This window comes from Samsonia erythrinae (genome assembly GCF_004342665.1).
In the GTDB taxonomy this organism is placed as follows: Bacteria; Pseudomonadota; Gammaproteobacteria; order Enterobacterales; family Enterobacteriaceae; genus Samsonia; species Samsonia erythrinae.
On sequence record NZ_SMBY01000001.1, the window covers coordinates 115,344 to 230,686 of the forward strand.

The window sequence follows — 115,343 nt, forward strand, 5'->3', positions numbered from 1 at the left end:
GTGTCACGATCGCGGATATCAGAACGATAAACATATTTAAGGTCGGCCAGTTTGCCGATTAAGTCCTGTTCGATCTGCTTTTCTGTTGTTGTCATGGGGCAAACCTGATGGCTGCTACTGCCTGAATAATTCCCTGTATTTTTTAGCTATATCAGGGAAATGAATAAGTGTACTGTCGAGATAATTGATTGAGGTAGTATAAGCACCTTAATTCCTTGATGAAAGTCATTAATCAGCCAGCCGAAAAAGGATACTCCTTGCCGCCGCGAATCAATCGCGGTATCTTTTATAGGCACCTGCAAAATCAGGTGCCGGGATTGGAACCCTGGGAAAGTTACAGGCGACATATGACGCGCCCGCGTCTTTTTTTATGTCGTGCGCTCGGCATACCTCAATGGTGGGCTGGGCGGGGGCACCGTAAGGTGCGCCGGTTGCCTGTAACGCCGGTAGTTCCAACCCCGTTCAGTCCACCACCATGAGATTGGAACCTCTGGTGGTGGGTTTTAAACCCGTTACAGGAGGTTGCTCCTATGGCTACGATCCCCACTCAAACAGACCCGTTACTTACCGTTCCTTTCAGCTCCGATACAGATTTCACCGTACTGGCCGATCATTGTGAAAAGTGCGCAGATACTCAGGCGGAATGCTACGATCCGGCGCTGAAGATGGCTCTCTGCGGTCGGCTTGCCGCCGGTCTTGCGCTACTGAAACCGGGCTTGCGCGATCCTATCCCATCTCACCTGATAGACAGCCTGACCGTTGATACCTTGCCCACAAATTCTCCCCGTTTTGCCCCCGATGCGGATACGCTTTGCGATTACTGTTTTACCCTGACTCAACTTCTGCTTTGCCGGATGTTTCCACCACAAGCGGAAGAACAATTGCGCTGGCTTCTGGCTGAACTGGTTGATTACTTTGCCGCTGAGCTGAAAGCCCCGCGCTGGATACGTACAGTTGACGGCGTGAAGTGTATTGATGAGGAGGCGGCATGAACCAACAGGATTGGCATCCCGCCGATATTATTGCGGCGTTGAAAAAACGGGGAACAACACTGGCGGCGGTTTCGCGTAACGCAGGGCTGGCCTCTTCCACGCTGGCGAATGCGCTGACAAAACACTGGCCCAAGGGTGAAAAGCTGATTGCGGAAGAACTTGGCGTTTCCCCTGCGGAAATCTGGCCTTCCCGTTACCGCAAGCCAGAGGATCACTAAAGTAAAACAAGCTCTCCCGTCCCGTTATCGGCGAACGCGGATAACGGGACGGGAGAAGGCAAGTGAAACGCGGCAGATTTACATTCATAAAATGATGAAAAAATCAACAAACAACTGTGTAAAAGCAAAAAACAGTTTTCCCTTTCCGCGTTATTGCCACGGGTGTAAGTTTTCACCTGCACAAAATGCTTCATGACCTGAGAGAAGCGCCTGATGTATCAGGATGGTCGCCTTTTACCGGCATCAACCTTTGAAAATGCCGGACCGCGTTGCGGTTAAGGTCATCCTCTACTCTGCTTCACCTTCCCGCTGTTTCTGAAGCCTGCGCCGCAAAACGACAACACATTTGCACCACATGTAACGAGTTACCGGAACACGTCTTGAGTTTCCCGGTAGAGAGGAATGCATTTCGCCTGGGGCGACTTCAGACTCTTCATTATCGCTTTGCACCTATATAGGTTTTAAACTATATTAATAAGGAGATCCCGTGTGGACGATTAAAACAACGGACATATTTGACGGCTGGTTCAGTTCACTCACTACCATCGATCGAACCCGCGTGCTGGCGGCGCTTATCGTTCTGCGGCAAAAAGGGCCGGGCTTGCCCAGGCCATATGCCGATACGATTAAAGGCTCTCGCTACAGCAACATGAAAGAATTACGCGTTCAGAGCCGGGGCGATCCGATACGGGTGTTTTTCGCCTTCGATCCTTACCGTACCGGCATTCTGCTTTGCGGCGGTAACAAGGTCGGCAATGAAAAACGTTTTTATGACCAGATGATCCCGGTTGCTGACCGGGAATTCACGAATTATCTGAAGACATTAGATGATAAGGAGTAACGCGATGGGCAGAACGCTCGAACAGCTTCTTGCGGATGAAAAACCGGAAGTCGTGGCCGACGCTCAGGCGATGGCGGCGGACATCCTGCTCAACATCCACCTTGCCGAACTGCGTGAAATAGTACAGAAAACACAGGTTGAAATGGCGCAGGCGCTGGGCATCAGACAACCTACCGTTGCCGGTATGGAAAAGCCGGGCCGCGACCTGAAACTGTCCACGCTTAAACGTTACGTTGAGGCGGCGGGCGGCAAACTGCGCCTTGACGTGGAACTGCCAGACGGTTCTCACTACGGATTTGTACTGTAAACACTGACGCTCCATGAAATGGAGCGTCAACCCCCCTTATAACGGGCAGCGGCCTGCATTGCCGTAAGGCTTTGCTGCCGAGTGACCGCAATCCTGCACCAAAATTTCAATTTTCATTCACTGCGCCAATCCAGTGCGTCACTTTAACCGCGCCAAGCGGGAAAGTGACGCACCAGCGCCATGTTACTGCACCAGACAATTCCACTGCGCCAGCACGCGGCGGGATTCTGACACCGTGATTCAACCCACTTTCACTTACAGGAGAACGTGAACCGATACCGGAGGGGGATCAGGACGATCCGGGGGATAACCCGCGCCAGCGGGCGGCTGCTCAGAGATCACAACCGAAGCCCCGTAACACCTCAACGGCTGCCGCCCCGGCGCTCAGGTATCGTTCGCAGCCCGACCACCATTCAGGGCTATCGGCCTACGCGCCGGGGAAGGTTGTATCAGATTTTGGAGTTGCTGCAATCATGAAAGGGGGAAATGCAAAAAATGAGTTTTCTGGAGCAGGAAATGAAAACGCTGGCGCGGCAGGCGGGCGGCAGTCATAAAACCGTTCACGATCGCATGGCGCTGGCGCAGCGATTCTGTATCCGTTTGCTGGAACAGAATGTGCAGATCCGGCGGGTGGAGCAACTGAAAGCCCGACATGTTGAAAGCTACATCCGGGAACGGCTGGAACAGGGCATAACGAAACGCAGCCTGCAAAACGAAATGGCGGCGATCCGCTGTCTGCTGAAGCAGGCAGGGCGTGATCGGTTAGCAGCCAGTGAACGGCTGTCCAATAAATCTCTCGGTTTGTCCGGCGTATCCCGCAACGGCACCCGGCAAGCCATCACGGTGGAGCATTATAGGCAGGTGCTGGAAATCGCTCGAGCAAAAGACGCCGGAATGGCGGCGGCGCTGGAACTTTCAAGGTTGATGGGATTACGCTCGCAGGAAGCGGTGCAGTGCGCGCAATCGCTCGGAACGTGGAAACAGGCGCTAGAGCGTGGCGAATCCCGGCTCACTGTGGTATTCGGCACCAAAGGCGGACGGCCTCGCGAGACAATAATTCTGGATGTTGGCGCAGTCAGAAAAGCGCTGGATAACGCTTTATCTGTTGCAGAGAGTCGCAACGGCAGGCTGATTGATAAGCCCGACCTGAAAAGCGCAGTGAAGTACTGGCATGGTCAGGCGTCGCGTATCGGCTTGACTGGCGCATATTCCCCGCACTCATTGCGTTACGCCTGGGCGCAGGATGCCATTCGCCATTATCTGGCGCAGGGATTTAGCGAAAAAGAGGCGCTGGCGCTGACGGCGATGGATTTAGGCCACGGCGACGGGCGCGGGCGCTATGTGGCGCAGGTCTATGGGCGTTGAAACGACGGATGATTTTTGTGCTGGTGCAGTCAAAAGGAAAAAGGCCGAAAGGGTAAAGGAAGGCTAAGGGTAACAGCGCCAAACCGGAAAAGGCCAAAGGGCTGAAAAGGCCGTGATTGGCGCAGTTCTATGTTCGTTCGACGGGGAATCTGGTGCAGTTCTGCGATTTTCCGGCGTCAGTGAACTGGCGCAAATAAAAAGCAGATCCGCTGGCGCAAAGATCTGCTTTTCGGCGTCAATTTGTCGCGGGTTCAGGCAACCTGAGTCTGCCTCTCAAAACGATAAGCCGGGATGAATTTCTGCCGGCAGGCATCGAGATAGTCCGACCACCATTGCATCATCTGCGTGCGTTCGTCGAGGTGTTCCGCTTTGTGAATATAGGCGGCGCGAACGTGGTTGCGCTCCTGATGGCTCATCTGCCGCTCCACTGCATCTTTTGACCAGCGGCCTGATTCAATCAATGCGCTACAGGCCATCGTGCGGAAGCCATGTCCGCAGATATCCATCTGTGTGTCATAGCCCATCGTGCGCAGCGCCTTGTTGATGGTGTTTTCGCTCATTGGCTTATGTGGATCGTGATCGCCGGGAAAAAGTAAATCCCCGTTGCCGGATAGTAGTTTTAGCTGCTTCAGTGCCGTTACCGCCTGTTTTGACAGCGGCACCAGATGCGGCGTTTTCATCTTTGCGCCGCGCTCTGAGTGACGCACGCCAGCGATAGGCTCACGCTGTGCGGGAAGTGTCCACATGGCGTTATCCAGATCGATCTCCGTCCAACGGGCAAAACGTAATTCGCTGGAGCGGATAAAGATCAGCAAATTAAGCTGTACCGCCAATCTTGTCAGCAGTCTGCCGGAATAGCCTTCGATTCTTTCCAGTAGTTCCGGCAACTTTTCTAACGGCAGGGCAGGGTAATGGTTTTTCGGCGGTGGGGTGATAGCGCCGCAGAGGTCATTGGCTGGATTGCTGGCAATCAGTCCTTCCTGTACGGCGTAACGCATGATGACCGTCGTGCGTTGCTGTATCCGTGCAGCCGTCTCCAGACAGCCTTTTTTCTCTGCTACCCGCAGCGGGATCAGCAAATTGGCGGTTTTCAGGTCGGTGATAAGGGCATTGCCGATGAACGGGAAAACGTGCAACTCCAGTGAGCGCAAGACTTTGGCGGCGTGTGCCTCACTCCAGCGAATGTTGGCGGCCACCCACTGACGAGCAATGGCTTCAAAGGTATTGCCGTTTTTCTTCGCCTGTTTGTCGTGCTGTTTTTTTACGCCGGGATCGTCCCCTGCGCTGAGAATAGTCCGGGCTTCCTCGCGTAGTTTACGTGCAGTTGCCAGCGAGACCGTCGGGTAAGCGCCAAACGCCAGCTTCTTCTCTTTGCCGCCGAAGCGGTACTTAAGATGCCAGAGCTTGGAACCGTTAGGTTTGATCAGCAGGTATAAGCCCTGCGCGTCGCTGAGTTTGTAAGGTTTATCGAGCGGCTTGGCGTTGCGGATGGCGGTATCAGTCAGAGGCATGGTGGGGGCTCCGTAGTTTATCGAACCGACAGGCCCCCAATTAAGCCCCCAAAAACTACGGATGTCAAAAAATCTGGTAGTACCTTGAGGTACTCCAGACTTTCATCAACTTACTGATTTTGCTATGTTCCCGGACGCATAGGAACGTCCCAAAACAAAAATATGGTGCCCGGACTCGGAATCGAACCAAGGACACGAGGATTTTCAATCCTCTGCTCTACCGACTGAGCTATCCGGGCAACGGGGCGCATTAAACCGTAAAGGCCTGTCGGCGTCAACGGGTTTCTGTCACAAAGCGGAGCGCCTGCGCCATTTTCAGGCAATTGTATTATTTACTAGTCGATTTCTGGCGATCCTCTCCGCGTTCTGAGCCTAGCGATGTTTCCCCTGCGGGCGCATCAATGTACGGTATGTTTTGTTGCATTTTTGCGGCGTTGGGGACGGGTAGGATTATTGAATTTGATGCAGAATAATGCCACTATTGCGCGGTTTTAACGTCTCGTTCACCTGAACGCCCCTTTAAGCGCCGTTAGCGTATAGTTAAAGAGGATCGCCGATATGTCAGAGTCATTGCTTATGGTGCAAAATATTCGCGCCAGCTCGTTGATGATGTCTCTGCGCGTGTCTTCTTATCATCGCTGCGCGACCTGTTTCTCTTCCCGTCGATTATCCCCTTTCACCATGCGGTGAGGCGTTTTTTCGCTCACTGTTAGGCATGAGTAAAAATAGCGTGTTGCTCTGCTTTTACTGATGTCTATCGGATGGTGCTGTCAGCAGTTTTCCATTCTTGGCCTACAGTTCAGCTGTAGGGGTCATACGCTTGTCGTTGTTGATTGGCATTGTGATAGGTCGGGATTGTCATCCCTGAACGGTGTCTTCCTGGCACATACTTTTACCCTTACCGTTTGGGTTTGGTTACATGAAACAGTTAAAAATTGCGGCGAACGCGGCGGTTGCCACGCGCTTGATCACGACGCGCGAGATTGTCGCGCTTAGCCAGACAGACTTTACCGATGTGGCCGCGGTTGTGGTCTCGATTGAGGAAGCGCGCAGCGGCATTTTGTCGCTATTGCAACACACGGGTTTTACGATCCCGGCGTTCGTGGAAGAGCCGGATGAGGACAGAGAGTCAGATGTCCTGCCAGCGGGCAGCGCATGGCTGTCGCTGGATGATGACGGTGAGCATGCCACTGTGTTGGAACAGGCGGCGAAAGCCTATCAGGACGCGCTGCTGCCGCCGTTTTTCGATACGCTGACCAAATACGTCAAAATGAAAAATACGACGTTTGCCTGCCCGGGGCATCAGGGCGGTCAGTTCTTTCGCCGGCATCCTGCGGGACGTCAGTTTTTTGAGTTTTATGGCGAGAATATTTTTCGCTCGGACATTTGTAACGCCGACGTCAGGCTGGGTGATTTGCTGATTCATGAAGGCGCGGCGAAGAAGGCACAGAAGCACGCGGCGCGCGTGTTTAACGCGGATAAAACCTATTTTGTGTTAAACGGGACGTCTTCCGCGAACAAGGTGGTGACAAATGCGCTGCTGGCGCGCGGCGATCTGGTGCTGTTTGACCGTAACAACCATAAATCCAATCATCACGGCGCGCTGATTCAGGCGGGGGCGACGCCCGTCTATCTGGAAACCGTGCGCAATCCGTACGGTTTTATCGGCGGTGTGGATGCTCACTGTTTTGATGAGGCCTACCTGCGCAAGCTGGTTGCGGAAGTCGCCCCGGAACGTGCCGACGCGCCGCGTCCGTTCCGTCTGGCCGTGATCCAGCTCGGCACCTACGATGGGACGATTTATAACGCGCGTCAGGTGGTTGATAGCATCGGGCCCCTGTGCGACTACATCCTGTTTGATTCCGCCTGGGTCGGCTATGAGCAGTTCGTTCCGATGTTAGAGGCTTGTTCGCCGCTGTTGCTGGCGCTGGATGAGGACGATCCGGGGATTTTCGTTACCCAGTCGGTGCATAAGCAGCAGGCGGGCTTCTCTCAGACCTCGCAGATCCACAAAAAAGATACGCACATCAAAGGACAGCGCCGTTTCTGCAACCATAAGCAGTTGAATAACGCTTTTATGCTGCACGCCTCGACCAGTCCGTTTTACCCGCTGTTCGCGGCGTTGGATATCAATGCCAAAATGCATGAAGGCGCCAGCGGCCGCCGTCTGTGGATGGACTGTGTGAAGCTGGGCATTGAGGCGCGCAAACAACTGCTGGCGCGCTGTTCGCTCATCAAGCCGTTTGTGCCAGAGGTTGTCGGCGGCATGCGCTGGCAGGATCACGACACGGAAACGATCGCGCGGGATATTCGCTTCTTTAATTTTGAACCGGGTGAGAAATGGCACGCTTTTGCCGGGTATGCGCAGGATCAGTATGTCGTCGATCCGTGCAAGTTACTGCTGACCACGCCGGGTATTGATGCGATGAGCGGCGATTATACCGAGTTTGGTATTCCGGCGACGATCCTTGCCAACTATCTGCGCGAGCACGGTATCATCCCGGAAAAATGCGATATGAACTCGATCCTGTTTCTGTTAACGCCTGCGGAAGATGGCGCCAAAATGCGGGAGCTGGTTGATGCGCTGGTTCATTTTGAAGCACTGATTGCCCGTGATGCGCCGCTCAGTGAAGTGCTGCCCAGCCTGTATCAGAAGCATAAAGCGCGTTATCGGGGCTACCGGCTGCGTCGACTGTGTCAGGAAATGCATGATTTTTACGCCAGCCACGGCGTGAAAGATCTGCAAAAGGCGATGTTCCGTAAAACGGATTTCCCGCCCGCGGTCATGCTGCCGCAAGATGCCAACAGAGAATTCGTGCGCGGCAATATCGAACTGGTGCCGATTGCCGAAGCGGAAGGGCGCATCGCGGCGGAGGGCGCGTTGCCTTACCCGCCGGGCGTGCTGTGTGTGGTGCCGGGAGAGGTGTGGGGCGGCGCGGTGCAGCGTTATTTTCTGGCGCTGGAGGCGGGAATCAACCTGCTACCCGGTTTCTCTCCGGAGCTGCAAGGGGTTTACAGCATCGCGCAAGAGGATGGCCGCACGCGTTTGTTCGGTTATGTCATAGAGGCATAATGGCGTTTCACTTCAGGCTCGGAAACGACGAGCCTGAAGATCTTTTTTCTTAACCTATGTCGGGTGAAGGAGGGTTATTCGAGAGCGTATGCGCGTGTTCTATGCTTGTGCATCGGCCTGCGCCGCATCTTCTTCCGCCTGTCGTAAAATGGCTTTGGCAACCCATTGGGTAACATCCTGAATGTCATCTTCACCCAGATTCCAGATATCTTTCAGCACCAGAAAAACTTCAGAACCATAAATCAGCGATAGGGCGTAAATGACGCGCTGGTGCGCTTCAGGCGTCACTTTCCCTTCCAACGGTTCGGTTGCGATCTTGAGCAGGCGTTTACGGTTGCCGCGTATCAGCGTTTCTGTATTGAGACGCTTGGAACGGCGATCGGCCCATTGCTGAAGCGAAAGATGCAAGGCCGCGCGCAGCGCGCCTTCATGTTCCAGCATCCTTGGGTAGGCGAAACGCAACAGTTCGGAAACGCGCGCGTTGGCGTTCGGCTGTGTAGGACGCCACGCAAGAATCGGTCCCAGACTTTCGCCCACCACCGCAGAAACCAGCGCGCTTTGCGTCGGGAAGTACCGGTAGGCCGTCGCACGTGAAAGTTGAGCCGCAGAGGCAATGTCGGTAATGGAGGGAAATATACCCTGGTCAAACATATTCATGGCGGTATCAATTAGCAAACGGCGGGTTTTTGCCCGCGTCGATGTCAGTTTTTCGTCCCGTTCAATCACATAGACCTCATTGAATTTTTCGGGCCGGGTGCTTCCGGTCGGCCGACGTCAGTGCCTGAACTATAGCAAACGGAATGATTCTTGTGCTACGTCAAGCTTTCTTACTATGAACCTATTGCCATACATAACGTTTTGGGACTTTCGTCTCATTTAGTAATTTAATGATTTGTCTTTATGATACTTACGTCTCAATATGGCGATAAATTAAGCTTTTCTGTTTTCAATCTTTGTTATTACTCTTTATATCAAACTGTTAATGGTTTTGCTAAGGGTGGGAGGGATACCAGATGGGACGTGGCGTCGGCAGAATTTATATCGCAAGCACGGCAGATACTAAAGGGAAAGAACAGCTTTATGTTCGCGACCTGATTGCCGCCACCGGTTTGGAAACCGTCATGGTCGATCTCTCAACGACGGCGCCATCAACACGTTCGCCGGAGATGGAGACGGTAGATATCCGTGCCGAAACCGTCGCGTCTTTCCATCCGCAGGGCGCATCGGCGGTGTTTTGTCAGGACCGAGGGCAGGCGATTAATGGGATGGCCGCCGCGTTTGAGCGCTTTATGCTGTCTCGTAATGATGTGGCTGGTGTGCTGGGGCTTGGCGGCTCCGGCGGCACGGCGCTGATCACCCCCGCGATGCAGGCGCTGCCGATTGGCCTGCCAAAGTTGATGGTATCGACAATGGCATCCGGTGATATTTCCGGCTATATCGGTGCCAGCGATATCAGCATGATGTATTCCGTTACCGATGTGGCGGGTCTGAACCGTATTTCCCGTCAGGTTCTTGGCAACGCGGCGCATCAGATTGCCGGCGCCGTGAAGTTTCATATCCAGAAGGCGAGTGAAGACAAACCGGCGATTGGGCTGACGATGTTTGGCGTCACGACGCCGTGTATTCAGGAAGCCTGCCGCGCGCTGGAAACGGCGTTTGATTGTCTGGTTTTTCATGCGACCGGCAGCGGCGGGAAAGCGATGGAAAAGCTGGTGGACAGCCATTTGCTTTCCGGCGTGCTCGACGTCACCACGACAGAGGTATGCGATTTATTGTTTGACGGCGTGCTGGCCTGCGGGCCGGAACGGTTTGATGCGATAGCGAGGACGCAGGTGCCTTATGTCGCTTCGTGCGGCGCGCTGGATATGGTGAACTTTGGCGATCCCGCCAGCGTGCCGAAGAAATATGCACATCGCCTGTTTTACCATCATAACGCGCAGGTCACTCTGATGCGCACCACTGTCGATGAAAACATCGCTCTGGCGCGGTGGATTGGGGAGAAACTTAACCGCTGTGAAGGGGAGGTGCGCTTTCTGATCCCCGAAGAGGGATTCTCCGCGCTGGACGCGCCGGATCAGGCGTTTTGGCACCCTGAAGCGCGCACGGCGTTTATCAGCACGCTGGAGGGCGTCGTGCAGCAAACGGCAAAACGACAGATTATTCGTCTGCCTTTCCATATTAACGATCCTTTATTTGCCCACGCGGCTGTCGACACGTTTCGGGCGCTTATGAAGCAACAGGGAGAAGCATAATGTCAGGTATCTGTCGTCAGACGTTGCTGACGAAATTTCGTGAAATGATCGCCCGCCGTGAACCGATTATCGGCGGCGGTGCGGGGACGGGCCTTTCCGCAAAATGTGAAGAGGCCGGCGGCATTGACCTGATCGTGATCTATAACTCCGGGCGCTATCGTATGGCGGGGAGGGGGTCGCTGGCGGGCCTGCTGGCTTACGGTAACGCGAATGAGATCGTCGTGGATATGGCGAAGGAAGTCCTGCCTGTGGTGAAGCAAACGCCGGTATTGGCAGGGGTGAACGGTACCGATCCTTTTTGCCAGTTCGATAAATTCCTGGACGATCTGAAAGCGATGGGGTTTTCTGGCGTGCAAAATTTCCCGACGGTCGGGCTGATTGACGGCAAATTTCGCGCCAATCTGGAAGAAACCGGCATGGGATACGCGCTGGAGGTGGACATGATTCGGCTGGCGCATGAGAAAGACATGCTGACCACGCCTTATGTCTTCAGCGCGGAAGATGCGGTCGCAATGACCCGCGCGGGGGCGGATATCATTGTGCCGCACATGGGGCTCACCACCGGCGGCAAGATTGGTGCGGAAACGTCGCTCAATCTGGCGGATTGCGTTCCGTTGATTAACCACTGGGCGGATGCAGCGAAAGCTATTCGTCAGGATGTGATCGTGCTCTGTCATGGCGGGCCGATTTCAACACCGGAGGATGCGCAGTTTATTATGGCGCACTGTCCGCAGTGCGATGGTTTTTACGGCGCCAGCTCCATGGAGCGGCTGCCGACGGAAACGGCGTTAATGGCAACGACACAGCAGTTCAAAAAAATTAAGCGTTAATACATTTTTTGGGGCTTGATACTTAACCGATGTTCTAAACAGGAATAAAGGTGGGTGAATATTGCGCCAATATCAGGGGAAACGCGGCCAGAGCCTGGTGGCCGCGAGCATGCAAGTAAAAGTAATAATGAAGATAAGAACACGGTGCGTGAATGCTTCACCCGATGCGCGATGCCTTTTTAAAGCTGCTGAATTCTCAGCGTGGGGCTTCAGCGAACGTGACGCCCATCGCTCATCTGTGGTTATCTCTGAACCTTATCCGAACACGATAGTTTGATTGTCATAGGCGATCTCCATGCCTGTCGGCAGTGAATGTGATAGCAGCCACTCATCCAGCGAGTGATCGATATGCGTAAGCAGGAAACGTTTGGGGCGTAACCGGTTATATAAGACCGTAGCGCTGTTGATGTCGTTATGATTTTTGTCTGGCGTGTCGAGTGGCGGGTAAGTGCAATCTATAATGACGCCGTCGAGCGGCTGTTGACAGAGAAAAGCCAGAGAGCGTTCCGGAAGCCCTCGTGTGTCGGTCAGATAAGCCAACTGAACCTTTTCACCACGAATGAGATAGCCCCAGGTTAGACGAGAGTGCTGAAGAGGGATCGGTATCACGGTCAAAGGGCCTAGCGTATAACGGGAAAAAGGGGTGGGTAAAAACTGAAAATCCAGCAGGCCGGGGTGTTTGAAGAGATCGTCGCACCCCTTTGGGTCGGGCGGGGAAAATACCGGGATCCGGGGACCGTTACTCCAGCGCAGAGGAAAAAGACCCTGTACATGGTCCATATGATAATGCGTGAGTAAAATTCGCTGTCGTGGCGGCTCGTCGCGATCGGCGTCCAAAAGCCCCAGTGATAATAGATCCGCCCCGGCGTCGAGTAGTGTGCGGTCATTGCCGCATTGGATCAGCGCGCTACACGGGCGACGCAAGAACGCAGTGAATTGTCTTGCCTGCTGGCAACCCTGGCAATTGCAGCCAAACAGCGGCGCTGCCCGCACGCCTCCGGTGCCAATGAAAGTAAGTGATAAGGGGGAATCGACCACCGTGGGCCTCCTTATTTAACGGCTGTTGACGCCATCCAGTCCCAAAACATTCTGACCGTATTGTCCAATGGGCCGCTATTTGGCAGCCGTACGCAGGTTGGGGGCAGTACGCTTTGGTAATCGTCCGCCCGTTGCAGCCGCTCCTGTATTTGTTCCGCATTTTCCCTGCCGCGTTGTTGCAACCGTTGTCTGAGAATATCGGCGGGAACGGTTAAACAAAGCGGAAGCAAGCTGGGGCCATAGCGGGCTTCGGCCTGTGGCAGATAGGCGCGCGAGCCGTTGACGATAACGCTGAGTCCTTTTTCCAGCCACAGATCGATTTCGATACCGACGCCGTAATATAGCTGATGCGCCTGCCATGACAGGCAGAACAGCCCGCGCTGCTGACGATAGAGAAAATCGTGCTTGCTCAGTGCGATATGATTTTCGCCTCCTGAAGAGGCCGGACGCGTAATGTAGCGATGTGCAATCAGCAATTGACGGGCGCTGGCCTGAGGCGCCAGCGCGGTTAACAGACTATCCTTGCCACAGCCCGATGCGCCAATCAGATAAATGAGTCTGGCCATTAGTAGACCCTTTCACCTTGCCGCCACACGGACTGGATGTAAGGCTGCTGCTGGTGTGTTTTTACCAGTAGCAGGTCAGCACGCAGACCGATAGCGAGGGTTCCTCTGTCATCAAATCCCAGTGCCTGAGCGGGATGGCGCGTGGCCATGGCGACACTTTGCGGCAGCGTGTGAGGTAATGTTTCATCCCCTGCGATTTTGAAAACGGCATCCAGCAAGCTGACGGGAAAATAATCTGAAGAGAGTATCGTGAGTACGTCTTCGTGGGCCAGTTGCAGCGCGGAAACATTGCCGGAGTGTGATTTACCGCGCACGACGTTCGGTGCGCCCATCATCACCTGGAGATGTTTTTGGTAGGCAAGGCGAGCAGCCTCCAGCGTCGTCGGGAATTCGGCAATGTTTACGCCCAGAGCATAAGACTCATCGATGTGCGCTTCGGTGGCGTCATCATGGCTGGACAGCGGGAGTCCGAGTTCGCGGCATTGGGCAGCAATGGATTCACGATTAGGCTGCGACCACTGTGCGGCGAAGTCGAGCTGCTGTTGGGTAAATTCATCCATCTGGCTATTGGTCAGATGGTATTTCCCTTGATAGTAGGTGCGGTATTTTTCTCGCGAAATAAATTGACGTTGCCCCGGTGAATGATCCATCAGAGAAACCAGATGCAGCTCAGGCAGCGATTTCAGCTTTTCGAACAGCGGAAGCGTGGTGTTGTGCGGTAGTTCGCAGCGTAAATGGATGTAGTGGTCGGCACGGTTAAGCGTGTTTTTTCGCGAAAATTGAATGGCATCAATCATCGTCTGAAGGTTTTCCATGCGGTGCCCGCCGGCACGAACATCGCCAATGGCGATGGCATCAAGTACGGTAGTTATACCGCTGCTGATGATGCCCGCGTCATGGCTTTTCATCGCCGAGGCCGCAGGCCAACTGACGCCGGGACGCGGTGTGAAACATTTGTCCAGATTGTCGGTATGCAGCTCAATCAGACCGGGTAATAACCAATTTCCCTCACCGTCCAGCGCGGCGGGTAAACGGCTTGGCGTATCGGAAATGTCGCGGATCATGCCGTTATCAATATGGATTGAACCGAAAATGACATCACTGGCGGTAACGATATGGACATTATTGATAATCATGCTTTATCCCTTCTCAGATACATTTTCTTGCAGCGTGAACAGGCGATCGGACACCTTTTCCCGGATTTCGCGGTCATGAAAAATGCCGATGATCGCAGTATCGCGCTGCTTGGCTTCCAGAATCAGTTCTGCCACCGTTTGGCGGTTTTTATCGTCCAGCGAGGCCGTCGGTTCATCCAGCAGCAGGATGGGGTAGTGGGAAATAAAACCTCTGGCAATATTAATGCGCTGCTGTTCCCCGCCGGAAAACGTCGAGGGCGCCAGTGACCACAGCCGTTTGGGAATGCGTAATCGCGCCAGTAGCTGACGGGCGCGTTCCGCACTTTCCTTCCTCTCAATACCTTGTTCGATCAAGGGTTGCATCACGATATCTAACGTACTGATGCGAGGGATAACGTGCAGAAACTGGCTTACCCAGCCTAACGTTTCCCGCCGAATCGCGAAGATCGTGCGTGCTGGCGCAGTGACTATGTTTATGGGCGTTTGGTGATGTGTAACCCAGATCGAACCGCTATCCGCCTGATAATTTGCATAGAGCGTGCGTAATAGTGTCGATTTACCGCAACCGGATTGCCCATGAAGGGCGACGCACTCGCCTTTTTTCGCGTTAAGGTTGATGTTGGAGAGAACGGGTAAACGCGCCCCGTCCTGATTATGCAAAACGAATGTTTTTGACAGATTTTCAACGTTGATTTGTATGGCCGGTGTAACCTGATACATGGATGTCCCTCCCATAAATGTCGTCGATACGTGTGACGGGATCCCCCGCGCGGTCCCCTTATAGGGTCATACCAAAACGGATGAAGTCAGTAGCTGGGTATAGGGGTGAAGCGGGTCGTCGAGAACGCGGTCGGTCAGCCCGCTTTCTACAATTTTCCCTTTTTGCATCACCATCAATCGATGTGTCAGGAGTCTGGCTACCCCCAAGTCGTGAGTAACAATGACGACGGCCAGCTTCATGTCGACAACCAGACTACGCAGCAGGTCCAGCAGCCGGGCCTGAACGGAAACGTCTAACCCGCTGGTGGGTTCATCCATGAAGATCAGGCGGGGGGAGGTGACCAGATTGCAGGCAATTTGCAGGCGTTGCTGCATCCCCCCTGAAAACGCAACGGGTTTGTCATCCAGCCGATTAAGGGGAATTTCGACATATTCGAGCCATTTCGCCGCTTCCTGACGGATGTTCCCGTAATGGCGCTGGCCGATGGCCATCAGTCTTTCGCCAATGTTTCCGCCCGCCGATATTTGCGGGCGCAGACCGTCCAGCGCGTGTTGATACACGACTCCCCACTCATGGCGGAGTAATTGCCGGCGCCGATTTTCGCTAATGGCATAAACGTCCAGCGTTTCCTCGTCGGTGTGGCCATACGTGACTTGACCGTGCTGTGGAAGCAACTGGCCGCTTAATGCTCTGAGCAGGGTGCTTTTGCCCGAACCCGACTCACCAACGATGCCTAATACTTCACCGGGATAGAGTTCAAAAGACACGTCGGAAAATCCGGTGTCCGGGGTGTAGAGATAGGTCAGTTCCCGCACGCTGAGCAACGGTGCGGTGGATAATGATAGTTTCATAACCCCTGTTCCTCTTGATGTTGTTGGCAGAAGTCGGTGTCCGAGCACACAAACATGCGTTTCCCGCGATCGTCCAGCACGACCTCATCGAGAAAACTGTGCCGTGAACCGCATAGCGCACAGGGTTGCTCCCATTGCTGTACGGTGAAAGGATGATCTTCAAAATCAAGACTCTTCACCTCAGTAAAGGGCGGCAATGCATAAATGCGTTTTTCCCGCCCGGCGCCGAAGAGTTGCAGGGCCGGCATCATATGCATTTTGGGGTTGTCAAATTTGGGAATGGGGGACGGATCCATCACATAGCGTCGGTTAACCAGCACGGGATAGGCATACGTCGTCGCAATGTGGCCGTAGTGCGCGATGTCTTCATAGAGCTTTACATGCATTACACCGTATTCTTCCAGCGCATGCATTTTGCGCGTTTCCGTTTCCCGCGGTTCGATAAAACGCAGCGGTTCAGGGATAGGCACCTGAAACACGATGATTTGCCCGTTTTTCAGTGGCGTTTCAGGGATGCGATGGCGGGTTTGTATCAGCGTGGCTTGCGCGGTATGCGTGGTCGTTTTCGCTTGCGTTACCCGCTGGAAGAAGTGGCGGATTGACACGGCGTTAGTAGTATCGTCAGATCCTTGATCGATCACTTTCAGGGTGTCATCGTGACCAATCAGACTGGCGGTGACCTGAATACCGCCGGTGCCCCACCCGTAAGGCATCGGCATTTCCCGCCCGCCAAAGGGCACCTGGAACCCAGGGATCGCGACCGCTTTTAAAATCGCCCGGCGGATCATGCGCTTACTCTGTTCGTCGAGGTAGCCCATGTTATAACCGGTTAACTGGGTGTTATTCATGGTATTGATCCTCAAAGTCCTCACGCAATTGCCGCAGTAAACTCAGTTCAGACTGAAAATCGACATAGTGGGGGAGTTTCAGGTGAGAGATAAACCCGGATGCGTCCACGTTATCTGCATGGGAAAGAACAAACTCTTCATCCTGCGCGGGACTGGTGATCGGTTCCCCGTACTCCGCCGCGCGTAGCGATCTGTCCACCAGCGCCATCGACATCGCTTTCCTCTCCGAGCGGCCAAAGACCAGACCATAGCCGCGGGTAAAGCGGGGGATTTCACCGGGAATCGTGCGAATGCTATTGACCATCTCGCATTCGGTCAGCAGGATTTCGCCGATCGCGATCGGAAAGCCGAGCTCTTCCGGTATGCAGGTCAGGCTGATATAGCCTGTCCGAATCTCGCCCACGAAGGGGTGATTACGTCCGTATCCACGCTGAATGGAGTAGCCAAGAGAAAGCAGAAACCCCTCATCGGTTCTGACCAACTGTTGTAAACGTGCTGAACGGCTGCATGGATAGGTCAGGGGCTGACGGGTGATATCGTCTGGCATGCTTCCGTCGTCAGTCTCTTTTTCGATCAAACCTTCTCGTATCATTAAACTGAAAATGCGCGGGCTATGCGCCGTATGCTCGCTCTCACGCCGAGGGATTGGGGTCTCCGGCGTTTCATCAAAGAGGGCAAAATTCAGCAGGCGATGGGTGTAATCATAGGTTGGGCCGAGGACTTGTCCGCCGGGAATATCTTTGTAGATGGCGGAGATACGGCGCTCCAGCCTTATCTCGCCCATATCGAGAGGCTCACTGTTCATAAAGCGGGAAAGCGTTGTGCGGTAGGCGCGAAGCAGGAAAATCGCCTCGACCAGATCGCCGCTGGCCTGTTTGATTGCCAGAGCGGCCAGGCCGGGATCGTAAACCCCGCCTTCATTCATCACGCGCTGTACCCCCAGTTCCAACTGTTGTTCAATCTGGGCGCATTCGACTTCACGTTGAGCATTATCGCCCCGACGCTGGTGTTCCTGTAGCTGATGCGCGGCGGCGATGGCCTTTTCTCCACCTTTAACGGCGACGTACATTAGTTCACCTCCACCTGAGTTGTTCTTGGGATAGCCAGTAGCTGCTCACCGCAGGTAAAAATAAAATCCAGCCCTTGGGGGAAGTGCGTCGGGCGATGGCAAAGATAGTGAATGAGGGCCTCTGGCAACTGCGCCGATAGCGTGCGCGTCGTTTTAATTCCCGGACCGCTTAACGTCATTGAGTGTCCGCCGTTGAAGTCCGGGAGCGCCATAATGACCGTGGTGCTTTGGTCCGGGCTTTCTGTGCTGCCAATGGAAAAATGCCGCAGTAGCGCAGGCGAAAAATCCGCGTCCAGTAACGCATAGGCGGCATGGCTGGCGTCCTGGGTTAAGACGGCACCGGTATGAAAACGCAGATTTTCCTGCAACGTGGTTTGGCAAAACGACGGCGCAAGATAAAGTGGGGTGTCATGATCGGAAAGAGTGAGCAGCACCGCGCAGGCGGCGGGTGACAGGCCGGGCCAGCAAAGATCGGTGTTCAGTGTTACAAGATGTCCCGGCTCGCTCATCGCGGTCAGGATGGCTCTGAAGGATTGCTGAGCATCGGTAACGGGGTCTGAAAAACCGTTCAGAAGCGCCATTAATCTTCTCCTCTTACCAATGTGAAGAAATCCACCTGACTGGCAGCAATGGCCTGTGCCCGTTGCTTACGCAGTGAGAGCAACTGGTCGTAAAGCGGTTCAATCAGGGCGTTCTGTAACTGGCGGTGCAGTGAGGGACGTTGTAACAGCGCATCAATCAGCGCGCTGAGTTCGGCATGCGGTTTGTTGCGGCCGATGACATAGCTATAGCCATAGGATGATGGCGCGCTATGTTCGCTTAATTGCACAACGGCGCGGGTCACGGTGACATCTCCCATGAAAAAGCGCTGTCCTTCTCCTCCCATCCGCGCCTGTACCTGGATCATGCCGACTTCCGGCGGTCTGATGAGGCGATAATTCGGCGTTATGCCAAGAGACTGCCATTGTGTTTGTAGCCTCTCAGGGTCGCTATGCGCCAACACTGACATCCAATGTTGGCGAACGGAATCTGTACTCATAATCTGTCCTGTTTTATCAATGAGCAGGGTCCTGCATGCCGCGCGAGAACGGGCATCATCGCAATATGCCCATCATCTCGACCAAACGCGGCTATGCTCTCCTTTCTTGCAGAAAAGCCATGAATTCAGTTTTATTCTCGATCGGGCTGCGTTTAGGGCGTCCTAAGTCGGCCCGGTTTCCTGGGCGGGATAACACCTCAATAAAGGCGCTCTGAGGCTGGGACAACGCGGCGGTGAGCGAGTCATGAAGTTGCTGTGGGGTTCTCACCGTCTGCGCGTAGCGGTAGCCCGCGGCCCGCGCGATATCGGACAGGCATAAATGCATCGCCATGGTTGGCTGCCCCCCCACAGAGTCATAAACGCCGTTGTTGACAACAATATGCAGTAGGTTGTCGCGCTGTGCGGTATTGGTCAGCCCGCCCATGTGCATGAGTAGCGCCCCGTCGCCATCCAGACACACTACGCGTCGTTTTGGCGAGGCCAATGCAATGCCGAGCGCGATTTGTGAGGCGTGCCCCATGCCGCCAACCGTCAGAAAATCTCTCGCATGACCTGACTGCTGTTGCTCTCGCAGTTCATAGAGTTCTCTGGATAACATGCCCGTCGTGCTGACAATAGGGGCATCCGCCGGCAGTTTTTTCAGACAATGGGCAACGATTTCTTCCCGCGTCATGTCGCCTGATAGGGGGGTGAATGGCGCTGGCGAGGTGTTTTCAACGGCGGAAAACGTGTTTTTTCGACAGACCAATGCCACAGGGCGCTTCTCTCTTTGCGCCTTTTCCAGTAGCGCGACGATTGCGTCCTGTGGCCCTTGCTGTTCTGCATCCATAACGAGGTAGGGGATATCCAACGTTTCAAGCAAGGACAGCGTGACTTTTCCCTGCTTAACGTGCTGAGGCTCGTCATGGATTTGCTGGCCGTTGTCGCTTAATTCACAGCGCCAGCCAATAATCAGCAGCGCGGGAATCGAATAAACATGGATATCACTGAGTGAACAGTAGGGGTTAATTAAATTCCCTAACCCTGAATTTTGTAAATAAATAGCGGGCGTTTTGTTTGTCGCCAAATAATAGCCGATGGCGATGCCCATTGCTGTCCCTTCATTACAGGCCGTAATGTGTTGAGTGGGCTTTTCCGCGGATGAAATCGCACGGCAGAGATGTTTTAAAAGAGAGTCAGGTACGCCGGTATAAAAATCAATTCCTTGCTTAAGCAATTGCACTATGAATTCATCGGGAGAAATCATAGATACCTCCTGTAGTGTTAACTCTGGTTGGGGTGTTATTTTGTTCCCGGAATTAAATTGAGGATCTCATTTATGGGCATGCATTTGTCCTCAATTTCCTGAGTTCTTCCATACTTGAGAATGTCGCTCAGTATATTGCGCATGGCCGGATAGGATGCCCGAAGCAAATGGTTAGCGTAAATGATGATGTTAAACCCGTAATCGGATAGTTCATTAAAAGTAATATTATTAAAGCTGGTGGGGACGCAAACCAGCGGCGTATCCGGTGCGGATTGTTTGAATATTTTAGCGAATTCGATGATTTCATTCGGCTCTTTTTTTCTGCTATGAATCATAATGCCATCCGCGCCGGCCTCAACGTAGGTTAGTGCGCGATCAATCGCGTCTTTCATTCCTGCATTGAGAATCAAGCTTTCCACGCGGGCAATAACCATGAAATCCTCCGTCAGCTGATGCTGCTTCGCGGCGGAAATCTTTTGTGCAAAGTGAACCGGGTCGTCCTGAGTTTGCTTGACGTCAGTACCAAATAGCGAGTTTTTCTTCAATCCGGTTTTATCTTCAATAATGATCGTCGATATTCCGAGCTTCTCGGCGGCATTAATATGATAAGGAAGATGTTCAATCTGACCGCCGGTATCCCCGTCGAGAATAAGCGGTTTCGTCGTAACATCGAAAATATCGTTAATACTGTTCATGCGGCTATTCAGCGACAGCAGTTCGATATCGGGTTTTCCTCGCACGGTTGAATCGGTCAATGAGCTGGACCAGAAGGCATCAAACTCAATATTTTTTTTGCCATCATGATAGTTTGCCTGCTCAACCAGAAGCGCGGCCAGCGGGCTATGGGCTTCCATTACGCGAATACTGTGTTTTTTCTCAAGCGCCCGCTTGAGTGATTTACGTCTTTCATCAGGCGTGATGCTGCTAAGTCGGTTAGTCTCATTCATGATAAATTCCCTCTCAATTTCAATGATGATGGGTTTTCAGAAAGGCCATATAGGCGGTTTGATCGACGCGATCGGGATATTGCGCCAAGGCTTGCTGATAGGCATTTTGCAGTTCCCGATAAAAAAAACTGTCAGTCTCTGTTGCAAGAAACAGGGAAGCCGCGAGTTTTATATCCTTCACTCGTAAATGAAGCGGAAAAGAAATGCTGCTATCTTCACGTTGGTATTTATCTAACAACACATCCATGTACGCGGAGCGCCCCCTTCCCATCGGAAGCGACTGACAAATTTTTTCCTTCTTTAGTCCTATTTTTTCGGCCAGAATAATCGCTTCTGCCGCAACAGCCATATTCATTGCTTCGCAATAATTGTTAATTACCTTGATTCCCTGAGCGTGGCGATTGTTTTCCATCAACGTATACTGTTTGCAGATCGTGGCGATGATCTCGATAACCTGTTGATTATCTTTTTCCGGGATTTTACCGACATAGGCAATCAGTTCACCTTTGAGCGCCCCTTCGGGGCCGCCGGAAACCGGGAGTTCGGTATAATCAAAATTGATACTCGCCATAAAATCATTAACCCGATCTGATTCGTCAGGCCCCAGCGTGCTGGTGTTAATCATTAACCCTCGTTGACGGAAAAAAGGCTTGTCACTCAATAACGGCATAAACGTTGAAATAATGCTTTCCGCATCGTTCAAACAGGCAATCGTTATATTGGTATTGATTATTTCATTGATGCTATGAAGTGGGTTTGCTCCGAGGTCAATAGCCTGTTTGTATTTGCTCTTTGTTCTGTTGAATACCGAGGTGTTATATTTTTCATTTAAAAATCGCGACATTAGCGCAAATCCTAATGAGCCTATTCCAACGATATTGATATTCATTCCCATCTCTAATCTCCATTCGTTATCGGCACGAGATCGGTGTGGATTAATCAGAAGGTGCTTTACCGTATGGGATATTTTTCCTTTTGGGAAAAGGAAAAAACTAATATTTATTATGAGATAAATTCATAATAGAGAAAATAAATAATCCGATGTTTCATGGTGAAGGGAATAAATGTTAGTATTGCGAGGAAGTTGGAGAGGGATTTGGATTTTTTTGAAATTATTATCATGATGAAGATTAATTGAATGGTATTGCTTATAATATTATTTATGGTCTATATGGATGGACAAATTATGAGTACGCTTCCCCCACTTTATGCATTGAGAGCGTTTGAATCAGCGGCAAGATATAAATCTTATACATTAGCGGCCGAAGATTTGTCAATTACACAAAGTTCCATTAGTAAGCATATAAAAACGCTTGAGAATTTTTTTGGCGTAAAATTATTTTATCGTAATGGTCCACGGATAATGCTAACGCCTGAAGGTGAAGCGTTTGCCAGAGATCTGGAACCGGTGTTTGGCGCCCTTTCAATGGCTTGTAAACGGTTTTCACATCAGGATTTTATTTTATATATCACCTCTCCTTATCTTTTCTCCCTTCGTTGGCTTATTCCTGTATTAAAAGATTTTCATGCATCGGTTAACGATATTACGTGTCATCTTGATATGGCGGAAAACATGCTCATGTTTGTCGATTTCGAGAAAGATAACTGTGACGGGGCCATTCAATATGGTGACGGCCTGTTTCCAATTCACTGGGAGGTGACCCGATTGGTGGACGAATGGTTAGTCCCCGTCTGTGCGCCGTCACTATTAGATGAACGCCAGAAAAAGGTCCGTTGGCAGGATTGTTGGTTATGTTCCGCGCTTACCCCCGACTATATCAATATCTGGTGTAATAAATCGGGAGAAAAATTTCAGTCAAAGTCGGTTCGGCCCTGGATGTTTGACTCAATAGAACGCACGATTAATGCCGCCGTACAAGGGATAGGTACGGCTATCGTTGATATGAATATGGTGGCAGCCGAGCTGCAAAATAATATGTTAGTCATTCCGATACAAAAGGCCGTGTTTTCTGGCCGCAGTTATTATTTTGTTTGGCACAATGAAAATTATAAAAAGCATTCGCTGTCTGAGTTCGGGCGCTATTTGAAAAGCCATATTGCATCCGAGGATCGGGAAGATATCGCGTATATTACCTAGCGTGGTGAGTGTTCTGACAATAGAAAGCATGAACACTGCGCTAATGTTTTTTATGTCGTCATGCCTCTGAGGACATCCCCCGCTTGCGCGGGGGATGCCAGTCAGCGACGGTAATTCTTCTGCGCCGTGTTGACTTTGTACAGGTAGCGGCGAGATTCGCCCGACGGGTGTTTCGTCGTCAGCGTCTGATAAACATCGCCTGGTGACATATTATTGATCAGGCGCACCGCCCGCTCTTTGTCGCTGGAGAAAACGCGTAACACGCTGCTTGCGCCGCCGTTGTAAGCGGTAATGACGGCATAACGCTGTGATGTCGGGTTTTTAATACCCGCCAGATAGCTATTTTTCAGAATCGACAGATACGCCGTACCGGCATCGATATTCTTTTCCGGATCGAACAGATAGCTGCGACTCGGCTGTCCCCATTTGCCTTTCATTTTGAAGACATCGCGTCCGGCGCTGTGCTGGACCACCTGCATCAGACCGAGCGCATCGGAGCGGCTGACTGCATAGGGGTTGAAGCTGGATTCTGTCTGCATAATCGCCAGAATTAGCGATTCTTCTATACCGTAACGTTCAGAGGCTTTTCGTACCAGCGGCAGGTATTTATGCGCACGTTTATCCAGATGGTTGGGAACGAGCTGGATCGTGACTGACCAGATAACATGCAGGCCGGAAGTCCGCTGTTGCAAACGGTTCTGGAGCAGGTAATCCGCGAAGCTGGCGGCGCGTCCTTCCCAGCGGATCGGCTGTCCGGTGTTATCCAACACCTGTCCATACAGCAACGGTTCACGGCTGATCTGGATATCGTTCGCGTCGGAATACAGGTCGGTGTTACTGGCGTCATCGCCCATCAACAGCGTCGTGATGATCGCCTGGCGCAGACTGGCGACGGAATTGGTCGCAGAAATGGTTTCTATCGTGATGGTGCCGTCATCAAAGTTGATGTGGCTACGAGTCTGATAGCCATCGGTGTATTTGACGTAGTCTTTCGGACCCGCGATCAACACCTCATTAATACCCCAGATATTCTCGATGTTGTTGGCAAACTGCCCCATCAAAATATCGAACGCGTTGGTATCTTTGATGAATTCTTCGTTATTGGCATTACCTTTGTTTCCCGAACAGGAAACCAGTAGCGGTGCGATCACCAGCAGAGCTAACATTTTCTTCATATCACAAGCCGTGTCGGAATAGGAACGTCAGCAGGCCCGGAAGCCTGCAATTTCAGTGACTCGGAGGCGTATAGCCATCGATATGTACGTCCTTCCCCTCAAACAGGAATTTGATCATTTCCTGTTCCAGCATCTTACGATCGTCGACGTTCATCATGCTGAGTTTTTTTTCATTGATCAGCATGGTTTGTTTCGTTTGCCACTGCGCCCAGGCTTCTTTAGATATCTCGTTATAGATGCGCTTACCCAGCTCGCCGGGATAGAGCTGGAAATCCTGACCTTCGGCGTCGCGTTGTAAAAAAGTACAAAAAATCGTTCTGCTCATGCTTCTTCCTCATCAATTGCGCAGGTATTCAAACGTGGCGGCTGTGGGTGGGCCATTTCCCTCAGCAGACGTTCTACCGGGGTGGCTAATCCGACAGACGGCGGCTGCGCTAAGTTATACCAGAGACCCGCGTCATCCTCCATGCAGGACCGGTGTTGTGAGCGATCCAACTGCGATACGTCGAGCCAAAGCGGTACGATATCCAGATGGAAATGGCTGAAAGTGTGGCGGAACGCGACAAGCTGTTGCAATCCATCAGGATTCAGACCACGTTGTCTCAGCCAGAGTTCCAATTCCCGACGCTCGCTGAACTGCGGGAAGCAAAATAACCCGCCCCACAGACCTGCGGCGGGACGCTGTTGCAGCCAGACCTGCGAACCTTGTTGCATCAGCAGGAACCAGCCGGTTTTCTCCGGTAGCGTCTGCTTCGGTTTCTTGCCGGGGTATTTTGCCCAACTGTGGTTGGCGTAGGCAATGCAGCCCGTGTTCAGCGGGCACAGCTCGCACTTGGGCCGGCTGCGAGTACAGACCATCGCGCCGAGATCCATCATCGCCTGATTAAACTGGCTGACGCCCTCGGCCGGCGTGACGGCTTCACTCCGCGCCCACAGTTGCTTTTCGACCTCTTTTTTGCCCGGCCAGCCGTCAACGGCGTAGCAGCGTGCCAGTACGCGCTTCACGTTGCCGTCGAGAATCGCGTAATGCTGGCCGAGAGAGAGCGACAGCACCGCGCCGGCGGTAGAGCGCCCGACGCCCGGTAGCGCCGCGACTTCATCAAACGTGGTGGGGAATTCGCCGCCGTGCCGGGAGACGATGGTTTGGGCGGCCTTATGCAGGTTGCGCGCTCGGGCGTAGTAACCCAGCCCGGTCCATAAGTGGAGCACTTCGTCCAGCGGCGCTGCCGCCAGCGCGCTCACGTTTGGAAAACGTTCCATAAAGCGTTGGAAATAGGGAATAACCGTGGCGACCTGCGTTTGTTGCAACATCACTTCGGATAGCCATACTTTATAGGGTGTTTTCTCAAGCTGCCACGGCAGCGTTTTGCGGCCATAGCGGTGATACCAGTCCAGCACCTGATGGGCGAACTGTTGCGCTTGCATCATAAAATGGGGTCACTATCCGACAGGTAAAAAGTTTGACAGCGATTCCAGCACAGAGTGAATGTGCTGTAAACCGGAACTTTCCGAGGCGGTGGGCTTGCTAAACCACGGTATCCTTGCATAATGCGCGTTTCCTTAACGAAATCGGACAGCAAGTAAGCACTTTTTATGATTAACAACGTCATTTCACCGGAGTTTGATGAAAACGGGCGCCCGATGCGTCGTATCCGCAGTTTTGTCCGACGTCAGGGGCGTTTGACGAACGGGCAGCAGCAGGCGCTGGATAACTATTGGCCGGTGATGGGCGTAGAGTATCGGACTGAAGCGGTAGATTTTAATACGCTGTTTGGTCGTGACGCGCCGGTCGTGCTGGAGATTGGGTTTGGTATGGGCGCATCGCTGGTCACTATGGCGGAGCAGCACCCTGAACAGAATTTCCTTGGTATTGAGGTTCACCTGCCGGGCGTCGGGGCATGTTTGGCCTCCGCGCGGGAAAGAGACATCAGCAACTTGCGGGTGATGTGTCACGACGCCGTTGAAGTGCTGGAAATGATGATCCCGGATGGTTCGCTGTCCATGGTTCAACTCTTCTTTCCTGACCCGTGGCACAAGGCCCGTCACAATAAACGCCGCATTGTGCAAACGCCTTTCGTTGAACTGGTACAGCGTAAACTGAAGGTTGGCGGCGTGTTCCATATGGCAACGGACTGGGAACCTTATGCGCAACACATGCTCGAAGTGATGACATCCATCGACGGATATCGCAATCTTTCTGAGAGCAATGATTATGTTGAGCGGCCGGCTTCTCGTCCGCTGACGAAATTTGAAGCGCGCGGCCAGCGTTTAGGGCATGGCGTGTGGGATCTGATGTTTGAGAGGACAAAATAAAATGGCACAAGCTCGTAGCCGTCGTTTACGTAAAAAACTGCACATTGATGAGTTTCAGGAGTTAGGCTTTTCGGTCAGCTTCCGCTTCCCGGAAGGCACCAGCGTGGAAGATATCGATCGGTTGATGGATAAATTCGTCGATGAGGTGATTGAGCCTCAGGGGCTGGCGTTTGAAGGCAGCGGCTATCTGCACTGGGAAGGTCTGATCTGTCTGCAAAAAATCGGTCACTGCACCGAAGAGCATCGCCAACTGGTCAGCCGCTGGCTGGAAGAGCAGAAACTGACGGATGTGAAAGTCAGCGATTTGTTCGACATCTGGTGGGATCTGCCGGAAAACCTGTTGTAATTCTGGTTCAAGCATCATCCGCCTCCGGGGAGGCGGATCGCCTCTCTCCCGCCACTGCTGTTATTTTCTTCAGGAGAAAATATGTCGCGTAAAATGACCCTGGGTCTGTTGATGCTGCTGTCCTGGCAAGCGCAGGCGGCCTATCAATGTGACGTTAATCCGCAGGACGATATCATTATCAGCCCGCAATATGTACAGGTTGTGGGGGCCAGCGGCAATTTACGGATCTCTCCACAGGGCGACATCGTCCGCAATGGCTCGCCTCTGACCCTCAACGCAGAACAACGTGAGAAATCCAAAGCCTATCAGGCGGATTTACGCCAGCAACTGCCGTGGATCGAGCAAGGGGCGCAGGCGCATCTTGAAAAGGCACGCATCGCACTGGATAAAGTGATCGTGCAGGAACTCGGTAGCGACAGTAACGTGCGTAATCGTCTGACCACGCTGGATAAACAGCTCAAGCAGCAAATGAACCGCATTATCGAGCATCGCAGCGATGGTTTGACCTTCCATCATCAGGCTATTAAGCAGGTTGAACAAGACGGCAGACAAATCGTGCAGCAAAGCATGGGCGGCGTTTTGCAGGACAGTCTGAATGAGATGGGGGTAAAACAGATGTCCAGCGGCGGCAATCCGCTACAGGCGATGATGGGCAACCTCGGCGGGTTACAGAAAGCGATTCAGGCCGAATGGAATAATCAGGAACTGGCGTTCCAGCGTTTTGGCAACGATGTGTGCAGCCGCGCGATGTCGCTGGAAAACCAGCGCAAAAGTCTGGTGCAGTCGTTGAAATAACCCAAAGATGCAGGAAAAACCGGGCGCAATACCCGGTTTTTACGTTTACGGCGCAGGGAACGTAAAACGACGGTGGATGGCTTCCAGCTCATCAAGGATCTCGCCGTCCAGCGTCAGGTTCTGGCTGTCGAGGTTGATTTGCAACTGTTCGAGCGTGGTCGCGCCCAGCAGCGTACTGGCGACAAACGGTTGCTGGCGCACAAACGCCAATGCCATTTGCGCCGGGTTCAGACCGTGCTTTTGCGCCAGCGCGACGTATTCGGCAATCGCAGCCTCAGCCTGCGGGCCGGTATAGCGGGTGAAGCGGCTAAATAAGGTGTTGCGCGCGTTAGCGGGTTTTGCGCCATTCAGGTATTTGCCGGTCAGCGTCCCGAACGCCAGTGACGAATAGGCGAGTAGTTCCACGCCTTCATGCTGGCTGATTTCCGCCAAACCGACTTCAAAACTGCGGTTGAGCAGGCTGTAAGGGTTCTGGATCGACACGATGCGCGGCAGGTCGTGTTTTTCCGCCAGATGCAGATAGCGCATCACGCCCCACGGGGTTTCATTGGAAACGCCGACATAGCGGATTTTACCCGCGCGTACCTGTTCATTCAGCGCCTCCAGCGTTTCCAGCAGCGTCACTACCGGTTTGTCATCGGTATACTGATAATTCAGCTTGCCAAAACAGTTGGTCTGACGCTGCGGCCAGTGCAGTTGGTACAGGTCAATGTAGTCGGTATTCAGGCGTTGCAGGCTGGCATCCAGCGCTGCGCGGATGTTTTTTCTGTCCAGCGCCTGCTGTGGACGAATGCTATGGTCGTTACCGCGTACAGGGCCGGAGACTTTACTGGCCACAATCAGCTTTTCACGTCCGCCGCGAGACTTTAGCCAGGATCCGATATAGCTCTCGGTTAGCCCTTGGGTTTCCGGGCGAGGAGGAACGGCGTACATTTCTGCTGTGTCAATCAGGTTAACACCTGCGGCAATGGCATGATCCAACTGGGCGTGCGCGTCTGCTTCGCTGTTTTGTTCGCCAAAGGTCATCGTACCAAGACCCAGCACGCTCACTTCTAAAGAACTATGGGGAATACGGTGATATTGCATTGCCAGCTTCCTTATGTCTGAAAATAGCAGGCGAAGCTCCCGTCATCTGCGCGTGATTGACTGCGATTCCAATGACTTTGGGAAAACACGCCTGAATTCGACTATAACGAAGCCGCAGCGAGTGGGGAAGTCTCTTCTGTTATCCTTTTCAGATTATTCTGGTGAGCGCAGCCCGATTGGGGGCGTGTTTCGGGCTGGCGACAGCTTAGCGCTTTATGATCTGGGAAATCCGATCGCTGTTGATTTGCCTCTGATTTCCCTGTTCATCGGTATAGCTGAGGAGACCGGTTTTTTTATCCAACTCCGGCTTACCCTGCGTCAGGAGCATTTGCCCTTCCTTTGTCGCCATTACATAGTTACTCGAACAGCCGACGAGGGTAAAGAGTAACGCCAGGGTGACTGCTATTTTCATTGTATTAACCCGTTAATAAATGCGATAACTTCAATGAGTCTAGCAAATCGCCGTGGGAGATAACGTAGGAATTATGGAAAAAATGCGTTTTGAGGAAGTTAGTTTTATGTAACCGGGCGGAAAATTACCGCCCGGATAACGTATTTATCGTGAAAGTCAGCGCCATGCGGCAATCAGTGCGTTGTGCGATCTTTTTTGTTGCGAAGCAGGTTCAATGCCTCAACGGACATCGAGAAGAACATCGCGAAGTAGATGTAGCCTTTCGGTACGTGAATGTCGAAGCTTTCCAGAATCAACGTGAAGCCGACAAGGATCAGGAATGACAACGCCAGCATTTTAACGGAAGGATGGCGTTCGACAAACTCGCCGATAGGGCGGGCGGAGAACATCATCACACCCACGGCGATGACGACGGCGGCCATCATAATAAAGAGATGATCAGACAGGCCGACGGCGGTGATCACGGAATCCAGGCTGAAGATAATGTCCAGCAGCATGATCTGCACAATGGCGCCAAAAAAGGAGTGTACCTTGGAAGCATGTTCTGCTGAGCCGCCTTCGACCGTTTCATGAATTTCCTTACTCGATTTCCAGATCAGGAACAATCCCCCAAAGAACAGGATCAGATCGCGCGTGGATATTTCATTGTCTAGCACGGTAAACAGCGGGTTGGTCAGACGCATGACCCAGGCGATGGAAGCCAGCAGCCCCAGACGCATTAACATCGCCCCCATCAGCCCGATACGTCGAGCTTTGTTTTGCTGGGCTTTAGGCAGTTTGGCGACAACCAGAGACAGGAAGATAATGTTATCGATACCAAGAACGATTTCCAGGATAGTCAGCGTTCCCAATGCCAACCATGCGTTCGGATCAACAATCCAATCAAACATTATATCAATACACCTTAAACGAAAAGTAAACGATATTATACGCTGCCAGCTTGGTGCGTAGGCAAGTGAAAGTATGATGGCAGGCGGTATGCACCTCATATTCCACTACGTCCTGTGTGCCGACATCCCTTATGTGCCGGCGCGGCGTCACCCCATACCCCGGATCATCTTTCCTTGCCCCGTGACGGCGGCATACAGGCGAATGTACGGTGTTGCGTGATGTTAATAACACTTAACCGCCGGGCTGCATGAAGTGGCGAGCCAATAGCGGCGCGGTGAACGTCTTTTTCAGATAGAACCCGCGCGGCAAAGTCAGAATCGGTTGACCAAATTCCCCGATCGCTTCCGTCAATGCCCGGCTATTTGCCGCCTTGGGACGTAATTGTAGCACTTCGCCGTGTCGGGCGGTGATGCTTTCTACCTGACCAAGCACGATCAGGTCCATTAGTTCTTCCCAGTCACGGCGCAGCTGTTCCTCTTCTTCTTCACTGGGGCTCCAGATCAGCGGTGTGCCGATACGGCGTTCCCCAAGGGGAATATGGCGCGAACCTTCAACCGGAATCCACAGGACCCGGGCGAGCTTGTGTCGAACGTGGCTGCTTTCCCACGTTACCCCGCTGTTGCCCGTTAATGGCGCGACGCAGACAAAGGTTGTCTCCAGCGGTTTACCTTGTTCATCAATAGGGATGGTTTTTAACTCAATGCCAAGATCAGGGAAGTCCTGCTCAGGCTTACTGCCGGCGCTTGCGCCCAGAAAACGCTCCAGCAAGACGCCGATCCAACCCTTATCGCGTTTCAGGTCGGCAGGAAGCGGCAGGCCAGCGATCTCCGCCAACTCTGCGAGATTATAGCCCGCGAGAGATTGGGCCCGTTCTCGCAAGGCTTGCTCATTCTGCGGCGCAGCCGTGTGAACCGAGGGTGAATTCATCATATATCGCTCGATTTTTCCGCTCAAAAAAAACACAGCCGACGACGCATGCCTGTGCACAGTCCGCGATGCTGTGGTGAGGAACAATAATAGCATGATTCTTAGCACTTTTTTCCAGCATCATGCTGAGCGCTGAATGTGCTTTTGCAAACTGTGCACGTATAGCCACCGACAATGAACAGGATTTTACACTAGGTTATCCACAGATTTCTTGGATAACCTGCATCAACATCGATTACTGGTTCTATTTACAGCCTTGACGCTGGCCGTTCTTGCTGGTTTTGCATATTTATTGCCTGACTTTGAGCCATCCGCTGTGGATAAAATCGGCACAGTGCGATCTTTCGCCACGCTGACGTTGAATACGGTTTGTTCGGTAATGGCTGGAGGTTTTTTAGGTTGCGATGTAATTTATTATTATGAATATTAAGATTTATTTTTGTTTTTTCGGCGAAGGGGTTTCGTCATGGAAAATGAGTTTTACTCACTTTTTCATGGGTTCTGCACAAAGATGTCCACAGAAAAAGTGAATAAACTGACGATGATGATCTTCACATGTTTATAACTTTGATTTTATCTGTGGGTTATCTTAGTTTTATTCGTATCACATGCTTTCTAAGCAATGGTTTACCGCCTGACGGGAGTGTGAAACAATCAGGTCATCTTTGCATTGATGTTTATCGAGGTAGTCCGGTGATCGATGATGATGGCTACCGCCCAAACGTTGGTATTGTAATTTGTAATCGGCAGGGGCAGGTGATGTGGGCCCGGCGCTACGGTCAGCACTCCTGGCAGTTTCCGCAAGGGGGGATTAACCCCGGTGAAAGTGCCGAGCAGGCGATGTACCGCGAACTGTTTGAAGAAGTCGGGTTAAGAAAAAAGGATGTCCGTGTACTGGCATTTACCCGTAACTGGTTGCGCTATAAATTACCAAAACGTTTGGTGCGTTGGGATACAAAACCGGTCTGTATCGGCCAAAAGCAGAAATGGTTTTTGCTACAGTTAATGTGTAATGAGTCGGATATCAATATGCAGAGTAGCGGCACGCCAGAGTTTGATGGTTGGCGCTGGGTGAGTTACTGGTATCCGGTGCGTCAGGTCGTCTCTTTTAAGCGAGATGTGTACCGTCGCGTGATGAAGGAGTTTATCAACCCGGTGATACAGCTTCAGGAGAGTAGTGCGGCCCGGATGGCAACCTCATCGGGTTCCCGACGAAAAAGAGGGTAATTCAGGCACATTATGCTCACGCGCTTGCGAGAAATTGTCGAAAACGTGGCGGCGACGCCCCGTCTCAATGATGCGCTGAACATGCTGGTCAATGAGACCTGTCAGGCAATGGACACGGAAGTCTGTTCCATTTATCTGGCCGATCACGATCGTCAATGTTATTACCTGATGGCGACGCGCGGGTTGAAAAAACCGCGCGGGCGCTCGGTGACTCTGGCGTTTGGGCAAGGCATTGTCGGGCTGGTAGGGCAACGCGCCGAGCCCATCAATCTGGCCGATGCTCGCGCCCATCCCAGTTTCAAATATATCCCCGCCGTGAAAGAGCAGCATTTCCGCTCCTTTCTCGGTGTTCCCATTATTCACCGTCGCCATCTGCTTGGCGTTCTGGTGGTACAGCAGCGTGAACCTCGTCAGTTTAATAAAAACGAAGAATCGTTCATGGTGACGCTGGCCACGCAGATGGCGGCCATTCTTTCTCTTTCGCAGATAAAAACGTTATTCGGCCAATATCGCCAGACGCGCCTTAACGCGCTGGTGGCATCGCCCGGCGTGGCGATTGCACCCGGCTGGCGGGATTGTACTCAGCCCTCGCTGGAACAGGTTTTTCCCGCGTCGAGTTTGGACCACGAGCGCGAGCGCGCCCGTTTAACGCAGGCGCTGGAAGACGCAACGGCGGAGTTCCGGCGATTTAGCAAACGTTTTAGCGCCAGCGCTCAGAAAGAGAGCGCGGCGATTTTCGACCTGTATTCGCATTTGCTGAACGATGCGCGGCTCAAAGGCGAACTGTTTCAGGAAGTGGCCGCGGGTAAAACCGCTGAATGGGCGGTCAAACAGGTTATTGAACGTTTTGCGGCGCAGTTTGCAAATTTGCAGGACACCTATTTACGCGAGCGCGCCGGCGACCTGCGGGCGTTGGGACAACGGCTGTTGTTTCACCTTGATGATAACGCGCAAATCATGGGCCACTGGCCTGAACGCTTCATTCTCGTTACGGATGAATTAACCGCCACGCTACTGGCGGAATTGCCGCCTGAGCGGCTGGCGGGCGTTGTGGTGTATGACGGCGCGGCCAATTCGCATGCCGCGATCCTGGTTCGCGCTATGGGCATTCCGACGTTGGTCGGTGTGGAGATCCAGCCCGATCTGCTGCATCAGCGTCTGTTGGTCATCGACGGCTATCGCGGCGAACTGCTGGTCGATCCCGAAGCGGCGCTGGTGCAGGAATATCAACGCCTGTTGACGGAAGAGAGTGCGCTGACCCGGATGGTCGAAGGTGATATGGCGCAGCCGGCCATGCTGAAAAGCGGCGAACGTGTTCAGGTAATGTTGAATACGGGGCTCAGCGCCGATCATGAAAAACACTATATCGATCAGGTTGATGGCGTTGGTCTGTATCGCACGGAAATCCCTTTTATGCTGCAAAGCGGTTTTCCGTCCGAAGATGAACAGATGGCGCAATACCAAAGCATGTTGCAGCTTTATCCCTCTCGCCCCGTGGTGCTGCGCACGTTGGATATCGGGGCGGATAAGCCGTTGCCCTATTTGCCGATCGGTGAAGAGAATCCCTGTCTTGGCTGGCGCGGTATTCGTATTACGCTCGATCAGCCTGAAATCTTTCTGATTCAGGTGCGCGCCATGCTGCGTGCCAATGCGCACATCGGCAATCTGAGTATCCTTCTGCCGATGATCAGCAGCCTGGATGAAATCAGCGACGCGCGACGCTTGATCGATCAGGCGGCCGGTGAGGTGGAAGAGCAATTGGGTTTTCCCCAGCCCAGACCGCCGATTGGCATCATGATCGAGGTTCCGTCGATGCTTTTCCTACTTCCACATCTGGCTTCCCGTATCGATTTTGTCTCGGTTGGTACTAACGACCTGACGCAATACCTGCTGGCGGTGGATCGTAACAATGCTCATGTGGCGTCGCTTTACGACAGTCTGCACCCGGCGATGTTGCTGGCGTTAAACACGATCGCCGTCGAGTGCGAGCGGTATCACATCCCGTTTTCCGTGTGCGGGGAAATGGCCGGGGAAGCGCTCGGCGCTCTGCTGCTGATCGGGTTGGGATATCGCTCGCTCAGCATGAATGGACGCAGCGTGGCGCGGATCAAATACCTGCTGCGTCAGATTTCGCTCTCCGAGACGCAGGCGCTGGTGAAATCGTTGCTGAGCGCGCCGAGCGCGACGGAAGTCCGACAGCGGGCGTCGCGTTTCATGGAAGATCGCGGGCTCGGCGGTTTGATTCGTGGTGGACGCTAGCCAGCTTGGTCAAGGCGCCGTTGAGCAATGTGCCCGGCCTTTGTTTGATGGGCCCCATGTTTAATCGCGCGTAGCAGCGTGACGGAGCGTTGATATTTAACGGCGGGCGCGTGTGTTATGATGCGCAACCGCAGCATGCAGGAATGAACGCATTTTCCTGCTTTTGCCTATCAATGACGATCCCGGAAGTCGGGGTAACACAATAAACGATGTGGTGAATGATGACGACAAGCTATCTGGCGTTTCCTCAGTTTGATCCCGTGATTTTCTCAATTGGTCCGCTAGCGCTGCATTGGTATGGATTGATGTATCTGGTTGGTTTTGTCTTTGCCATGTGGCTGGCGGTACGCCGGGCGAATAAACCGGGGAGCGGGTGGACGAAGGAGGAAGTAGAAAACCTGCTGTATATGGGATTCTTGGGGGTTTTTGTCGGTGGACGTTTAGGGTATGTCCTGTTTTATGCGTTTCCATCATTTATTGACAATCCGCTCTATCTTTTCAAAGTCTGGGATGGCGGTATGTCGTTCCACGGCGGTTTGATCGGGGTCATCTGCGTGATGCTGTGGTTCGCTCGACGCACCAAGCGCCATTTCTTCCAGGTTGCTGATTTTATTGCCCCTTTAATTCCTTTTGGGCTCGGGGCAGGCCGTTTGGGCAACTTTATCAATGGCGAACTGTGGGGGCGGGTGACGACGGACACGCCGTGGGCCATGCTATTTCCCGGTTCGTCTGGTGAAGATAGCGTTCTGGCCGTCAGCAATCCGCAGTGGCAGGCGATTTTCAATCAGTACGGTATGCTGCCGCGCCATCCGTCCCAGCTGTATCAAATGATGCTGGAAGGCGTGGCGCTGTTTATCATCCTGAATCTCTTTATTCGTAAACCTCGGCCGATGGGCAGCGTATCGGGACTTTTCCTTATCGGTTACGGTACGTTCCGGATTATTTCCGAGTTTTTCCGTCAGCCCGATGCGCAACTGGGGTTGTTAGGCGGCCTGTTCAGCATGGGGCAAATTCTGTCGCTGCCGATGGTGATTGCCGGTATCCTGATGATGGTCTGGGCCTATCGCCGTCAGCCGGCGTAGTCATGATTCGCCGTCATTTTTTAATCTTTGTGGTGAGGTAGTATGAAACAGTATCTGGATCTGATGAAAAAAGTGCTCGAAGAGGGCACGCCGAAGGCCGATCGCACCGGCACGGGCACGCGTTCCATTTTCGGTCATCAGATGCGTTTCAACTTGCAGGACGGGTTTCCGCTGGTTACCACGAAAAAATGTCACCTGCGTTCGATTATCCATGAACTGCTCTGGTTCCTGAACGGCGATACCAATGTTGCTTATCTGCATGAAAACAAGGTAAGTATTTGGGATGAGTGGGCCGATGAAAAGGGCGATTTGGGGCCAATATATGGTAAGCAGTGGCGTTCGTGGGGGGCGGCAGATGGCCGGCAGATCGACCAGTTAAAGACGGTTCTGGCGCAGTTGAAACAGGATCCCGATTCTCGCCGTATCATCGTCTCCGCCTGGAACGTGGGCGAACTGGATAAAATGGCGCTGGCGCCGTGCCACGCCTTTTTCCAGTTCTACGTGGCGGATGGTAAGCTCTCCTGTCAGCTCTATCAGCGCTCCTGCGACGTGTTCCTCGGTTTACCGTTCAACATCGCCAGCTATGCGCTGCTGGTGCACATGGTCGCGCAGCAGTGCGATCTGGACGTTGGCGATTTTGTGTGGACTGGCGGCGACACGCACCTGTACAACAACCACATGGCGCAGACGCATTTGCAATTGAGCCGTGAACCGCGAGCGTTGCCGAAACTGGTCATCAAACGCCGTCCGGATACGCTGTTTGATTACCGCTTCGACGATTTCGACATTGAGGGATACGATCCCCATCCCGCCATCAAAGCGCCGGTTGCCATCTAGCGCTTTCCCGCATATTTCAGGGCCGAGCCATACGGCCCTGTTGTTCTTTCGCTATGTTTCCCTATTTTTCCGTTTGAGATTACCGCTTTTATCGGCGGTAGAGTTCTGCTTTTTTCTGGCTTTTCATGCCTCTCCGCAACGTTTTTCTGCTGTTGCATCGTTGCAGTAAAACACTGCGAGCCGCCGCGTAGAATGCCGTTAATGCGCTGTCTTTGCTGATAAAACGCACTATCCTGATGCCATGAAAACAGGACATCGACAATGGCGGGGGGTTACCTTGCTGGAATTATTAGTGGTGCTGACGATCGTGGCGCTGATGGCGGGCGGCGGCTTACATGGCTGGATTCAGTATCAGCAGGCCATCCGTCTGGAACAGAATGCGCAGCAACTGCTGGACTTTTTGAGTCGGGTTCAGGCGAATGCCTACTGGCATAACGAAGCCCGGACGGTAAAACTCCTGCGACAGGGCGCGCTGTGGTGTATGACGCTCGTGCACAATGATAAACCGTCAGAGGAACGGTGCCGGTCAGACGATCCGGGGCAGTTTGTTCGCCGCTCGCAAGCGGTGGCGTTAGTCACGTTTACCAGCAAGACATTGACGTTTTTTGGTTTACGTAACACCGCGCAGGCTGGGCATCTTTCGCTGTCGAATTCCGCTGGTCAACTGCGTCTGGTTATCTCGGTAAGGGGGCGTATGCGTCTGTGTAGCGAATCACAACCGGTACTGGCGATTCCGCTGTGTTGAGTCATGCAACGCCGGAGCGTAAACCAAGCGGCTTTACCCTGCTGGAAATGTTGCTGGCACTGAGCTTGAGTAGCCTGATTATGCTGTCGGTAGCGCAGCTATATCCTCTGTTACGCAGCCAAAGCCAGAACAGTGCGCAGCTTGTTCGTCTGGAGCAGTTGTTTAATCAGGTCGTCATGGGGATTGAGAAAGATATCCGGCGCGCAGGTTTTTGCGCGGGATCCTGTCAGGGAAAGGCGATCACTATCGGGCAGTATCCGGGAGAGCACGAAAACAGTTGCCTCAATGTCTCTTATGACCTGAACCGAAATGGCGTATGGGATGGCGGGGAGCAACAGGATGCCGAATCGTTTGGCTATCGCCTGCGCGATCGGGCGCTGGAGATGCAAAGCGGAGCGCATAACTGTCGGGGCGACAGATGGGAAAAGCGGTTTGATCCGCAGGAGGTCATACTGACGACATTCCGGGTACAGCGATTGACGGCGCAAAACGCGCTGGCGCTGTATGAATTGCAACTGGCGGGGCATTGGGCAAAGCGTCCAGAGGTCGGGCTTCATGTCACCCGTTTGATCCGGGGACTTAATCAATGAGGAAAAGAGGGCAAAGGGGTAGCGCTACGCTGGCAATGGTACTGCTGAGCGCCATCATTGGGCTGCTGTTGATATCCGGTTTACAGCGCCAGCTTGATGCCGCCATGCGGCTGGGGAACGATGAACGGCTTTATCTCAGCGCGTTCAATCAGGCTTTGTCCGCATTAAATCGGGGGCTGGGGCAGCGCTGGAGTGCGTTAACGCAACACTGGCAATGTCAGCGGCTATCGCCAGATCCACTCGTGGTGTGTTTGCGCGCGGCCTCCGACGGCGTTCGGGGAATCCTTCGCGGGGAAGGGGAACTTCCCACAACAGACGGGCCGCTGAGGCTGTACCAACGGGTGTCGTTTTCGCCACTGGTGTCGGGTCAGATTGCCCTTCAGCCGTTGGGAAACGGCTGGTTGGATTTTTGCCCTGATAAAGAGGCGGCGCGTTGTGATGGCAGGTAGCGCCACCCGCCGCAGGTCTATCGCGAATCAATCAGGCTTCAGCCTGCCGGAGACGCTGGCAGCGGCGTTGCTGTTTACCGTGTCGCTGAACGGGCTGCTGCAATATCACCAGATCCTGCAACAGTCATTTCAGCATCAGTGGCAGCAGCGTCAGGCATGGCGTCTTGCTTCGCAACTGCTGGACGCTTACGAGGCGGGGATAGCGTATCATCCGTCCGTCACACATGGCCCGACGAGCAAGTCAGAGGGCGGCATGTCTGGCAGTGCTACGCTTGGGAATTCGGTGCCGTCTTTAGAGAAACGCTGGCAGTTCACTGTGTCAGAGGGGCGACAAAAGGGAGAATGCCGTCAGGTCGTGGCAAGGGTCATGACGCCACGTCGCTATCAGGCTACACTAGACCGTTGGTTTTGCCGGTTACCGGCCGTTGAGTAGATGTGTTTCGTTTCATTTCATCCCCCGTCTTTAAGCATCGTAGGCTGCGGCGAACAGGAGCAACAATGTTCAGAATCTATCACTCCAATCAGTTAGATGTCTTAAAAATGCTGATGGTTGAACTGATGAAGCGGCAGCCGCTTACAGATCCTTTCCAGCCGGAAGTGATTTTGGTGCAAAGTCCTGGCATGGCGCAGTGGCTGCAAATTGAACTGGCCGGGGCGTTTGGTATCGCCGCGAATATCCAGTTCCCGTTGCCCGGTGTTTTTTTGTGGAATATGTGTCGCCACGTGCTGTCGGATATCCCAGAAGAAAGCGCTTTCAGCAAGGATGCCATGACATGGAAACTGGTGCATCTGCTGCCGGATTTGTTGGCGCAGCCTGATTTTTCAGCACTTGAGCACTATCTGGAAGACGATGATGACCAGCGTAAGTTGCATCAGCTTGCCGGACGCGTGGCGGACCTTTTTGATCAATATTTGATTTATCGTCCTGAGTGGATCAAGGCATGGCAGGCGGGGAAGCTGGTTGACGAGCTCGGCGGCGACCAAGGCTGGCAGGCGTCGCTGTGGCGCGCTCTTGTGGATTACACGCGTGAACTGGCGCAGCCCGAATGGCATCATGCCATTTTGTATCAGCGCTTTATTACGGCGTTGACGCAGGCGACAAGCTGTCCGAAAGGCTTGCCGCCACGCGTGTTCATCTGTGGCATTTCGGCGTTACCCCCCATTTATTTACAGGCGCTGAATGCACTGGCGCGCCACATTGATGTGCATCTGCTGTTCACCAATCCTTGCCGTCATTACTGGAGTGACATTCAGGACTATAAATTTCTGGCAAAGCTAAAAGCCCGTAATCGTCGTTTACACCGCCGGGACAGCACGCAGCCTGAGGAAACGCGTGCGCTATTTCGCGATCCTCAACGGGCCGAAACGTTATTCAACGACGACGGGAAGCAATTACTCAATAACCCGTTGCTGGCATCCTGGGGGAAACTGGGACGCGACCACCTTTATTTACTGGCGGAACTGGACAACGTGCAGGAAGTTGATGCGTTTGTTGAGTCGGGTGGCGAGAATTTATTGCAAACCTTGCAGCGCGATATGCTTGAGCTGGAAGACCGCGCGGTGGTTGCGGTCAGCTACGAGGCGCAGTGCGCCAGCACGCAAAAATGCCTGTTGTCGCCTGACGATCGTTCGATCGATTTTCATGCCTGCCATAGCCCGCAGCGTGAAGTCGAAGTCCTTCATGACCAGCTGTTGGTGATGATGGCGGACAATCCTGAACTGATGCCGCGCGATATCATCGTGATGATGGCGGATATCGACAGCTATATGCCGTTTATTCAGGCGGTGTTTGGCAATGCGCCGGATGAACGCTATCTGCCTTTTTCCATCTCCGATCAGCGCGCACGTCATGCCCATCCTGCGTTGCAGGCGGTGCTCAGCCTGCTGGACTTGCCGACCCGCCGTTTCACCGCGGAACAGGTTCTGGCGCTGCTGGAAGTGCCCGCGCTGGCTGCCCGTTTCGGTATTCGGGAAGAGGGGCTGCGGCGCCTGCGATTGTGGGTGGTGGAGTCTGGCATACGCTGGGGATTGGATGACGACAACGTGCGCGATTTTATGCTGCCGCCAACGGGCCAGCACACGTGGCGTTTCGGTTTGACGAGAATGCTGCTGGGTTATGCTATGGACAGCCAGGCCGGCGACTGGCAAGGGGTGCTGCCCTATGATGAATCCAGCGGCCTGATTGCCGAACTGGCTGGTCAACTGGCTGAGCTGCTGATGCAGATTCATCAATGGCGTCAGCGGTTATCGCAGTCACGCGAGCTTGCTGAGTGGCAGCCGCTGTGTCGGGAATTGATTGACGCCTTCTTTGATGCCGATCGCGATACCGAAGCGGCGTTGGCATTGGTTGAAAAACAGTGGCAGTACGTGATCGACATGGGAATGGCGGCGCGTTATCCGCAACCGGTGTCGATCTCCCGTTTACGCGATGAGCTGTCGCGGCGTCTCGATCAGGAGCGGCTCAGCCAGCGTTTCCTGGCGGGCGCCATCAATTTCTGTACGCTGATGCCGATGCGTTCCATTCCGTTTAAGGTTGTGTGCCTGCTGGGCATGAACGATGGGGTTTATCCTCGCACGCTGCCGCCGCTCGGGTTTGACTTGATGGGGCGTAAAATCAAACGTGGCGATCGCAGTCGACGTGACGATGACCGTTATCTGTTTCTTGAAGCGCTCCTGTCGGCACAGCAAAAACTCTATATCAGCTATATAGGGCGTTCGATTCAGGATAATACGCCCCGCTACCCCTCCGTGCTGGTGAATGAACTCATGGAATACATCGCGCAAAGCCATGTTCTGCCGGGCGATGAAGAGCTGGATATCGATAGCAGCGCGGAACGGGTTATGAAGCATCTTTGCCGTGAACACAGCCGGATGCCTTTTGATGCGAATAATTTTCTGCCGGAACCGCAGCCCTTGAGTTTTGCGACGGAATGGCTGGCGGCGGCGCACCGAAAGGGGAACGCTCAGCCTGATTTTGATCGAGAGCCGTTGCCTGAAAGAGCGGGCGACAGCGAGGTCAGTCTGGACAACTTGAAACGTTTTTATCGTCACCCGGTGCGGGCTTTTTTCCAACTGCGGCTTGGCGTGAGCTTTATGCTGCAAAGCGACGAACTGCTGGATGAAGAGCCTTTCGTGGTGGATAGTCTGCGGCGCTATCAATTAAACAGTGAATTGCTGAATACCTTGATTAAGGATGGGGAGACGGAAAGACTGTATCGTCGGGCCAAAGCGGCTGGGGAGTTGCCCTACGGCGCGTTCGGCGAAATTTACTGGCAGGAACAGCGGCAAGAGATGACGTTGCTGGCGGCACGGGTGCGTGATGAACTCATGCCTGATCGATTGGAAAGCCGGGAGATCGATCTTCGTCTTGACGGCATGCGCGTTACGGGTTGGCTTAATCAAGTGCAGCCGGATGGTCTACTGCGCTGGCGTCCGGGGACGCTCTCGATGAAGGATGGCATTACGCTGTGGCTGGAACATCTGGCGTATTGCGCCATCGGTGGACAGGGGGAAAGCCGGCTGTACGGTCGGGAGGAGAGCGCATGGCGTTTTGCCCCGTTGCCGGAAAAGCAGGCCAGAGAGTGGTTGATGGCGATGCTCGCCGGATACCGTCAGGGCATGAATGAGCCGTTGTTATTACTAAATAAAGCAGGCGGCGCCTGGCTGGCTGAATGCTACGATCGTGAAAGCGATAGTCTGCGTTGGGATGAGGAGACACAGGCGAAGGCACGCGCTCGTTTGTTGCAAGCCTGGCAGGGCAACATGAAAGTGCGGGGGGAAGGTGAGGATTATTACCTGCAACGCATCGTCCGTGAGTTGGACGAAAAAAGGATGAGTGAGATCATCGAGGCGGCGCAAGTCTGGTTACTGCCGGCGTTCCGTTTTAATCTGGCCTGACGGCCCGTTTGGGAATGCTGCTTTTATAAATGTTGGGGGCGAAACGTAACGCGCCGTAACGTGATGGACATAAGGTTGGAGAATTTCATGCGTAAACAGTGGGTCTGGATTACCGGGTGGTTTCTGTTGTTCACATGCTGGTTGCCGATGAGTTGGGCAGAGACGGGGTGGCAAACGCTGGCTCAGACCATTCGAAAAAGCGAAAAAGATCCACGGCAATATCAGGCAATCAAGCTGGATAACGGGATGACGGTGCTGTTGGTGTCCGATCCGCAGGCAACAAAATCACTGGCTTCTCTGGCGCTTCCCATCGGTTCGCTGGACGATCCCGATAGTCAACTGGGGTTGGCGCACTACCTTGAACACATGGTGTTGATGGGGTCGAAACGTTACCCGGCGCCGGAGGCGCTGTCCGAGTTTTTGAAAAAGCACGGCGGCAGCCACAACGCCAGTACGGCGTCTTACCGCACGGCGTTTTATCTGGAAGTCGAGAATGATGCGCTGCGGCCAGCGGTGGATCGGATGGCTGATGCGATTGCAGAGCCGTTGCTCGATCCGGTGAACGCCGATCGTGAGCGTAACGCGGTTAATGCGGAATTGACGATGGCGCGTTCACGCGACGGCCATCGTATGGCGCAGGTCGGGGCGGAGACGTTGAACCCCGCGCACCCTAGCGCGCGTTTTTCGGGGGGAAACCTTGAAACCCTGAGCGATAAACCCGGCAGCAAGCTGCATGATGAACTGGTGAAATTCTATCAGCAATACTACTCAGCCAACCTGATGAAAGGGGTGATTTACAGCAATCAACCCTTGCCAGAACTGGCGCGTCTGGCGGCCGACACATTCGGGCGTATTGCTAATCATCATGCCAGCGTGCCTGTGGTGACTGTTCCCGTCACTACGGAGAAGCAACGCGGCGTCATGATCCACTATGTTCCCGCTCAGCCGAGGAAACAGCTGCGTATTGAGTTTCGCGTCAGTGATATTAGTCAGGCGTTTCGCAGCAAGACGGATACCTACATTAGCTATCTGATTGGCAACCGCAGCCAGAATACGCTCTCTGACTGGCTGCAAAAGGAAGGATTGGCGGAATCTATCGGGGCGGGTTCTTCGCCGATCATCGATCGAAACGGCGGCATGTTTGCGATTTCCGTCTCGCTGACGGATAAAGGGCTGGCGCAGCGTGACGAGGTGATCGCGGCGATATTCCGTTATTTGCAACAAATCCGCACTGAGGGGATTCAGCAGCGTTATTTTGATGAAATCGCCCGCGTTCTGGATCTGGATTTCCGCTATCCGTCCATCAGCCGGGACATGGACTACATCGAATGGTTGGTTGATACCATGCTGCGCGTGCCCATCGAACATACGCTTGATGCGCAGTATATCGCGGATCGCTACGATCCGAACGCTATCGCTGCACGGCTGGACGAGATGGCGCCTCAGAACGCGCGTGTCTGGGTTATCAGCCCGAATGAACCGCATAATAAAGTGGCCTATTTTGTCGATGCGCCGTATGAGATGAATAAAATTTCTTCAGCGACATATACCAAGTGGAAGACGCTGGGTCAGAAAATATCGCTGTCGTTGCCGACGATTAACCCCTACATCCCGGATGATTTTTCCCTGATCAACGCGGATAAATCGCTGACCAAACCGACGCTCCTGTTGGATCAGCCGGGGTTACGCGTACTGTATATGCCAAGTCGCTATTTCGCCGATGAGCCGAAAGCGGAAATCACCTTGTATCTGCGTAATCAGGACGCGCGCAGCACCGCCCGCAATCAAGTGTTGTTTGCGTTGAATGATTATCTGGCAGGGCTGGCGTTGGATGAACTGAGTTATCAGGCCTCAATTGGCGGTATTAGCTTCTCCACCCGCAGCAATGATGGTCTGGTGATTAGCGCCAATGGCTATACCCAGCATTTACCACGTCTGCTGGTGACACTGGCGGATGGCTATGCCTCCTTTACCTCAACGGAAGCACAGTTGGAACAGGCCAAGTCCTGGTATTTGCAGCAATTGGATGCGGTCGAGAAAGCAAAAGCCTTTGAACAGGCGCTACAGCCGATTCAGGCGCTGTCTCAACTGCCGTATTTCGAGCGCAGCGAACGCCGTCGCTTGCTGAAAGATATCAGCTTACAGGATGTGGTTAACTACCGGAAAACGCTGCTGCAAAAAGCCGCGCCTGAAATGCTGGTCGTCGGCAATCTGGCTCCGGAACGCGTAACCGAGCTGGCGCATGCGCTGAAAGCGCATTTGAAGGCGGGAGGGGAAAATCTGTCGCGCAGCGATGACGTCAAAGTCAGCAAGCCGCAGTTTGCTAATCTCCAGCGGCCGGGCAGCAGTACGGATTCTGCGTTAGCGGCGGTGTATGTACCGACCGGCTACTCGGAAACGCAGAGCATGGCGTACAGCTCGGTGCTGGGGCAGATCCTTCAGCCTTGGTTTTACAGCCAACTGAGAACGGAAGAGCAACTCGGCTATGCGGTGTTCGCCTTCCCGATGTCCATTGGCAGACAGATGGGCATCGGCTTACTGCTGCAAAGTAATGTCAAACAGCCTGCTTATCTGTACCAGCGCTATGAAGACTTCTACCTGAAAGCGCAAAAACGACTGCGTGAAATGCGTGAAGAGGAGTTTGCGCAGTATAAGCAAGGCGTGGTGAATGAACTCAGTCAGCGTCCGCAAACATTGGCTGAAGAGGCCGGTCGGCTGCGTAAAGATTTGGACCGGGAAAACTTTGCTTTTGACTCGCGTGAGAAACTGCTGGCACAAATTAAACCGCTGACGGTGGTGCAACTGGCCGAATTCTTCCAGCAGGCGCTGAAGCCTGAAGGCCTTGCCGTGCTGTCGCAGGTTTCCGGCAGCCATCATGGTAAAGCCGACTATGCCGCACCGAAGGGATGGCATACCTATGCGGACGCCTCGTCATTACAAAAAACGTTACCGCGTGAAAAACCGCCTGCGATGATCCCTGCGCCGGCAGTACAGACGGCGGCAGGTGCCACGGTATCGGAAGTTAAGGCGTTAGCAGAATGACAAGCGCCGCGCCGCAATCCTTAGACGTCATGACGTTGCCGCTCGTCGGAGAGCGGCTGATTGAGGCGTCGGCAGGAACCGGGAAAACCTATACGCTGGCAGTGCTCTACCTGCGCCTGTTGCTGGGGTTGGGTAAACAGGCCGCGTATCCGCGCCCGCTGTTGGTGGAGGAGATTCTGGTTGTCACCTTTACCGAGGCGGCGACCGAAGAGCTGCGCGAGCGTATTCGCGCGAGAATCCACGACTTGCGTATCGCCTGCCTGCGTAAAAGTACGCAGGGGGAGAAGGACGAAAAGCCGAAAGATGCTGGGCTCACGCCGCTGCTGGCGGAAATCACCGACCACCGGGCGGCAGCCGAGGTGTTGTTAGCGGCCGAACAACAAATGGATGAGGCGGCGATCTATACGATCCACGGCTTTTGCCAACGGATGTTAAGCATTAATGCGTTCGAATCCGGCGTGCTTTTCGAGCAGCAACTGATAGAAGATGAGCTGCCGTTGCGTCGTCAGGCCTGCGCCGATTTCTGGCGGCGTTATTGTTATCCACTGCCGGTGGACGTTGCGCGTATCGTCAGTCAGGAGTGGAAGGGGCCGGAAAACTTGCTGGCCGATCTGGCGCCTTATCTGCACGGTGAAGCGCCGGTATTCCGGGTTCAGCCCGAAGCGGATGAAACCCTGCTCAGTCGACATGAGAAGATCGTTGCCACGATCGATGCTTACAAGCAGCGTTGGCTGGCGTCAGCGCCGGATCTGGACGTGTTGATTAGCGCTTCGGGCGTGGATAAACGCAGTTACAGCAGTCGGCATCTTCCCAATTGGCTACAGAAAATCACCCTGTGGGCAGAACAGCCTACGCTGGATTATCGGCTGCCGAAAGATTTGACGCGATTTACACAGCGCACGTTAATCGAAAAAACCAGAAAAGGCGAACCGCCGGTTCATGCCATTTTTGAGGCGACGGAACAACTGCTGGAAACGCCGCTGTCACTGCGCGACCTGGTGATTGTTCGGGCGCTGTCGGCAATTCGTGATTCGGTACGTGAAGAAAAACGACAGCGTGCGGAACTGGGATTTGACGACCTGCTGGGGCGGCTGGACGAAGCATTACAGCAGCCGGAGGGCGAACGCCTTGCCGGCGCCATTCGTGAGCGCTATCCGGTGGCGATGATCGATGAATTTCAGGATACCGACCCCCAGCAGTATCGCATTTTCCGAACGCTTTACGTCGGGCAGTCGCAGTGCGGGCTGATGCTGATCGGCGACCCTAAACAGGCGATTTATGCGTTTCGCGGTGCGGATATTTTTACCTACATGCATGCGCGTGGCGAAGTCGCGGCGCATTATACCCTCGGTACCAACTGGCGTTCATCGCTCCAGATGGTGCGCGGCGTTAACCGTCTGTTTGAACGCGTCGAGCACCCTTTTATTTTCCATAATATTCCTTTCCTTCCCGTCAAACCCGCCGAGTCAAAGCGCGGTTTGCGCTTTGAGATCGCCGGTGAATCCCAGCCCGCACTGCAATTCTGGCTAACGGGATCGGAAGCGATTAGCGTGGGGGATTATCAGCAGCAGATGGCGCGCCAATGCGCAGCGCAGATCCGTGACTGGCTGCTCGCCAGCCAGCGTCATGACGCCTGGCTGATGACGGATGGTTCCCGACGTTTGCTCAAGGCATCCGACATGAGCGTGCTGGTGCGTAGTCGACGTGAAGCCTCGCTGATTCGTGATGCGTTGAGCCGTCTGTCTATTCCCTCGGTGTACTTGTCCAACCGCGACAGCGTGTTTAGTACGCCGGAGGCCAGCGATATCTTATGGCTATTGCAGGCGGTGTTGGCGCCGGAACAGGAACGCACGCTACGCAGCGCAATGGCGACGGCGCTGATGGGGTTGGATGCCGGGCAGGTTGATGCATTAGGGCAAAGCGAATCCACCTGGGACGCGCTGGTGGAGGAGTTTGCAGGCTACCGTGATTTGTGGCGTCAGCGCGGCGTATTACCGATGCTGCGTGCGTTGATGAGCCGACATCAGTTGGCTGAGAACCTGCTGGCGAGCGCAGAGGGAGAGCGTCGTCTTACCGACATTCTGCATATCGGCGAGCTCTTGCAGGATGCGTCGGCGACGCTTGATGGCGAACATGCTCTGGTGCGCTGGCTATCGCAACAGATCCTTCAGCCTAATCCACAGGCGGAGAACCAGCAGCTGCGTCTGGAAAGCGATCGTCATCTGGTGCAGATCGTGACGATTCATAAATCGAAAGGGCTGGAATATCCGCTGGTGTGGTTGCCTTTTATCAGCAGTTTCCGCGTACAGGAGCAGGGGATTTATCACGATAGGGACAGTTACCAGGCCGTACTGGATTTGCAACAGAGTGAAGAAAGTCAGGCGCTGGCGGAAGAAGAACGGCTGGCGGAAGATTTGCGTTTGCTTTATGTCGCTCTGACTCGTTCTGTGTACCACTGTAGTGTTGGTGTGGCGCCCGTCGTTCAGCGAGCGGGTAAAAAAGACGGCGTCAGCGCTATGCACCATAACGCGCTGGGCTATTTGCTCCAGCGGGGCCAGGAAGCCGAGACGGCTGTGTTCGTCAGCGAGTTGGAAGGTCTGGTCGGTGACGGTATCGCGTTGACGCCGCTACAGGCGACGGAAGCGCAGCGTTTAGAGCCGGATAGCCCGGTATTGACCGAGTTGCAGGCTCGCCAAATCACACGCCCGCTGCACGACGGCTGGCGAGTGACGAGCTATTCAGGGCTTCAGCAACATGGCGCGGCAAACGTACAGGATCTGGTGCCGCGTCTGGATATTGAAGCGATAGGCGAACGTCAGGAGGGGGATGAAGGCCAACTGACGCCGCATACCTTTCCGCGCGGGGCGAGTCCGGGCACGTTTTTACATAGCCTGTTTGAAACGCTGGATTTTACCCAGCCGGTTGATGACGACTGGCTGGCTGAACAATTGCAGCGTCAGGGACTGGAGGCGCACTGGCACCCGGTATTGAAGGCATGGATGGATACGCTGCTGAATACGCCGCTTAATGCGCAGGGGATCCGGCTATCGGCGATGGGTAAGCCGGATAAACAGACGGAATTACAGTTCTACCTGCCGATTGCGGCGCCGATGCTGGCGGTGCAGCTCGATCGGCTGGCAAAGCGGCATGACCCGCTATCCGCGCAGTGTCCGCCGCTCTCTTTTCAGCAAGTTAAAGGCATGCTCAAGGGGTTTATCGACCTGGTGTTCCGTTGGGAAGGGCGTTACTACCTGCTGGACTATAAATCCAATTGGCTTGGCGCCGATGTGAGTGCCTATACCCAAACGGCAATGATGCACTCGATGGCTGAACACCGCTATGACCTGCAATATCAGCTTTACACGCTGGCTTTGCATCGCTATCTGGGGCACCGTATTGCGGATTACGACTACGATCGCCATTTTGGCGGGGTGTTTTATCTGTTTTTACGTGGCGTTGACGCGTCTCACCCCGGCAACGGAATATTTACCTGCCGTCCCTCTGCGGAATTGGTCTTTGGGCTTGATGCGTTATTTCTGGGTAAGCTACCCGACGATGCGGATGCAGGAATTCCCTCATGATTGCGTTACTTGAAACCGCGCTGGCGCGACGACTGTTACGCCCGCTGGATGTTCAGTTTGCCAGAATGCTGGCGGATGATGGACAGCCTCATCTGCTGTTGGCTGCTGCCTGCCTGAGCGCATATTCCGGCGCTGGACACGTGTGTTTTCCGCTGGCGAATTTGCAGGCGCAGACGCTGTTTGATGGCCGCGAACCTGAACTGGCCCAGCAGCTTCTTTCAATGGCCGGTGTGAGCGCTGTTGCAGAATGGCGGCAGCGCCTGCTGGCGTCCGATGCCGTCAGCGACGGCCATTTGCCGACGCCGCTGGTGCTGCAAGGCGATAAGCTTTATTTACAGCGTAGCTGGCAGAGTGAAGGCCGCGTGGCGCAATTTATCGCCAGCGAGCACGATGACGTGCCGGCTGATGAACCGGCGATCCGCGCGCTGTTGGATCGGCTGTTTCCTGATACCGGTGAGGAAACCGACTGGCAGAAGGTGGCCGCGGCGATTGCACTGACGCGCCGTATAGCGATTATTTCCGGCGGGCCGGGAACGGGGAAAACCACGACGGTCGCCAAGCTGCTGGCGGCGCTGATTGAGCTGAACGCGGGACAGGCGTTGCGTATTCAACTGGCGGCTCCCACCGGGAAGGCAGCGGCCCGTTTAACGGAGTCGCTGGGGATGGCATTGCGCCGTCTGAACGTGGATCAACGACAGCGCGACGCCTTTCCTCAGGAGGCGACAACGCTGCATCGGCTTTTGGGCGCGACAGCGGATAGCCAGCGGCTACGTCATCATCAGGAAAACCCACTGCATTTGGATGTGCTGATTGTGGATGAGGCGTCAATGGTCGATCTGCCGATGATGGCGAATGTGATTGCGGCGCTTCCGGCGGGGGCCAGAATTATCTTTCTGGGCGATCGCGATCAGTTGGCCTCTGTCGAGGCGGGGGCGGTACTGGGCGATATCTGCCGTTTTGCCGAGGCGGGCTATAGCCGTGCGCGTGCGCAGCAATTGCAGCGGCTGACGGGCTGTATGCTGGATGACAGCGGTTCTCAAGGGGAGACGACGGTGGGAGACTGTATCTGCCTGTTGCGCCGGAGTTACCGCTTTGATCCGCATTCCGGTATCGGGCAACTGGCGCGGGCGGTGAACGGTGGCGATGAGGCGCGCGTGCGCGCCGTGCTGAGCGGTGAGTTTACCGATATTACCTGTCGTCCGTTAGCGGCGGCTGAAGAGTACCAGACCATGCTGACACAGTGTGTCGAAGGATATCGCGACTATCTAAAGCTTATCGCGACGGGCGCCGCGCCGGAGGCCGTGCTGTCAGCCTTCCAGCGCTATCGCCAACTGTGCGCGTTACGGGAGGGGCCGTTTGGCGTCGCGGGGCTGAATCAGCGTATTGAGCAGGCTTTGCATCAGGTCGGGTTGATTCAGCGCGGTCGCCATCCGCTTAACCGCTGGTATCCCGGCCGACCGGTCATGATTGAGCGTAATGATGCCGCATTGGGCCTGTTCAATGGGGATATCGGCATTGCCATGCCGGGGAAACGCGGGGAGCTGCGCGTATTTTTCTCCCTGCCGAATGGTGAAACCAAGGATGTCACGCCGAGTCGTCTGCCGCCGCATGAAACGGCCTACGCGATGACGGTGCATAAATCGCAGGGATCGGAGTTTGAGCATACCGCGCTGGTGTTGCCGAACCACTATTTGCCGGTGCTGACGCGGGAGTTGGTGTATACCGCCATTACGCGTGCGCGCCAGCGCTTGTCACTTTATGCCGACATCCGCATCCTCTGTCGGGCGGTGAAAACGCCGACGCAACGCTATAGCGGTTTGGAAGAGCGCATTAGCGCGTTAATGAATGGCGACACATCCTAAATAATTCGCGTGGCGGCAGGCAGGCAGGGCCTATAGCAGGCCGAGTCGGTAAGAGAAGCTCATGCCCATGCCGCTTGGCGAGTGAGGGATGGAATGTCAGGCCGATTCACGCTCAATCAGTGAAAAACCAATATCTACGATGGGGGAGGGCACGCTTTTCCCCTCAATTTTTTCCGCTAACATGGCCGCTGCGTCGGTACCGATTTTCCAGCGATCGACCCTGACCGTGGTAATGCTCGGTGTGCAGTGGGCGGCGAAATCGAGATCGCCAAATCCCATCACTGCCAGGGTTTTCGGCACCGCTAACCCTCTGGCTGCGGCCTCGATCATAACGCCCTGCGCCAGCGTGTCGGAACTGCAAATAATGGCGTCAAAATCCTCGCCATTGGCGAGAAGATCGCTTAATCCCTGCCTTCCGAGTGCCAGCGTGGCTGGCCAGGGAACGATGGCCTCACGTGCATGACTGCCCTGCTGTTTTTGTATGACGTCATAAATCCCTTTCTTACGCAGACCGGCACGCGCGTCTTCAGTCCAGACAAGGCCGAAACGCGAATGTCCTTTACCCAGTAAATAATGCCCGATGGCGTTCCCGATGCTTTCATGGGAAAAACCCACCAGCATATCGAGCGGCGTTGGCGTGAGATCCCAGATTTCAACGATGGGGATCGTGGCGTTGAGCAGGAGACGTTTAAGTTCTGGCGTGTGGTGAATACCGGTAAGGACGATGCCGTCCGGGCGACGAGAAAGCAGGGTGGCGACGATCTCCGCCTCGGATTCATTGGTATCGCCCGCAACGCACAGCAGCATGTGGTAACCGCGTGCCGCCAGTTCATCGCTTATCGCCTGAATGGTATCAACAAACATATTGTTATTGATCTGCGGCACCACGACGGCAATCAGCTTACTGCGTCTGGAAGCCAGACCGCCCGCTAACATATTCGGGATGTAGCCCGTAGCACGGACGGCTTCCATCACTTTGTTTACGGTTTCCGCGCGCACAATCTTCGGGTTGTTTAACGCGCGGCTGACTGTCATAGGCGAAATGCCTGCGGCACGCGCGACATCTTCAAGCGTGGGTGCACGCGGTGGGAGGCTGTTGGCGTTCTTATCGCGTTTCAATCACGGGTTCCCTTCTGAGGCTATGCGCACAGGCATATATCGTCGGATTATCGTTGATGGCATATCGGTTTTCCAGTCGCCCGTGTATCTGGCAACCTGCCGAATTGTCTCGTTTTTTCGTGTTGGCCTCTGAACTGGTCGCCCTGCATTCCCGTTGTATCCTCTTACTTTTTGTGGTGATTGCGCAATCATTCATTTCTACGGTTAATGAACGATTTTATCGTGATAATGAATGTTGTGTGATCTGTATTGCATGTTTTTTCTTCATTTATCGCTATCTTCTTTTCTGTTTATGAATGTTAGCGCAATCATTTAATGAGGTGAGACATGACCATCAGTGCAAATTCAGCGGCGGTGAGCTACGCAAAAGTCACGAACGTCAGATCGGCTGCCGAGTCGGGCGATCGAATTGAATGGGTAAAACTCTCTCTGGCGTTTTTGCCGCTGGCCACGCCGGTTAGCGATGCGAAGGTGCTGACCGGAAGGCAGAAACCGCTGACCGAAGTGGCCATTATTTTTGCGGAAATTCGCAGTCGTGATGGGTTTGAAGGCGTGGGGTTCAGCTACTCCAAGCGAGCGGGCGGTCAGGGCATCTATGCGCATGCCAAAGAGATTGCGGATAACCTGTTGGGCGAAGATCCGAACGATATCGATAAGATCTATACCAAGCTGCTGTGGGCTGGCGCATCGGTTGGCCGCAGTGGCATGGCAGTACAGGCGATTTCTCCGCTCGACATCGCCCTGTGGGACATGAAAGCCAAGCGTGCAGGTTTGCCTCTGTCTAAGCTGTTGGGCTCACACCGTGATTCCGTGCAGTGCTACAACACCTCAGGCGGCTTCCTGCATACGCCATTGGATCAGGTATTAAAAAATGTCGTCATCTCCCGTGAAAGTGGTATCGGCGGGATAAAACTAAAAGTCGGGCAACCGAATACGACGGAGGATATCCGTCGCCTTACGGCGGTGCGCGAAGCGCTGGGAGACGATTTCCCGCTGATGGTGGACGCCAATCAGCAGTGGGATCGCGAAACGGCGATTCGGATGGGGAGAAAGATGGAGGCCTTTAACCTGATCTGGATTGAAGAGCCGCTGGATGCCTACGATGTGGAAGGCCATGCGGCGCTGACGGCGGCACTGGATACGCCGATTGCCACGGGCGAGATGCTGACCAGTTTCCGCGAACACGAACAGCTGATCCTTGGTAATGCCAGTGATTTCGTTCAGCCGGATGCACCGCGGGTGGGCGGGATTTCGCCTTTCCTGAAAATCATGGATTTGGCCGCGAAGCATGGGCGTAAGCTGGCGCCGCACTTTGCGATGGAAGTGCATTTGCATCTGGCTGCCGCTTATCCGATTGAACCCTGGCTGGAACACTTCGAGTGGCTGAATCCACTTTTCAACGAGCAGCTAGAACTGCGCGACGGGCGGATGTGGGTATCCGATCGTCTGGGACTGGGATTTACGCTGAGTGAACAGGCAAGGAAGTGGACAACGCTGAGCTGTGAGTTTGGCAGGCAGCCATAAACTGATCAACGAGCGTGGCCGATTTTACGGTCGGCCACGAGAGGCTTCGTTGAAAAACGTCATTCAGAGATCCATCACCAGAATCTTCGAGCGGCGCTGGTAGTTATACAACGCCTGCTTTTTCTTCGGCAGCATCTCCACTTCGGCGGGCAGGAAGCCACGCTCCTGGAACCAGTGGATGCTGTGTGTTGTCAGCACAAACAGCTTTTTCAGCCCCTGCTGGCGCGCCTGAGCGGCAATGCGCAGCAGCAGCATATCGCCGCGCGATGAACTGCGATAATCCGGATGAACCGCTACGCAAGCCATTTCGCCGATGCTTTCTTCAGGGAAGGGGTAAAGCGCGGCGCAGGCGATAGTCAGGTTATCGCGTACTACCACGGTAAATTTGTCGATCTCCATTTCTAACTGTTCGCGCGAGCGTCTGACCAGAATGCCTTGCTCTTCCAGCGGGCGGATCAGTTCCAGAATGCCGCCGATGTCATTAATGGTCGCCCGACGAACCTGCTCGGCGCTTTCCATCACGATCTGTGTACCGATCCCGTCGCGAGAGAACAGCTCCTGTAATAGCGCGCCGTCGTCCTGATAGCTGATCAGGTGGCTGCGGCGTACGCCGCTGCGGCAGGCTTTGACCGCGCCGCGCAGGAACCTGACCGTACCGGAATGATAATCGCCGCTCTGTTCCAGCGTATCAATGCGCCGTTGCGCATCGTCCGGGAACAGTTCGGAAATGATGCGGCCCTCTTCATTGATGACGCCCTGCGAGGAGCAAAAGCCGATCATTTTCTCGGCTTTTAGCTTGATAGCTAACTGAGTCGCCACCTCTTCCGAGGTCAAATTGAAACTTTCTCCGGTGACTGAAACGGCGACCGGACCAAGCAGCACAATGGCGCCGCTATTCAACTGGCGATTTACCGCCTCTTCATCAATACGACGAATGCGGCCGCTATGGCAATAGTCTACGCCGTCATCAACGCCGAGCGGCTGCGCGATAATAAAATTGCCGCTGACGACATTAATGTGCGCGCCCTGTAGCGGCGTGTTGTTCAGGCTCATCGACAGTCTGGCGGTGATATCCAGTTGCAGCATGCCCGCCGCCTGTTTGACCAGATCCAGCGTGGCGCTGTCGGTAATGCGGGTATTTTTATGATAGTGAGGCTCGTAGTGATGCATGGTCAGGCTGGCGTCAATCTGTGGGCGGGCGCCGTAGACTACCACCAGCCTGATCCCCAGACTGTGCAATAGCCCGATGTCATTGACGATGTTAGAGAAGTTAGGATGTTCGATGGCCTCGCCACCCAACATGATGACAAACGTTTTGCCGCGGTGGGCGTTGATATAGGGAACTGAATGGCGGAAGCCCTGAACCAGTTCTGTACTACGTTCCTTCACTGTGAGCCCTCTTTGCATTTTTATTCGTAATTTTTGTATTTTTATTCTTTTATGGGGAAAAACGCAAGGGCAAGTATGAGTCAGGATCGTGAGTTTCGGACTTTACGGTCAAGATAATCCGCCTGTTATAACGGCTTATTATGATTTTTGCATGACAGCTCAGGACAGATTCGTTAAAGTTTTTGGCAATTTTTACCGTTTTTTTATGTTTGCATAGTTTGTCCCGCGTATTCATAGCGCGGAAACGCAGGATAACGTATCGCAATCAGATCGGAGTGGCATGTCTCATTCGAATCATAGTCTGACTCGTCGGCGCCTGTTACAAAGCGCGGCGGCAACCTGGCTGTTAAGCGTCAGCGGTGTGGGGCTGGCTGCGACCGCAAAGGTGATTGCCGTGCGCGTCTGGCCCTCTTCTTATACCCGCGTCACACTGGAATCCGATAACTCACTGAAATATAAACAGTTTAGTCTGAGCAACCCTGAACGTATCGTGGTGGATATTGAAAATATCCATTTGAACAGCGTACTGAAGGCGATCACCAGTCAGCTTCAGCCCGATCACGATCCGCTGATTAAAGACGCGCGCATTGGCCAGTTTGATAAAAGCACGGTACGTCTGGTGCTGGAGCTAAAGCAGCAGGCGACGGCCAAGGTCTTTACGCTGAGCCCGGTGGCGAAATTCAGACACCGATTGGTGCTGGATTTGTATCCCGCCGCAGGCCGTTACGACAATGAAGAGGATCCGCTGCTGGCGCTGCTGGAGGATTACAACAAAGGCGATCTGGAACGCACGCTGCCCGCGGAAGCGCCGCAGGCGGGGAAGGCCGGGCGCGATCGCCCTTTGGTCATTATGCTCGATCCCGGTCATGGCGGTGAAGATCCCGGCGCGATAGGCAAGAATAAAACGCGGGAGAAGGATGTCGTACTGCAAATCGCCCGTCGACTGCGTAAGCTGATCGATAACGAATCCACGATGAAGGCCTACATGACGCGAAATGAAGATGTTTTCATTCCGCTGCGCGTGCGTGTCGCGAAAGCGCGTAAGCAGCGCGCCGATCTGTTCATCTCCATTCATGCGGATGCTTTCACCAACCGTTCGGCGCGCGGCTCGTCAGTTTTCGCCCTCTCGAAGAAAGGGGCAACCAGTACCGCGGCGAGGTTTCTGGCGGAAACGCAGAATGAATCGGATTTGATCGGTGGCGTCAGCATGAGCGGCGATCGTTATCTGGACCACACGATGTTCGATCTGGTGCAGACCGTGACGATCAGCGACAGCCTGAAATTTGGCAAAGAGATCCTGACGCGGCTGGGTAGAGTGAATCGTCTGCATAAGAACCGTGTCGATCAGGCCGGGTTTGCGGTGTTGAAAGCGCCGGACATTCCTTCGGTTCTGGTCGAAACGGCATTTATCAGCAATCTTGAAGAGGAGCGTAAGCTGCGCACCAGCCATTTCCAGCAGCAGATTGCCGAATCCATATTTGCGGGAATTAAAGCTTATTTCGCCAGTCAGGCTAAAGGGTAGTAGGTTTTACTGTGGTCGCGTGTGCCACGCGCGGCTGCGGAGAAAGAGGAGATGGCCCGCTGGCGCCAGCGTAGAAAGCAGGGCGTAAAAAATAAAAAAGCACCCGTTAAGGTGCTTAATTATGTCATCATCGACATTGTCGATTGGTTGCGGGGGCCGGATTTGAACCGACGACCTTCGGGTTATGAGCCCGACGAGCTACCAGGCTGCTCCACCCCGCGTCCGTATGACTTACTTCTATTTTTTTGATGGACGACTCACATCAATTGGTTGCGGGGGCCGGATTTGAACCGACGACCTTCGGGTTATGAGCCCGACGAGCTACCAGGCTGCTCCACCCCGCGTCCGTGGATGCGCACTATACTCTCCGTGAGCATTGATGCAACCTATTTCTTAAAAAAAGACGGCATTTAGTCATCAGGTGCTGAATTTACCGCCCGTTGGGTGTTTTTTTGAGCGTTATTGCGGTAAAAAACAGTAAAATCGTGCCGTGATACCGCGCTTTCTGGCATCGTGGTTTTCGCCCTGCGGATTTCTGTGCCGTCCCATTCCTTTATCGGGAGTCGTTTGTTATCGTTCAACAGTAAATTTGTTGATGTGAGAAGCGAGCGCAAAAGATGAAGGGACGGTGGGGGAAATATGTGCTGACCGGTGTGGTCATTGCCATTCTGGCGGGGTGTCAATCCAGGCCAACCGATCGCGGGCAGCAATATAAAGATGGTCATCTTAATCAGCCTCTGGAATTGGTCAACGAACCGAGCGCTAAAGGCAAACCGGTTAACGCACGGGATTTCATGACGCAGGTTGCTGAAATTCAGGCCGCGTCACCCAATTTGTATGCGAACAATCGCGCGACCTTTCAGGCGATTGAAAGCTGGATGATGTCCGGATCCGATACCCGTGAGCTGAGCCGGTTTGGCCTGAGCGCCTGGCAAATGGAAGGCGTGGACAATTTTGGCAACGTGCAGTTTACCGGTTATTACACGCCGGTGTTGCAGGCGCGCTATACCCGGCAGGGCGAGTTCCGCCACCCTCTCTATGCGATGCCGTCCAGAGGGAAAAAGAACCGCCGACTGCCGGATCGCGCCGCGATTTATTCGGGTGCGCTCGATGAGCGACTGGCTCTCGCCTGGACCAACTCGCTGGTCGATAACTTCATGATGGAAGTACAGGGCAGCGCCTATATTGATTTTGGCGATGGACGCCCTTTGACGTTCTTCGGCTACGCAGGCAAAAATGGTCACGCCTATCGCAGCATCGGTAAAGTATTGATTGACCGTGGTGAAGTGGCGCGTGAAGACATGTCCATGCAGGCAATCCGCAAATGGGCGGAGCAGCACACCGAATATGAGGTGCGTGAACTGCTGCAACAAAATCCTTCTTTCGTTTTCTTCAAACCGATGATGTCGGCTCCGGTCAAAGGGGCAAGCGCCGTGCCGCTGGTGGCCAAAGCGTCTGTGGCTTCTGACCGTTCGCTGATCCCGGCGGGCACCACGCTGCTGGCCGAAGTTCCGCTGCTGGATAATGAAGGGAAGTTCACCGGCAAATATGAAATGCGTCTGATGATTGCACTGGATGTCGGCGGCGCGATTAAAGGACAACACTTCGATATCTATCAGGGTATTGGGCCGGATGCCGGCCATGAGGCGGGTTTCTACAACCACTATGGTCGGGTCTGGGTTCTGAAAAATGCTCAGAACAGCACGCCGTTGTTTAGTCGTGCGCAAAATAAGCCGGCGACGAATGCCGATGGATCAGAATTGCTGCTGGTTAACCATCAACAGAACTAATACGTCCCTGAGGCAGCTATGACAATGAAACGTTATCCACATCTTGCGCATTGGGGCGCGTTTACCGCTGTGGTTGAAGACGGCAAGCTGATTCGATGCGAGCCGTTTGCCGACGATCCCGCCCCTTCCGCCATGCTCGATTCCATCGTGCCGCTGGTGTATTCCGATCGACGTATCCGTCGGCCTGCGATACGCCGTTCCTGGCTACAGAGACGGGAGAACAGCGACAAAAGCCTGCGCGGTCGAGAGGATTTTGTTGAGGTCGATTGGGACGTGGCGCTTGATCTGATCGCACAAGAGAATCGCCGCGTTCGCGACCGTTACGGTGCCGACGGTATTTTTGCCGGTTCCTACGGTTGGTCATCTGCCGGACGTTATCACCATGCGCGATCTCAGGTGCGTCGTTTCTACTTTTCCGGCGGCGGCGCGGTGGATCAGCAGGGAAATTACAGCTGGGGCGCGGCGCAGTTCTTCCTGCCTTACGTGATTGGCACTTTCCACCCGCTGACGGGAAAAGTAACGGAATGGCGCAGCGTGGCGGAGCACTGTGACATTTTCCTCGCGTTTGGCGGTCTGGCGCTAAAAAACGCGCAGGTGGCCTCCGGCGGCGCCGGGCACCACACGCTCAAGCCGGCGCTGGAAACGCTGGTCGCAAAAGGGATCCCGGTCATTAACATCAGCCCGATGCGTGACGATTGTCCTGAGTTTGTGAATGCTGAGTGGATCCCCATCCGCCCGAATACCGATGTCGCCTTGATGCTGGCGTTGGGCTATGAGATTCAGCGTTTGGGCGCAGAGGATAAGGATTTCCTGCAACGCTACTGCGTTGGTTATGAACAACTGAGCGACTATTTGCACGGTCGCGGTGATGGTGTGACGAAAACCCCTGAGTGGGCCAGCGATATCACGGGCATTCCTGCCGATCGTATCCGGCGTCTGGCGCAGCAGCTTATCGGCGTGCGTAGCTTTATTACCTGCTCTTATTCTGTGCAACGCGCACACCGCGGCGAACAGCCTTACTGGATGATGATTGCGCTGTCTTCCATGCTGGGGCAGGTGGGTTTACCCGGCGGTGGCTTCTCCTTCGGCCATGGCTCGATGAACAGCGTCGGCAACGAACGTATTTCAACGCCCGCACCGGCTTCACCGTCCAGCCCGAATGCGGGGCGGGCGATCCCGGTCGCGCGTATCGCCGATATGCTCTTGCATCCCGGAACGTCTTATACCTTTCAGGGCGAAACCCATACTTATCCCGATATTCATCTGATTCACTGGGCGGGCGGCAATCCGTTCCATCATCATCAGCAGTTGAACAGACTGGTGGATGGCTGGCGTAAGCCGGATACGGTGATTGTGCAGGACATTGTCTGGACGCCCGCGGCGCAGATGGCTGATATTGTGCTGCCTGTGACCACCACGCTGGAGCGTAATGATATCGGCGGTTCGTCCCGCGATCGCTTTATTTTCGCCATGCATCAGGCGATTGCGCCGCAGCATCAGGCGCGTAATGACGTGGATATCTTCAGCGAACTGGCGCAACGTTTGGGTTATGGCGATGTGTTCACGCAAAACCGCAGCGAGCAGCAGTGGCTGGAACATCTCTATGATGAATGTCGCGCAAGACAGCAGGGTGCTGCCGAGGATTGGCCGTCGTTTGAGGCGTTCTGGCAGCGAGGGTATGTGGAAATTCCGATGGGCGAGAAGCCGTTTGTGTTTTTTGAAGATTTTCGCCGCGATCCACAACAGCACGCACTGAATACGCCAAGCGGTAAAATTGAACTGTTCAGCTCGGCCATTGCCGGCTATGGCTATGCCGATTTTGCGCCTCATCCTGAGTGGCAGCCGCCCGTCGAATGGCTGGGGGCGGAAAGTACGAAAGAGTGGCCGCTGCACTTTATTTCCATTCAGCCGTCTGACCGTTTGCACAGCCAGCTCGCCGCCACGCCGCAGGTTGCCGCGAATAAGACCGCAGGAAAAGAGACGCTGTATATGCATCCGCAGGACGCTGCCGCGCGGGATATCGTCGACCGTTCACAGGTGGAAGTCAGAAATGCGCGTGGTCGTATTCTGGCTGGCGTGCAGATTACCGATGGCGTGACGCCGGGTGTGGTCATTATGTCCACCGGCGCCTGGTTTGATCCCGGTTTTGGCCAGAACACGTGGCATCCGGTTGAACAATCCGGCAATGCCAATGTGCTGACGTTGGATATCGGCACGTCTCCGCTAACACAAGGGCCGAATGCCATGAGCTGTCTGGTGGATGTGGTGCGGGTTTAGCGTTATGCTGCGCCGTTGTTATTTTTTATTGCTCTGTTTTTGAAGGTCAGTTGAATGAGTACGCAATTATCCGAAGCCTATTTGCAGCGCTTCGGCGGCACGGCGCGTTTATATGGTCAGCGGGCGCTGACGCTGTTTTCTCAGGCTCACGTTTGCGTGATTGGTATTGGCGGCGTGGGCTCCTGGGCCGCAGAGGCGCTGGCGCGGACTGGCATTGGCGCGATCACGCTGATCGATATGGATGATGTGTGCGTCAGTAATACAAACCGGCAGATCCACGCACTGCGTCAGCATACCGGGCAGGCGAAGACGGAAGTTATGGCTGAACGCATTCTGGCGATCAACCCCGAATGTCATGTCACCTGCGTGGATGATTTCATCAGTGTGGAAAACGTGGCTGAGCTGCTCAACCCGAACTTCAGCTATGTGATTGACGCTATCGACAGCGTGCGGCCAAAAGCCGCGCTGCTTTCTTATTGCCGCCGTTATAAAATCCCGGTGGTGACCACGGGCGGCGCGGGGGGACAAACCGATCCGACCCGTATTGATGTTACCGATTTGGCGAAAACCATTCAGGATCCGCTGGCTGCCAAGCTGCGTGAACGGCTAAAGCATGATTTTAACGTGGTGAAGAACAGCAAAGGAAAGCTGGGGATTGACTGCGTGTATTCCAGCGAGCCGCTGGTTTATCCGCAGCCTGATGGTTCCGTGTGCGCTTCCCGCAGTACGGCAGACGGCGTACTGCGTATGGATTGCGCTTCGGGCTTTGGCGCGGCGACGATGGTGACCGCAACCTTTGGTTTTGTCGCGGTATCACATGCGTTGAAAAAAATGATCGCGAAAATGGAAAGAGCGTCTGCGGCACCGAACTAGCGTGAGGTTCACCCCTTGCCGGCGGCTTCCTGTCCGGCAATGTGCCTGATTCTGTCAGCCAGTGCAGCCAGACCGCTTGAACGCGAGGCGCTAAGCTGGGCGCGTAACCCCAGCGTGTCAAAGAGCGCCAGCGGATCGTCCCGTAATAGCGTTTCAGCGGTCTTCCCTTCAACGGCGGTGAGCAATATCGCCAGCAATCCCTTCACGATACGCCCATCACTGTCGCCGTAAAAATGTAACGTGCCGTCTTCCTGACGCTGGTAGCCCAGCCAAACGCGATTTTCACAGCCGGAGAGTGAAATCTCTGCCGTTTTCAGCGACGCGGACAGCGCGGGCAGCGCTTTGGCCAGCACAATGAGCTGACGATAGCGATCTTCCCAAGCGTGACAGGCGGAAAATGTCGCCTGTAGGTCGGCAACGGTAATATGCCGACCAAAAGGGTGTGTGGTCTCGGTTGTCTCGATCATGATCTGTTGTGTTGGTTAATCGATAAGTAATTCAAGGGAGTATCCCAGTGCTGATATCAGCGCGGCGACGTCTTGCTCATTATTATAGGGCGAAAATGAGGCGCGCAGCGTACCGCTTACGCCAAGCGCAGCCATTAACGGCTGGGCACAGTGATGCCCCGCACGCAGCGCAATATGTTTTTCCGCGAGCAGCGTAACCAGATCGCTATGATGGACACCGGCAAAATCAAAGGACAACACGCTGGAGCCTGGACTACGAAAGCTGCGGAAACCGGGAAACTGCGCCAGTTGCGTTTCGGCCAACTGCGCCAACTGCTGGCTGTGCCGCTCGGCGGCGCGCCAGTCTAGTTGCGCTAACCACTCTAACGCGGCGGACAAGCCGAGAACACCGGCAATATGTGGTGTGCCGGCCTCAAATCGCTGCGGGATAGCCTGCGGAAAAAAGCCGTCAAAAGAGACCTGCGTCATCATTTTTCCGCCGCCCTGCCACGGCGCCATGCTCTCTAGTAAGGTTGTTTTACCGTACAGCACGCCAATCCCGGTCGGCGCATAAAGCTTGTGACCGGAAAATGCATAGAAGTCGATATCCAACGCCTCGACATCCGGCGGACAGTGGACGATGCCCTGCGCACCGTCAACCATCACAACAGCGCCATTGGCGTGTGCCAGCGCAATGGCCGACGCCAGCTCAGGCATTGCGCCCGTCACGTTTGACATCTGCCCCAGCGCCAGCAGGCGGGTTTGAGGCGTGATTAGCGTAGCTAATTGCGCAATATCCGGTAAAAAATCAGCGCCTATTGGCCATTTTACGATGTTCGCGCCGGTTTGCTGAGCGACCATCAGCCACGGAATCAGGTTGGCGTGGTGTTCCGCCTCGCTGACGATAATCTCATCGCCCGGCTGAAGACGGGGCCGGGCGTAGCTTTGCGCGACCAGATTGATCGCTTCTGTCGTTCCTTTCGTCCAGACGATAGCGCGGGGATCTTTGGCATGGAGCAGAGCGGCAACCTGCTCTCTCGTGCCTTCAAACCGTTGGGTCAATGCCTGTGCTCCGCGATGCTGGCTGCGGTGTACCGTGCCGCTTTCACTGCGATAGAACCGTTGTACCGCATCAATGACGACCTGGGGTTTCAGTGCGGTTGCGGCGCTATCAAGATACACCGTCGGATGCTGAAGTGCGGGGAATTGCTGGCGAAAGGTCGCAGGAGTAAACGGCGTCATAGGTATCCTCTTTTGGAGGGCAGATCCTGTCCCATTTTGCTCGGTGAGACAAGTTTAGGACTATACTTAGTATGATTTTATGGAAAAAAAACCAACTCTTGCTAAGCTTTAAAGTGTTAAATTTCAGGGTTTCCTGATGCATAAGGTTAATTGGAAGAAACATAAATTTGATGAGGGCTAATTATGAAGAATAAAATCTCTATTTTTGCCGCTGTCGTAATGGCATTTTCTCTGGCCGCCTGTTCTAGCAACTATGTTTTACATACCAATGACGGACGTACCATTATTTCTGACGGCAAACCCAAAGTGGATAATGATACCGGTATGATCAGCTATACCGATGCCTATGGTCAGAAGCAGCAAATTAGCCGTGATAATGTTAGGGAAATGGTGGAAGCGAAGTAATTATGCTGCAACGTTAATCCCGATAAAAACGCCAGCGCCAGAGACGCTGGCGTTTTTGTTTTATCGTAAGCAAAAAAAAGCACCGCTATTGCGGTGCCATATAAAAAATCACTTTAAACAGACAGGGTAAATGTACAGGAAGTGAATAAGGTAGACTTGCTACCATAATCTGCAAAAGACAGACAAACAAATAGCAAACACAACATCACAACCACAAGCCAAAAGCACTTCAGGTTACCCCTCTGCACTTTTCGTTCCGGCTCAGGAAGTTGCGCTAATATAGGTATTTGCTGGTACATCCTCAACGGACAATTTATAATGTCTCGGATAAAAAAAACTAATGGATGTACCCGTTGTCATGTGTTGCAGATAGGCCGACCGTCGTCGATGACATTAATTGCTTAGGCAGCTAATTGACTGGTGTGTTTCCCGCGATCCTCGTTCTGCATCTTTAGATTTATCGGGTATTAATGTGTTCGATCACTCGCTGGTTCAGCGCAAATAAAAAGATTTCGTTCATGTCAAAACGTTTACCTCCGCTGAATGCATTACGCGTTTTTGATGCGGCGGCTCGCCACTTGAGTTTTACCAAAGCGGCGGAAGAATTGTTTGTTACTCAGGCTGCCGTCAGCCATCAGATTAAGTCACTGGAGGATTTTCTGGGGCTGAAGCTATTTCGTCGCCGTAATCGCTCTTTGCTGCTGACGGAAGAGGGACAAAGCTATTATCTTGATATAAAGGAAATTTTTTCGTCTATCAATGAGGCGACGAGAAAGCTTCAGTCGCGCAGCGCGAAAGGGGCCTTAACCGTCAGCCTGTTACCCAGTTTCGCCATTCACTGGCTGGTGCCACGGTTGTCGAGTTTTAATACCGACTATCCGGGCATTGATGTTCGTATTCAGGCCGTGGATCGTGAAGAGGATCGTTTGGCGGACGATGTCGACGTCGCGATTTTTTACGGTCGCGGAAACTGGCCGGGATTGCGGGTAGAGAAACTGTATGCGGAATATCTGCTTCCGGTTTGTTCTCCTTTGCTCCTGACCGGCGAACATCCGTTGAAAACGCCGAACGATTTGGCTGCTCATACGCTGTTGCACGATGCTTCTCGGCGTGACTGGCTGTCCTATACGCGCCAGCTTGGCGTGCAAATTAATGTGCAGCAAGGGCCGATTTTCAGCCACAGCGCCATGGTGTTGCAGGCCGCGATTCACGGGCAGGGCGTCGCGCTGGCGAACAATGTGATGGCGCAAACGGAGATCGAGGCCGGACGGCTGGTCTGTCCGTTTAACGATGTGCTGGTTAGCCGGAATGCTTTTTATCTGGTATGTCATGACAGTCAGGCAGAACTGGGTAAAATAGCCGCCTTTCGCCATTGGATTCTGGCGCGAGCAGCCAGTGAACAGGAAAAATTTCGTTTTCGCTATGATAACGGTACGCGCTGAAGCCGCACCGTTGTTTATGGTATCTCGCTCGACCGAATAACTTATGTAGGTAACCACGATGAATAGTCGTTTTATGCTGGTGTTTGCTGCTATCAGCGGTTTCGTTTTTGTCGCGCTGGGGGCGTTTGGCTCCCACGTTCTTAGCAAGACGCTGGGTGCGAAGGAGCTTGGCTGGTTGCATACCGGCCTTGAGTATCAGGCATTTCACACGCTGGCGATTCTGGTGTTGGCGGTCGCCATGCAGCAGCGTACCAATTTGTGGTTTTACTGGAGTAGCATTTTTCTGGCGTTAGGTACGGTACTCTTCAGCGGAAGTTTGTACTGTCTGGCGCTTTCCCATCTTAAGCTTTGGGTTTATGTGACGCCGATTGGCGGCACCTGTTTTCTGGTGGGATGGATATTAATCGTGATTGGCGCACTGCGTCTGAAGAGAAAGGCTGAACGCCATGAATAAAGTCATTTTGTATTGTCGCCCAGGGTTTGAGAAAGAGTGTGCGGCGGAAATCACCGAAAAAGCGACACAGTACGAGGCCTATGGCTTTGCTCGGGTAAAAGAGAACAGTGGTTACGTCGTATTTGAGTGCTATCAGCATGATGATGCTGAACGACTGGTGAAGACGCTACCGTTTCACGAGCTGATTTTTGCCCGCCAGATGTTCGTTAGTGGCGAACTACTGCGCGATCTGCCGCCGGACGATCGTATCACGCCAATTGTCGGCATGTTGTCGGGAGCCATTGAACGGGCGGGCGCGCTGCGTGTTGAAGTTCCGGACACCAATGAAAGCAAAGAGCTGATGAAGTTCTGCCGCAAATTCACGGTGCCGCTGCGTGCCGCGTTTCGTGAACAAAACATTTTGCTGGGCTATGAAAAGGCCGATAGGCCGGTTCTGCACGTGTTATTCATTGCTCCCGGCTGTTGCTATGTCGGTTATTCTTACAGCAATAACAACTCGCCGTTTTATATGGGCATTCCACGGCTCAAGTTCCCCGCCGATGCGCCGAGCCGTTCGACTCTGAAGCTGGAAGAAGCGTTTCATGTCTTTATTCCTGCGGATGAATGGGATGAACGTCTGGGAAGCGGGATGTACGCGGTGGATTTGGGGGCGTGTCCCGGCGGCTGGACTTATCAACTGGTCAAACGCAGTATGATGGTTTATGCGGTAGATAATGGGCCAATGGCCCCCAGCCTGATGGAAACCGGACAGGTCATGCACCATCAGGCCGACGGTTTTCGTTTCGAGCCGCCGCGTAATAATGTGTACTGGTTAGTGTGCGACATGGTGGAGAAACCGGCGAAAGTCACGAGCCTGATGAGCGACTGGCTGGTAAAAGGCTGGTGCCGCGAAGCGATTTTCAACCTGAAATTGCCGATGAAAAAGCGCTACGAGGAAGTTGCGCAGAATCTGACGCGGCTGCGCGAGCGCCTGAGTGAGAATGGGATTAATGCGCAAGTGCATGCCAAGCATTTGTATCACGATCGTGAGGAGATCACCGTGCACGTTCGCCGTTTCTGGAGTGCGGTGCCTGGCCGCCGTGACGAGCGGTAACATTGTACGCGCCTGTTTTGAACCGGTCGATACGGTACAAGTCGGCATAAGTGGCCCGAGAGGCCGCTTATGCCGGTAATCTCAACTGTTGCAGATTGCCATTGAGCGTCAGGTCGGTACGCAGGGTCGCCACCTGACGGCTGATCAGCGCCATCTCTTTATGTTGTTCCAGCTTCTTACGCCACTTCTCTGGTATGGCGTCCAATTGCTGATACAGCGCCTCCAGACTCCCGGCCTGCCGTAAGAGCTGCGCCGCGCTTTTCGGGCCAATGCCGCTGACGCCGGGGATCTTGCTGCTGCTAATGCCGGCAAGCCCCCAATAGTCCGTCAGCTGCTGCGGTGCAACGCCGAACTCCTGTTCAATGAAGGGTAAATCCAGCCAGCGTTTTTGAAAGTAATCTCTGATCTGGATGGTGGGCGCCAATAGCTGGCAGTACCCTTTATCGGTTGAAACGATCGTTGCCTGATGTCCGGTCGATGACAGTTTGATCGCCAGCGTGGCGGCCAGATCGTCGGCTTCATTGCCGGGGCTATGCCAGCTCGCCACGCCAGCCGCGGCAAAAGCGGCCTTGATCTGCGGGAGTTCCTGTTTCAGGTTTTCCGGCATCGGCGCGCGCCCCGCTTTGTAATCCGGCAAGAGCTGGTGGCGCCAGCTCAGTTCGCGATCCTCATCATCAAACACGGCGACGGCATGGGTGGGGCGGCTGTGTTGTAAGAGCTGATGCAGGGCATGTTGGCATGCCGTGACACAGGGAGAGCCCTGTACCGCATGGATGCGACGTATCAGATTGAGTGCGTCGACAATCAGCAAATGGGCGGGCATAGCGTAATTCCTGAGAGTGCTATCCGTGATAAAAGAGGGAAGCTGAGCTTCCCCCGCGTAGGTATCGATAGCGCGGTCGATTATGCGCAGATTTCGTAGCAGGGAATGTAAGCACTGCCGGGGAGCTTCATGCGCTGTTGCGCGACGAAGCCCTGTAACAGAGTGTCCATGCTTTTCATTATCTGCGGATCGCCATGAATTTTGTAAGGCCCGCGCTGTTCAATGGCCTGAATGCCGACTTCTTTCACATTACCCGCGACGATGCCGGAGAACGCACGGCGCAGGGCCGCGGCAAGCTCTTCTGCCGGTTGGTTGGGGTGCAAATTGAGCGCGGCCATGTTTTCATGCGTCGGTTCGAACGGCAATTGCAAATCCGGCGCGATGCGCAGCGACCAGTTAAAACTGTAGGCGTCCCCCGAGTGACGACGGCTTTCTTTCACTTGCGGCATCGCTTTTTTCATCTGCCGGGCGACGTCTGCGGCATCATTAATGATGATCGAGTAATAGCGGCGTGCCTGACGGCCCAGCGTACCGACAATGAACTCATCCAGCACGCGAAAATAGTCTGCGCTTTCCTCTGGTCCCGTCAGGATTATCGGCAACACCTGCTCGCTGTTTTCCGGGTTCATCATGATGCCCAGCAGGTAAAGGAACTCTTCTGCCGTCCCTACGCCGCCGGGGAAAATGATGATGCCATGTCCGATGCGGACAAATGCTTCCAGACGTTTTTCGATGTCCGGCATGATAATCAGCTCATTGACCAGCGGGTTTGGCGGCTCGGCGGCGATGATGGATGGCTCGGTCATACCGATAAAACGTCCATCTTTGTAGCGCTGCTGCGCATGGCCGACCGCGGCGCCTTTCATTGGCGCTTCCATTGCGCCCGGACCGCACCCCGTGCAGATGTTGAGTTCACGCAGGCCGAGCTGGCTGCCCACCTTGCGGGCATACAGGTATTCGGTTTCATTAATCGAATGGCCGCCCCAGCACACGACCATGTTCGGTTCTTCCCCAACGTGGAGGGCTCTGGCATTGCGCAAGATGGAAAACACCAGATTGGTGATGTGGGCGGAATTTTCCAGGTTGAGGTTCTGATAGTGCCCTGCGCTGGTGATTTGGCCGTTGACAAAAAGAATGTCGCGCAGGACGGCGAACAGGTTCGCCTGCAATGCGCGGATAATGTTGCCGTCTACGAAGGCATCTTCCGGCGGGTTGACCAATTCCAGTTTGACGCCGCGTTCGCGGCGCAGCACGTTGATATCAAAATCTTCATAACGAGACAGCAGTTCTTTGCTGTTGTCTGTCTGGCTTCCGGAATTCAATACGGCAAGAGAACAGTTGCGAAACAAACGGTAGAGATCGCTGCTGGCGGTGCTTTTCAGCATGTCCACTTCCAACTGCGATAACAAATCCATCGATCCCAATGGGCTGATATGTGTAATCAATTTTGCTCCTTGAAATGCAATATAATTCGCAATGCCAAAACCGACTTGAACGCGGTTGAGGCGCTGTGGCTCTGTTTGTCTGGCATACCACCTTAGCGCGCGGCCAGTCTTTTTTCCAATGTTGGCGGTGCTCTTCGCGAGCACTTGCGCGGCATTACGCATTATTACCTTAAAGACACGCGGTTGATTGGTCGGTTACTGGCGCGGCAGGCGTCCATTTGGCGGATTAAAGGGAGAGTTACTGCGCCACGGGTTGATATCCAGCCCGCCTCGTCGGGTATAGCGAGCATATACGCTGAGTTTTTCCGGCTGATAATAGCGCGTCAGGTCATTAAAAATTCGTTCCACACACTGCTCGTGAAATTCGTTATGATGACGGAATGAAACGATGTAGCGCAGCAGCGCTTCACGGTTGATGCGCTTGCCGCGATAGTGAATTTGTACTGAACCCCAGTCGGGCTGATGGGTGATCAAACAGTTGGATTTCAGCAGGTGGCTGACCAGCGTTTCTTCAACGACAGGGGCATCCTGCACGTTGGCGGCCAGATAGTCGGCGTTGAAGTCGTAATTATCTATCTGAATGTCTTGCTCGTCGATGCACTCGCCGGCGAATGCGGCCAGAGGTTGGCTCTCAAGCTCGCTGAGTTTGAAAAGCGTGACGCTCACGTCGCCTTGTGCGCAGTGTGACAGATCCCTGGCTAACGTTGCGCGCACGCTCTCCCAACTGCCGAATGTCGTCTGGTTAAAGCTATTCAGGTACAGTTTAAAGCTTTTTGACTCTATCAGGTTGAGACTTTCTGCGTTGAGGCGCACTTCGCCGACGGCAACCTGAGGGACACCGCGGGCGTTGAGCCAGGAGAGTTCATAGAGCGTCCAGATGTCTGCGCCATGAAACGGCAGGCTGTCTGGATGAAGACCGAGCGGTTCGCGATTCAGGCTGCGCGGTACGGGTTGCAGAAGCGCGGCATTATAATGATCGTGATAGGGGGTGGGCTTCCCCAGCGTCAGGTCGCTTAAGGCCTGATGCTTGTCGTAAACGGACATGCTGATACCTTCGGTATGATAAACGTGATGATGAATAGTGTAACCTGACTAAAAGAGTGATGAAAAAAATTATGGAAAATGGGGTGGTTTCGGCATTGGCCGCGTTTACCCAGCGCTATGTGGAACACTGGCAGCAGCAGAAGGGGCATTTGCCCGCCAGTGACGCGCTGTATGGAGTGCCTTCTCCGTGCATTGTCGAAAATCGCGGAGAGGCGGTTTACTGGGCGCCGCAGCCTTTTTCTCCCTCTGCCACGCTGGATGGGGTGGCGCGCGCGCTGGAAATTGGCTTGCACCCTGATATCCACCCCTTCTATACCACACAGTATGCCGGCGATATGGCGGCGCAGTTCGATTCACTCTCCTGCCAACTGTTGCAGGTGTGGAGTGAAGAGGATTTCACCCGTATGCAGGAAAACCTGATTGGCCATTTGCTAACCCAGAAACGTCTTAAGCTCCCGCCGACGCTATTTTTAGCGACGACGGATTCTGACATGACGATGGTATCGCTCTGTAATGTTTCCGGGGAAGTGATACTGGAGGTATTCGGAACGAAAAAGCGTCAGGTTTTAGCGCCGACGCTGGCTGAATTTCTTTCTGACCTTAATCCGGTAGCCTTCTAATGATTAATCGGGTTTTACGTTTGAGCTTGTAAGAGATCTCTTACATTTGCTGTAAGAAATGTCTTCTCTTTAATATTGAAGTATGGTTTCAGTTTTAATTTTTTATTTATTATCAATTGGTTATTATAATTTTTCGTAATATTGTTTAAGATCTATTGAGAAAGGTTGTTACTTACCCCTTGCCGAACGCTGGCAATTAATACATCTTATTACCTAAAATAGTAACCGGTTACAGTGTGTGTAACGGTGACTATCGGTAACAAAATAACGTTACCTTATTCGACCTGTTTTCAGGAAGAAACCGGGTTTCAGGATGAAATCAAGGACACCTCCAGGAAGGAGATTGAGAGCCGATTAGGAATATCGGTGGGGCAGGAGCCTAAAGGGATTGAATCACGGATGAGACAGGATGGAAACGTCAGGAAGAAAGTGGGACGCCAGCAGGGATTGTGGGTCAGGATGACCAAATAAGGAAAAGTTTTCATGGATGAGCAGGGATGCAAATGTGTAGCGGGATAGCTATAAAACGAACCGGGGGTACTGAGCAATCAGTACCCCCAATTTTTTGCGGTGAATATTGATCGGCCAGGCCATGAGAGGGCGAAGATTGGGCGCGGCGAATATCAGTGCTATGCTTTGCCGCCATTAATGTCGACTTCAGGGGCGAGATGCCACATGAGTAGAGAACATCGGGTTCGTCAGTCATTATTCGCGATTGAGCGCGCACTGCGGGAAAGCCCTTTTTGGCAGGTTGTTCCGCCGGAGGATGAGGCGTTTAACAGTACGGAGCCGTTCAGCCTTGATACCATGCGGCCCGAAGAGTGGTTACAGTGGGTGTTTTTGCCGCGCATGCATGCTTTATTGGATAGTGAGTTAGCGCTGCCCGACGAGCTGTCGCTGCTTCCCTATTTTGAAGAGGCGTTGCAAGGCTCGCCGGAAGAGACGGCGGCTATCCTGTCGCACATCGGGCTGTTGGATGCGTTATTCCGCCCGGAGACGTCGGATGGTGCAGCGCACGATGCTTGAGATCGTTTATCAGGATGAGCATCTGGTGGCCGTCAATAAACCCAGCGGCTGGCTAGTCCATCGCAGCTGGCTGGATCGCAAAGAAAAGGTCGTGGTAATGCAGACCGTGCGCGATCAGATCGGCCAGCATGTGTATACCGTTCATCGTCTTGACCGGCCAACATCCGGTGTGCTGCTGCTGGCGTTGTCCAGCGAGGTGGCGCGAGCACTGTCGCAGCAGTTTGAATCGCATCAGATGCAGAAAACTTATCACGCCGTTGTGCGGGGTTATGTTCAGGGGGACGGTGTGATCGACTATGCGCTGACCGAAGAGCTGGACAAGATCGCGGATAAGTTTGCCAATCCGGATAAAGCCCCGCAGCCCGCAGTTAGTCATTACCATTCTCTGGCGCAGGTTGAAATGCCTGTCGCTATCGGCCGTTATTCCACGGCGCGCTACAGTTTGGTGGCGCTGAATCCACAGACCGGGCGTAAGCATCAGCTACGTCGTCATATGTCACATATCCGGCATCCGATTATCGGCGATACCGCCCATGGCGATCTGCGGCATAATCGCGGTATGGCGGCCCATTTCTCCTGCGGCAGGCTGATGTTGCATGCCAGCGAGTTACAGTTGAATCATCCGGTGAGTGGTGAGCGTTTAACGTTGCAGGCGCGCTGGGATGCGCCGTGGCAGGGCGTGATGAGGCAGTTTGGCTGGCAAGGGATTCTCCCTGATTTTGAAAGGGTTGAGTTTCCTGCCGAGTCAGGTCAGGATAGCGGGCACCTCATTGGGTCATATTTGACATCGTAATGTGTCGTATTAAAAAGGGAGTCGGGAGCATGGCGCAGATTGGCGTTTTTGTCGGTACGGTCTACGGAAATGCATTGCTGGTGGCTGAAGAAGCGGAAAACATTCTCAGAGCGCGCGGCCATGAGGTCAACGTCTTTGAAGAGGCAACGCTTGAGTCCTGGCTGGACTACCGTGAACACTTCGTTTTAGTGGTTACGTCGACGACAGGACAAGGGCAATTGCCTGACGCTATCGTTCCGCTTTATGCCGCACTACGCGAGAGCGGGGGCTATCAGCCTGCGTTGCGCTATGGCGTGATTGCGTTGGGCGACAGCAGCTATCCGAATTTTTGCGCGGGTGGCCACCTGTTTGATGCACTGTTGCAGGAAATCGGCGCTAAGCGTTTGGGGGATGTTCTGGAAATCGATGCGACCGAACACCCTGAACCTGAAGTGATCTCATGTCCGTGGGTTGAAGCGTGGGCTGAACGGATTGACGCACAGTAATTTTCACTGAAGTAAACAACGGGAGCCAACGCTCCCGGTTTTGCTGTACTAGCGGTTTTTGGTCAATTTGTCTAAATCAGCCTCGATTTCGGCGATTTTGTTTGAGACCACGCTTTCAAGATGGCGCAGATCGTCGAGGATTTTACGTTTCAGATCGACTTCCACCTGTTCTTTTTGGCAGATGTTATCCAGCTCTTCAATCACATAACGTAGGTTTGGGCTAATCTCGTTGATCTCTTTATAGCCTTGCCCGCTGTTATCGGACACGATGGTTTTGCGCTGGCGAGGATATTTGAACTTTACGCTCTTGGCGAAAAATTCGCCTTTATCCTTGCGGAAATAAATCTTCAAAATGTCGTTGTTTGCTTCCTGACGCAGGCTATAGCGATCGATATCATCGGGATTGGTAATGCCCAGGCTTTTCAGATTGTCATACATAGCGTCACCCTCTCGGTTTATCTGGTTCTGATTCTCATGTCAGCGAGAACCTACGCTGCTCATATCTAACATACTTCAGGTTGCCGGTGCGTGAGTTCTACAACACCGACGTATTCAGGCGTGACTAAATAACGTCTTGCTCAGGCGTAAAAAAACGGCGGGTTATTTAACCCGCCGTTTTTCGTTTAGTCGATAGAGCGCAACAACTCATTGATACCCACTTTACCGCGGGTTTTGGCATCCACTTTCTTCACAATAACGGCGCAGTAGAGGCTGTGGCTGCCGTCTTTGGATGGCAGGCTGCCGGAAACCACGACGGAACCCGCCGGGACGCGGCCGTAGTGAATTTCGCCGGTTTCACGATCGTAAATGCGGGTACTTTGGCTGATGAACACGCCCATGGAAATCACGGAGCCTTCTTCGACGACAACGCCTTCCACCACTTCAGAACGCGCGCCGATGAAGCAGTTGTCTTCAATGATGGTCGGGTTAGCCTGTAGCGGTTCGAGAACGCCGCCAATACCTACGCCGCCGGACAGGTGAACATTTTTACCGATTTGGGCGCAGGAGCCGACGGTGACCCAGGTATCCACCATTGTGCCTTCATCGACGTAGGCGCCGATGTTGACATAGGATGGCATCAGGACGGTATTGCGGGCGATATAAGCGCCGCGACGCACGCTGGCCGGCGGTGCAACGCGAACCCCTTCACGTTGAAAACGCGCTTCATCATAGTCCGCAAACTTCATCGGCACTTTATCGAAAAAGCGCGTTTCTCCGCCTTCGATAAGGTGGTTGTCGTTAATGCGGAAAGAGAGCAGCACGGCTTTTTTCAGCCATTGATGAGTAACCCATTGGCCATCAATTTTCTCTGCAACGCGCAGCACACCGCTATCCAGCAGGTTGATTGCCTGATTGACGGCTTCACGCGTGGCGGCGTCTGCATTGGCCGGAGTGATTTCAGCGCGGCGCTCAAAAGCCGTCTCGATGATGTTCTGTAGTTGTTGGTGCATCCTGATTTCTCTTTCCTGATTGTAAAAATTAACCCAATGGTACTTTATCGTTTGGGTTTAGGGCTTCTGTCAACCGTTCTTGTAATTTAAGGCGTAATTCCGGCTTCAATGCCCGCCGGTCGCTGTCGGCCAGAATGAAAAGATCCTCTACCCGTTCCCCGATGGTGGAAATGCGCGCGCCGTGCAGCGACAGGTTGAAATCGGCGAAGATTTCCCCGATACGCGCCAGTAAACCCGGCTGGTCAAGCGCGCTGAGCTCCATATAACTGCGCCTGTCCGTATGGGTTGGCAGAAAGTTGACTTCGGTTGGCACGCTGAAGTGACGCAGCTTGGGCGAGGGCCGGCGCACGCGAGGGTGTTGATAGTGTTTCTGTGTCAGCGCCTGTTCCAGCGCATGACGGATCATATCGTGTCGATCCGGTGCCAGCGGGCTGCCATCCGGTTCCAGCACGATAAACGTATCCATCGCCATGCCGTCACGGCTGGTAAAGATTTGTGCGTCGTGGACGCTGAGGTTACGTCTGTCCAACTCGCCGGCGACGGCGGCGAAAAGATAAGGTCTGTCCGGACTCCAGATAAAGATTTCCGTGCCGCCGCGGCTGGCCTGATGGCTGATGAGTACCAGCGGTTTATTGGTATCATGTTCCAGCAGGTGGCGCGCGTGCCACGCAAGCTGATTGGGCGAATGGCGTAGGAAGTAATCGGCGCGACAGCGGCTCCAGATGTGATGCAGCGCTTCTTCGTCGATGTTATCCATGCGCAGTAATGCAAGCGCCTGCAAGCGGTGATGCCGCACGCGCTCGCGTAAATCCGGCGTATTTTGCATGCCGCGACGCAATTGTTTCTCCGTGGCGAAATAGAGTTCGCGTAACAGGCTCTGCTTCCAGCTGTTCCACAGCGTTTCATTGGTGGCGCAGATATCGGCAACCGTCAGGCTAACCAGATAACGTAAGCGGGTTTCGCTTTGCACTTCCGTGGCGAATTGCTGAATGACGGTGGGATCCTGAATATCACGACGCTGTGCCGTGACGGACATCAGCAGGTGGCAGCGCACCAGCCAGGAGACCAACTGGGCTTCACGCGAGTTTAATTCGTGTAACGCGGCAAACTCCAGCACATCCTGCGCGCCCAGTTCGGAGTGATCGCCGCCACGCCCTTTGGCGATATCGTGGAACAGCGCCGCTAATAGCAGCAGTTCAGGCTGGGGCAGGCGCGGATAAAGTTCCACGCACAAAGGGTGCTGTGGGCGCGTCTCTTCATCGGCAAAGCTTTCTAGTTTCAGCAGGACGCGGATAGTGTGTTCATCCACGGTATAGGCATGAAACAGATCGAACTGCATCTGGCCGACGATATTGCCCCACAGTGGCATATAGGCCCACAGCACGCTGTGGCGGTGCATCGGCAGTAGCGCGCGGCTGACGGCATAAGGATGGCGCAAAATATTCATGAACAGTTGGCGCGCTTCTGGAATGGTGCAGAGCGGGCTGCTCAAGTGGCGCCGCGCGTGGCGTAGCTGGCGCAGGGTCGTGGAGTAGATGCCCTGGATATCGCGGTTGCGCACCATCAGATAGAACATACGCATGATGGCTTCCGGTTTTTTGATAAACAGCGCTTCATCGCGCAGATCCACCAGATTGCCGCGTAGTTGGAATTCGTCATCAATCGGGCGCGGTTTTTCATTCGCATCCAGCGCCAGAATTGCTTCGTCAAAGAGCTGTAGCAGCATCTGGTTCAATTCGCTGACGCGGCGCGTCATACGGTAGAAATCCTTCATCATGCGCTCTACGGGCGTATTGCCTTCGCCCTGATATTGCAACAAATGCGCGACGTTAAGCTGCCTATCGAACAGCAGACGGTTGTCGTAACGCGGCAGGATCAAGTGTAGAGCGAAGCGGATACGCCACAAAAAACTCTGACAGTCGTTAAGCTCTTTGCGTTCGGCTTCCGTCAGAAAGCCAAACCCGACCATTTCGTCGAGTGAGGTGGCGCCAAAGTGACGTCTTGCGACCCATAACAGGGTATGGATGTCGCGTAGCCCGCCCGGGCTGCTTTTGATATCGGGTTCCAGATTGTAGCTGGTGCTGTGATAGCGCTGATGGCGTTCCTGCTGTTCGGTGATTTTTGCCGGAAAAAATTCTGATGACGGCCAGAAGTCGTCGCTGAACACCTGTTTTTGCAGCGTGAGAAACAGCGCGACGTCACCGCATATCATGCGGGATTCGATCAGGTTGGTTGCGACGGAAATATCGGCGCGTCCTTGCTCTAAGCACTCTTCCAACGTTCGGACGCTATGTCCCACTTCCAGCTTTAGATCCCACAGCAGGGTAATGAATTGGCCGACGCGCTGGGAATGCTCATCGCTGAGTTTGGTGTGGCTTAATACCAGCAGGTCGATATCGGAAAGCGGGTGCAGTTCGCCGCGGCCATAGCCGCCTACCGCGACCAACGCCGTTTGCGCGATGTTTTCAAAACCGTAAAAATACCAGAGCCGTTGTAACAAACGGTCGATAAACAGCGTTCTGGCATCAATCAGCTTTTCTGCGCTAACGCCGGAACGGAATTCTGAACCAAGCCAGAGCTGGAACAGCTCCAATTGCTGTTTCAACGTATGACAGTTCAACATGTCGTCAGAATAGGTTAACGGCGAGAGAGGGAGCGGTACTGTCGTGATGGCGTCGGCAAGACTGTCTGATGGGGCGTTATCAGGAAACATGTTGTCTGAAGGAAAGCGTTTTTCTGTCATAGCGCAACCCATAAAAAAGCCGGCGACCGCCGGCTTCGTGTTTATTGTTCATGCGTAATAATGTTGGGGATCGTATCGTCCTTACGCAACGTCATTATTTCGCAGCCGTTATCGGTTACCACAATAGTATGCTCATACTGTGCCGACAAGCTGCGATCTTTGGTTTTCACCGTCCAACCGTCTTTCATGGTGCGGATACGGTAATCACCGGCGTTGAGCATGGGCTCGATGGTAAACGCCATCCCTGCCTGTAACACTACGCCGCCGTCATCGGCATCGTAGTGCAGAACCTGCGGCTCTTCATGGAAGCCTTTACCGATACCGTGACCACAATATTCACGCACGACGGAGAAATTGTTGCCTTCCGCAAATTGCTGGATCGCTTTGCCCAGCGTGCGCAGGCGAATCCCCGGTTTAACCATTTTCAGCGCCAGATAGAGGCTTTCTTGCGTAATACGGCAAAGACGTTCACCCAGAATGGTTGGCTTGCCCGCGATAAACATTTTTGACGTATCACCGTGGAAACCATCTTTGATCACCGTAACGTCGATGTTGACGATATCGCCATCCTTCAGGATTTTTTCTTCGCTTGGAATACCGTGACACACCACTTCATTGATGGAGATACAAACGGATTTCGGGAAGCCGTGATAGCCCAGACAAGCGGAAATCGCCTGCTGTTTATTCGTAATATGATCGTGACAAATTCTGTCTAATTCGGCGGTACTGATGCCCGGCACCACGTGGGGTTCGATGATTTCCAGAACTTCGGCAGCCAGACGCCCGGCTACGCGCATTTTTTCGATGTCTTCAGGGGTTTTAATTGATATTGCCATTGGTGGTCGTCCACAGGTGCCATATAAGACACGAGAATTAAGATGAATAACTAATAACTTATGTTATCAGCCTCGCGGCAGGCTTGCCAATTATCATTCGAATGACGGGAATGGCGGCGCAACAAATGTTGGTGTCGACAAGGGATTTATGGTATAAAGCGCGCCGGTGATCCGGCTGGGTATCGGTTATTCGGTATTCAACGGCATCGACTAAACTCACTTTGTGTCAATAACACACACATGTCGGCACGTTCGCCGGGGTGCTCTGAAGGTGGCTTCACCGGAGGGGTCGGCGCAATGGGACATGTGGAGGCATAACCCCATACTTAATTAATAGAGGTAATCATGGCAACTGTTTCCATGCGCGATATGCTCAAGGCTGGCGTACACTTTGGTCACCAGACCCGTTACTGGAACCCGAAAATGAAGCCATTCATCTTCGGCGCGCGTAACAAAGTTCACATCATCAACCTTGAAAAAACGGTACCGATGTTCAACGACGCGCTGGCCGAGCTGAGCAAAATTGCTTCTCGCAAAGGCAAGATTCTGTTCGTTGGTACGAAACGCGCAGCAAGCGAAGCGGTAAAAGATGCAGCCAACAACTGCGATCAGTTCTTCGTGAACCATCGTTGGTTGGGCGGTATGCTGACTAACTGGAAAACCGTTCGTCAGTCCATCAAACGTTTGAAAGATCTGGAAACCCAATCTCAAGACGGCACGTTCGACAAGCTGACCAAAAAAGAGGCGCTGATGCGTACTCGTGAGCTGGACAAGCTGGAAAACAGCCTGGGCGGTATCAAAGATATGGGCGGTCTGCCAGACGCGCTGTTCGTTATCGACGCCGATCACGAGCACATCGCCATCAAAGAAGCTAACAACCTGGGTATTCCTGTATTCGCCGTAGTAGATACCAACTCCGATCCGGATGGCGTTGACTACATCATCCCGGGCAACGATGACGCAATCCGTGCAGTTAGCCTGTACCTGAGCGCTGTTGCTACTGCTGTCCGTGAAGGCCGTTCTCAGGATCTGGCTGTGCAGGCAGAAGAAGGCTTAGTCGAAGCTGAATAATAAGTCTGGCTCGTTGAGCCCTTATTAACCAGGTAGTACTAGTTTGGTTAGGGGCCTTTTTATGGCCCCTTTTTCACTTTTAAAGCTGTTTGGTCGTGACGACCGGGCAGAACAAATCTTCCGAGGATTTTAGAATGGCTGAAATTACCGCATCCCTGGTAAAAGAGCTGCGTGAGCGTACCGCCGCTGGCATGATGGAATGTAAGAAAGCGCTGGTTGAAGCTAACGGCGACATCGAGCTTGCTATCGAGAACATGCGTAAATCCGGCGCGATCAAAGCGGCGAAAAAAGCAGGTAACGTTGCTGCCGATGGCGTGATCAAAACCAAGATCGACGGTAACTATGCTGTGATTCTGGAAGTTAACTGCCAGACTGACTTTGTTGCTAAAGATGCCGGTTTCCAGGCGTTTGCCGACAAAGTGCTGGACGCTGCGGTTGCAGGCAAAATCACTGACGTTGAGGTGCTGAAGGCGCAGTTCGAAGATGAGCGCGTTGCGCTGGTGGCGAAAATCGGTGAGAACATCAACATTCGCCGCGTTTCCGCTCTGGAAGGCGAAGTGCTGGGCAGCTATCAGCACGGTGCGCGCATCGGCGTTCTGGTTGCGGCGAAAGGCGCTGATGAAGAGCTGGTTAAACATCTGGCGATGCACGTTGCGGCAAGCAAACCTGAATTCGTTAAGCCAGAAGACGTGTCTGCTGACGTGGTAGAAAAAGAGTACCAGGTTCAGTTGGAAATCGCGATGCAGTCCGGCAAGCCGAAAGAAATCGCAGAGAAAATGGTTGAAGGCCGTATGAAGAAATTCACCGGCGAAGTTTCTCTGACTGGCCAGCCTTTCGTTATGGACCCGGCCAAATCTGTAGGTCAGTTGCTGAAAGAACACAATGCTGATGTAACAAGCTTCATCCGTTTCGAAGTGGGTGAAGGTATTGAGAAAGTTGAGACTGATTTTGCTGCTGAAGTTGCAGCAATGAGCAAGCAGTCTTAATAGTAAAAAAAGAGCCGCCAGTTGGCGGTTCCTTTTTATCCAGCCGAAATAGTTTCAGTACACCTGACTTCCTGCGTTCAGCGGGATGGCTCGGGTGGAACGGTAACAACCCCCAATACGATGACAGCCTGTAGGACAAGAACACCATGGCAACCAATGCAAAACCCGTCTATCAACGAATCCTGCTGAAGCTCAGTGGCGAAGCTTTGCAGGGAACCGAAGGTTTTGGTATCGATGCGAGCATTCTGGATCGCATGGCTCAGGAAGTGAAAGAACTGGTTGAGTTAGGCATTCAGGTCGGTGTGGTTATCGGCGGTGGCAACCTGTTTCGCGGCGCGGGTTTGGCTAAAGCGGGTATGAACCGTGTTGTGGGCGACCACATGGGAATGCTGGCGACCGTCATGAATGGTCTGGCAATGCGCGATGCGTTGCACCGTGCCTATGTGAACGCTCGCCTGATGTCCGCCATTCCCTTGAATGGCGTTTGTGATAATTACAGTTGGGCGGAAGCGATCAGCCTGCTGCGCAATAATCGCGTCGTCATTTTCTCTGCCGGGACAGGCAATCCTTTCTTTACTACCGACTCTGCGGCCTGCCTGCGCGGTATTGAAATTGAGGCCGATGTCGTTTTGAAAGCGACGAAGGTCGATGGCGTGTACTCTGCCGACCCGGTAAAAGATCCGTCAGCGACGCTGTACGAGACGCTGACCTATCAGGAAGTGTTAGAACGTGAACTCAAAGTGATGGATCTTGCTGCATTCACACTGGCACGTGACCATAACTTGCCTATCCGTGTTTTCAACATGAATAAGCCCGGCGCGCTGCGTCGTGTTGTCATGGGTGAAAAAGAAGGGACGTTGATTAGTCAGTAATAACGGTTAACGCCAATTATGGGGTAGTATATTTCCAGTATTACCCCATACTCCAGCCGAGCGCTGGTATTAATTATTCACCGGGCTATGCGCTGGCATGGCCTGACAGGCAACCAGTTTTCAAGGGTTCACAACGTGACTAATGAAATCAGAAAAGATGCTGAAACGCGCATGGAAAAGTGTGTTGAAGCGTTTAAAAACCAGATCAGCAAAATTCGTACCGGTCGTGCATCACCGAGTATTCTCGATGGCATCCAGGTTGAATACTATGGCAGCGCAACGCCGCTGCGTCAGGTTGCTAACGTTGTCGTAGAAGATTCCCGCACGCTGGCGATTACGGTGTTCGATCGTTCTCTCGGTCCGGCGGTTGAGAAGGCGATCATGTCTTCCGATCTTGGTCTGAACCCGTCCTCTGCCGGCACCGTAATCCGTGTTCCACTGCCGCCGCTGACGGAAGAACGTCGTAAAGATCTGATCAAAGTGGTTCGCGGTGAAGCTGAGCAAGGGCGTGTTTCTGTACGCAACGTGCGTCGTGATGCTAACGACAAGCTGAAAGCGCTGCTGAAAGATAAAGCGATCAGTGAAGATGATGAACGTCGCGCTCAGGACGACGTGCAAAAACTGACCGACAGCTTTATCAAGAAAGTGGATGCCGCACTGGCAGAAAAAGAAGCGGAGCTGATGGAGTTCTAATCAGGCCGTTGACTATTGCGTCGCAGGAAATCGGTGGATTGCCCCTTTTTCCTGCGGCGCTTTATTTTTATATTCGTCAGTCTTCAGATTGAACGCGCGTTATTTAAAACGAGAACGTTCTGTCCTGAAACCTGAATGACTGAGAGAGTATATAATGGCTGTTATGTCATAAATGGGTGAAGGCCAGCCCCTCTGGGCAGTAAATGATTTTTTGCCATGTGTTTCTGCGATGCTCGCGATTGTGACGAAGAGCAGAGACATATCATGGCAACCGCCTCAGACTTGTGTACCTTCCTGTCATCAAATCCGGTTATTCAGAGCATTTTAATGAAGCAACTGACAATTCTTGGTTCCACCGGCTCTATTGGCGTCAGTTCGCTGGCAGTGATTAAGGCTAATCCAGATAAATTTGCTGTACGCGCGTTAGCCGCCGGGCGCAATGTCAGGTTAATGCTGGAGCAGTGTCTGGCGTTCGAGCCCGCTTATGCCTCTATGGCGGATGAAGCTTCTGCCGCCGCGCTACGTCGGCAACTGGCGGAGCACGGTTGTAAAACCGACGTATTAGCCGGAGAACAGGCGGCCTGTGATCTTGCTGCATTGGACGGCGTCGATCAGGTGATGGCGGCGATTGTCGGGGCAGCCGGATTATTACCCACATTGTCTGCCATCCATGCGGGAAAGCAGGTGTTACTGGCGAATAAAGAATCGCTGGTGACCTGCGGACGTCTCTTTATGGACGCCGTCGCGCAAAGCGGCGCACAGCTGTTACCGATTGATAGCGAACATAATGCGATTTTTCAGAGTTTACCTGAGCAAATTCAGCGTCAATTAGGCTACTCTTCATTGTCACAATATGGGGTTGAGCGCATCATCCTGACCGGGTCCGGCGGGCCGTTTCGCGAAACGCCGCTGTCGGCGCTGGCGGAGATGACACCCGAACAGGCGTGTGCGCACCCAAACTGGTCAATGGGACGTAAAATCTCGGTTGATTCGGCCACGATGATGAATAAAGGGCTGGAATATATCGAAGCGCGCTGGCTGTTTAATGCGTCAGCCGAGCAGATGGAAGTCATTATTCATCCGCAGTCGGTGATTCATTCGATGGTGCGTTATCGCGACGGCAGTGTGCTGGCGCAATTAGGATCGCCCGATATGCGAACGCCGATTGCGCATGCCATGGCTTATCCCGAACGTGTGACATCGGGGGTCGCTGCGTTGGATTTTTGCCAGATCGGCGCGTTGACGTTTTTGACGCCGGACTATGCGCGATACCCTTGTTTACAACTGGCAATAGATGCCTGTAATCATGGTCAGTCGGCCACGACGGCATTGAATGCTGCGAATGAAATTGCCGTTGCCGCGTTTTTACAGTCGCAGATTCGCTTTACGGATATTGCAGCGGTAAATCGACATGTTGTTGAACAACTTACATTGCCGGAACCGGCTAGCGTTGAGGATGTGTTGTCCATCGATAGCTGGGCCAGACAGGCCGCAACACAGACCCTGACACATTACGCACGTTAGCCGAATAGACCCGTAGCACAATTTGTTCGTGTGCGGTGGAGGTGGTATAGTTTGCACCCTTCAACGGTCGGTTATGCGGAGTTTGTCGCACCGACGGTGAGGTTAAGCCGTGATCGCTCACGGCTTTTTTGCGCCATGGGGGTCTGATGTTACGGAAGGAATGTTGTATTTCTTGCTTGAGGAAATAAGTACGCGTTATGCCGTCCGATAATCAAAAAAACACTAACGATCTGTTACCCTCTGGGCCGCGCCATGTTGCCATTATTATGGATGGCAATGGTCGCTGGGCGAAAAACCGAGGGAAAATGCGGATTTTTGGCCATCAGGCTGGTGTAAAAGCCGTGCGACGTTCAGTCAGTTTCGCGGTGAACCAGAAACTGGACGCGTTGACGCTTTATGCATTTAGCAGTGAAAACTGGAACCGCCCGGCGCAAGAGGTTTCCGCCCTCATGGAGCTGTTCGTCCGGGCGCTGGACAGCGAAGTGAAAAGCCTCCATAAGCACAACGTTCGCCTGCGGGTGGTGGGTGACATCGGGCGCTTCAGCCCGCGTTTACAGGAGCGGATCCGCCGCTCGGAAGCGCTCACGGAAAATAATCAGGGGCTCACGCTGAATATTGCTGCGAATTACGGCGGGCGTTGGGATATTATTCAGGGAGTACGGCAACTTGCAGAACAGGTGCAGGAAGGCATTTTACGGCCTGATAGTATTAACGAAGCGTCATTATGTCAGTATATTTGCCTGAACGATCTGGCTCCGGTTGATTTGGTGATCAGAACCGGTGGAGAACACCGCATTAGTAATTTTTTGCTGTGGCAAATCGCTTACGCTGAACTTTACTTTACTGATGTCCTTTGGCCTGATTTCGATGAACAAGTCTTTGAAGGTGCGCTGAATGCTTTTGCACAACGCGAGCGCCGCTTCGGGGGAACAACACCTATCGATGCTGATGCATCCTAGGGGGAACTTTTGCTGAAGTATCGCCTGATTACTGCTTTTATTTTAATTCCGATTGTTATTGCGGCGCTTTTTTTGCTGCCCCCGCTGGGGTTCAAGCTTGTTACGCTGGCTATCTGCATGCTGGCTGCGTGGGAATGGGGGCAACTGGCAGGTTTCGCCTCTTATGCTCAACGTTTGTGGCTCGCCATTCTGTGCGGCTTCTTGTTGGCCCTGATGTTATTATCGCTCCCGGCTTATCATTATTCCGTTCATATTCCGCAAATCAGTATTACCCTGTGGTCATCGCTGGTGTGGTGGGGTATCGCGTTGTTTTTGGTTCTGTTTTATCCGTCCTCCGCATCTTTCTGGCGTCATTCGCGCACGCTACGGATCCTCTTCGGGGTTATGACAATCGTGCCGTTTTTTTGGGGCATGGTCGCGCTTCGCCAATATCATTACGCGATTAACCCGTTCATTGGCGCCTGGTGGTTGCTCTATGTCATGCTGCTGGTGTGGGGAGCGGACAGTGGCGCTTATCTGTTCGGTAAACTGTTTGGTAAACGCAAACTCGCGCCAAAGGTTTCGCCGGGCAAAACCTGGGAAGGGTTTCTCGGCGGTCTGGCGACCTCGGCGTTAATCTCTCTGCTGTTTAGCCTCTATGCGCCATTAACGGTGGTGACATCGACGTTGCTGATTTGTTCTGTCGCTGCTGCGCTGGCCTCGGTACTGGGGGATTTGACGGAAAGCATGTTTAAACGCGAAGCGGGCATCAAAGACAGTAGCCATTTGATTCCAGGGCATGGTGGCGTGCTCGATCGTATTGATAGCCTGACTGCGGCGGTCCCGGTTTTTTCTTGCCTGATGTTGCTGCTATATAACGTAGCTTAAAAATGAAGCGGTAGAGTGTATTTATGCTGAATTTCCTCTGGAGTCTGGCCGCGTTTATCATCGCACTGGGTGTGTTGGTCACCGTCCATGAGTTTGGTCATTTTTGGGTCGCGCGACGCTGTGGCGTAAAGGTCGAGCGTTTCTCCGTCGGCTTTGGCCGTGCGTTGTGGCGTCGTCGTGACCGCACGGGGACGGAATTCGTGGTCGCGCTGATCCCGCTTGGCGGCTATGTGAAGATGCTGGATGAGCGCGTGGACACCGTCGCGCCGGAATTCCGCCACCTGTCGTTCAACAGCAAAACCGTCTGGCAGCGTGCAGCGATTGTCAGTGCAGGCCCGGTTGCCAACTTCCTGTTTGCCATTGCGGCTTACTGGCTGGTGTTTATTCTCGGCGTACCGGGTGTGCGTCCGGTTGTTGGTGAAATATTGCCCAACTCCATTGCCGCACAGGCGGAAATGTCGGCAGGAATGGAACTAAAGTCCGTTGATGGTATCGAAACGCCTGATTGGGATTCGGCTCGTCTGGCGCTGATCGGCAAGATTGGCGATAGCGACGTAGTGATTGGTACTGCGCCTTTGGGATCCGATCGTGTCGTCCAGAAAACCCTGGATTTACGTGACTGGCAGTTCGAGCCAGATAGACAAGATCCTGCGACATCGTTGGGGATTGTCCCGCGAGGTCCGCAAATCGAGCCGGTATTGCATCAGGTACAGAACGGGTCGGCGGCAGAAAAAGCGGGTTTGCAAGTCGGGGACAGGATCGTTAAAGTCGACGGGCAGGTTTTAGCGCAATGGCGTGATTTTGTCATCGCCGTGCGTGATAATCCCGGGCAATCTCTCGCTCTGGAGGTGGAACGCAACGGCGAAGTTTTGCCGTTAACGCTGACGCCCGACAGTAAATCCGTAGGAAATGGCAGAGTTGAAGGTCTGGCAGGCGTGATGCCGAGTGTGACGCCGCTGCCCGAAGAGTACAGGACTGTACGTCAGTATGGGCCGTTCAGCGCGGTCTATCAGGCAACGGATAAAACCTGGCAACTGATGAAGTTGACCGTCAGTATGTTAGGGAAACTGGTTACGGGTGATGTTAAGCTGAACAATCTGAGTGGTCCGATTTCGATTGCGCAGGGTGCTGGCATGTCAGCCGATTATGGCTTGATCTATTACCTGATGTTTTTGGCCTTAATCAGCGTTAATCTGGGGATCATCAATCTGTTCCCTTTGCCGGTATTGGATGGAGGACACCTGCTTTTTCTTGCGGTTGAAAAGCTAAAGGGCAGGCCGGTTTCTGAGCGTGTGCAGGACGTTAGCTACCGCATTGGTACAGTATTGCTGATGTTGTTAATGGGACTCGCACTTTTCAATGATTTCTCTCGCCTCTAGGCGCGGGATTAGGTTAGGAAAAACGCATAACAACGATGGCGATGAAAAAGTTGCTCATAGCGTCGCTGCTGTTCAGCAGCGCAACCGTATACGGTGCAGACGGGTTCGTAGTGAAGGACATTCATTTCGAAGGCCTGCAAAGAGTGGCCGTCGGGGCGGCACTGCTTAGTATGCCAGTCCGTGTTGGTGATACCATCAGCGATGATGATATCGGTAATACCATCCGAGCCTTGTTTGCGACCGGAAATTTTGAAGATGTTCGCGTCCTGCGCGATGGTCAAACGCTGATTGTGCAGGTGAAAGAACGCCCGACAATCGCCAGCCTCACTTTTTCCGGCAATAAGTCGGTCAAAGACGACATGCTGAAAGAAAACCTGGAAGCCTCTGGCGTGCGGGTCGGCGAAGCGCTGGATCGCACGGCGCTTACCACCATCGAAAAAGGGTTGGAAGACTTCTACTACAGCGTCGGTAAGTACAGCGCGTCGGTAAAAGCCGTCGTTACGCCATTACCGCGCAATCGTGTAGACCTGAAGCTGGTCTTCACGGAAGGGGTTTCCGCCAAAATCCAGCAGATCAATATCGTCGGTAATAAGGCGTTTAGCTCTGACGAGTTGATCTCCCGTTTCCAACTGCGCGATGAGGTGCCGTGGTGGAACGTGGTGGGCGATCGTAAATACCAGAAGCAAAAGCTGTCTGGCGATCTGGAAACCTTACGCAGTTTCTATCTGGATCGCGGCTACGCGCGATTCAACATCGACTCCACTCAGGTGAGCCTGACGCCGGACAAAAAAGGCATCTACATCACCATCAATATGACAGAGGGCGATCAGTACAAGCTCTCTGATGTTGTGGTGAAAGGCAATCTGGCTGGTCACTCTGCGGAAATCGAAGGCCTGACGAAGATCGAGCCGGGTGAACTCTACAACGGGGCGAAAGTAACCCGAATGGAAGAGGACATCAAGAAGCTGCTGGGCCGCTACGGTTACGCCTATCCGCGCGTCGTCACGCAGCCGGAAATCAATGACGCGGACAAGACGGTGAAACTGAACATCAATGTTGATGCCGGTAACCGTTTCTATGTGCGTCATATCCGCTTTGACGGCAATGATACCTCGAAAGATTCCGTCCTGCGCCGAGAAATGCGTCAGATGGAAGGCGCCTGGTTAGGCAACGATCTGGTTGAGCAGGGTAAAGAGCGTTTAAACCGCCTTGGCTATTTTGAAAACGTGGATGTGGAAACGCAGCGCGTGCCCGGTACGGCCGATCAGGTGGATGTGACGTATAAAGTTAAAGAGCGCAATACCGGTACATTTAACTTTGGGGTCGGTTTCGGTACGGAAAGCGGCGTGAGCTTCCAGGCCGGAGTTCAGCAGGATAACTGGCTGGGGACGGGTAACTCCGTTGGTATCAGCGGGACGAAAAACGACTATCAGACGTACGTCGAACTGTCACTGACCGATCCGTACTTTACGGTTGACGGCGTCAGCCTCGGCGGTCGCATCTTCTACAACAAATTTGAAGCCTATGACGCGGATCTGTCTGATTACACCAATGTGAGTTATGGCATCGGGAGTACGCTTGGTTTCCCGATTAACGAGAATAACTCACTGCGCCTCGGTTTGGATTACGTGCATAACGATCTGTCGGATATGAAACCGCAGGTGGCGATGTGGCGCTATCTGGACTCTGTCGGCGTGAAGCCCTCGGTCGTTGAAGAAGGCAATAAATCCAGCGCTGACTTCAAGGCGAACGATTTCTTCCTGAATACCGGATGGTCGTATAACAATCTCGATCGCGGTTACTTCCCGACGAAAGGGACGCGGGCTTCTGCAAACGTCAAAGTTACCGTGCCGGGATCTGACAACGAATACTACAAACTGACGTTTGATTCGGCGAGCTACTACCCGTTGACCGACAGCGGTAAATGGGTCGTGATGGGCCGTACGCGCGCAGGCTTTGCTGATGGTCTCGGCAGTAAAGAAGTGCCGTTCTATGACAACTTCTATGCCGGGGGATCTGGTACGGTGCGTGGCTTCCAGTCAAACACGATTGGGCCTAAAGCGGCGTATTATAAGTGTTCAACGCCGCTTCCGGGTTCGTATTCCGGCTGTCCGATCGATAAAGATAATCTGGATGATGCCGTCGGCGGTAATGCTATGGCGGTCGCAAGTGTTGAACTAATTGTGCCTACGCCATTTATCAGCGATAAATACGCAAACTCTGTGCGCACCTCCTTCTTTGTGGATGGCGGTACGGTATGGGATACCAACTGGGAAAATACGCAGGCAACGATTGATGCAGGCGTGCCGGATTACAGCAAGGCGAGTAACTTCCGTGTTTCCAGCGGTATCGCGTTGCAATGGATGTCTCCGCTTGGGCCATTGGTCTTCTCCTATGCCCAGCCGGTTAAAAAGTACGATGGAGACAAGTCGGAACAGTTCCAGTTTAACATTGGCAAAACCTGGTAATGTGACGTCAACAGGTCGTATGCAGGGAATGTTGCATCGTGATTCATCGATATGACGAGTCCAAACGCAATAAATGTGGGTAACATTTATATCAAGACATGATGCCCATCGTTAAAGTGTCAAGACACAACTAGGTTAGGTTGAGGAGTTTATAGTGAAAAAGTGGTTATGTGCCGCAGGCCTCGGTTTAGCATTGGCTGCTTCAGCCAGCGTTCAGGCTGCTGATAAAATCGCCGTTGTTAACGTCTCCAGCATTTTCCAACAGCTGCCGCAGCGTGAAACCGTCGGCAAACAGCTGGAAAACGAGTTCAAGGGCCGTGCTTCTGAGCTTCAGACGATGGAAAACAGCCTGCAGACAAAAATGCAAAAACTGCAACGTGATGGCTCTACCATGAAGGCGAGCGAGCGCAGCAAAATGGAAAAAGATATCATGGCGCAGCGTGAGCAATTTTCGACAAAAGCTCAGGCTTTCGACCAGGATAATCGCCGTCGTCAGATGGAAGAACGCAACAAAATCCTGAGCCGTATTCAGGATGCGGTGAAAGCCGTTGCAACCAAAGAAGGTTATGATGTTGTGATTGACGCGAATGCGGTTGCGTATGTCGCCAATGCCAAAGACATTACGGCCGATGTACTGAAACAGGTTAAATAATACATGTATTCAATTCGACTGGACGCGTTAGCTCAACAGTTGGATGCACAATTACACGGTGATGGCGATATCGTCATCACCGGTATTGCTTCTATGCATTCGGCAAAAACTGGGCAGATTACGTTTCTTTCCGACAGTCGTTACCGTGAGCAACTCGCAGGGACGCAAGCGTCGGCGGTTGTGCTGACTGAGGCGGATTTACCTTACTGTCAGGTCGCGGCGCTGGTGGTGAAAAATCCCTATCTTACCTATGCGCGCATGGCGCAGCTAATGGATACGACGCCGTCGCCGGCCACTGATATTGCCCCGAGCGCGGTGATTGCGTCAGATGCGACGCTGGGCGAGGCTGTTTCCGTCGGCGCGAACGCCGTGATTGAATCCGGCGCGCAGCTGGGTGATGGCGTCGTCATTGGGCCAGGCTGTTTTGTCGGTAAAAATGCCCGCATTGGCGCAGGAACGCGTCTATGGGCCAACGTCACGATTTACCATCATGTTATCCTCGGCGAGCACTGCCTGATTCAGTCCGGCGCGGTGATAGGTTCGGACGGTTTTGGTTACGCCAACGATCGCGGCAACTGGATCAAGATCCCGCAGTTGGGAACGGTCAGAATTGGCGATCGGGTTGAAATCGGGGCGAGCACGACGATCGATCGCGGCGCACTGGATGATACCGTTATTGGTCATGGCGTCATCATTGATAACCAATGTCAGATTGCGCACAACGTCGTGATTGGCGACAATACTGCCGTGGCGGGCGGCGTCATTATGGCGGGGAGCTTGAAAATCGGCCGTTATTGCATGATCGGCGGTGCCAGCGTGATTAATGGGCACATGGAGATCTGCGATAAAGTGACGGTTACGGGAATGGGAATGGTCATGCGACCGATTACCGAACCTGGGGTATACTCTTCGGGCATTCCTTTGCAACCCAATAAAGTATGGCGTAAAACCGCAGCGCTGGTGATGAATATTGATGAGATAAGCAAACGGTTGAAAGCCGTTGAACGAAAAGTCGATAACATTTAATCACTTGCGTATTTATTTGCGGCCTGCCTGAAGACACCTATTTAGGGTCTGCGCAGGCCGTGTTGTTAATGGCATCAGTTTTATGGACAGGAAGAGTATTTTGACTACTGACACTCATACTCTGCATATTGAAGAGATTTTAGAACTATTACCCCACCGTTTCCCGTTTTTGCTGGTTGATCGGGTTCTGGATTTCGAAGAAGGGAAATTTCTGCGGGCGGTGAAAAACGTCTCTTTCAACGAACCTTTCTTTCAGGGGCACTTTCCCGGTAAGCCGATTTTTCCCGGCGTATTGATTCTGGAAGCGATGGCTCAGGCAACCGGTATTCTGGCGTTCAAAAGCGTTGGCAAACTGGAGCCGGGCGAGTTGTACTATTTTGCGGCTGTCGACGAAGCGCGCTTTAAGCGCCCTGTACAGCCTGGCGATCAAATGATCCTGGAAGTTGAATTCATCAAAGAGCGTCGCGGCGTTGCACGCTTTAAAGGTGTTGCCAAAGTTGATGGCGAAGTGGCCTGTGAAGCGTCAATGATGTGTGCTCGTCGTCGGGAGGCCTGATAACGTGATTGATCAAACCGCCTTTATTCATCCCAGTTCCATTGTTGAAGACGGCGCCGTCATTGGTGCCGGTGTTCATATTGGCCCTTTCTGCTTTATCGGCTCTCAGGTAGAGATCGGAGCGGGTACGGTGCTGAAATCGCATGTCGTCGTCAATGGTGTGACTAAAATTGGCCGTGACAACGAAATCTATCAGTTTACCTCGATTGGAGAGGTGAATCAGGATCTCAAATACGCCGGTGAGCCGACCCGCGTTGAGATTGGCGATCGTAACCGTATTCGTGAAAGCGTCACAATTCATCGTGGCACGACGCAGGGCGGTGGGTTGACTAAAGTCGGTAGCGATAACTTGCTGATGATCAATACGCATATCGCACACGACTGCGTGGTCGGTAATCGCTGTATTCTGGCGAATAACGCCACGCTGGGCGGGCATGTCTCTATTGATGATTTCGCCATCATTGGTGGAATGACGGCCGTGCACCAGTTCTGCATCATCGGGACGCACGTCATGGTTGGCGGGTGTTCCGGCGTGGCTCAGGACGTGCCGCCTTATGTTATCGCGCAGGGTAACCATGCTTCGCCGTTTGGCCTCAACATTGAAGGATTGAAGCGTCGTGGTTTCGAGAAAGAGACGCTGCACGCTATCCGCAATGCTTATAAGCTGATCTATCGCAGCGGTAAAACGCTGGATGACGTGAAGCCGGAAATCGACGCGCTGGCGGCTGAACACCCCGCCGTGCAGGCATTTTCCGATTTCTTTGCCCGTTCTACGCGCGGCATCATTCGTTAATCTATGTCATCTCGTCCTTTGACTATTGGGCTGGTCGCCGGGGAAACCTCCGGCGACATCCTTGGCGCAGGCTTGATCCGCGCGCTAAAAGAAAAGGTGCCCGATGCGCGCTTTGTGGGTGTCGCCGGGCCGAGGATGCAGGCCGAAGGCTGTGAAGTCTGGTATGAGATGGAAGAGCTGGCCGTCATGGGTATTGTGGAAGTGCTTGGGCGGTTGCCTCGTCTGCTGAAAATCCGGCGGGATTTAACCCAGCGTTTTAGTGAACTCCGCCCGGATGTGTTTGTCGGCATTGATGCGCCTGATTTCAACATCACGCTGGAGGCCAACCTCAAACAGCGGGGTATTCACACGATTCATTACGTCAGCCCATCCGTATGGGCATGGCGGCAAAAACGCGTTTTCAAAATAGGTAAAGCGACGAATCTGGTGTTGGCGTTTTTGCCTTTTGAAAAAGCGTTTTACGATCGTTTCAATGTGCCTTGTCGTTTTATTGGTCATACCATGGCTGATGCGATGCCGTTGCATCCTGATAAGACGGCGGCGCGCGCGGCGTTGGGTATTGCGCCTTCCGCGCATTGTCTGGCGCTGTTGCCGGGCAGCCGCGGCGCGGAGGTTGAAATGCTGAGCGCGGATTTTCTCAACACGGCGGTATTGCTAAGCCGGCATTTCCCCGATTTGGACATTGTGGTTCCGCTGGTAAATAGCAAACGGCGTGAACAGTTTGAGCGGATCAAAAGCAGCGTCGCTCCCGATTTGCGCGTGCACCTGCTGGATGGGCAGGCGCGAGAAGCCATGATTGCCAGCGATGCGGCGCTATTGGCATCCGGTACGGCGGCGCTGGAGTGTATGCTGGCGAAATGCCCGATGGTTGTGGGGTATCGTATGAAGCCCTTTACCTTTTGGTTAGCGCAGCGGCTGGTGAAAACACCGTGGGTGTCGCTGCCGAATTTGCTGGCCGGGCGGGAACTGGTGACGGAATTGCTACAGACTGACTGCACGCCGGATAAGCTGGCGGAGGCGCTGTTGCCGCTGTTTGATGCGCAGAAAACGGCGGCGCTACGCACGACGTTTGTGGATTTACACCAACAGATCCGCTGTAACGCCGATGAGCAAGCCGCTCAGGCCGTGCTGGAATTCGTAAAATCATGAATGAAATGTTTATCTATCCGCAGGCGACCTGTATCGCAGGGGTTGATGAAGTGGGCCGTGGTCCTCTGGTTGGCGCGGTTGTGACGGCAGCGGTCATTCTTGACCCCACGCGGCCCATTGTCGGACTGGCTGATTCCAAACAGCTGAGTGAGAAACGTCGACAGGCGCTTTATGATGAAATCAAAGAGAAAGCGCTGGCGTGGAGCCTCGGTCGGGCAGAGCCGGAAGAAATCGATCGGCTGAATATTCTGCATGCTACCATGCTGGCGATGCAGCGTGCGGTGGCGGGATTGGCTATCGTCCCTGATTTCGTGCTCATTGATGGCAATCGTTGTCCGGCGTTGCCGATGCCCGCTCAGGCGGTCGTTAAAGGAGATAGCCGCGTAGCGGAAATCAGCGCGGCTTCGATTATGGCGAAAGTGACCCGTGACCGTGAGATGGTCGAGTTGGATCATCGCTTTCCTGATTACGGTTTTGCTCAGCATAAGGGCTATCCAACCGCTTTTCATCTACAGAAACTGGCCGCGTTGGGCGCGACCGAGTTTCATCGTCGGAGCTTTGCGCCAGTAAAACGGGCTCTAGGGCTGGCGTAAAACAACATCATTCACTCTCGGCGTGGCATGCGATAATGTAGGCCATGCTGACTAATCGATAAATTCTGGGATCTGGAGATGGCCGAACTACGTTTTGTTCACCTGCGTGTTCACAGTGACTATTCCATGATCGATGGGCTGGCCAAGGTCGGGCCGCTGGTAAAAAAAGCGGCTGCGCTCGGCATGCCAGCGCTGGCGATCACCGATTTCACCAACCTGTGCGGGCTGGTGAAATTCTATGGCGGCGCGCATGGGGCAGGGATTAAGCCTATTGTCGGCGCGGATTTCTGTGTCGAAAGCGACGAATTAGGGGATGAACTGGCGCATCTTACGGTGCTGGCCATGAATAATGTCGGTTACCAGAACCTGACGCAGCTGATCTCCCATGCTTACCAACGCGGCTACGGTCCCGCCGGGCCGACGATAGATCGCGACTGGCTGATTGAATATCAGGAAGGGCTGATTTTATTGTCAGGCGGTCGCCATGGCGACGTCGGCAAATTTTTGCTACGGGGAAATCAGGTACAGGCTGAGCAATGTCTGGCGTTCTATCAGATGCATTTCCCCCAGCGCTACTATCTGGAACTGATCCGGACTTCCCGCCCCGACGAAGAGAGTTACCTGCACGCCGCCGTTGAATTGGCAACGAAGCACGGGGTGCCTGTCGTGGCGACCAATGAAGTCTGCTTTATTAGCTCTGACGATTTTGACGCACACGAGATCCGCGTCGCGATCCACGATGGCTATACGCTTGATGACCCGAAGCGCCCACGCAAATACAGCCCGCAGCAGTATATGCGCACCGAAGAAGAGATGTGCCAGCTCTTTGCGGATATTCCCGAGGCGTTGGCGAATAGCGTAGAAATCGCCAAGCGTTGTAACGTCACGATTCGTCTGGGGGAATATTTTCTGCCGCAGTTCCCGACAGGCGATATGACCACCGAAGATTTTTTGATCAAGTGTGCAAAAGAAGGGTTGGAAGAACGCCTTGAGTTCCTGTTTCCGGACCCGGAAGTGCGCGCTGCGCGTCGGCCAGAATACGATGAGCGTCTGGATATTGAACTGGGCGTGATCAACCAGATGGGGTTCCCCGGCTACTTCCTGATTGTGATGGAGTTTATTCAGTGGTCGAAGGACAATGATGTGCCGGTGGGGCCGGGACGCGGTTCTGGCGCGGGATCGCTGGTGGCCTACGCGCTGAAGATCACCGATCTGGATCCATTGGAATTCGACCTGCTGTTTGAACGTTTCCTCAACCCTGAACGTGTTTCCATGCCCGACTTCGATGTCGATTTCTGTATGGAAAAACGCGACAGGGTTATCGACCACGTTGCGGAAATGTATGGCCGTGACGCGGTGTCGCAGATTATCACGTTCGGCACGATGGCGGCGAAGGCGGTGATCCGTGACGTAGGTCGTGTGCTCGGACACCCTTATGGTTTTGTCGATCGGATCTCCAAGCTGGTGCCGCCCGATCCGGGCATGACGCTGGAAAAAGCTTTTGCCGCCGAACCGCAGCTGCCGGAAATTTATGAGGCCGATGAAGAAGTCAGGGCGCTCATCGATATGGCGCGTAAGCTCGAAGGGGTCACGCGTAACGCCGGTAAACACGCCGGGGGGGTGGTGATATCCCCCACCAAGATCACGGATTTCGCCCCGCTGTATTGCGATGCGGAAGGGAATCACCCGGTTACCCAGTTTGATAAAAACGATGTGGAGTATGCCGGACTGGTGAAGTTTGACTTCCTCGGTCTGCGCACGTTAACCATCATCGATTGGGCGCTGGGGATGATTAACGCACGCCGAGCGAAGCAAGGGCTGGAGCCGATTGATATCGCGGCGATCCCGCTCGACGATAAAAAAAGCTTCGACATGCTGCAACGTTCGGAAACCACCGCGGTATTCCAGCTTGAATCGCGCGGAATGAAGGATCTCATTAAGCGCCTGAAGCCCGACTGTTTTGAAGATATGATCGCGCTGGTGGCGCTATTCCGCCCCGGTCCGTTACAGTCAGGCATGGTGGATAACTTCATCGACCGTAAACATGGTCGCGAAGAGATTTCCTATCCTGATATCGAGTGGCAGCACGAGTCACTCAAGCCGGTGCTGGAACCGACCTACGGCATCATCCTGTATCAGGAACAGGTCATGCAGATTGCTCAAGTGCTGTCTGGTTATACGCTCGGCGGGGCGGATATGCTGCGTCGCGCCATGGGTAAGAAAAAGCCTGAGGAGATGGCTAAGCAGCGTTCCGTCTTCAAAGAAGGGGCGGAGAGGATGGGCGTCGACGGTGAACTGTCGATGAAAATCTTCGACCTGGTGGAAAAATTCGCCGGCTATGGTTTTAATAAATCCCACTCGGCGGCCTATGCGCTGGTGTCTTACCAGACGCTGTGGCTGAAAGCACACTATCCGGCTGAATTTATGGCGGCGGTCATGACGGCCGACATGGACAATACCGATAAAGTGGTGGGGCTGGTTGATGAGTGCTGGCGGATGGGGTTAAAAATCCTGCCGCCGGATATCAACAGCGGGCTGTACCATTTCCACGTTAATGACGACGGTGAGATTGTTTACGGCATCGGTGCGATCAAAGGCGTGGGTGAAGGGCCGATTGAAGCGATCATTGAAGCGCGTAATCAGGGCGGGTATTTTAGGGAGCTGTTCGACCTCTGTGCCCGTACCGACATCAAAAAGCTGAACCGCCGCGTGCTGGAAAAGCTGATTATGTCCGGCGCGTTCGATCGGTTAGGGCCACACCGCGCCGCGCTAATGAATTCGCTGGGCGATGCGCTGAAAGCCGCCGATCAGCATGCTAAAGCCGAAGCCACCGGCCAGGTGGATATGTTCGGCGTGTTGGCTGAGGCGCCCGAACAGGTTGAACAATCCTACAGTACGGTGCCGCCGTGGCCGGAACAGGTGGTGCTGGATGGTGAACGGGAGACGCTGGGCCTATACCTGACCGGACACCCGATTACGCAATATCTGAAGGAAATCGAACGTTATGCCGGCGGCGTGCGTTTGAAAGACATGCACCCGACGGAACGGGGCAAAATGACGACGGCGGTTGGGCTGGTGTTGGCGGCCCGCGTGATGGTTACCAAACGGGGCAACCGTATTGGTGTCTGTACGCTGGACGATCGCTCTGGTCGTCTCGAAATAATGCTGTTTACCGATGCATTGGAAAAATATCAGCATTTGCTGGAGAAAGACCGTATCCTTATCGCCAGTGGACAGGTCAGCTTTGATGACTTCAGCGGCGGGCTTAAAATGACCGTCCGGGAGCTAATGGATATCAGCGAAGCGCGGGAAAAATACGCGCGCGGGCTTGCTATCTCGCTGACTGACAGGCAAATTGATGACCAGCTATTAAACCGTCTCCGCCAATCGTTGGAACCCCACCGATCGGGGACGATCCCAGTGCATCTCTATTACCAGCGTGAAGATGCGCGCGCTCGATTACGTTTCGGCGCTGCATGGCGTATAACGCCAGCCGATGCGCTACTTAACGAGCTACGCACATTAGTAGGGAATGAGCAGGTGGAACTGGAATTTGACTAATATGGGAATACTATGAGTCTGAATTTTCTTGATTTTGAGCAGCCGATTGCAGAGTTGGAAGCGAAAATTGACTCGCTGACCGCAGTCAGCCGTCAAGACGAAAAATTGGATATTAATCTGGACGAAGAAGTTCAGCGCCTGCGTGAGAAGAGCGTTGAACTGACGCGCAAAATCTTCTCTGATTTGGGGGCCTGGCAGGTCGCTCAGTTGGCGCGTCATCCGCAACGTCCGTATACGCTTGATTATATTAAGCATATTTTTACCGATTTCGATGAGCTGGCGGGCGATCGCGCCTATGCCGATGATAAAGCCATTGTTGGCGGGATCGCCCGTCTGGATGGGCGCCCGGTGATGATCATTGGTCACCAGAAAGGGCGTGAAACCAAAGAAAAGATTCGTCGCAATTTCGGTATGCCTGCGCCGGAAGGGTATCGTAAAGCGCTGCGCTTAATGGAGATGGCTGAACGCTTCAGGATGCCGATCATCACCTTTATCGATACGCCGGGGGCTTATCCGGGGGTGGGCGCGGAAGAACGCGGCCAGTCTGAAGCGATTGCGCGCAACCTGCGTGAAATGTCGACGCTGCGTGTTCCTATCATTTGCACCGTTATCGGTGAAGGTGGCTCTGGCGGGGCGTTGGCTATCGGCGTGGGCGATAAAGTCAACATGCTGCAATACAGCACCTACTCGGTGATTTCGCCGGAAGGTTGCGCGTCGATTCTGTGGAAAAGTGCGGATAAAGCGCCGCTGGCTGCGGAGGCCATGGGCATCACTGCGCCGCGTCTGAAAGAGCTGAAGCTGATTGACTCCGTGATCCCTGAACCGCTGGGCTCCGCTCACCGCAACGTACCGGCCATGGCGGCATCCCTGAAAACGCAACTGCTGACCGATTTGCTCGATCTTGACGGTCTGAGTGAAGAAGAGTTGTTGAATCGTCGCTATCAGCGTTTGATGAATTACGGCTACTGCTGATCGCATGATGACGGGATAGCGTTATTCGCCATGACATTATCCGACGCCGTATCCAGGTGTTAATCTGAAAGTCCGTTGTCATTCCTGGCAGCGGACTTTTTGCCATGAGGGTCTGAGCCATGCTGGCATTGCTTGACGTACATCACATCGCGGTGATTGCCTCTGACTATGAGCGCAGCAAGGCATTTTATTGTGATGTGCTGGGATTCACGTTGAATAATGAGGTCTACCGCGCCGCCCGACAGTCATGGAAAGGCGATCTCTCACTGAATGGGCGTTACACCATTGAGCTTTTTTCGTTCCCTCATCCCCCCGCGCGAATCAGCCGGCCTGAAGCCTGTGGCCTGCGCCATCTGGCTTTTGCCGTGCGTGATGTTGAGGCGTCCATCGCCGAACTGGCGCGCGCCGGCGTGGTCTGCGAGCCTGTCAGAATCGATCCTGAAACGCAGCAGCGCTTCACCTTTTTTGCCGATCCTGACGGTTTGCCGTTAGAACTGTATGAGATCTGATGCCGTGAGCCATATCGAACCCGGTGATGTACTACTCCAAACGCTCATGGCGCAAATCGCCGGATGCGGCAAGATCCTGCTGGCATACAGCGGCGGTCTGGATTCCAGCGTCCTGCTGCATTTGCTGGTGGCGGCACGCCAGCATTCGGGGATAATTGTTCGCGCCGCTTATGTGCACCACGGGTTGAATCCGCTGGCAGACAGTTGGGCTGAACATTGCCGCCGGCAGTGCGAACATTGGCAGGTGCCGTTTACCTCGTTACCGGTGACGGTCGCGGCGCAAAACGGCGGCATTGAAGCCGCCGCCAGAGCCGCGCGTTATCAGGCGCTGCAAGCGCATTTGCAGAAGGGGGAGACGCTGTTGACGGCGCAGCATCTTGACGACCAGAGCGAAACTTTTTTACTGGCGCTCAAACGCGGCAGCGGGCCGGCCGGATTATCAGCGATGGCGGCAAGTACCTCTCTTGGCGCCCACCGCCTCATGCGACCGCTGTTAGACGTTGCTCGTCATCAATTAGAGGCGTATGCGCAACGGCATCAGCTACGTTGGATTGAAGATGACAGCAATCAGGATGAGCGTTTCGACCGCAATTTCCTCCGCCGCCAGATCTTACCGCGGTTGACACAGCGCTGGCCGCATTTCTCCTCTGCGGTGGCACGTAGCGCCCAGCTTTGCGCCGAGCAGGAACAGCTATTGGATGAACTGCTCGACGCGTCTTTACAGGCGCTATGCCAGCCGGATGGCGCACTGAGCATTGATGGCTTGCTGCCGCTCAGTCCGGTGCGTCGTTTTGCGCTGCTGCGGCGCTGGCTGGCTCAGCAAGGGGCGATGATGCCTGCGCGCGAGCAGCTTCAGCGCCTATGGGATGAGGTCGCGATGAGCCGTCAGGATGCGGAGCCGGTGTTGCAATTGAACCAGATGCAGATTCGCCGCTTTCGCCAATGTCTCTATCTGCTGCCGCCGATGCCGTCGCTAAAAACGCGTATCCTGCCGTGGAAGCCCATGTCGCGCCCGCTGTCGTTACCCGATAATTTGGGGACGCTGGCGCTGGACGAGGGTGGTATGGCAATGCGTGCGCCGGAGAAAGGGGAAACGGTGAGCATTCGCTTTTCGACCAGCGGGATTGTGCATATCGTCGGAAGGGACCGCGGACGGCAGATCAAGAAACTCTGGCAGGAGCTGGGCGTTCCTCCCTGGTGGCGCGACCGCACGCCGCTCGTGTTCTATAATGAACGGTTGATTGCCGCCGTGGGACGGTTCGTTACGCGGGAAGGGCAGGTTCAGGAACATCAGCCCGTGCGGCGTGTTCTCTGGCGAAAGGGCTGACATGAAAAACGGACAACTCGCGTTGTCCGTTTTGGTAAGCGTCATTTAGCGTGTGTCGCTAAAGAAAAACAGGGATCAGGATTCACTGACGACGACTTTCCCGATATCAGGATGGCTGAAACTGACGATGTGATCGAGACGTAATTCACGTGCGGCACCCGATTCTTCAATAATCAGATACTCAACGTGTTTGCGAGAGACCATGTCGCTGGCCTTGCCGGTGACGACTTCACCGTTGCGTAGTTCCAGGGTCAGCGTCAGATTCTGCTGACAAGTGGCTTCCAGGCTGTCGTAATCATCACAGTTGATGGGTTGATATTCGTTACTCATTGACATAATCACTCACCAATAAGTTAGCGGCGGCAAAGGCCGCCTGTTCCCTAACGGAGGAGGGCAGCGCATCGTCTGCGGCAATGCCATCCAGGGTTTTTAAAACACAGCCCAGCGAATCGGGTATATAGCCCAGATCGCCACTGGCGATCTCTGCGTATAAGCGACGTACTAATTCACAGTATTTTTGCACTATATCCTCCCTTGAAAGCTTAGCCCGGTAGACATTCATGCATTCTCGCCTGTGGTGGCGCGCAACGGTTGTAAGCCTACGAAGATAAACGCTATTCATCCAACCGACTATAGCATAGGCACCGGCAGGATATTAGTAACCTATAGAAGCCTAATCTCTCCGTTACGCGGCAGATATCACCTTTACTGTGAGGATGGCGGCAACTCAAGTAGACTGGGACGGAACAACGACGAGGTTACAGATGGCATTAAAAGCAACGGTTTACAAAGCAACAATCAATATTGCCGATATGGATCGGCATTTTTTTCACGACGCGAGCCTGACAATAGCGCAGCACCCGTCTGAAACTGAACAGCGCATGATGCTGAGGCTTTTGGCGTGGATTTGCCATGCGGACGAGAACCTGCGGTTCACTAAAGGGCTTAGTGCGGATGACGAACCGGAAATTTGGTTACACAACGATACGATGGAGTTGGCGTTGTGGATCGAGCTCGGTCTGCCGGATGAGAAACGGCTGAAGAAAGCCTGTAGTCAGTCGCGTTCCGTCGTGTTGTATGCCTACAGCGAGCGGGCGGCGCAGGTCTGGTGGAAGGGGATATCCGGCAAACTCGCCGGCTACAAAAATCTGGCTATCCGTTTTCTGGATGATGGCCAGCTTGCCCTGCTTGCCACGCTGATTCAACGCACGATGATATTGCAGGCTACGATACAGGACGGTACGATCTGGCTGTCTGACGACAAGAATAGTCTGGAAATCACATTTTCTGAGTGGAAAATAGCGCAGAGTCAGGGATGATAACAGACGGAAGTTTTTCCAAATAGCGAGTAATAACGATAACAACAGGGCGGAGACGGCAGGAAATAATGATGAAGAATCGGGTTATCAGTATGCTGTTGATGGTGGGAATGTCAGTGCTGATCGGGTGCCATGCTCGTTCGCAGGTTCAGGAGGAACCGCTGGAACCCATGGCGCAAAGTTATCGCGGCGTCTTACCCTGTGCCGATTGCGACGGAATTGATACCTCGTTGTTTCTGGAAAAAGACGGCACTTTTATCCTGCGTGAACAATATCAGTCGATACCGCAAGGCCCTGATACGTTCGCATCTTACGGGCAATGGCGTCGTACCGCGGATAAGCTGGTATTAACCGATAGTAAAGGGGAAAAACGCTATTTCCGCCCCGTTGGTCATTCTCTGGAAATGCTGGATCGACAGGGGCTACCCATCAATGCCTCGTTTCCTCATCAGTTGACGGAGACAGAACAGCCGTTGCCCAATACGCTGATGGCGATGAAGGGAATGTACCGTTATATGGCGGACGTCGCGACCTTCTCCGACTGTGCGACGGGGAAAACCTTCGTGATGGAGGATAGCGCTGAGCTGGAAAGGCAATATTTTCGGGTAAGAAATACGGCGGGTGAGCCAGTACTCCTTGTTCTAACGGCTCATTTCGCCATTATTCCGTCGATGGAGGAAGGGCAAATGGTCAAGGCCATCATCCCCGGCAACAGTGATAAAGCGCGTATGAGCGCACGCGAAAACTGTGATACGCAGATAGACTGACGTGGCGCTGACAATGAAAAGGCACTATTCCAGTGCCTTTTTGCTTTTTACGGTGTATCAGAGCATTTTCTTTAGCTGATACAGCCAGTCCAGAGCCTGACGTGGCGTAAGCGTATCAGGATCGAGAGCTTCCAGCGCCTCCATCGCCGGCGATGGCTCATCATCGCTCAATAACGCCAACTGCGCGCCATCGATATGGCTGGATGAGGCGCTATTCGATAACGTTTCCAGCTCCTTCAGTTTCTGGCGCGCGCGCTTGATGACATCTTTGGGCACGCCCGCCAACGCCGCGACGGCAAGGCCGTAACTCTTGCTGGCCGCGCCATCCTGTACGCTATGCATGAAGGCGATGGTATCGCCGTGTTCGCGCGCATCTAAATGAACGTTCACGACGCCTTCCATTTTTTCCGGCAGGGTGGTCAGTTCAAAATAGTGCGTTGCAAATAGCGTCATCGCTTTGATGCGGTTCGCCAGATTTTCCGCGCAGGCCCATGCCAGCGACAGCCCATCATAAGTTGAGGTGCCGCGGCCGATTTCGTCCATCAACACCAGACTATTTTCCGTAGCGTTATGCAGGATATTGGCGGTTTCCGTCATTTCCACCATGAAGGTAGAGCGCCCTGACGCCAGATCGTCCGCCGCACCGACGCGAGTGAAAATGCGATCCACCGGACCAATGACCGCCTGGTCCGCAGGCACAAAGCAGCCAATATGTGCCATCAGCACAATGAGCGCGGCCTGACGCATATAGGTACTTTTCCCCCCCATATTCGGGCCGGTGATGATCAGCATACGGCGCTGTGGCGACAGTGAGAGCGGGTTGGAGATAAAGGGGGCGCGAAGCACCTGCTCCACCACAGGGTGACGACCGCCGGTAATTTTGATACCGGGTTTATCACTCAGCGTCGGGCAAACGTAATTCAGCGTATCGGCGCGTTCGGCCAGATTCGTCAGGACGTCCAGCTCGGCCAATGCCGCCGCACTTTGCTGAAGCTCTGCCAGATGAGGCAGCAGCAGATCGAAAAGTTCATCATAGAGCGCTTTTTCCAGCGCCAGTGCTTTGCCTTTCGAGGTTAAGACTTTGTCTTCATACTCTTTCAATTCGGGAATGATATAGCGTTCGGCGTTTTTCAGCGTCTGGCGGCGCACGTAATGGATTGGCACCAGATGACTTTGACCGCGGCTGACCTGAATGTAATAGCCGTGTACGCCATTAAAGCCGACTTTCAGCGTATCAATTCCCAGTTTCTCGCGCTCGCGGATCTCCAGACGATCCAGATAATCGCTGGCTCCATCCGCTAAAGCGCGCCACTCATCCAGTTCCGCATGGTAACCCGGCGCAATAACGCCACCATCGCGCACCAGCACCGGCGGGGTTTCGACCACGGCGCGTTCCAGTAAGTCACGGAGTTCATCAAATTGGCCGATGAGGCTGACCAAACGCCGAATCGAGGCGGTTTCCAGCGGCTCAAGCTGTTCGCGGATGACGGGAAGCTGCTGGAATGCATGCCGCATACGGGCCAGATCGCGTGGACGCGCGGTACGTAAAGCGAGACGTGCCAGAATTCGTTCTAAATCGCCGACCTGTTGCAGAGAGGGCTGGAGCGCTGGAACTATGTCTTGCAAAGCGCTGATGGCCTGTTGACGCTGTTTTAACGTGTCCCTATCGCGGCTGGGCATATGGATCCACCGCTTCAGCATGCGGCTGCCCATTGCCGTCACGGTACAATCCAGCACGGCAGCGAGCGTATTTTCCACACCGCCGGAGAGATTCTGCGTCAGTTCAAGGTTACGACGCGTTGCCGCATCCATGATGATGCCGTCCTGCTGGCGCTCCATCGTGATCCCGCGGATATGCGGCAGCGAGGTGCGCTGTGTATCTTTGGCGTATTGCAACAGGCAGCCCGCAGCGCGCAGCGCGAGCTTCGCCTGTTCTACGCCGAAACCGGTCAGGTCGCGGGTGCCAAATTGCAGGTTGAGCTGTTGTCGTGCGGTATCGAGTTCAAATTCCCACAGCGGACGGCGGCGAAGCCCATGACGATTGTCGATTAAATCCATAGACTCAAAGGATTCAGGGTAGAGTAATTCCGCTGGGTTGGTGCGCTGTAATTCTGCCGCCATCGTTTCCCGATCGATGGGTTCACTGACCCGAAAGCGCCCGGAGCTAATGTCCAGCGTAGCGTAACCGAATCCCCGACTATCCTGCCAGAGCGCTGCCAGCAGGTTATCCTGTTTTTCCTGTAACAGAGCTTCATCGCTGATGGTTCCCGGCGTGACGATGCGGACGACTTTACGCTCGACCGGCCCCTTGCTGGTGGCGGGATCGCCGATCTGTTCGCAGATCGCAACGGATTCACCCATTTGCACCAGCCTGGCGAGGTAGTTCTCAACGGCGTGGTGGGGAACGCCCGCCATCGGTATGGGTTCTCCGGCGGAGGCGCCGCGTTTAGTCAGTGAGATATCCAGCAGTTGAGAAGCCCGTTTGGCATCGTCATAGAACAGCTCGTAAAAATCGCCCATACGGTAAAACAGCAGAATTTCCGGATGTTCGGCCTTTAACCTGAGGTACTGCTGCATCATCGGCGTGTGGGCGGTGAAGTCCTTGTCTGTGGCTTCATTCATATTGATTTTACTCGGTTTTTACTCAGTCTGCTTGCTCAGATGGCTGTCCGTAAAATAGTCAGAAACCCACCTGAATCCATAATTCATACTCGGGATAAGATGCGAGAGACATCTTGTCCGGTTGATACCCATCAGGGATGAACTAATGAAAATGACACTCAATTAACCCATTATAACCAATACGTTATCTTCGGTGTGGCGTCGTTTTTTGGCACTGAAGCGTGCAGCATCAATGTTCCCGGTTCAGAGCGAAGACGTTATCTTATCACCGATAACCATCGTGATTCACCCGTCGGCTTTGGCGTAAAAATCCGTGCCACGGAAAAAACCTATATCATTCAGCGCCGTGTGGGTTCTGGATAACGAACGGCAACCGTCGGTAAAACACTACAGGACGTTACCAAAGCCATAATTGGAAAGGTATCTGATTTTGCCAATATCGATCAGGCACGCGAAACGGCTCGCAACTTTGCCCGGACGATGAAGCATTGGCAGGCAAGTCTCCGACCTTCCGGATTCGGATATCGCCTGAGCTTCGTGAACAGCTTAATGATATCGTTGCAAAAGAGGGGAGCAGTCTCGCAACGGGTTCAAGGAACGTGCCCGTAAAGCGCTTCTCAGGCAGGGGATTGAGCCGAAGGGGGGGAAGCTTAGCTGATTAGCAGAATAGATAATTCAGGGAATGAGTGGTGGATAAAAGAACACTAATCTTAAAATCAGGGTTGAATTTTTTATCATATGAGCTTTTATATTGCTCTTTTTTTATTAACGCAATTGGAAGTAAAGGTTTCAGCATCTCGTTTTCGAAATTAATTAAGTGGTATTGATAATTCTCAATATTTTTTGACGTCAAGGATATGGGGGAAATATGGACGCTATTAGAAATGCCAGTCATTCATCGGAATGCAAAGTTTCTATTAATAATATCAGGGAAGAATGTGCCAATATTGAAGCTTATGTTGAAGATTATCGTTGATAATGGCATCTTCCAGCACCATTTTGAAATAGAGTTCGTTACCACCGGATTGAGACGTTCGGGTTGGGAGCAACATTATCCTGCCGGGTTATTCTATTCATTAACTCATAAACAAAAATTTCATCTTCATGAGCGGCCTGATACTTGTTGCCAATCGAATCCACACCTGAACAGCCCGCAGAGATAAGACCTTACTTTACATCAGTGAGTTTCAGATAAATCAAATGTGCCATTATTTATTCCTTAACGATATCCGTAATCGTGTTCCCATAAATCCTTGCTCCCTATGGGCTGACTAATTTCTGTATTTTTTAGCAAATGAGTCAATAGACGTTATCGTGCAATATGTATGATATTTAATGATTTCTTTTATTTATGGTTGTGGTGGTAATTATTTATGCTGATGTTAATTGCGGTGAGAGGATAATCCGAAATGTCGCCCTTCTGTATACCCAAAATCGGAAATGATAGAATTATTTTTATTTATCAATGAGTAACATTTAATCCATTACTGCTTTGCCATCGGCGTGCGGGGAAGAAGCTCTTGTCAGTGGTTTCAACCATGTTGATTTTACTCGGTTTTTACTCCGTCAGCTTGCTCCGATGTTTGTTCGAAAAATAATCAGAAATCTACCTGAATCCATACAGTTTTGACGTGTTCGCGCAATACCTCCATCCCTTGCTTTTTTTCCCGGGTGAATATTGATTGGTAATACGCCATCGAAGTAATAATGACGGGAAAAAGCAGTAAAATCACAACAATTTCGGCTTCACTATCAAAATGGTGATAAAGAAGGTAAAATACCGCATCTGCGTAATTTACATAATGATATTTATTGTTTTTTTATTGTTTACTTTTCAGGAGTCTATGGTGCAACAGTTACCTCATTGTCCGAAATGCAGTTCTGAATATACCTGGCAAGATGGCGAAATGTTTAACTGCCCTGAATGTGGGAATGAGTGGTCGGCGCTTGGTGATACGGCTGCGCAGGATGATGAACTCATCGTAAAAGATGCTCACGGCAACCTGCTGGCGGACGGCGATACGGTGACCATCATTAAAGATCTTAAAGTGAAAGGCAGCTCGTCTCCGCTGAAGATCGGCACCCGCGTGAAGGGGATTCGTCTGGTGGAAGGCGATCACAATATCGACTGTAAAATTGAAGGTTTTGGCGCGATGAAGCTGAAATCCGAGTTTGTGAAGAAAAGTTAATCTGGGCGTGATGACGCGCGCTTCCCCTCTTTTTGCTGAACGCTGTGCGTCACCTCCGGTTTTTCAGGGCAAATGGCCGCTTTTAGGGGCGTTTGCCCTTTTCTTAATTAAGCCCTCTTTTTTCACCTCTGGCTGGTTTTTTCACAGCGGACAATCCTTTACCATAGCGAATATTGATTTCTTACTTGCTATACGGATATCTGATGCGACGTTTGGCTCGTTTTTTCCCTTTGCTCATCTTGCTTTCCGCCTGTAGCAGTCAGCCGGCACCGCCTCCCGCAGAAGCCCCTTCGGGTAATCCTTTCAACGGTGGCTTCCTGCTGGAGCCTGCACATCAGGTTCACCCATTAGGTGGCGACTTCGCGACTAACCCGGCAGCCGCACGGTTTATTGATAAAATGGTGCTGGAGCATGGTTTTAACCGTCAACAGTTGCATGATGTACTGGCCCAGACGAAAAGTCTGGATTGGGTGATTCGCCTGATGGACAGACAGGCGCCGACGTCCCGCCCTCCAGCGGGGCCCAACGGTGCCTGGAACCGTTATCGTAATAAGTTTATTACGCCAGACAATGTGCAGAATGGCGTAGTATTCTGGAACCAGTATCAGGAGGCGTTACAGCGCGCTCAGACGCTTTATGGCGTTCCGCCGGAGATCATCGTCGGCATTATCGGCGTTGAAACTCGCTGGGGAAGAGTGATGGGGAAAACGCGGATTATTGATGCACTGGCAACGCTGGCGTTTGATTATCCCCGACGCGCCGAATATTTTGCTGGCGAATTAGAAACGTATTTGCTGATGGCGCGCAAGGAAGGTAACGATCCCCTCAGCCTGCGTGGCTCCTATGCGGGGGCGATGGGGTATGGACAATTTATGCCCTCGTCGTTCAAACGTTACGCGGTGGATTTTGATGGTGATGGACATATCAACCTATGGGATCCGGTGGATGCCATAGGCAGCGTAGCCAACTATTTCAAAGCGCATGGCTGGGTAAACGGTGCGCCGGTCGCGGTGCAGGCAAACGGTCAGGCGCCGCAGCTCGCGACTGGGTTTAATACCCGTTACTCGCTCACGGAACTACAGGCGGCAGGTTTAACGCCTCTGCACTCGTTGTGGGGATACCAGGAAGCCAGCCTGCTGCGACTGGATATCGGTACGGGCTACCAGTACTGGTACGGGTTGCCGAACTTCTACACGATCACGCGCTATAACCACAGTACGCACTATGCTATGGCGGTATGGCAACTGGGTGAAGCGGTGGGCCGCGCACGCTAGCATTTTTCAGCGGTAATTGCCTCCCGTCTTTCCGGCGGGAGGCGCACAGGCCCGATCCCCATCGCGCTTCGGCAGCATTGTTTACCAGCCTCTTCATTTTTTCCTCAACATTGCTTCGATGTAACGCGCATAGATCGTCGTCATGGACGATCGCGGCTCTCCTCGACCTATTGAGGCGATTAAACAGGCTGAACAGCATTTTGGCACGCAGTGAGTTTACCGACGGAAGCGGTCTGACTTCATGTTATACTTCAGGTAATTCAGGCATTCTTATTTTATTTGGTCAGGCCAATTTAGGGCTGTTGTTGAATAAGGAAAGAGCGGTATGCGTTTATATCAGCAAATTGGTGAGAATCTGCGCGCGGAAATCCTAAAGGGAAATTATCAGATTGGCGATCGTCTTCCTCCCGAACGCGATATTGCTCAAACCTATAATGTTAGCCGCAGCGTGGTGCGTGAAGCCCTGATAATGCTGGAGTTGGAAAAGCTGATTGACGTGCGCAAAGGCTCTGGCGTTTATGTTATGCAACTTCCAACGGCTCAAGAAGAAGGCGGCGCGGTGGACAGCGGCTATGGCCCATTTGAGCTTATGCAGGCGCGTCAACTGCTGGAAAGCGAGGTGGCTGCGTTTGCGGCAATGCAGGCGACCAAAAGCGATATTGTAAAAATGCGGCAGGCGATCGAACAGGAAAGGGTTTCGCTTGAAAATGGCAACGTGGATGAAAGCGCTGACGAGCAATTCCATTGTCTGTTGGCGCAGTCCACTCAAAATAGCGTATTAGCCAGGATGGTTTATGACGTCTGGCAGGCTCGTAAGCATAGCCCGATGTGGCAGGGGATTCATGCTCATACCGATGATTACAGCTATCAGCGCCAGTGGTTGGACGATCATGAGCTTATCCTGAGAGCGGTGTCCCGTCGTGATGCAAACAAGGCGCGCCAGGCCATGTGGCAACATCTGGAGAATGTAAAATTTAAACTGTTGGAAATATCCAATGTTGACGATCCCGCTTTTGACGGTTATCTGTTTGACTCCGTTCCTCCCCGTCTGGAATCCTAATCCTCTTCTGGTTTTTCCCCTTGTGAAACGGACTGCCCGACTGCCATGTCGATATAAACAGGGCAGGCCCAATTCCCCCTTCCTGCTGCATGCCATCGTTCGGCGAACATCGCGGGCAACATATCAGTCCAGATTTCGATTTTTTTGTGTAATTGATCAACCAATTTTCGGGTTCTGTTTGACACCTTGTTTCGCTGAGGTAGGCTTTTACCATCTTGATGAAACACAGGGGTAACTCGATATGGAACAAACCTGGCGTTGGTACGGTCCGAACGATCCAGTCTCACTGGATGATATCCGGCAAGCCGGAGCAACCGGCGTGGTGACGGCGTTGCACCACATTCCCAATGGTGAAATCTGGTCGGTTGAGGAGATTGAAAAACGTAAAGCAGAATTGAAAGTCAAAGGGCTGGTGTGGTCAGTGGTGGAAAGCGTGCCGGTTCATGAAACGATCAAAACCCAGCAGGGGCGCTATCAGCAGTATATCGCTAATTATCAGCAAACGCTGCGCAACCTGGCGCAGTGTGGCATTGATACGGTGTGTTATAACTTCATGCCCGTACTGGATTGGACGCGAACCGATTTAGCGTATGAGTTGCCAAATGGCGCTAAGGCGCTGCGCTTTGATTACATTGCCTTTGCGGCATTTGAACTGCATATTCTGCAACGCCGCGGCGCTGAAACGGAGTACACGGCGGATGAGCGGGCACAGGCTGCCGACTATTACCGGGCGATGAATGATGCCGACATTGCTCGCCTGACGGGCAATATTATCGCCGGCCTGCCGGGGTCGGAAGAAGGCTATACGTTGGATCAGTTCCGTGCCCGACTGGCCGAGTATGAGGGCATCGACCACGCGAAATTACGTGAACACCTTGGGCATTTTCTGCGCCAGGTTGTACCCGTGGCGGAAAGCGTGGGGATTCGGCTGGCCATTCATCCGGACGATCCGCCGCGCCCAATCCTTGGGCTGCCGCGTGTGATGTCTACGTTCGACGACATGCAATGGCTGAAAAAGACGGTCGATAGCCTGCATAATGGCTTTACCTTTTGCACCGGCTCTTACGGCGTGCGGGCTGATAATGATCTGGTCAATATGCTGGAAAACTTTGGCGATCGCGTGCATTTCATTCACCTGCGTGCGACCTGTCGGGAAGACAATCCTAATTCGTTCCATGAAGGCGCACACTTAGAGGGTGATGTGGATATGGTCGCGGTAATCAAAGGGATACTAGCGGAGGAGCTGCGCCGCCAGAAGGCGGGTGACCGCCGTCCGATTCCGATGCGTCCGGATCACGGGCATCAGATGCTCGACGATCTGCAAAAGAAAACCAATCCTGGCTATTCAGCGATTGGGCGGTTGAAAGGGTTGGCTGAGCTGCGTGGCGTCGAATTGGCGCTGAAGCGCACGCTGTTTAGCGACTTGCGATAACGGTAATGAAAAAACAGACCGTGTGTAAACACGGTCTGTTAAAAGCGGATGCGTTAAGATTACGACGGATTTAACGTACTTCCGTTGTCCTGCAAGTTGCTTTGGCGGATGTCATCCGTTTCCGGTGATGCACCCCCGCGTGCCGCCTGCCGGCAACCTGCATGATTTAGCATTTGGAAAAGCGTTCTGACGGCAAGTTTACAGAGCGCGAACGTTTGAACGGCTGACTTTGCAGTTCTTGGTATCCCATTGCTCGCCGTGTTTAGGCGATTCCCCTTGGCCTTTCTGTACCCCGGTAAACTCTTCACACACTTTAGGCTTACCCGGTTTATAGTTTTTGATCCGTATATCGCGAATTTCAGCGACGTCGCCAAAGTTGCGGTTTACGCCGGCGATACTGTCGATAACGCCGTCAACCGTCGCGCTGATGATGGTGAGATTACGCGGGCCGCCGTTATTGGTGCAGTTACCACAGGAGCGCCACAGTTTGCCGTGCTCACCCGTCAGTGTGAAATTGCCCTGTACGATAGTGTGACTATTTTTAGCATTCTGCTGCAATACTTTGTCCGGTTTACCGCCGGGGCCATTCTTGGTGTTGTGTGCGATCCCCCCCACGACGGTCATGGTTTTACCGTTGTTGGTCGCCGCATCTTCACAGATATCTTCCCAAATCACGTTCTCAAGACGACAGTTGCCGGATTTGCAATGAATGCCGTCAGAGCCGCCATTGGCTGCGATACGCAGGTTTTTGATGTTGGCGTTTTCCAGTGTAATAACCGGCGGCTGCTTGTCGCTGTCGCCTTTACACTGTAACCCCAGCGTTTTACCGCCGCAGTCGACGGTTTTATTTTTGATGACTGCACCCGCTTTACATTCTGAGCTGGCGGCCAATAGCCCGGCAGAATGTAACGCGGCAACCTCTGCGGTTTTGTCCGTCGGTGCCGCATTGGATTTTTTGATGCTGTTATTACCGCTCACGGTATCCACCCAATACCAATATTCTGACTGAGGATTTGCCGTCACATCGGTAAATGTTCTGTCGTTGGGATTGAGTTCTGCGATTTTTTCACTACCTGCCGGGTTATTACTGGTGCTGCGATACACATCCTGACGAACTAAATTACCTGCGCCCGTAGACCAGCTTAAATACGTGGCATTATCTTTTTTCAGTAGCATCAGCATGGTGTCATCAGCCTGGGCCTGAAAAGAAAAAGCAGCGGTACATAAAAATATCGGTGTTAAATACTTAAACATATGTTTTTCCTTGTAAATTAAACAGATATTTTTCTCTTTATTTTTTGCGGGGGGAATAAAGAGGGCGTCAACGCATCAAGAGAGATTATATAATAGATAATAAAAAATGCGTAATGATTAAAAATAAATATTCGATAAATTGAGTGGTTGTTTATTTTTGTTATTATTTTTTTATTAACACTACTCCTGCTATTGTTTTAGATTTTTTAAAAAGGAACGATAGGGGTGTTTTTTATTCTTAATGTGTGGGTTTATGTTATTTTGCTATTTTTCACGTAACGGAATTATGTTGGTTTTGTCTTCTATTGATGTTGGCTTTTTCTGATGTTTTTATTAAGGTAATAATGAATGTATTTTCTAAGAAACATAAGTAAGGTTTTATGTGATTGGCATTTGTTCATTTATCTCGTCGTTAATGATTTTACGAAACGACGGTCATTTCTTTTTTGTTAAGAAAAGAAATTCATCATTTTTTCCACCGTGAAATGGTGCATGTCTATGAAGTAACGCTGGGTATGCAGTATCGCGGAGCTATGTGTGCTTTGTCCTTCTCATTGATGCAGATTGCCTGTTCAGCATATCGACGGGCTGCTGATTCATGGACGGCAAGCGAATGCCAGCGCTTGCCAGGTGACTGAGCGATGCGCCTGTCGTTTTCCGGCTTGGTATAAATATCTTTCATTATCATTATGATACGAAGGGGGCTGGCGTAAGATGTTTGAAATGTGACGGAATATGAGAATTATTCTTGATATCACTGCCACCGCCATTAAACTGCGAGCCGTTGCTTTCATTACAGAGATCGAGTTGTTATGGCGTTGCTCCGCATTGTTTACCAACAATACCGTTGGCCGTTTCTTGCCGTTATCGCGCTAAGTTTGCTGAGTGCCGGGTTGGGAATTGGGCTTATTGCCTTTATCAACCTGCAATTGATTGAGTCGGTCAATCAGTCACTAAGCGTTTTGCCACAGTTTCTGGGTTTACTCCTGCTCCTGATGGGGGTAACGCTGGCGTCGCAACTGGCGTTAACCACGTTAGGGCACCATTTCGTTTATCGACTGCGCGGGCAGTTTATCAAGCGTATTCTGGACACCAACGTAGCGCGAATTGAGCAGATCGGCAGTGCGCAACTACTCGCCAGCCTGTCCAGCGATATTCGTAATATCACGATTGCGTTTGTACGCCTGCCTGAACTGATTCAGGGAATTGTGCTGACGATAGGATCGGCGGCCTATCTGGCGTGGCTTTCCCCTAAAATGCTGGCGGTGACGTCCATCTGGATCCTGGTGACCATTTGGGGCGGCTTTATGCTGGTTTCCCGCGTTTATCGCCATCTGACCAAGGTTCGTAATGCGGAAGATCGTCTACAGAAAGATTATGAAACCGTGATTAACGGGCGAAAAGAGCTGGCGCTCAACCGTGAACGAGCTCAGAAGCTGTATGACGAGATTTATCAGTCCAACGCGCAGGATTATCGTCAACATGTGATCCGTGCCGATACGTTTCATCTGAGCGCGGTGAACTGGTCGAACATCATGATGTTGGGCGCGATTGGCGCGGTCTTTTTTATGGCGAATAACCTCGGCTGGGCGGATACCAACGTGGCGGCGACCTACTCGCTGACGCTGCTTTTCCTGCGCACGCCAATGCTTCAGGCGGTTGGCGCATTGCCGACGTTACTCAGCGCACAGGTGGCGTTTAATAAGCTGAATGGCCTCAATTTGGCGGATTATCAGGAATCGTTCCGCTCGGCGAGGGCGCCGGCTGACTGGCACACGCTGGCGCTGCGCGATGTCGTGTTTCGTTATGGCGATTCCGGCTTCGAGGTCGGCCCGATTAACATGGTGATAAAACGCGGCGAGCTGGTCTTCCTTATCGGTGGGAACGGAAGCGGAAAATCCACGCTGGCGATGCTGCTGACCGGGCTTTATACCCCGGTGTCGGGGACGCTGCTGCTGGACGATCGGCCGGTAACCGCGGAAACGCGCGAGGACTATCAAAAACTGTTTTCCGCCATTTTTACAGATTTTCATCTGTTCGGGCAGATGATTGGGCCGCAGGGTACGCAACCGGATATGGCGCTGGCCGATGACTGGCTGGATCGTTTGAAGATGCGTCACAAGCTGACGCTGGAAAACCATCAGGTGATGAATTTACAGCTTTCGCAGGGACAGCGTAAGCGTGTGGCGCTGTTACTGGCCGTGGCTGAACAGCGGGATATTTTGCTGCTGGACGAATGGGCGGCCGATCAGGATCCGCAATTCCGCCGCGTATTCTATCTTGAACTATTGCCTCAACTGCGGGCGTTAGGAAAAACGATAGTGGCGATCAGCCATGATGATGGTTACTTTGAACGCGCCGACCGTCTGCTCGAAATGCATCAGGGCAAGCTGTCGGAACTCACAGGAGAGGCGCGCGAACTGGCCTCGCGGGATGCGGTGGCGCAGATTAGCCGATAGCGCAGGCCTGAGTCTGTGTATGTTGTCTTGTGCGCCATGGCGCACCTCAGGCGTGAAGCGCGACAGACTATGTTAATTCGTTGAATTCTGGGGCACTATAAGCGCCAATGTTGGCGATTTGCCAACAGAATGGATGTTTTTACTTACAAAGCAGCCACCTGATGTCTCTGAGCTGCTACTTAACCTAATAAGTTGGTAAAAGTTATGAAAAGGATGTTTAACGCATTATTCGTTGTTGTCTTTGTTTGCTTTTCCTCTCTGGCGAATGCGGCAGAAAATCTCCCTAACATTGTCATTCTGGCAACGGGCGGTACGATTGCGGGTTCTGCGGCGGCCAATACGCAAACCACCGGGTATAAAGCCGGTGCGCTGGGCGTAGAAACGCTGATTCAGGCGGTGCCGGAGCTGAAAACGCTTGCCAATATCAAAGGCGAACAGGTTGCCAGTATCGGCAGCGAAAATATGACCAGCGATGTGCTGCTGAAGTTGAGCAAGCGGGTGAATGAACTGCTGGCGCGCAGCGATGTTGACGGCGTAGTCATTACGCACGGTACGGATACGCTTGACGAATCTCCCTACTTCCTGAATCTGACGGTGAAGAGCGACAAGCCCGTAGTCTTTGTCGCCGCGATGCGTCCGGCAACGGCAATCAGTGCCGATGGCCCGATGAACCTGTATGGCGCAGTAAAAGTGGCGGCAGATAAAAACGCCCGTGGTCGCGGCGTCATGGTGGTGTTAAACGATCGCATTGGTTCTGCCCGTTTTATCAGCAAAACCAACGCTTCTACGCTGGATACCTTTAAAGCGCCGGAAGAAGGCTACCTTGGCGCGATTATCGGGGATAAGGTCTATTTCCAGACTCGTCTGGATAAAATCCACACCACGCGTTCTGTCTTTGATATCACCCATGTTGATAAACTGCCGGCGGTCGACATCATTTATGGCTATCAGGATGACCCGGAATACATGTATGACGCGGCCATCAAACATGGCGTGAAAGGCATTGTCTATGCCGGCATGGGCGCAGGCAGCGTTTCTAAACGCGGGGATGCGGGGATGCGCAAAGCGGAAAGCAAAGGCATCGTCGTGGTACGCTCTAGCCGCACCGGTAGCGGGATTGTGCCGGAGAATGCTGAACTGCCCGGTCTGGTTTCGGATTCGCTGAGCCCGGCGAAATCACGCATCTTACTGATGCTGGCGCTGACGAAGACCACGAATCCTGCCGTCATTCAGGCGTATTTCCATTCTTATTAATCGCCTGAGCGGTTTTTTAGTGTAGAAGCCCCACACTTGATGTGTGGGGCTGAGTTTGCTGACAAAGTCCGATGCGCAGTGATAATGGATGGATCGTAAAGACGCTGCAAGTACGTCCATGTAAGCTCGAACCGCGCAGATATGAATCTCATCCCTGAGATTCACCCTTTCAGGGCCGTCGCATGCGACGTTCAAAAGCGTTCCTGACGCTTTTGTCCCTGGCGCGGACGCTTTACTCTTCCATTCCATTATCACCGTTCGATAAACGGTGATGGGCTTGTCAACGGTCTGAGCCCCACCTTGATGTGTGGGGCTTTGTTTTATCGCTGCCTTGTGAAATCTCCGCGGAGAAGTCGCTTTCCCCAATGCCGATTTTATCGGTATGATTCAGCCCACGACAAAGTAGACACCCCCTCGTTAACTGATACCCGGCGTCGTTCGGGGACAGCA

At 53.3% G+C, this 115,343-nt stretch carries 102 protein-coding genes, 3 tRNA genes and 2 pseudogenes (1 of these 107 only partly in view); 66 read left to right on the forward strand and 41 right to left on the reverse strand.

The features are described 5' to 3' along the window. Nucleotides 1–95, reverse strand: the start of a protein-coding gene (locus EDC54_RS00455) for a type I restriction endonuclease subunit R (RefSeq protein ID WP_132452204.1). The gene continues 2,878 nt to the left of window position 1, outside the view; 95 of the gene's 2,973 nt are visible here — the first part of the coding sequence; the start codon lies at nt 93–95; its stop codon lies off the left edge, out of view. Between the two features lie 435 nt (nt 96–530). Here EDC54_RS00455 and EDC54_RS17965 point away from each other — a divergent pair, with 435 nt between their 5' ends. From EDC54_RS17965 to EDC54_RS00485, 5 genes are all read left to right on the forward strand, one after another. Continuing rightward, the gene (locus tag EDC54_RS17965) at nt 531–992 is read left to right on the forward strand and encodes a hypothetical protein (protein WP_132452206.1); all 462 of its coding nucleotides are present in this window, start codon (nt 531–533) and stop codon (nt 990–992) included. Further along, nucleotides 989–1,210, forward strand: a complete 222-nt coding sequence (locus EDC54_RS00465; protein ID WP_132452208.1) for a helix-turn-helix domain-containing protein — start codon at nt 989–991, stop codon at nt 1,208–1,210. Before EDC54_RS17965 ends, EDC54_RS00465 begins: the two co-directional genes overlap by 4 nt. Nucleotides 1,211–1,697: 487 nt before the next feature. Further along, entirely contained in the window at nt 1,698–2,051 is a 354-nt protein-coding gene (locus EDC54_RS00470; RefSeq protein ID WP_132452210.1) for a type II toxin-antitoxin system RelE/ParE family toxin, read from the forward strand. A 4-nt stretch (nt 2,052–2,055) separates the two neighbouring features. Further along, nucleotides 2,056–2,358: a helix-turn-helix domain-containing protein gene (locus EDC54_RS00475; protein WP_132452212.1), complete on the forward strand. Its 303-nt coding sequence runs from the start codon at nt 2,056–2,058 to the stop codon at nt 2,356–2,358. 495 nt (nt 2,359–2,853) lie between these two features. Next, on the forward strand, nt 2,854–3,723 hold the full coding sequence (locus EDC54_RS00485; RefSeq protein WP_132453574.1) for an integrase domain-containing protein: 870 nt from the start codon (nt 2,854–2,856) through the stop codon (nt 3,721–3,723). 251 nt (nt 3,724–3,974) lie between these two features. Here the strand turns inward: EDC54_RS00485 and EDC54_RS00490 are convergent, their stop codons facing one another. Together EDC54_RS00490 and EDC54_RS00495 are read right to left on the reverse strand one after the other, a co-directional pair. Next, entirely contained in the window at nt 3,975–5,234 is a 1,260-nt protein-coding gene (locus EDC54_RS00490; RefSeq protein WP_132452213.1) for a tyrosine-type recombinase/integrase, read from the reverse strand. A gap of 163 nt (nt 5,235–5,397) precedes the next feature. Beyond that, nucleotides 5,398–5,473 (reverse strand) — tRNA-Phe (locus tag EDC54_RS00495). Nucleotides 5,474–5,792: 319 nt separating this feature from the next. On the opposite strand from EDC54_RS00495, the gene EDC54_RS18135 reads away from it, so the two are divergent. Both EDC54_RS18135 and EDC54_RS00500 read left to right on the forward strand, forming a co-directional pair. Beyond that, nucleotides 5,793–5,924 carry a hypothetical protein gene (locus EDC54_RS18135; RefSeq protein ID WP_268991080.1) on the forward strand — a complete coding sequence of 44 codons (132 nt, stop codon included), beginning with the start codon at nt 5,793–5,795 and terminating at the stop codon, nt 5,922–5,924. A gap of 229 nt (nt 5,925–6,153) precedes the next feature. Further along, nucleotides 6,154–8,307: an ornithine decarboxylase gene (locus EDC54_RS00500; protein ID WP_132452214.1), complete on the forward strand. Its 2,154-nt coding sequence runs from the start codon at nt 6,154–6,156 to the stop codon at nt 8,305–8,307. A 99-nt stretch (nt 8,308–8,406) separates the two neighbouring features. Here the strand turns inward: EDC54_RS00500 and EDC54_RS00505 are convergent, their stop codons facing one another. After that, on the reverse strand, nt 8,407–9,033 hold the full coding sequence (locus EDC54_RS00505; protein ID WP_132452215.1) for a TetR/AcrR family transcriptional regulator: 627 nt from the start codon (nt 9,031–9,033) through the stop codon (nt 8,407–8,409). Nucleotides 9,034–9,320: 287 nt separating this feature from the next. Here EDC54_RS00505 and EDC54_RS00510 point away from each other — a divergent pair, with 287 nt between their 5' ends. Both EDC54_RS00510 and EDC54_RS00515 read left to right on the forward strand, forming a co-directional pair. Then, a complete protein-coding gene (locus EDC54_RS00510; RefSeq protein ID WP_132452216.1) occupies nt 9,321–10,559 on the forward strand; it encodes a Tm-1-like ATP-binding domain-containing protein in 1,239 nt (412 codons plus the stop codon). Next, on the forward strand, nt 10,559–11,389 hold the full coding sequence (locus EDC54_RS00515; RefSeq protein ID WP_132452217.1) for a phosphoenolpyruvate hydrolase family protein: 831 nt from the start codon (nt 10,559–10,561) through the stop codon (nt 11,387–11,389). The genes EDC54_RS00510 and EDC54_RS00515 overlap by 1 nt, the downstream gene beginning before the upstream one ends. Nucleotides 11,390–11,644: 255 nt before the next feature. On the opposite strand, the gene phnP is transcribed toward EDC54_RS00515, so the two are convergent. The 12 genes from phnP to EDC54_RS00575 all read right to left on the reverse strand — a co-directional run bounded on the left by phnP (nt 11,645) and on the right by EDC54_RS00575 (nt 21,745). Then, nucleotides 11,645–12,427, reverse strand: a complete 783-nt coding sequence (gene phnP, locus EDC54_RS00520) for a phosphonate metabolism protein PhnP (protein ID WP_132452218.1) — start codon at nt 12,425–12,427, stop codon at nt 11,645–11,647. An 11-nt stretch (nt 12,428–12,438) separates the two neighbouring features. Next, on the reverse strand, nt 12,439–12,993 hold the full coding sequence (gene phnN / locus EDC54_RS00525) for a ribose 1,5-bisphosphokinase (protein WP_132452219.1): 555 nt from the start codon (nt 12,991–12,993) through the stop codon (nt 12,439–12,441). Beyond that, the gene (gene phnM, locus EDC54_RS00530) at nt 12,993–14,129 is read right to left on the reverse strand and encodes an alpha-D-ribose 1-methylphosphonate 5-triphosphate diphosphatase (RefSeq protein ID WP_132452220.1); all 1,137 of its coding nucleotides are present in this window, start codon (nt 14,127–14,129) and stop codon (nt 12,993–12,995) included. The genes phnN and phnM overlap by 1 nt, the downstream gene beginning before the upstream one ends. Before the next feature lie 3 nt (nt 14,130–14,132). Beyond that, nucleotides 14,133–14,849, reverse strand: a complete 717-nt coding sequence (phnL, locus tag EDC54_RS00535; RefSeq protein WP_132452221.1) for a phosphonate C-P lyase system protein PhnL — start codon at nt 14,847–14,849, stop codon at nt 14,133–14,135. Between the two features lie 66 nt (nt 14,850–14,915). Further along, nucleotides 14,916–15,701 (reverse strand): phosphonate C-P lyase system protein PhnK, encoded by a 786-nt coding sequence (gene phnK, locus EDC54_RS00540; RefSeq protein WP_132452222.1) that lies wholly within the window; start codon nt 15,699–15,701, stop codon nt 14,916–14,918. Next, entirely contained in the window at nt 15,698–16,549 is an 852-nt protein-coding gene (locus tag EDC54_RS00545; protein ID WP_132452223.1) for an alpha-D-ribose 1-methylphosphonate 5-phosphate C-P-lyase PhnJ, read from the reverse strand. The genes phnK and EDC54_RS00545 overlap by 4 nt, the downstream gene beginning before the upstream one ends. After that, nucleotides 16,542–17,618 (reverse strand): carbon-phosphorus lyase complex subunit PhnI, encoded by a 1,077-nt coding sequence (locus tag EDC54_RS00550; protein ID WP_132452224.1) that lies wholly within the window; start codon nt 17,616–17,618, stop codon nt 16,542–16,544. The genes EDC54_RS00545 and EDC54_RS00550 overlap by 8 nt, the downstream gene beginning before the upstream one ends. Beyond that, a complete protein-coding gene (gene phnH / locus EDC54_RS00555; RefSeq protein ID WP_132452225.1) occupies nt 17,618–18,199 on the reverse strand; it encodes a phosphonate C-P lyase system protein PhnH in 582 nt (193 codons plus the stop codon). The genes EDC54_RS00550 and phnH overlap by 1 nt, the downstream gene beginning before the upstream one ends. Beyond that, entirely contained in the window at nt 18,199–18,660 is a 462-nt protein-coding gene (gene phnG, locus EDC54_RS00560) for a phosphonate C-P lyase system protein PhnG (RefSeq protein ID WP_380895385.1), read from the reverse strand. The genes phnH and phnG overlap by 1 nt, the downstream gene beginning before the upstream one ends. Before the next feature lie 88 nt (nt 18,661–18,748). Beyond that, on the reverse strand, nt 18,749–19,903 hold the full coding sequence (gene aepY / locus EDC54_RS00565; protein ID WP_132452227.1) for a phosphonopyruvate decarboxylase: 1,155 nt from the start codon (nt 19,901–19,903) through the stop codon (nt 18,749–18,751). Between the two features lie 35 nt (nt 19,904–19,938). Further along, nucleotides 19,939–20,850, reverse strand: a complete 912-nt coding sequence (gene aepX, locus EDC54_RS00570) for a phosphoenolpyruvate mutase (protein ID WP_132452228.1) — start codon at nt 20,848–20,850, stop codon at nt 19,939–19,941. Between the two features lie 19 nt (nt 20,851–20,869). Then, nucleotides 20,870–21,745: an NAD(P)-dependent oxidoreductase gene (locus EDC54_RS00575; protein WP_132452229.1), complete on the reverse strand. Its 876-nt coding sequence runs from the start codon at nt 21,743–21,745 to the stop codon at nt 20,870–20,872. A gap of 291 nt (nt 21,746–22,036) precedes the next feature. On the opposite strand from EDC54_RS00575, the gene EDC54_RS00580 reads away from it, so the two are divergent. Further along, nucleotides 22,037–22,948 (forward strand): LysR family transcriptional regulator, encoded by a 912-nt coding sequence (locus EDC54_RS00580; protein ID WP_165904247.1) that lies wholly within the window; start codon nt 22,037–22,039, stop codon nt 22,946–22,948. A gap of 101 nt (nt 22,949–23,049) precedes the next feature. Here the strand turns inward: EDC54_RS00580 and mltC are convergent, their stop codons facing one another. Genes mltC through mutY form a run of 3 tightly spaced genes read right to left on the reverse strand, consistent with a single transcriptional unit; the run spans nt 23,050 to nt 25,551 of the window. Next, nucleotides 23,050–24,123: a membrane-bound lytic murein transglycosylase MltC gene (gene mltC, locus EDC54_RS00585; protein ID WP_132452238.1), complete on the reverse strand. Its 1,074-nt coding sequence runs from the start codon at nt 24,121–24,123 to the stop codon at nt 23,050–23,052. A 52-nt stretch (nt 24,124–24,175) separates the two neighbouring features. Further along, nucleotides 24,176–24,448: an oxidative damage protection protein gene (locus tag EDC54_RS00590; protein WP_132452240.1), complete on the reverse strand. Its 273-nt coding sequence runs from the start codon at nt 24,446–24,448 to the stop codon at nt 24,176–24,178. Then, the gene (gene mutY, locus EDC54_RS00595) at nt 24,445–25,551 is read right to left on the reverse strand and encodes an A/G-specific adenine glycosylase (RefSeq protein ID WP_132452242.1); all 1,107 of its coding nucleotides are present in this window, start codon (nt 25,549–25,551) and stop codon (nt 24,445–24,447) included. The genes EDC54_RS00590 and mutY overlap by 4 nt, the downstream gene beginning before the upstream one ends. A 165-nt stretch (nt 25,552–25,716) precedes the next feature. On the opposite strand from mutY, the gene trmB reads away from it, so the two are divergent. From trmB to EDC54_RS00610, 3 genes are all read left to right on the forward strand, one after another. Further along, nucleotides 25,717–26,436, forward strand: coding sequence for a tRNA (guanosine(46)-N7)-methyltransferase TrmB (trmB, locus tag EDC54_RS00600; protein WP_132452244.1), 720 nt, complete (start codon nt 25,717–25,719; stop codon nt 26,434–26,436). 1 nt (nt 26,437) lies between these two features. After that, nucleotides 26,438–26,782, forward strand: coding sequence for a YggL family protein (locus EDC54_RS00605; protein WP_132452246.1), 345 nt, complete (start codon nt 26,438–26,440; stop codon nt 26,780–26,782). 81 nt (nt 26,783–26,863) lie between these two features. Next, entirely contained in the window at nt 26,864–27,577 is a 714-nt protein-coding gene (locus tag EDC54_RS00610) for a YggN family protein (protein ID WP_132452248.1), read from the forward strand. Between the two features lie 45 nt (nt 27,578–27,622). On the opposite strand, the gene EDC54_RS00615 is transcribed toward EDC54_RS00610, so the two are convergent. The 4 genes from EDC54_RS00615 to mutH form a co-directional block, all read right to left on the reverse strand. Beyond that, nucleotides 27,623–28,663: an NADP(H)-dependent aldo-keto reductase gene (locus EDC54_RS00615; RefSeq protein WP_132452250.1), complete on the reverse strand. Its 1,041-nt coding sequence runs from the start codon at nt 28,661–28,663 to the stop codon at nt 27,623–27,625. A gap of 205 nt (nt 28,664–28,868) precedes the next feature. Continuing rightward, complete coding sequence (locus tag EDC54_RS00625; RefSeq protein ID WP_132452252.1) at nt 28,869–29,075, reverse strand: YgdI/YgdR family lipoprotein; 207 nt, start codon at nt 29,073–29,075, stop codon at nt 28,869–28,871. 173 nt (nt 29,076–29,248) lie between these two features. Further along, nucleotides 29,249–29,965 (reverse strand): TerC family protein, encoded by a 717-nt coding sequence (locus EDC54_RS00630; protein WP_132452254.1) that lies wholly within the window; start codon nt 29,963–29,965, stop codon nt 29,249–29,251. A gap of 232 nt (nt 29,966–30,197) precedes the next feature. Further along, the gene (mutH, locus tag EDC54_RS00635; protein WP_132453576.1) at nt 30,198–30,893 is read right to left on the reverse strand and encodes a DNA mismatch repair endonuclease MutH; all 696 of its coding nucleotides are present in this window, start codon (nt 30,891–30,893) and stop codon (nt 30,198–30,200) included. A 693-nt stretch (nt 30,894–31,586) separates the two neighbouring features. On the opposite strand from mutH, the gene rppH reads away from it, so the two are divergent. The 12 genes from rppH (at nt 31,587) to recD (ending at nt 50,464) form a co-directional block, all read left to right on the forward strand. After that, the gene (rppH, locus tag EDC54_RS00640; RefSeq protein ID WP_132452256.1) at nt 31,587–32,120 is read left to right on the forward strand and encodes an RNA pyrophosphohydrolase; all 534 of its coding nucleotides are present in this window, start codon (nt 31,587–31,589) and stop codon (nt 32,118–32,120) included. A 12-nt stretch (nt 32,121–32,132) separates the two neighbouring features. Next, nucleotides 32,133–34,379, forward strand: coding sequence for a phosphoenolpyruvate--protein phosphotransferase (ptsP, locus tag EDC54_RS00645; protein WP_132452258.1), 2,247 nt, complete (start codon nt 32,133–32,135; stop codon nt 34,377–34,379). Nucleotides 34,380–34,600: 221 nt separating this feature from the next. After that, the gene (gene lgt / locus EDC54_RS00650; protein ID WP_132453578.1) at nt 34,601–35,461 is read left to right on the forward strand and encodes a prolipoprotein diacylglyceryl transferase; all 861 of its coding nucleotides are present in this window, start codon (nt 34,601–34,603) and stop codon (nt 35,459–35,461) included. Nucleotides 35,462–35,503: 42 nt separating this feature from the next. Further along, entirely contained in the window at nt 35,504–36,298 is a 795-nt protein-coding gene (gene thyA / locus EDC54_RS00655; RefSeq protein ID WP_132452260.1) for a thymidylate synthase, read from the forward strand. A 241-nt stretch (nt 36,299–36,539) separates the two neighbouring features. Next, nucleotides 36,540–37,043: a prepilin peptidase-dependent protein gene (locus tag EDC54_RS00660; RefSeq protein ID WP_132452262.1), complete on the forward strand. Its 504-nt coding sequence runs from the start codon at nt 36,540–36,542 to the stop codon at nt 37,041–37,043. Then, entirely contained in the window at nt 37,037–37,633 is a 597-nt protein-coding gene (locus tag EDC54_RS00665; RefSeq protein WP_230514446.1) for a prepilin peptidase-dependent protein, read from the forward strand. Before EDC54_RS00660 ends, EDC54_RS00665 begins: the two co-directional genes overlap by 7 nt. Further along, nucleotides 37,630–38,082, forward strand: a complete 453-nt coding sequence (locus EDC54_RS00670) for a YgdB family protein (protein ID WP_230514447.1) — start codon at nt 37,630–37,632, stop codon at nt 38,080–38,082. Before EDC54_RS00665 ends, EDC54_RS00670 begins: the two co-directional genes overlap by 4 nt. Next, entirely contained in the window at nt 38,072–38,515 is a 444-nt protein-coding gene (locus EDC54_RS00675) for a prepilin-type N-terminal cleavage/methylation domain-containing protein (RefSeq protein WP_132452264.1), read from the forward strand. Before EDC54_RS00670 ends, EDC54_RS00675 begins: the two co-directional genes overlap by 11 nt. Nucleotides 38,516–38,580: 65 nt before the next feature. After that, nucleotides 38,581–41,979, forward strand: coding sequence for an exodeoxyribonuclease V subunit gamma (recC, locus tag EDC54_RS00680; RefSeq protein WP_132452266.1), 3,399 nt, complete (start codon nt 38,581–38,583; stop codon nt 41,977–41,979). Between the two features lie 87 nt (nt 41,980–42,066). Beyond that, a complete protein-coding gene (gene ptrA / locus EDC54_RS00685; protein WP_132452268.1) occupies nt 42,067–45,021 on the forward strand; it encodes a pitrilysin in 2,955 nt (984 codons plus the stop codon). Then, nucleotides 45,018–48,602, forward strand: a complete 3,585-nt coding sequence (gene recB, locus EDC54_RS00690) for an exodeoxyribonuclease V subunit beta (protein ID WP_132452270.1) — start codon at nt 45,018–45,020, stop codon at nt 48,600–48,602. Before ptrA ends, recB begins: the two co-directional genes overlap by 4 nt. Further along, nucleotides 48,599–50,464: an exodeoxyribonuclease V subunit alpha gene (gene recD, locus EDC54_RS00695; RefSeq protein WP_132452272.1), complete on the forward strand. Its 1,866-nt coding sequence runs from the start codon at nt 48,599–48,601 to the stop codon at nt 50,462–50,464. The genes recB and recD overlap by 4 nt, the downstream gene beginning before the upstream one ends. Nucleotides 50,465–50,560: 96 nt before the next feature. On the opposite strand, the gene EDC54_RS00700 is transcribed toward recD, so the two are convergent. Then, nucleotides 50,561–51,583 carry a LacI family DNA-binding transcriptional regulator gene (locus EDC54_RS00700; RefSeq protein ID WP_132452274.1) on the reverse strand — a complete coding sequence of 341 codons (1,023 nt, stop codon included), beginning with the start codon at nt 51,581–51,583 and terminating at the stop codon, nt 50,561–50,563. Nucleotides 51,584–51,910: 327 nt separating this feature from the next. On the opposite strand from EDC54_RS00700, the gene EDC54_RS00705 reads away from it, so the two are divergent. Continuing rightward, complete coding sequence (locus EDC54_RS00705; protein ID WP_132452276.1) at nt 51,911–53,107, forward strand: L-talarate/galactarate dehydratase; 1,197 nt, start codon at nt 51,911–51,913, stop codon at nt 53,105–53,107. Between the two features lie 63 nt (nt 53,108–53,170). Here EDC54_RS00705 and argA read toward each other — a convergent pair whose 3' ends face one another. After that, the gene (gene argA / locus EDC54_RS00710) at nt 53,171–54,496 is read right to left on the reverse strand and encodes an amino-acid N-acetyltransferase (RefSeq protein WP_132452278.1); all 1,326 of its coding nucleotides are present in this window, start codon (nt 54,494–54,496) and stop codon (nt 53,171–53,173) included. Nucleotides 54,497–54,776: 280 nt separating this feature from the next. Between argA and amiC the strand changes: the two genes are divergently transcribed. Next, on the forward strand, nt 54,777–56,018 hold the full coding sequence (amiC, locus tag EDC54_RS00715; RefSeq protein ID WP_132452280.1) for an N-acetylmuramoyl-L-alanine amidase AmiC: 1,242 nt from the start codon (nt 54,777–54,779) through the stop codon (nt 56,016–56,018). 144 nt (nt 56,019–56,162) lie between these two features. Here the strand turns inward: amiC and EDC54_RS00720 are convergent. Both EDC54_RS00720 and EDC54_RS00725 read right to left on the reverse strand, forming a co-directional pair. Continuing rightward, nucleotides 56,163–56,239: transfer RNA gene (locus EDC54_RS00720), tRNA-Met, on the reverse strand. A gap of 46 nt (nt 56,240–56,285) precedes the next feature. After that, a tRNA-Met gene (locus EDC54_RS00725) sits at nt 56,286–56,362 on the reverse strand. Nucleotides 56,363–56,635: 273 nt separating this feature from the next. On the opposite strand from EDC54_RS00725, the gene mltA reads away from it, so the two are divergent. From mltA to tcdA, 3 genes are read left to right on the forward strand one after another with little or no spacing between them, the layout of a single operon-like run. Continuing rightward, nucleotides 56,636–57,808, forward strand: coding sequence for a murein transglycosylase A (gene mltA / locus EDC54_RS00730; RefSeq protein WP_132452282.1), 1,173 nt, complete (start codon nt 56,636–56,638; stop codon nt 57,806–57,808). An 18-nt stretch (nt 57,809–57,826) separates the two neighbouring features. After that, on the forward strand, nt 57,827–60,085 hold the full coding sequence (locus EDC54_RS00735) for a molybdopterin-dependent oxidoreductase (protein WP_132452283.1): 2,259 nt from the start codon (nt 57,827–57,829) through the stop codon (nt 60,083–60,085). 54 nt (nt 60,086–60,139) lie between these two features. After that, on the forward strand, nt 60,140–60,958 hold the full coding sequence (gene tcdA, locus EDC54_RS00740) for a tRNA cyclic N6-threonylcarbamoyladenosine(37) synthase TcdA (protein WP_132452285.1): 819 nt from the start codon (nt 60,140–60,142) through the stop codon (nt 60,956–60,958). Nucleotides 60,959–60,966: 8 nt separating this feature from the next. Here tcdA and csdE read toward each other — a convergent pair whose 3' ends face one another. Both csdE and csdA read right to left on the reverse strand, forming a co-directional pair. Next, nucleotides 60,967–61,425 (reverse strand): cysteine desulfurase sulfur acceptor subunit CsdE, encoded by a 459-nt coding sequence (gene csdE, locus EDC54_RS00745; RefSeq protein WP_132452286.1) that lies wholly within the window; start codon nt 61,423–61,425, stop codon nt 60,967–60,969. A 15-nt stretch (nt 61,426–61,440) separates the two neighbouring features. After that, entirely contained in the window at nt 61,441–62,646 is a 1,206-nt protein-coding gene (gene csdA, locus EDC54_RS00750; protein WP_132452288.1) for a cysteine desulfurase CsdA, read from the reverse strand. Nucleotides 62,647–62,829: 183 nt separating this feature from the next. Between csdA and EDC54_RS00755 the strand changes: the two genes are divergently transcribed. From EDC54_RS00755 to rlmM, 4 genes are all read left to right on the forward strand, one after another. Continuing rightward, a complete protein-coding gene (locus EDC54_RS00755; RefSeq protein ID WP_132452290.1) occupies nt 62,830–63,051 on the forward strand; it encodes a YgdI/YgdR family lipoprotein in 222 nt (73 codons plus the stop codon). A 518-nt stretch (nt 63,052–63,569) separates the two neighbouring features. Then, a complete protein-coding gene (locus EDC54_RS00760) occupies nt 63,570–64,493 on the forward strand; it encodes a transcriptional regulator GcvA (RefSeq protein ID WP_132452292.1) in 924 nt (307 codons plus the stop codon). 58 nt (nt 64,494–64,551) lie between these two features. Next, nucleotides 64,552–64,947, forward strand: a complete 396-nt coding sequence (locus EDC54_RS00765) for a DUF423 domain-containing protein (RefSeq protein ID WP_132452294.1) — start codon at nt 64,552–64,554, stop codon at nt 64,945–64,947. After that, a complete protein-coding gene (gene rlmM, locus EDC54_RS00770; RefSeq protein WP_132452296.1) occupies nt 64,940–66,040 on the forward strand; it encodes a 23S rRNA (cytidine(2498)-2'-O)-methyltransferase RlmM in 1,101 nt (366 codons plus the stop codon). The genes EDC54_RS00765 and rlmM overlap by 8 nt, the downstream gene beginning before the upstream one ends. A gap of 67 nt (nt 66,041–66,107) precedes the next feature. Here the strand turns inward: rlmM and xni are convergent, their stop codons facing one another. The 3 genes from xni to queF form a co-directional block, all read right to left on the reverse strand. Further along, the gene (gene xni / locus EDC54_RS00775) at nt 66,108–66,863 is read right to left on the reverse strand and encodes a flap endonuclease Xni (RefSeq protein ID WP_132452298.1); all 756 of its coding nucleotides are present in this window, start codon (nt 66,861–66,863) and stop codon (nt 66,108–66,110) included. 80 nt (nt 66,864–66,943) lie between these two features. Beyond that, a complete protein-coding gene (gene ppnN / locus EDC54_RS00780) occupies nt 66,944–68,308 on the reverse strand; it encodes a nucleotide 5'-monophosphate nucleosidase PpnN (protein WP_132452300.1) in 1,365 nt (454 codons plus the stop codon). A 195-nt stretch (nt 68,309–68,503) separates the two neighbouring features. Continuing rightward, a complete protein-coding gene (gene queF / locus EDC54_RS00785) occupies nt 68,504–69,352 on the reverse strand; it encodes an NADPH-dependent 7-cyano-7-deazaguanine reductase QueF (protein ID WP_132452302.1) in 849 nt (282 codons plus the stop codon). Between the two features lie 71 nt (nt 69,353–69,423). Between queF and syd the strand changes: the two genes are divergently transcribed. The 4 genes from syd to EDC54_RS00805 all read left to right on the forward strand — a co-directional run bounded on the left by syd (nt 69,424) and on the right by EDC54_RS00805 (nt 72,276). Then, nucleotides 69,424–69,972 carry a SecY-interacting protein gene (gene syd / locus EDC54_RS00790; RefSeq protein ID WP_132453584.1) on the forward strand — a complete coding sequence of 183 codons (549 nt, stop codon included), beginning with the start codon at nt 69,424–69,426 and terminating at the stop codon, nt 69,970–69,972. A 675-nt stretch (nt 69,973–70,647) separates the two neighbouring features. After that, the gene (locus EDC54_RS00795; protein WP_132452304.1) at nt 70,648–70,998 is read left to right on the forward strand and encodes a YqcC family protein; all 351 of its coding nucleotides are present in this window, start codon (nt 70,648–70,650) and stop codon (nt 70,996–70,998) included. Further along, on the forward strand, nt 70,991–71,791 hold the full coding sequence (gene truC, locus EDC54_RS00800; RefSeq protein WP_132453586.1) for a tRNA pseudouridine(65) synthase TruC: 801 nt from the start codon (nt 70,991–70,993) through the stop codon (nt 71,789–71,791). The genes EDC54_RS00795 and truC overlap by 8 nt, the downstream gene beginning before the upstream one ends. Before the next feature lie 29 nt (nt 71,792–71,820). Beyond that, complete coding sequence (locus EDC54_RS00805) at nt 71,821–72,276, forward strand: flavodoxin (RefSeq protein ID WP_132452306.1); 456 nt, start codon at nt 71,821–71,823, stop codon at nt 72,274–72,276. 48 nt (nt 72,277–72,324) lie between these two features. On the opposite strand, the gene EDC54_RS00810 is transcribed toward EDC54_RS00805, so the two are convergent. The 4 genes from EDC54_RS00810 to map all read right to left on the reverse strand — a co-directional run bounded on the left by EDC54_RS00810 (nt 72,325) and on the right by map (nt 77,306). Continuing rightward, nucleotides 72,325–72,714, reverse strand: a complete 390-nt coding sequence (locus tag EDC54_RS00810; protein ID WP_132452308.1) for a DUF3461 family protein — start codon at nt 72,712–72,714, stop codon at nt 72,325–72,327. A 185-nt stretch (nt 72,715–72,899) separates the two neighbouring features. Beyond that, nucleotides 72,900–73,727, reverse strand: coding sequence for a 2,3,4,5-tetrahydropyridine-2,6-dicarboxylate N-succinyltransferase (dapD, locus tag EDC54_RS00815; protein WP_132452310.1), 828 nt, complete (start codon nt 73,725–73,727; stop codon nt 72,900–72,902). Between the two features lie 28 nt (nt 73,728–73,755). After that, nucleotides 73,756–76,470 (reverse strand): bifunctional uridylyltransferase/uridylyl-removing protein GlnD, encoded by a 2,715-nt coding sequence (gene glnD, locus EDC54_RS00820; RefSeq protein WP_132452312.1) that lies wholly within the window; start codon nt 76,468–76,470, stop codon nt 73,756–73,758. Between the two features lie 41 nt (nt 76,471–76,511). After that, entirely contained in the window at nt 76,512–77,306 is a 795-nt protein-coding gene (map, locus tag EDC54_RS00825; protein WP_132452314.1) for a type I methionyl aminopeptidase, read from the reverse strand. Nucleotides 77,307–77,651: 345 nt separating this feature from the next. Here map and rpsB point away from each other — a divergent pair, with 345 nt between their 5' ends. The 19 genes from rpsB (at nt 77,652) to tilS (ending at nt 99,263) form a co-directional block, all read left to right on the forward strand. Beyond that, a complete protein-coding gene (rpsB, locus tag EDC54_RS00830) occupies nt 77,652–78,377 on the forward strand; it encodes a 30S ribosomal protein S2 (RefSeq protein WP_010284816.1) in 726 nt (241 codons plus the stop codon). 134 nt (nt 78,378–78,511) lie between these two features. Next, a complete protein-coding gene (gene tsf / locus EDC54_RS00835) occupies nt 78,512–79,363 on the forward strand; it encodes a translation elongation factor Ts (protein ID WP_132452316.1) in 852 nt (283 codons plus the stop codon). A gap of 146 nt (nt 79,364–79,509) precedes the next feature. Beyond that, nucleotides 79,510–80,235: a UMP kinase gene (gene pyrH / locus EDC54_RS00840; protein WP_132452318.1), complete on the forward strand. Its 726-nt coding sequence runs from the start codon at nt 79,510–79,512 to the stop codon at nt 80,233–80,235. A 135-nt stretch (nt 80,236–80,370) separates the two neighbouring features. Next, nucleotides 80,371–80,928, forward strand: coding sequence for a ribosome recycling factor (frr, locus tag EDC54_RS00845; protein WP_132452320.1), 558 nt, complete (start codon nt 80,371–80,373; stop codon nt 80,926–80,928). A 327-nt stretch (nt 80,929–81,255) separates the two neighbouring features. Further along, the gene (gene ispC, locus EDC54_RS00850) at nt 81,256–82,452 is read left to right on the forward strand and encodes a 1-deoxy-D-xylulose-5-phosphate reductoisomerase (RefSeq protein ID WP_132452322.1); all 1,197 of its coding nucleotides are present in this window, start codon (nt 81,256–81,258) and stop codon (nt 82,450–82,452) included. 197 nt (nt 82,453–82,649) lie between these two features. Next, nucleotides 82,650–83,411, forward strand: a complete 762-nt coding sequence (gene ispU / locus EDC54_RS00855) for a (2E,6E)-farnesyl-diphosphate-specific ditrans,polycis-undecaprenyl-diphosphate synthase (protein ID WP_132452324.1) — start codon at nt 82,650–82,652, stop codon at nt 83,409–83,411. Between the two features lie 9 nt (nt 83,412–83,420). Continuing rightward, complete coding sequence (gene cdsA, locus EDC54_RS00860; RefSeq protein ID WP_132452326.1) at nt 83,421–84,278, forward strand: phosphatidate cytidylyltransferase; 858 nt, start codon at nt 83,421–83,423, stop codon at nt 84,276–84,278. A 23-nt stretch (nt 84,279–84,301) separates the two neighbouring features. After that, a complete protein-coding gene (gene rseP / locus EDC54_RS00865) occupies nt 84,302–85,657 on the forward strand; it encodes a sigma E protease regulator RseP (protein WP_132452328.1) in 1,356 nt (451 codons plus the stop codon). Between the two features lie 35 nt (nt 85,658–85,692). After that, nucleotides 85,693–88,125, forward strand: coding sequence for an outer membrane protein assembly factor BamA (gene bamA / locus EDC54_RS00870; RefSeq protein ID WP_132452330.1), 2,433 nt, complete (start codon nt 85,693–85,695; stop codon nt 88,123–88,125). Nucleotides 88,126–88,279: 154 nt separating this feature from the next. After that, complete coding sequence (gene skp / locus EDC54_RS00875) at nt 88,280–88,777, forward strand: molecular chaperone Skp (protein ID WP_132452332.1); 498 nt, start codon at nt 88,280–88,282, stop codon at nt 88,775–88,777. A gap of 3 nt (nt 88,778–88,780) precedes the next feature. Then, nucleotides 88,781–89,803, forward strand: a complete 1,023-nt coding sequence (gene lpxD, locus EDC54_RS00880; protein ID WP_132452334.1) for a UDP-3-O-(3-hydroxymyristoyl)glucosamine N-acyltransferase — start codon at nt 88,781–88,783, stop codon at nt 89,801–89,803. 82 nt (nt 89,804–89,885) lie between these two features. After that, a complete protein-coding gene (gene fabZ, locus EDC54_RS00885; RefSeq protein WP_196238423.1) occupies nt 89,886–90,359 on the forward strand; it encodes a 3-hydroxyacyl-ACP dehydratase FabZ in 474 nt (157 codons plus the stop codon). Nucleotides 90,360–90,363: 4 nt separating this feature from the next. Continuing rightward, the gene (gene lpxA, locus EDC54_RS00890) at nt 90,364–91,152 is read left to right on the forward strand and encodes an acyl-ACP--UDP-N-acetylglucosamine O-acyltransferase (protein ID WP_132452336.1); all 789 of its coding nucleotides are present in this window, start codon (nt 90,364–90,366) and stop codon (nt 91,150–91,152) included. 3 nt (nt 91,153–91,155) lie between these two features. Continuing rightward, nucleotides 91,156–92,301, forward strand: coding sequence for a lipid-A-disaccharide synthase (lpxB, locus tag EDC54_RS00895; RefSeq protein ID WP_132452338.1), 1,146 nt, complete (start codon nt 91,156–91,158; stop codon nt 92,299–92,301). Further along, the gene (gene rnhB, locus EDC54_RS00900; RefSeq protein ID WP_132452340.1) at nt 92,298–92,894 is read left to right on the forward strand and encodes a ribonuclease HII; all 597 of its coding nucleotides are present in this window, start codon (nt 92,298–92,300) and stop codon (nt 92,892–92,894) included. The genes lpxB and rnhB overlap by 4 nt, the downstream gene beginning before the upstream one ends. Nucleotides 92,895–92,972: 78 nt before the next feature. Beyond that, nucleotides 92,973–96,455 (forward strand): DNA polymerase III subunit alpha, encoded by a 3,483-nt coding sequence (dnaE, locus tag EDC54_RS00905; protein ID WP_132452342.1) that lies wholly within the window; start codon nt 92,973–92,975, stop codon nt 96,453–96,455. Between the two features lie 12 nt (nt 96,456–96,467). Next, nucleotides 96,468–97,427: an acetyl-CoA carboxylase carboxyl transferase subunit alpha gene (gene accA, locus EDC54_RS00910; RefSeq protein ID WP_132452344.1), complete on the forward strand. Its 960-nt coding sequence runs from the start codon at nt 96,468–96,470 to the stop codon at nt 97,425–97,427. A 119-nt stretch (nt 97,428–97,546) separates the two neighbouring features. Further along, on the forward strand, nt 97,547–97,936 hold the full coding sequence (locus EDC54_RS00915; protein ID WP_132452346.1) for a VOC family protein: 390 nt from the start codon (nt 97,547–97,549) through the stop codon (nt 97,934–97,936). Continuing rightward, a complete protein-coding gene (gene tilS / locus EDC54_RS00920; protein WP_132452348.1) occupies nt 97,926–99,263 on the forward strand; it encodes a tRNA lysidine(34) synthetase TilS in 1,338 nt (445 codons plus the stop codon). Before EDC54_RS00915 ends, tilS begins: the two co-directional genes overlap by 11 nt. Before the next feature lie 75 nt (nt 99,264–99,338). On the opposite strand, the gene rof is transcribed toward tilS, so the two are convergent. Next, nucleotides 99,339–99,599: a Rho-binding antiterminator gene (rof, locus tag EDC54_RS00925; RefSeq protein WP_132452350.1), complete on the reverse strand. Its 261-nt coding sequence runs from the start codon at nt 99,597–99,599 to the stop codon at nt 99,339–99,341. Beyond that, nucleotides 99,586–99,786 (reverse strand): YaeP family protein, encoded by a 201-nt coding sequence (locus EDC54_RS00930; protein ID WP_132452352.1) that lies wholly within the window; start codon nt 99,784–99,786, stop codon nt 99,586–99,588. The genes rof and EDC54_RS00930 overlap by 14 nt, the downstream gene beginning before the upstream one ends. A gap of 241 nt (nt 99,787–100,027) precedes the next feature. Between EDC54_RS00930 and EDC54_RS00935 the strand changes: the two genes are divergently transcribed. Both EDC54_RS00935 and nlpE read left to right on the forward strand, forming a co-directional pair. Beyond that, nucleotides 100,028–100,582 carry a YaeQ family protein gene (locus EDC54_RS00935; RefSeq protein WP_132452354.1) on the forward strand — a complete coding sequence of 185 codons (555 nt, stop codon included), beginning with the start codon at nt 100,028–100,030 and terminating at the stop codon, nt 100,580–100,582. 68 nt (nt 100,583–100,650) lie between these two features. Beyond that, nucleotides 100,651–101,349: an envelope stress response activation lipoprotein NlpE gene (gene nlpE, locus EDC54_RS00940; protein WP_132452356.1), complete on the forward strand. Its 699-nt coding sequence runs from the start codon at nt 100,651–100,653 to the stop codon at nt 101,347–101,349. Between the two features lie 57 nt (nt 101,350–101,406). Here the strand turns inward: nlpE and mutS are convergent, their stop codons facing one another. Then, nucleotides 101,407–103,971, reverse strand: a complete 2,565-nt coding sequence (gene mutS / locus EDC54_RS00945) for a DNA mismatch repair protein MutS (RefSeq protein ID WP_196238424.1) — start codon at nt 103,969–103,971, stop codon at nt 101,407–101,409. Between the two features lie 228 nt (nt 103,972–104,199). Between mutS and EDC54_RS18205 the strand changes: the two are divergent. After that, a pseudogene (locus EDC54_RS18205) lies at nt 104,200–104,457 on the forward strand (integrase); the annotation flags it as partial. Between the two features lie 482 nt (nt 104,458–104,939). On the opposite strand, the pseudogene EDC54_RS18165 reads toward EDC54_RS18205, so the two are convergent. After that, nucleotides 104,940–105,132, reverse strand: a pseudogene (locus EDC54_RS18165) (type VI secretion system tube protein Hcp); the annotation flags it as partial. Nucleotides 105,133–105,818: 686 nt separating this feature from the next. Here EDC54_RS18165 and EDC54_RS00960 point away from each other — a divergent pair. The 4 genes from EDC54_RS00960 to uxuA all read left to right on the forward strand — a co-directional run bounded on the left by EDC54_RS00960 (nt 105,819) and on the right by uxuA (nt 109,926). Beyond that, the gene (locus EDC54_RS00960; protein WP_165904262.1) at nt 105,819–106,160 is read left to right on the forward strand and encodes a zinc ribbon domain-containing protein YjdM; all 342 of its coding nucleotides are present in this window, start codon (nt 105,819–105,821) and stop codon (nt 106,158–106,160) included. Nucleotides 106,161–106,363: 203 nt separating this feature from the next. Continuing rightward, the gene (gene mltB, locus EDC54_RS00970) at nt 106,364–107,434 is read left to right on the forward strand and encodes a lytic murein transglycosylase B (protein ID WP_165904248.1); all 1,071 of its coding nucleotides are present in this window, start codon (nt 106,364–106,366) and stop codon (nt 107,432–107,434) included. A gap of 325 nt (nt 107,435–107,759) precedes the next feature. Continuing rightward, complete coding sequence (locus EDC54_RS00975) at nt 107,760–108,494, forward strand: FCD domain-containing protein (protein ID WP_132452364.1); 735 nt, start codon at nt 107,760–107,762, stop codon at nt 108,492–108,494. Nucleotides 108,495–108,735: 241 nt separating this feature from the next. Beyond that, nucleotides 108,736–109,926, forward strand: coding sequence for a mannonate dehydratase (gene uxuA, locus EDC54_RS00980; protein ID WP_132452366.1), 1,191 nt, complete (start codon nt 108,736–108,738; stop codon nt 109,924–109,926). A 198-nt stretch (nt 109,927–110,124) separates the two neighbouring features. Here uxuA and pelI read toward each other — a convergent pair whose 3' ends face one another. After that, nucleotides 110,125–111,180 (reverse strand): pectate lyase PelI, encoded by a 1,056-nt coding sequence (pelI, locus tag EDC54_RS00985; protein ID WP_132452368.1) that lies wholly within the window; start codon nt 111,178–111,180, stop codon nt 110,125–110,127. Between the two features lie 812 nt (nt 111,181–111,992). Between pelI and EDC54_RS00990 the strand changes: the two genes are divergently transcribed. Together EDC54_RS00990 and EDC54_RS00995 are read left to right on the forward strand one after the other, a co-directional pair. Continuing rightward, the gene (locus EDC54_RS00990) at nt 111,993–113,639 is read left to right on the forward strand and encodes a multidrug ABC transporter permease/ATP-binding protein (protein ID WP_132452370.1); all 1,647 of its coding nucleotides are present in this window, start codon (nt 111,993–111,995) and stop codon (nt 113,637–113,639) included. Between the two features lie 204 nt (nt 113,640–113,843). Then, on the forward strand, nt 113,844–114,893 hold the full coding sequence (locus EDC54_RS00995; RefSeq protein WP_196238425.1) for a type II asparaginase: 1,050 nt from the start codon (nt 113,844–113,846) through the stop codon (nt 114,891–114,893). Nucleotides 114,894–115,343 lie beyond the last annotated feature (450 nt).

Bases quoted from the DNA above. Each gene is read 5' to 3' on its own strand.
- xni (WP_132452298.1), bottom strand. From the start codon at position 66,863: ATGCCCGCCCATTTGCTGATTGTCGACGCACTCAATCTGATACGTCGC.
- recD (WP_132452272.1), top strand. From the start codon at position 48,599: ATGATTGCGTTACTTGAAACCGCGCTGGCGCGACGACTGTTACGCCCG.
- EDC54_RS00630 (WP_132452254.1), bottom strand. From the start codon at position 29,965: ATGTTTGATTGGATTGTTGATCCGAACGCATGGTTGGCATTGGGAACG.
- ispC (WP_132452322.1), top strand. From the start codon at position 81,256: ATGAAGCAACTGACAATTCTTGGTTCCACCGGCTCTATTGGCGTCAGT.
- EDC54_RS00935 (WP_132452354.1), top strand. From the start codon at position 100,028: ATGGCATTAAAAGCAACGGTTTACAAAGCAACAATCAATATTGCCGAT.
- EDC54_RS00590 (WP_132452240.1), bottom strand. From the start codon at position 24,448: ATGAGCAGAACGATTTTTTGTACTTTTTTACAACGCGACGCCGAAGGT.
- EDC54_RS00615 (WP_132452250.1), bottom strand. From the start codon at position 28,663: ATGCAATATCACCGTATTCCCCATAGTTCTTTAGAAGTGAGCGTGCTG.
- phnL (WP_132452221.1), bottom strand. From the start codon at position 14,849: ATGTATCAGGTTACACCGGCCATACAAATCAACGTTGAAAATCTGTCA.
- mutY (WP_132452242.1), bottom strand. From the start codon at position 25,551: ATGATGCAAGCGCAACAGTTCGCCCATCAGGTGCTGGACTGGTATCAC.
- accA (WP_132452344.1), top strand. From the start codon at position 96,468: ATGAGTCTGAATTTTCTTGATTTTGAGCAGCCGATTGCAGAGTTGGAA.
- EDC54_RS00490 (WP_132452213.1), bottom strand. From the start codon at position 5,234: ATGCCTCTGACTGATACCGCCATCCGCAACGCCAAGCCGCTCGATAAA.
- EDC54_RS00705 (WP_132452276.1), top strand. From the start codon at position 51,911: ATGACCATCAGTGCAAATTCAGCGGCGGTGAGCTACGCAAAAGTCACG.
- nlpE (WP_132452356.1), top strand. From the start codon at position 100,651: ATGATGAAGAATCGGGTTATCAGTATGCTGTTGATGGTGGGAATGTCA.
- phnN (WP_132452219.1), bottom strand. From the start codon at position 12,993: ATGGCCAGACTCATTTATCTGATTGGCGCATCGGGCTGTGGCAAGGAT.
- mltB (WP_165904248.1), top strand. From the start codon at position 106,364: ATGCGACGTTTGGCTCGTTTTTTCCCTTTGCTCATCTTGCTTTCCGCC.
- EDC54_RS17965 (WP_132452206.1), top strand. From the start codon at position 531: ATGGCTACGATCCCCACTCAAACAGACCCGTTACTTACCGTTCCTTTC.
- bamA (WP_132452330.1), top strand. From the start codon at position 85,693: ATGGCGATGAAAAAGTTGCTCATAGCGTCGCTGCTGTTCAGCAGCGCA.
- queF (WP_132452302.1), bottom strand. From the start codon at position 69,352: ATGTCCGTTTACGACAAGCATCAGGCCTTAAGCGACCTGACGCTGGGG.
- EDC54_RS00805 (WP_132452306.1), top strand. From the start codon at position 71,821: ATGGCGCAGATTGGCGTTTTTGTCGGTACGGTCTACGGAAATGCATTG.
- EDC54_RS00810 (WP_132452308.1), bottom strand. From the start codon at position 72,714: ATGTATGACAATCTGAAAAGCCTGGGCATTACCAATCCCGATGATATC.
- EDC54_RS00660 (WP_132452262.1), top strand. From the start codon at position 36,540: ATGAAAACAGGACATCGACAATGGCGGGGGGTTACCTTGCTGGAATTA.
- ispU (WP_132452324.1), top strand. From the start codon at position 82,650: ATGCCGTCCGATAATCAAAAAAACACTAACGATCTGTTACCCTCTGGG.
- EDC54_RS00510 (WP_132452216.1), top strand. From the start codon at position 9,321: ATGGGACGTGGCGTCGGCAGAATTTATATCGCAAGCACGGCAGATACT.
- ptrA (WP_132452268.1), top strand. From the start codon at position 42,067: ATGCGTAAACAGTGGGTCTGGATTACCGGGTGGTTTCTGTTGTTCACA.
- uxuA (WP_132452366.1), top strand. From the start codon at position 108,736: ATGGAACAAACCTGGCGTTGGTACGGTCCGAACGATCCAGTCTCACTG.
- EDC54_RS00610 (WP_132452248.1), top strand. From the start codon at position 26,864: ATGTCGCGTAAAATGACCCTGGGTCTGTTGATGCTGCTGTCCTGGCAA.
- EDC54_RS00500 (WP_132452214.1), top strand. From the start codon at position 6,154: ATGAAACAGTTAAAAATTGCGGCGAACGCGGCGGTTGCCACGCGCTTG.
- recB (WP_132452270.1), top strand. From the start codon at position 45,018: ATGACAAGCGCCGCGCCGCAATCCTTAGACGTCATGACGTTGCCGCTC.
- mltC (WP_132452238.1), bottom strand. From the start codon at position 24,123: ATGAAGAAAATGTTAGCTCTGCTGGTGATCGCACCGCTACTGGTTTCC.
- EDC54_RS00975 (WP_132452364.1), top strand. From the start codon at position 107,760: ATGCGTTTATATCAGCAAATTGGTGAGAATCTGCGCGCGGAAATCCTA.
- EDC54_RS00605 (WP_132452246.1), top strand. From the start codon at position 26,438: ATGGCACAAGCTCGTAGCCGTCGTTTACGTAAAAAACTGCACATTGAT.
- dnaE (WP_132452342.1), top strand. From the start codon at position 92,973: ATGGCCGAACTACGTTTTGTTCACCTGCGTGTTCACAGTGACTATTCC.
- lpxD (WP_132452334.1), top strand. From the start codon at position 88,781: ATGTATTCAATTCGACTGGACGCGTTAGCTCAACAGTTGGATGCACAA.
- truC (WP_132453586.1), top strand. From the start codon at position 70,991: ATGCTTGAGATCGTTTATCAGGATGAGCATCTGGTGGCCGTCAATAAA.
- EDC54_RS00795 (WP_132452304.1), top strand. From the start codon at position 70,648: ATGAGTAGAGAACATCGGGTTCGTCAGTCATTATTCGCGATTGAGCGC.
- thyA (WP_132452260.1), top strand. From the start codon at position 35,504: ATGAAACAGTATCTGGATCTGATGAAAAAAGTGCTCGAAGAGGGCACG.
- EDC54_RS00755 (WP_132452290.1), top strand. From the start codon at position 62,830: ATGAAGAATAAAATCTCTATTTTTGCCGCTGTCGTAATGGCATTTTCT.
- EDC54_RS00580 (WP_165904247.1), top strand. From the start codon at position 22,037: ATGAGTACGCTTCCCCCACTTTATGCATTGAGAGCGTTTGAATCAGCG.
- mutS (WP_196238424.1), bottom strand. From the start codon at position 103,971: ATGAATGAAGCCACAGACAAGGACTTCACCGCCCACACGCCGATGATG.
- recC (WP_132452266.1), top strand. From the start codon at position 38,581: ATGTTCAGAATCTATCACTCCAATCAGTTAGATGTCTTAAAAATGCTG.
- EDC54_RS00465 (WP_132452208.1), top strand. From the start codon at position 989: ATGAACCAACAGGATTGGCATCCCGCCGATATTATTGCGGCGTTGAAA.
- amiC (WP_132452280.1), top strand. From the start codon at position 54,777: ATGTCTCATTCGAATCATAGTCTGACTCGTCGGCGCCTGTTACAAAGC.
- rof (WP_132452350.1), bottom strand. From the start codon at position 99,599: ATGTCAATGAGTAACGAATATCAACCCATCAACTGTGATGATTACGAC.
- EDC54_RS00765 (WP_132452294.1), top strand. From the start codon at position 64,552: ATGAATAGTCGTTTTATGCTGGTGTTTGCTGCTATCAGCGGTTTCGTT.
- tilS (WP_132452348.1), top strand. From the start codon at position 97,926: ATGAGATCTGATGCCGTGAGCCATATCGAACCCGGTGATGTACTACTC.
- syd (WP_132453584.1), top strand. From the start codon at position 69,424: ATGGAAAATGGGGTGGTTTCGGCATTGGCCGCGTTTACCCAGCGCTAT.
- EDC54_RS00675 (WP_132452264.1), top strand. From the start codon at position 38,072: ATGGCAGGTAGCGCCACCCGCCGCAGGTCTATCGCGAATCAATCAGGC.
- EDC54_RS00760 (WP_132452292.1), top strand. From the start codon at position 63,570: ATGTCAAAACGTTTACCTCCGCTGAATGCATTACGCGTTTTTGATGCG.
- tcdA (WP_132452285.1), top strand. From the start codon at position 60,140: ATGAGTACGCAATTATCCGAAGCCTATTTGCAGCGCTTCGGCGGCACG.
- EDC54_RS00625 (WP_132452252.1), bottom strand. From the start codon at position 29,075: ATGAAAATAGCAGTCACCCTGGCGTTACTCTTTACCCTCGTCGGCTGT.
- EDC54_RS00485 (WP_132453574.1), top strand. From the start codon at position 2,854: ATGAGTTTTCTGGAGCAGGAAATGAAAACGCTGGCGCGGCAGGCGGGC.
- glnD (WP_132452312.1), bottom strand. From the start codon at position 76,470: ATGACAGAAAAACGCTTTCCTTCAGACAACATGTTTCCTGATAACGCC.
- map (WP_132452314.1), bottom strand. From the start codon at position 77,306: ATGGCAATATCAATTAAAACCCCTGAAGACATCGAAAAAATGCGCGTA.
- phnM (WP_132452220.1), bottom strand. From the start codon at position 14,129: ATGATTATCAATAATGTCCATATCGTTACCGCCAGTGATGTCATTTTC.
- pelI (WP_132452368.1), bottom strand. From the start codon at position 111,180: ATGTTTAAGTATTTAACACCGATATTTTTATGTACCGCTGCTTTTTCT.
- aepY (WP_132452227.1), bottom strand. From the start codon at position 19,903: ATGATTTCTCCCGATGAATTCATAGTGCAATTGCTTAAGCAAGGAATT.
- rlmM (WP_132452296.1), top strand. From the start codon at position 64,940: ATGAATAAAGTCATTTTGTATTGTCGCCCAGGGTTTGAGAAAGAGTGT.
- fabZ (WP_196238423.1), top strand. From the start codon at position 89,886: ATGGACAGGAAGAGTATTTTGACTACTGACACTCATACTCTGCATATT.
- EDC54_RS00515 (WP_132452217.1), top strand. From the start codon at position 10,559: ATGTCAGGTATCTGTCGTCAGACGTTGCTGACGAAATTTCGTGAAATG.
- phnK (WP_132452222.1), bottom strand. From the start codon at position 15,701: ATGAAACTATCATTATCCACCGCACCGTTGCTCAGCGTGCGGGAACTG.
- csdA (WP_132452288.1), bottom strand. From the start codon at position 62,646: ATGACGCCGTTTACTCCTGCGACCTTTCGCCAGCAATTCCCCGCACTT.
- EDC54_RS00990 (WP_132452370.1), top strand. From the start codon at position 111,993: ATGGCGTTGCTCCGCATTGTTTACCAACAATACCGTTGGCCGTTTCTT.
- lpxB (WP_132452338.1), top strand. From the start codon at position 91,156: ATGTCATCTCGTCCTTTGACTATTGGGCTGGTCGCCGGGGAAACCTCC.
- EDC54_RS00550 (WP_132452224.1), bottom strand. From the start codon at position 17,618: ATGTACGTCGCCGTTAAAGGTGGAGAAAAGGCCATCGCCGCCGCGCAT.
- rnhB (WP_132452340.1), top strand. From the start codon at position 92,298: ATGAATGAAATGTTTATCTATCCGCAGGCGACCTGTATCGCAGGGGTT.
- EDC54_RS00735 (WP_132452283.1), top strand. From the start codon at position 57,827: ATGACAATGAAACGTTATCCACATCTTGCGCATTGGGGCGCGTTTACC.
- pyrH (WP_132452318.1), top strand. From the start codon at position 79,510: ATGGCAACCAATGCAAAACCCGTCTATCAACGAATCCTGCTGAAGCTC.
- tsf (WP_132452316.1), top strand. From the start codon at position 78,512: ATGGCTGAAATTACCGCATCCCTGGTAAAAGAGCTGCGTGAGCGTACC.
- rseP (WP_132452328.1), top strand. From the start codon at position 84,302: ATGCTGAATTTCCTCTGGAGTCTGGCCGCGTTTATCATCGCACTGGGT.
- lgt (WP_132453578.1), top strand. From the start codon at position 34,601: ATGACGACAAGCTATCTGGCGTTTCCTCAGTTTGATCCCGTGATTTTC.
- aepX (WP_132452228.1), bottom strand. From the start codon at position 20,850: ATGAATGAGACTAACCGACTTAGCAGCATCACGCCTGATGAAAGACGT.
- trmB (WP_132452244.1), top strand. From the start codon at position 25,717: ATGATTAACAACGTCATTTCACCGGAGTTTGATGAAAACGGGCGCCCG.
- EDC54_RS00545 (WP_132452223.1), bottom strand. From the start codon at position 16,549: ATGAATAACACCCAGTTAACCGGTTATAACATGGGCTACCTCGACGAA.
- EDC54_RS00995 (WP_196238425.1), top strand. From the start codon at position 113,844: ATGAAAAGGATGTTTAACGCATTATTCGTTGTTGTCTTTGTTTGCTTT.
- mltA (WP_132452282.1), top strand. From the start codon at position 56,636: ATGAAGGGACGGTGGGGGAAATATGTGCTGACCGGTGTGGTCATTGCC.
- ptsP (WP_132452258.1), top strand. From the start codon at position 32,133: ATGCTCACGCGCTTGCGAGAAATTGTCGAAAACGTGGCGGCGACGCCC.
- csdE (WP_132452286.1), bottom strand. From the start codon at position 61,425: ATGATCGAGACAACCGAGACCACACACCCTTTTGGTCGGCATATTACC.
- EDC54_RS00915 (WP_132452346.1), top strand. From the start codon at position 97,547: ATGCTGGCATTGCTTGACGTACATCACATCGCGGTGATTGCCTCTGAC.
- dapD (WP_132452310.1), bottom strand. From the start codon at position 73,727: ATGCACCAACAACTACAGAACATCATCGAGACGGCTTTTGAGCGCCGC.
- EDC54_RS00475 (WP_132452212.1), top strand. From the start codon at position 2,056: ATGGGCAGAACGCTCGAACAGCTTCTTGCGGATGAAAAACCGGAAGTC.
- mutH (WP_132453576.1), bottom strand. From the start codon at position 30,893: ATGAATTCACCCTCGGTTCACACGGCTGCGCCGCAGAATGAGCAAGCC.
- rpsB (WP_010284816.1), top strand. From the start codon at position 77,652: ATGGCAACTGTTTCCATGCGCGATATGCTCAAGGCTGGCGTACACTTT.
- EDC54_RS18135 (WP_268991080.1), top strand. From the start codon at position 5,793: ATGTCAGAGTCATTGCTTATGGTGCAAAATATTCGCGCCAGCTCGTTG.
- phnH (WP_132452225.1), bottom strand. From the start codon at position 18,199: ATGGCGCTTCTGAACGGTTTTTCAGACCCCGTTACCGATGCTCAGCAA.
- EDC54_RS00670 (WP_230514447.1), top strand. From the start codon at position 37,630: ATGAGGAAAAGAGGGCAAAGGGGTAGCGCTACGCTGGCAATGGTACTG.
- EDC54_RS00575 (WP_132452229.1), bottom strand. From the start codon at position 21,745: ATGGGAATGAATATCAATATCGTTGGAATAGGCTCATTAGGATTTGCG.